Origin of the sequence: Bacillus sp. SM2101 (assembly GCF_018588585.1) — a bacterium.
Taxonomy (GTDB): Bacteria; Bacillota; Bacilli; order Bacillales; family SM2101; genus Nanhaiella; species Nanhaiella sioensis.
Genome location: NZ_JAEUFG010000012.1, coordinates 1 through 115,343 on the forward strand (window position 1 = coordinate 1; position 115,343 = coordinate 115,343).

Genomic DNA, 115,343 nt, shown 5'->3' on the forward strand with positions numbered 1-115,343 from the left:
TTAGGCACGCCGCCAGCGTTCGTCCTGAGCCAGGATCAAACTCTCCAATAAAGTTTGATTGCTCATTTGTTCAAAAAAATTAACGTTGACGCTTTTGTTTTGTTTAGTTTTCAAAGAACTTTAATGTCGTCTTTTGAAGCGACCTTTATATATTAACATAGTTATCTATCATTCGTCAATGTTTTTTGCAAAAAAAACACGACTTTCTTTGACAACTTGTTGACCTTGATTAGTATAGCAGGGAAAGTGCATGAACGCAAGGTAGTAAGTAATTTTCATAATAATAAAACAACTAACTCTTTCTATTCATATTGCTCTTTCCATAAGTTTTATTGTTATATTTACAAAATTATAACAACCAAAAGAGTATATCTAAGAAAAGATGCCTAGAAGCTTTAGTGTATATGTATTGATTTCTTAGTACGAAAAAACAATAATCATGCAAAGCAGCCAATTAATAAATAACAATAACAAAAATGAAGTTTAGTAATGTTGGCTCAAATACTAGCTATGTACATTAGTTGTTAATTTAAAGAAACATCATAAATCGAAAGTAGTCTTCTACACGATTTCTTCAATATAGACGTCTCTATAATCTTTTAAATGAATGATTTCATTAGTTTTAAATAAACTGACCATCGGTCGAGTAGGGTTTTTTTCTTCAACAAAAACTATTTTTCCTGTATGGCCATTTGATAGCTTTACCTTTTGACCGTTAGCATAATTCGTAACTACTTTTGTTAACGCATGTACAACATTTGTATCTAATTTTCCAAAACTATCTTGAATAATCAAATCCATGACCACAAATGGAGATTGTTTCGCTTTATATTCACGTTCAGATGTCATTGCATGATATACATCTGCTACTGCAACTATTTTACTAAAAGGGTGCAGTATTCCTTTAAGCATTCCTTTAGGGTAACCTGTTCCATCATCTCTAATATGATGCTGAAGCACCGCTTCCTTAACACCTTTTTTTAGCACGCCAATTTTTTCAACCATTTTATAGCTGTATTCAGGATGTTTGTTTATTTCTAATCTTTCTTCCTCAGTTAGAGAAGATTGTTTTTTAAGTATTTTAGGATTTATCTTTGCCATACCACAGTCACATAAAAAGCCTGCTAATGCAATTTGTATCCAATCTCCTTGGCTATATTGTAACTGTTTACCTAAAAAGCCAGCTAATAAACTAACGGTTACTCCATGATGATATAAATAATCTTCTTTTGTACTATGACGTAGTAGCACAAAAATAGCTGATGGATTTTCTAAGAACCTTTCTAGCAATGGTAGTAGTTGCTTTCTTATATCACCAATATCAACTGGTGAACCTGCTTGCCAGCTAATAAACATTTTTTTATAATACTGCACTACTTGTAAATAGTGATCAATAAAAGTTTGGAATTTTTCTTCTTTCTCTTCTATCTTTTCCCCATTTCGCTTAGTTGGTTTAAATAATTCACCACTTACTAGAGATGTTTCGACTTTCACATCATCAACTAAAAAAATATGTAAAATGTTTAATAATTCTTCATTTAAAACCGTACCTTTTGCCATAATAGGTCTATTTGAAATCGACTTGACATCATCAGAAAGAATACACCCTTCCTGTAATTGATCAATGGATACCTTCATGCATATCCCTCCTATTACTTTTTAATTTCCAAAAATATACAGAAAGGGTGACCGAAAATAAGCATCTGACTCTACAACTTCGCTATCTTGTATAAACGATTGAGGTTAAAAACCTCTATATACAGCATATAAAGCGTACTGTCAGATCTTTTCAGTCACCCTCTTTAATTAAGGCTTTTATCATAAACTTTGTAACTTTTAACAAAGTTAGCTCAGCTAGATGAAGCATTAGCATTATCAATATTAACAAACGGAAGAGCTATAACGAGCTACAGTGTTGTATAGATATTTGATTTCTTCAAATACAAAACACCTTAAAGTGAACCTTAGCATTATTCCTCATTAGCATTTAATTCTTCATCTTCTCCATCATATTCATCTTCAACTTCTTTTTGTACTTTAGCAACTGTTGCTACAAATTCATTTTCATCAGATTCATCAAGACGAATAAGTCTAACACCTTGAGTGTTTCGGCCCATCTGTGATATGTCACCTACATCCATGCGAATAAGTACTCCGCCAGCTGTAATAATCATAATATCCTCAGTGCCTGACACAGCTTTAACCGCTACAACAGTTCCATTCTTATCTGTAATATTACAAGTTTTTAAACCTTTCCCCCCACGACTTTGACTGCGATATTCTATCGCTGGCGTTCGCTTACCATAACCTTTTTTTGTAACAATGAGAACATTTGAGTCATCTTCTAAAATGTCCATACCAACAACTTCATCGTCATCTTCTATCGCAATTCCTTTAACACCAGTCGCAGTTCTTCCCATGGATCTTACATCTGTCTCGATAAAACGGATAAGGATACCATTTTTGGTGCCAATAATAATATTTTTCGTTCCATCTGTCAGCTTAACAGAAATTAGTTCGTCATCTTCTTTTAAATTGAGTGCAATTAACCCATTGTTACGGATATTTGAGAAAGATGACAAAGGTGAGCGTTTTGATATCCCTTGTTTCGTAGTAAAGAACAAGAACATATCATCTCCAAATTCAGTGACAGGAATAATTGCATTTATCTCCTCATCCTTATCAATCTCTAATAAGTTAATAATCGGAATACCTTTTGCTGTTCTACCTAGCTCAGGGATTTCATATCCCTTCTTACGATACACTTTCCCTTTGTTTGTAAAATATAGAATTGTATCGTGTGTGGATGTAGTTAATAAATGCTCAACAAAGTCATCCTCATTTGTCCCCATTCCTTGGATACCACGACCTCCACGTTTTTGGCTGCGATAAGTTGATGCTGGAAGACGTTTAATATAGCCATTGTGTGTTAAGGTAATAACAATGTTTTCCTGGGGAATTAAATCTTCATCTTCTATCGAATCGAACCCACCTGTTGCAATTTCAGTACGTCGCTCATCATTAAATCTTTCTTTCACTTCTGCTAGTTCTTCTCTAATAATTTGCAAGATTTTTTCTTCATTTGCCAAAATTTCTTTTAGTTCTGCAATTAATTGTAAGAGGTTTTGAAACTCCTCTTCTATTTTCTCACGCTCTAAGCCTGTTAATCTTTGCAAGCGCATATCTAATATAGCTTGTGCTTGCTTTTCAGATAGCGAGAATTGATTCATTAAACCTTCCCGTGCAATATCTGTTGTTTGTGAACTACGAATAAGCGCAATAACTTCATCTAAATGATCTAAAGCAATTCGTAGTCCTTCTAAAATATGAGCACGCGCTTCAGCCTTACGAAGCTCAAAATCTGTTCTTCTACGAATAACGACTTTTTGGTGTTCCAGATAATGATACAAACACTGCTTTAAGTTTAATACTTTAGGTTGTCCATCTACCAATGCCAACATATTAATACCAAAACTAGTTTGTAATGCAGTTTGTTTATATAAGTTATTTAACAGCACATTTGCATTTGCATCTTTTCGAACTTCGATGACTATTCTCATTCCATTACGATCTGACTCATCACGTAAATCTGTTATGCCGTCTATTTTTTTATCGCGTACAAGTTCTGCGATTTTTTCTATTAACTTTGCTTTATTCACTTGGTAAGGTAGTTCGTTAACAATAATAACTTCTTTTCCACCATTTTTTTCTTCAATGACAACTTTACCGCGAATTGTAATTGATCCACGGCCTGTTTCATATGCTTTTCTAATACCACTCCGACCGAGAATGATTCCTCCTGTTGGAAAATCCGGGCCATGTATTATTTCCATTAACTCAGCAACACTAATATCAGAATCCTTACTTAGCGCCAATACGCCATCAATGACTTCTCCTAACTGATGTGGTGGTATGTTTGTAGCCATACCTACAGCTATTCCAGCTGCTCCATTCACTAATAAGTTTGGAAAACGAGATGGTAAAACAATCGGTTCTTTTTCAGATCCATCATAGTTATCTTGGTAATCTATCGTATCTTTATTAATATCACGAAGTAACTCCATTGATATTTTCGCCATTCGTGATTCTGTATAACGCATCGCTGCTGCTGCATCACCGTCTACAGAACCAAAATTCCCATGGCCATCAACGAGCATATAGCGATAGCTAAAATCCTGTGCCATACGAACCATAGTATCGTATACAGCTGAATCTCCATGAGGATGATATTTACCTATAACATCGCCAACGATACGTGCTGATTTTTTGTATGGCTTATCTGCAGTCATACCTTGATCATTCATTGCATATAATATACGTCGATGAACTGGTTTTAGTCCGTCCCTAACATCAGGTAACGCTCTTGATACTATGACACTCATTGCATAATCTAAAAACGAGGAACGCATTTCCTGACTAATATTTACTTCTTTTATACGAGAGCTTTGATTTTCAGACATGTGAATTTACCTCCTACGAGGGTGGTTGCATTTTTATTATTTAATAATCATAACATACTTTTTTAGTAGCACATATAAATGTCATTACATTGAGCATACTAATAACTATTTTATCCAAATATACACACTCTATATAACTCAAATAGTGATATTATCTAATATACTGAACTGCTATTAACATAATAAATGACACAAAAACCATCATTAACACCCATAACCAAGCAGTTTCTAAATTACCTGAATCTATTGCAACATAAATAGCGGTTGATGTTGTTTGTGTTTTTCCTGGGATATTACCAGCAAACATAAGTGTTGCGCCAAATTCACCTAGAGCTCTAGCGAAGCTTAATACTGCACCAGATATAATAGATTTTAATGCAAGAGGAATGGAGACAAAAATAGCTACTTTCCACTCATTTGCACCATCTATTCGTGCCGCTTCTTCAATACCAAGATCAATGGAAGAAAAGCCAGTTTTTACTGATTGATACATGAGCGGGAAAGAAACGACAACAGCTGCAATAACGGCTGCCCACCAAGTAAAAATAATAGATTGATTAAAAATTGTTTCAATTCCTCTTCCAACTGGACTGTTTTTGCCAAATATTACGATAAGCAAAAAGCCAACTACCGATGGTGGAAGAACGAGAGGAAGCATTAAGATTGTTTCAAAAATGACTTTCCCCTTAAAGTTTATTTTCGACATCATGCGTCCCATAATTAAGCCAATTATGAGAACAATTAAACCTGAGACACAAGCAATTTCAATTGATTTTTGTACTGGAGACCAAAACTCTACCGCCATGATTGACTCCTTATTCCAAAGGTTTAAATCCGAATTTTTCAAAAACAGTTAAAGCTTGTTCACTCTGTAAAAATTCAAAAAATTGTTCTACTTCATGAATATTTTTCGTATCTTTTATAATTCCTACTGGATAAATAATAGATGAATGATTTGACTTATGAGTAACATCTACGATTTCTATGTCGGAGGAAATTAATGCATCTGTTTTATACACCATTCCTGCATCAACATTACCTGTTTCCACATATGTTAATACTTGTCGAACATCCTTAGATAATATAAGCTTATCTTCTACTTTTTTCCATAAATCCATATGTAGTAGTGCTTCCTTTGCATATTTCCCCGCTGGTACTGATTCAGGAATACCGATTGCAAGTTGAGAAATATTAGGACTAGTAAGGTCTTCAAATTTACTAATGTTTGTCCCATGCTCTTTCGGTGCAATAAGGACAAGTTCATTTGTTAACAAATTTACTCCTTGTGCAATCATACCTTCATCAACTAAGTAATCGTAGTTATCCTTAGCAGCAGAAAAATATATATCTACAGGAGCACCTTGAGTAATTTGTTGCTGTAACGCCCCAGACGAGCCAAAATTATAAGCAATCTTAATATTGTTATTACCTTGTTCAAAGAGTGATTTTAATTCTGATAGAGCATTTCGGAGACTTGCAGCTGCAGAAATAGTTAGCTCGATTTCTCTTTGCTCAGTGCCTTTACTATCATTATTTGATTGACTAGGCGAACATCCGATAAGTACAACAACAATGGCCATGATAAAAATCATTTTTTTTCTTAATATGAAAACCACCTCCTGAGTTAACAGTAGAAACTATTAAAATGTGGTTTTATTTTGGCTCTATTCATAAAAATTGTGACTAAAGCTTTTCTCTTAGATAAAAGAAAACAATTTATAGTAACAGTGATATGCCAAAGCCCCGTCATAACAAGACTAAATACGAATATACATAAATTTCTATAACATATCTATTATATAGATATTTTTGATTTAAAGCTACTTAATATAAAAGGAATTCATTAACCAAGTTAATATAAAACGCTACTTACATAATACAAATATAATCAATTGCAGCACACATACACCTATTTTATATTAGATTCTATTTCTAATAGGCGAAAAATTTGTTGGCATCTTCACCAAGTTAGCATAGTCAGTCGTTTTTCAGAATAATAGGTACCATGAATTCACATTTTGCTTAAATTTCGAAAAACAATAAATAATGCGCATACGGCCAACATAAAAAGGGTTCCGGAAAGTCAATGCTCATTATTTCCGAAACCACGCTTTTTATCCAGTTAAACCGCATAACTCATATTAAATATCTAAGTTCTTAACATATTGAGCATTCTCTTCAATAAAATTGCGCCTTGGTTCTACTTTATCACCCATTAATACTTCAAATGTTTCATCAGCTTCAATCGCATCTTGAAGATTGACCTGTAATAACGTACGAGTATCAGGATCCATCGTTGTTTCCCAAAGCTGTTCTGGATTCATTTCACCTAAACCTTTATAACGTTGAAGTCCTGGCTTTGCATTACCTGTTAACTCTTCTAGAATTCCGTTTAATTCACGTTCATTATATGCATAAGCCACTTTCTTACCTTGACTAACTTTATAAAGAGGTGGTTGTGCGATATAAACATAGCCAGACTCAATAATCTGTCTCATATATCGATAAAAGAAAGTTAATAATAATGTACGAATATGCGCTCCATCAACATCTGCATCAGTCATAATAACAATTTTATGATAACGAGCTTTTGAAATATCAAAGTCTTCTCCAATACCTGTACCTAAAGCAGTAATAATTGTCCTCACTTCATTATTAGATAATATTTTATCTAATCTTGCCTTTTCAACATTAATAATTTTCCCACGTAAAGGAAGGATAGCTTGAAAATGACGGTCTCGACCTTGCTTTGCAGACCCACCTGCAGAATCACCCTCAACCACATATAACTCACTGATCGATGGATCTTTTGATGAGCAATCAGCAAGTTTTCCTGGCAAATTCGAAATTTCGAGTGCATTTTTTCTACGTGTTAATTCCCTCGCTTTTTTTGCTGCTAGCCTTGCTCTAGACGCAGTAACTCCTTTTTCGACTATCCTTTTTGCTACTACAGGATTTTCAAGGAGAAATTTTTCCAATTTATCAGAAAAGAGAGAGTCTGTTATTGTTCTCGCTTCACTATTCCCTAATTTTGTTTTCGTTTGTCCTTCAAATTGTGGGTCAGGATGTTTAATTGATACGATCGCAGTTAAACCTTCCCGAACATCATCACCGGTAAGATTTGAGTCATTATCTTTAAATATATTATGCTTTCTAGCATAGTCATTAATGATTCTAGTTAATGCTGTTTTAAAACCTGATTCGTGAGTACCACCTTCGTGCGTGTTTATATTGTTGGCAAACGAGTAGATATTACTCACATAACTGTCATTATATTGCAAGGCAACTTCTACTGAAATTCCTTCTTTTTCTCCTTCTACAAAGATCGGTTCATCATGAATAACTTCTTTCGTTCTGTTTAAATGTTCAACATAAGAAATGATTCCACCCTCGTAGTAGTATTCATTACTTTTATCTCCGACTCTTTTATCCTCAATCGTAATCTTGATGCCTCGATTTAAAAAGGCTAATTCACGAAGACGATTTGCAAGAATATCATATTCATACTCTAACGTCTCAGTAAATATTTCACCATCAGGTTTAAAATGAGTAATGGTTCCAGTTATATCTGTCTCACCGATGACTTTTAAATCAGCACACGGTACGCCGCGCTCATATTTTTGATAGTGAATTTCCCCATTCAGGTGAACAAATACTTCTAGGTGAGTCGAAAGTGCATTTACGACTGAGGCTCCAACACCGTGAAGTCCACCAGAGACTTTATAGCCGCTACCATCAAATTTTCCACCTGCATGAAGTACTGTCATGATAACCTCAACAGCTGGTCGTCCCATTTTCTCATGAATACCAACAGGAATTCCACGCCCGTTATCCTTAACAGTAATACTATTATCTTCTTCAATGACTACATTGATTTCATCGCAATAGCCAGCTAATGCTTCATCTATACTATTATCGACAATTTCCCATACAAGATGATGCAGCCCTTTACCACTTGTGGTACCAATATACATTCCTGGGCGTTTTCTTACAGCCTCTAGTCCTTCTAAGACTTGTATTTGATTTTCATCATAAGTTTGTTGATCTATTTCTTTTTGCTCCATTGTCACTTAAACCACCTGCACTTTCAGTGAACTCGTTCAAAAATGCTATTTTAAAAATTACTATAGAGAACAATTATATCTGACAGATCCTACACTTTAAGTCTAAAGATAGTCTTTATTCCATATTTCACTCGTTGTAGCACGTACCTCGAATTCACATCATAATTTGCTTAATATTAGAATAAAATTGAATCTAGCTCTGAACCCATCTGTGCTCTTTTCTTCAGCGTATTCGATGATAGGGGTGAAAAATAAACTTTATCTACGGTTACTACGACTGATTTTGTTTCACCAGAGAGTTGAACAGTATCACTCTTGTGTGCTTTTATAAATTCTACAATAATTGGAGAGGATGTGAGTAATTGCCGATCCAAAATCGCGATTATATCACTATTTCTAATAATCAAGTCTTCTCCTAAATGAATGAACATGACATCACCTCATGATAGTTTTGTCAGTTCTCCTGACACAACTTGGTAAGTAGAGGCCTCATCTAATGTACTATGATCAAGCCCATCTACACTTGTTGTCGTAACAAATGTTTGTACTTTTCCTTTTATTGTATTTAATAAATGAGATTGTCTATAATCATCTAATTCTGATAAAACATCATCTAGCAATAGAATTGGATATTCTCCTGTCTCAGCATAAATCAATTCAATTTCTGCTAATTTTAGTGAGAGAGCTGTTGTTCTTTGTTGCCCTTGTGATCCAAATGTTTGAACATCTTTACCATTGACATAAAAAGCTAAATCATCACGGTGCGGTCCAGCAAGAGTCATCCCACGTTCAATTTCCTTCTCTTTTATTTTAACAAACTTTTCCGTTAATGATTTTACCATTTTTGACAAACTAACATCTTCTGATACATCAACTGAAGGCTTATAATCAATCTGTAAACTTTCTAATCCTCGGCTAATACCACGGTGAATTGGTTCAGCCCACTTCTGTAACAGCTCTAAAAATTCATATCTTTTTATCAAGATTTTAGCTGCAGCCTCAACAAGTTGCTCAGTCAAAACGTCTAACATCGGGTCGCTTTTCGACCTGTTAAGCTGTAGTTTCTTTAAGTAATGATTTCTCTGTTGTAAAATCTTTTGATACTGATTTAAATCATGTAAATATAAAGGTGAGACTTGACCGATCTCCATATTGATAAATCTCCGCCTCACTTGTGGACTGCCTTTTACCAAATGTAAATCTTCAGGTGCAAACATGACAATATTCATATTGCCGACATATTGACTTAATTTTTGTTGTTCAATATGGTTATATTTAGCTTTCTTGCCTTTTTTTGATATAACTAACTGTAAAGGAAGGATACCATTATTTTTGTGAATCCTTCCTTCTATTTTAGCATATTCTTCATCCCATCTTATAAGATCCTTGTCATTAGACGTTCGATGTGATTTGACCATCGCCAAGACAAAAATAGCTTCCATAACGTTTGTTTTTCCTTGAGCATTTTCACCTAATATTACGTTAACTTTGTTTTCAAATGTTACTTCCACACTCTTATAATTCCGATAATTTTTCAGTGCTAGTTCTTCAATATACAAGTCAGCCACCAACTATACTTTCACAATAAAAGTTCCGAATCCAGGAATAACTACTTCATCATCTTGTTTAAGTTTTCGTCCTCTACGATTTTCAGCTTGTCCATTTACAAATACTTCATGTTCACTTAAGAACCACTTCGCCATCCCACCTGTTTGAATTACATCTGCTAACTTTAAAAACTGACCTAATGTAATAATATCAGTTGAGATAGTGATCATTTTTGTCATATATGATCGCTCTCTTTCCCATGTAATATTATGCTAGTTTATATTGTAAACATATTATGTTACTTTCAAAAATTACTTATCACTTCATTGTACTAAAAAATAAGAGGATAGAAAAGAAAGCTACTAGTTTTTTCTCATACTAGCAGCTTTCTTTTTTGCAAGGCTCTTTTCGTAAACTTTGTTGCTATTGAGACTAATTTAGGACAGCAACAAATAATTCTATGCAATTGACTAATCATAAACGAGGAAAGATGCTATAAACACTTGGTTTATACATACTTTATTTCTTGTTACGAAAAGTAACACTCCATGCCAAAACGTTTTCAAAGATAAAAAAGGATATATTTATTAGAGCTATATTCACTGTTTGAGAGTGAGCATGTCTATTTCTGAAATAGCCATACCCCATTGGATAGAAGGTTATATAAGATATTGTTGTTTCTTACATATTTGTACATCACACTTCTCTCTTAACATGAATTAATATGTGCGAACAGGTAAAATCAACTGTAGTATTGAATCATCGTGAAGAGGACGAATGACAAAAGGTCTCATCGCTCCAGTAAAATTAATATTAATATCTGTTTCTCCCAAAACTTTTAATGCATCAAGCATGTATTTTGAACTAAAGGAAATTTTTAAGTCCTCACCACTAATAGATTGACTTTGGACTTCCTCAATAACTTTACCAATTTCCGGTGAATTCGAAGAGATTTCAATAATTCCACCCTCTAAGATGGCTAATTTTACAACATTATTTCTATCCTCTCTAGCAAGTAAAGAAGCTCTATCGATAGCTTGTAAAAACTCTTTAGCCGACACTTTGATTTCAGTATTACTTTCCTCAGGAATTAAACGTGATGTATCTGGATAATTACCTTCAAGCAAACGTGAGAAAAATAATATGTGTTTTGTTTTAAACAGCACTTGGTTTTCTGTAATTACGATATCAACTGGATCATTTGAATCATCTAATATTTTATTTAATTCATTCAAACTTTTTCCTGGAATTACAATATTATACGATACATCTGTCGTATTCAAATCAATTCTCGCTTTACGTAGAGCAAGTCGGTGGCTATCTGTTGCAATACAGGTCAATTCATTATTTTCTATTTTTAAGTTTACACCTGTCAATAAAGGTCGTGTTTCTGACGTGGACACTGCGAAAACTGTATGTCTAATTAATTGTTTCACTAAATCAGACGGAACTTGAAAAGCATCATTTTCTTCAACTTGTGGTAATAATGGATATTCCTCTGCATCTAAGCCATTTAAATTAAACTCTGCTTTTCCAGATCTAATAATAGTCAAAAAGTGGTTTTGAACATCAATTTCTACACTTTCTTTAGGTAGCTTTTTAACAATTTCACTAAATACACGAGCTTGTAAAACAACACTTCCACTTTTGACTAGTTCAACAATTTCTAAATCTTCATGTTCTAACGGGATAAATGATTCAATGGAAATATCAGAATCACTTCCTGTTAATGTAACTCCACTTTCATTTGCCACTATTTTAATACCCGTTAATATTGGAATTGTTGTTCTAGAAGAAACTGCTTTCATTACATCTTGTACACTGCGTAATAAATAGTCTCGTTGAATTATAAATTTCATTATGAAGTCCTCCTTTAGTCATAAACTAGGTAACAATTGAATATATATATTTTTTAAAAAAAAGTAGTAGAAGTAATAGTAGGGGCTGTGGAATTGTGGATAACTAATTATAGCAAAGGAAACACAGTCTATCCACATGTGGATAGACTGTGTGTAATATGCGTTAAGTTATTCACAGTATTAAGAATAAGTATAAACCTACTATGCTTTTAAGTGAGAGTTAATATCATTCAATTGTTTTTGTAATTGTGAATCTGTTTGAATTAATTTAGAAATTTTTTCATGTGCATGAATAACAGTCGTGTGATCTCTTCCCCCGAATTCTTCTCCGATCTTTGGTAGTGAGAAGTCGGTTAATTCTCGTGATAAATACATAGCAATCTGTCTAGGAAAAGCGACTGATTTAGTACGTTTTTTAGCCTTAAAGTCTTCAAGTTTCACATTATAATGCTGACCAACAGTTTTTTGGATTTCATGGATTGTTATTACTTTTGGTGTAGCACTAGGAATGATATTCTTCAAAGCTTCAGCAGCTAAATCTGCGTTAATATCTTTATTAATTAGTGACGAATAAGCTACAACACGTATAAGTGCACCTTCAAGCTCACGTATATTTGAATCTATTTGATTTGCGATATATAACATAGCTTCATTAGGGATATCAAGTCCTTCTGCCTTTGCTTTTTTACGCAATATTGCTATTCTTGTTTCCAAATCAGGAGGTGTAATATCTGTAATTAACCCCCATTCAAATCTAGATCTTAAGCGATCCTCTAGCGTCGGTATTTCTTTTGGAGGACGATCACTTGAGATGACAATTTGTTTACTTTCTTCATGCAAAGTATTAAAAGTATGAAAAAACTCTTCTTGAGTTTGTTCTTTTCCAGCTAGAAATTGAATATCATCTATAAGTAAAACATCAACATTGCGATATCTATTTCGAAAATCAACTGCTTTGTTATCCCTAATCGAATTAATAAATTCGTTTGTAAACTTCTCGGAAGACAAATAGACTACTTTAGCTGAAGGATTATGCTCAATTACATAATGGCCAATCGCATGCATCAAATGAGTTTTACCTAATCCTACCCCACCATATATAAAAAGGGGATTATACGCCTTCGCTGGTGCCTCTGCTACAGCTAATGAAGCAGCATGAGCAAATCGGTTACCAGAACCAATGACAAAGGTATCAAATGTATATTTTGGATTTAGCATATTTTGCAGTAGTTCAGGGTGATTATTATCCTGTTTTTTCACTTTTTTTGCAGGTACATTTGTCTCAAGGTCTTCATCTTGTTGATTTTGAGGAATAATAAATTTAATCGTTAATTGTTCGCCGGTTATATCGTAAATTGTTTCTGCAATTAATACTGAATATCTAGACTCGAGCCAATCTCTTGCAAATTCATTTGGAGCCGTAATGGTTAACGTATCACTTTTTAATGAATATGCTTTTGTAGCTTTTAGCCAAGTTTCAAAGCTTGGTTTACTTAGTTTTTTCTCAATTTCACTGAGAGCTTTATCCCATAAATCCGAAATATTTTCCAACACATGCCCTCCCTTACATTAGATTGCATTCACATAATTAGTATAACTGAATAAATATACACGCAGAAATTGTGTGGAGAACAGTTTATAATGATGAAAAGTAGTTTATCGACAAATCCCCATACTTGTGGACAAGCATTTAAACAACCTTTAATAAAATATCCACACGTTATCCACATTTTGTGGATAACGTAATTATAAAATAAATTATTCACAGATAGAAAACACAAATATGATAACAAAAAAATATAATAGTTGCAATGCTTTTTAGTAGCTTATCCACAACTTTAACAGGTTGTTTAAAAAAAATGTCCACATAAGGAGATATTGGGTAAATGCTGTCGATAACTGTAGAAGAACAAAAATTAATGTAAAAAAGTTGTCCACAGAAATGTTTTATAACTTTAATAAAGTGAGAAAGTATGTCAATTTTAAAAAAATATAGAAGTTAAAATGATAGGTTGACATTTAATATGTTTCTTCTCTATAATTAGTAAGACTGTCTTTAACAGCTATTCCTCAGGGAGGTGTCATATAATGAAAAGAACTTATCAACCAAATAATCGTAAGCGGAGCAAAGTACATGGATTCCGTAGTCGAATGAGCTCTAAAAACGGACGTAAGGTTTTAGCTCGTCGTCGTCGTAGAGGAAGAAAAGTATTATCAGCTTAGGCCACTGAAATGTCAGTGGTCTTTTTTCAATTAGATAAGAAAGTATATACATTATGTTGGAGTGTTATTCATGCTTGAGCATTAACTATATGTAGCTCCAAAATCTATCAGCTTGACTTATAGCTGTCGCTTAAAGCGGCCGACTAAAGCTATTCATAAATATCTAGCTTTAGTGTTTGGCGGAAGGATGATAGATCTCGTAGGCTTTTCTTAATTTTGCGCATCATAATGTTAAACCCTATGAATTACAGGGGGATAAAAATGAAGAAAAAGTATCGAATAAAAAAAAATGATGAATTTCAAAAAGTTTTCAAACAGGGAAAATCCTTTGCTAACCGTCAATTTGTTATTTACGTACTTGAAAAACCAGAGCAAGATTTTTTCCGAATTGGCTTGTCTGTAAGTAAAAAGATGGGAAATGCTGTAACTAGAAATAGAATAAAGCGATTGATTCGACAAGTGTTTACCGATTCGAAAGATGTTCTAAGAGCTGAAATGGATTACGTTATAATTGCTAGAAAACCAGCTGCTGAAATGGACTATGCGGAAATAAAAAGTAGTCTGCACCATGTATGTAAAAGAGCAAAAATATTAAAGAGTGGAAAATAAGCAAGGGAATTTTTGTTTAAAAAATGTTACAATACTTAATGGTCATAAATCTAAACTTTTATCAGATAAAAGATCAAATTGAATAATATTTGAGGAGGAAATTTGATTGAAAAGGCGAATTCTTCTAGTAATTGGTCTTATTGGTTTAGTAGCTATCATATCAGGTTGTACTGAGGTAAACCAGCCAATTACGAAAGAAAGTACCGGATTTTGGAATGAATATATCGTTTATCCACTATCATGGTTAATAACATCTGTAGCAGAAATAGCGAATAATAATTATGGATTATCGATTATTATCGTAACAATTTTGATTCGTTTAGTAATTTTACCGTTAATGATTAAGCAAACAAAAAGCTCGAAAGCTATGCAAGCATTACAGCCAGAAATGCAAAAGCTTCGTGAAAAATATAGCTCTAAAGATCAAAAAACTCAACAACAACTTCAGCAAGAAACGATGCAGCTATTCCAAAAACATGGTGTAAACCCATTAGCGGGATGTTTCCCATTAATAATACAAATGCCTATCTTAATTGGTTTTTACCATGCAATCATGAGAACTGTTGAAATTAAACAGCATGAATTTTTATGGTTTAACCTTGGGGAAGCAGATCCATTCTATTTATTACCACTTATAGCTGGGGTAACAACTTTTATTCAACAAAAAATGATGATGGCAGGTACTCAAAATCAAAATCCACAAATGGCAATGATGCTATGGATTATGCCGATTATGATCATTATTTTTGCACTTAACTTTCCAGCAGCATTATCTTTATATTGGGTAGTTGGGAACCTATTTATGATTGTTCAAACATATTTTATTAAAGGACCAGAAATAAAAACAGAAATTGCGGGAGGAGCGAATAAGAAAAAGTGAAGCAAATAACTGCTACAGGCCAATCAGTCGATGAAGCAGTACAATCAGCTCTAGAACAGTTAAAAACAACAAAAGACCGCACTGAAATAAATATCATCGATGAAGGCAAAAAAGGACTATTTGGTATTTTTGGCACTAAGCCAGCAGTTGTAAAAGTTACCAAATTGCATGATCCGATCGAAGAAGCTCAGCAATTCCTTCAACAAGTTACAGAAAATATGGGTGTTCACGTCAAAATTGAAGTTAAACAAGACGGGAAATATGTTAACTTCCAATTGTCAGGTGAAAAAATTGCAATCTTAATTGGCAAAAGAGGACAAACTCTTAATTCTCTTCAATATTTAACACAATTAGTTGCAAATCGATATGCAGACCATTATTTGAACATTATTGTTGATGCCGAAAATTATCGAGAACGTAGGAAAGAAACGTTGTATCAGTTAGCACAACGTTTAGCAGAAAAATCACTTCGAACTGGGAAGGATATATCACTTGAATCAATGCCTTCATATGAACGTAAAGTCATTCATACTGCATTGGCAACTAATGATAAAGTTAAAACATATTCTTCAGGTTCTGATCCTCATCGACATATAGTAATTAGTCCAATAAAATAAGTACATTGGTGGCTCATAGGAGACCTAAGCAATAATACATTATTGATTATAGACTACACGTTAGTTTATTTACAATAAATGGTAATTATTTGGTTAATGTCTTCAAAATTGAGCCGCTTTTTTTATTTTACAAACCATACTCATTATTCCTCTATATGCATTTAGCGCTATTGTATGGCTCTTTTCCATTAAATTATTACGGAACTTCATGATTTTTCTCTATTTTAATATAATAGCAATTGTGCAGTTCTAAATTACAAACGCTCTTTTCGTAAACACTGTTGCTATTGTTATCAATTTAGTACTATAAAAAGTGGTTTTATAATGTTATTCATCGTTGTCCAGAAGCAAAAGATGCCACAAAAGTTAGTTGTGTAGGTGTTCTTTCTTAATACGAAAAACACCAATGAATGCGGAAACAGCCATTACAGAAGAAGAAACAACAATGTCAAATAAATTTACATAAAGATAACTGGAAGTCATGTAATAAAATAAAGATCTTATTCACATGTGGATAACTGATAATCATCTAGGTTTGTTAAAATGGGTTATTCAATGTGGATATTAGGGAAATGATAATACAAATATCTTTTTAGATAATTGAAGATATGGTATTCTTAAAATTTAGGGAAACGTTTTTAAATATATTTATTGTCATATTAATTAGGCTCTTTTCGTAAACTTTGTTGCTATAATGACTAAATTACATCAGAAAACGAGGTTTTATGTGATTGTTGCTGTTTTATAAAAGCTTTTTTTGTAAACTTTATTGCTATTATCACCAAATTGGAAATGGTGATGAAACGTTTGTATCGATTTTTACAGAAAAAGACGTCACGAACGCTCTTTTTTGCTCGTGGTTATAACTTAAAAGCAACAACCATTGCGAAAATAGCTTAATAATAAATAGTGCTTGTTATTTTATGTTAAGAGAGCGGTGAATAAAAGAATGGACTTTGATACAATTACGGCAATCTCTACTCCGATGGGAGAGGGAGCAATTGCGATTGTGAGGCTTAGCGGTGCTGAAGCACTAAGTATTGCAGATTCCATTTTCAAAGGACCTTCAGATAAAAAATTGATAGAGGTTCCTTCTCATACAATTCATTACGGCCATATCGTAGATCCGATAAATAATGAAACGATAGATGAAGTAATGGTTTCAGTAATGAAAGGGCCAAAAACATTTACTCGTGAAGACGTAGTAGAAATAAATTGCCACGGTGGTTTAGTTTCCGTTAATAGAGTATTACAGACCGTAATTAAAGGTGGAGCTCGCTTAGCTGAACCGGGAGAATTTACGAAACGAGCATTTTTGAATGGGAGAATAGATCTATCACAAGCTGAAGCAGTTATTGATTTAATACGTGCCAAAACAGATCGTGCTATGAATGTTGCCTTACACCAAATGGAGGGGCGCTTATCAAAGTTAATTAATCAACTCAGACAAGATATTTTGGAGACCTTGGCACATGTAGAAGTGAATATTGACTATCCTGAATATGATGATGTTGAAGAAATGACTCATCAGTTATTATTGCCTAAGGCGAATAATGTACAGTATGAACTTCATAAGCTAATCCAAACATCTCAACAAGGAAAAATCTTAAGAGAAGGCTTATCTACTGTAATTATTGGTAGACCGAATGTAGGAAAATCCTCCTTATTAAATAGTTTGGTTCATGAGAATAAAGCAATTGTTACGGATATTCCTGGAACAACCCGTGATGTAATTGAGGAATACGTCAATGTAAGAGGAGTGCCTCTGAGGTTAGTTGATACTGCAGGGATACGTGAAACCGAAGATATCGTCGAAAGAATGGGTGTAGAACGCTCCCGAGAAAAATTAAAGGAAGCAGATCTTATCTTATTAGTTTTAAACTCAAATGATGAGCTTAGCATTGATGATGAACAGCTATTTCATGCCGTAGAGGGTATGGATGTAATTGTCATTATTAATAAGACAGATTTACCCCAAACAATTAATATGACTCGAGTAAAAGAATTAGCAAATAATTATCCTATCGTATCTACCTCTTTATTACAGGAGGAAGGGATTGAGCAGCTAGAAGAAGCAATTTCTTCATTATTCTTTGAGGGAGGCATAGAGTCAAAAGATATGACTTACGTATCTAACAGTCGTCATATATCGCTACTAACACAAGCTAAAGTTGCTATCGATGATGCGGTGAATAGCATTAATAGTGGAGTACCGATTGATATTGTTCAAATAGATTTGACAAGAGCTTGGGAACTTTTAGGTGAAATCATCGGTGAAGCAGTGCATGAAAGTCTCATTGATCAGTTATTCTCGCAATTTTGTCTAGGGAAGTAATCGAGGCGGATACAACAAGAAAAAAATATTGAATAAAGGGGGTACTCAAATGGGGTATCAAGCAGGTCATTATGACGTAATTGTTATTGGTGCAGGCCATGCAGGTTGTGAAGCAAGTTTAGCTTCAGCAAGGCTAGGAGCTAAAACTTTGCTACTTACAATTAATTTAGATATGGTTGCCTTTATGCCTTGTAATCCTTCTGTAGGGGGTCCGGCAAAAGGCATCGTCGTTCGTGAAATTGATGCTTTAGGCGGCGAGATGGCAAAAAATATTGATAAAACATATATTCAAATGAGAATGTTGAATACTGGGAAAGGTCCAGCAGTAAGAGCTTTACGTGCTCAAGCCGATAAGTTCTTATATCAACATGAGATGAAAAAAACGTTAGAAAACGAACAAAACCTAACATTAATGCAAGGGATGGTTGAACGATTAGTTATAGAAGATGGTATGTGTACAGGTGTTATCACACAAACAGGTGGGGTTTTTAAAGCGAGTACCGTTGTTATAACAACTGGGACCTTTTTACGAGGAGAGATCATTTTAGGTGATTTAAAATATTCTAGTGGACCAAACAATCAACAACCATCCATTAATTTATCTAAACATTTAGAAGAACTAGGATTTGATTTAGTTAGATTCAAAACAGGGACACCACCTCGTGTAAATAGTCATTCTATTGATTATAGTAAAACTGAAATTCAGCCAGGTGATGAAGTTCCTCGAGCTTTTTCATATGAATCTACAAAAGAAATGGCTGACCAATTACCTTGCTGGTTAACGTATACAAGTGAGCACACACATAAAATAATTGATGATAATCTTCATCGTTCTCCAATGTATTCAGGTATGATAAAAGGGACAGGACCACGTTATTGTCCTTCCATAGAAGATAAAGTTGTCCGTTTTAACGATAAACCACGTCATCAAATCTTTTTAGAGCCTGAAGGAAAAAATACACAGGAAGTATATGTACAAGGATTATCTACTAGCTTACCAGAGGATGTGCAACAACAAATACTTTCCACAATCCCTGGTCTTGAAAATGTCCAAATGATGAGAGCTGGCTATGCAATTGAGTATGATGCGATTGTCCCTACACAATTATGGCCTACATTAGAAACGAAGAATATACAAAACCTATACACCGCAGGTCAAATAAACGGAACTTCAGGATATGAAGAAGCGGCAGGTCAAGGTATCATGGCTGGGATCAATGCAGCAAATCGTGCTTTAGGAAAAGAAGAATTAATCTTAAGTCGTTCTGATGCGTATATAGGTGTTCTGATTGATGATTTAGTAACAAAAGGAACAAACGAGCCATACAGATTATTGACTTCAAGAGCAGAGTATCGTCTATTATTACGGCATGATAATGCTGACTTGCGTTTAACAGATATAGGGTATCAGATTGGCCTTATTCAGGAAGAAAGGCATCAACAATTTATTGCTAAGAAAGAAGCAATCGCACTTGAGAAAAAACGCTTGCAGTCATTTATTATTAAACCTAGTAGTATAGTTCAGGAGCATATTCGAAATGCTGGTGGTAGTGAACTAAAGGATGGGATTCGAGCATCTGATTTATTAAAAAGACCTGAAATGAGTTATTCAGATATTAAAGTTTTAGCTCACGGCGAAGAAGAATTAAATGAAGAGATCACTGAACAAGTTGAAATACAAATTAAGTACGAAGGATATATAGAAAAATCACTACAACAAGTAGAACGTTTAAAGAAAATGGAGAATAAAAAAATCCCAGATAACATTGATTATGATATGATTACTGGGATTGCAAATGAAGCGAAACAAAAATTAAATGAAGTAAGACCTTTGTCTGTTGCGCAAGCATCAAGGATTTCAGGAGTTAATCCAGCCGATATTTCTATTTTATTAGTATATATTGAGCAAGGAAGGGTAGCTAGAGTGTCGAACGAATAATAATACCCAGCAGCCCTGATTAAATCCTATATAAGCCCCTTTATCATAAATAGTTACCTTCATCTGTGGAGATAAAGGGGAGTTTTTATACAAAGGCTGTTTGTGTAAACTTTGTTGCTATTTTAATTTATACTAAAAGAATTAATTTTACATGATAGTTATCATGTTACAGAAGAAAATGTCCCAAGAGCGCTAGTTGTGTTCGAGTTTATGTCCTAATACGATAAACAACAAACAATGGGGAAACAGCCTTGATTAAGAGTCATGTCAAACAATTATTTAGCAAGTAGTATAGCTATTCATTGTATATGGCGAATATGTTATGATAACATCGTTTGACATGTTGTAAGTCAGTGAAGCATCAACACAGGACTTTCTAACTGTGCAATGAAAGGAATTGATTATGAATATTGAACAGTTTCAGCACATGCTGAATGAACAGGGGATAAAGTTATCCTCTCAACAATTACAACAATTTGAGCTGTATTATCAGTTATTAGTTGAGTGGAATAATAAAATGAACTTAACAGCCATAACTGATAAACAAGAAGTCTATTTGAAGCATTTCTTTGATTCAATTACAGCTGCGTTTCATTTTGATTTTACTAAAAACCTGTCAATTTGTGATGTAGGTGCTGGTGCAGGATTCCCTAGTATTCCTTTGAAAATTTGTTTTCCGCATTTAAAAATTTCGATTGTTGATTCTTTAAATAAAAGAATTAGCTTTTTACAGCACCTTGCTAATGAGCTGCACTTGGATCATACTTTCTTTTATCACGATCGCGCTGAGACCTTTGGAAGAAAAGCAGAAATGAGAGAAAGCTTTGATGTTGTAACTGCTCGAGCAGTTGCGCGTATGTCAGTATTGTGTGAATTATGTATGCCATTAGTTAAAAAAGAGGGCGTTTTTTTAGCATTAAAAGCTTCTTCGGTAACAGAAGAGTTAACGAACGGATCAAAAGCAATAAATACTCTAGGTGGTAAACTGATTGATGTTCATCATTTTTTGTTACCAATTGAAAACAGTGAACGAAATATTGTTATTATTCAGAAAGAAAAGTCAACACCAAAAAAATATCCAAGAAAGCCAGGAACACCAAACAAGTTACCGATTGAATAATGGAATGTTTCACGTGAAACATTTAATAGTAAAATGTAATAGCAGGAACTTTATCCTTTTATAGAGAATATTAATTGAGGAGTTTCTAAAAGGTGGTGTGTATCATATGAAACATCATTTTTCACGAATCTTTGGACTAAGTGAAAAAGAAGAAAGAGAAATTATTGAAACAACAGAAAATGAAGAGATTAAAAAATTGCACGTAACGGATATCATCCCAAACCGATATCAGCCTCGGTCTGTATTTGCGGAAGAAAAAATTTCAGAATTGGCTTCAACGATTAGAACACACGGAATTATCCAACCAATAGTCGTTCGTATATTAGATGATCAAAAATATGAACTCATTGCAGGAGAACGAAGATGGAGAGCTGTTCAGCAATTGGGATGGGATACGATACCGGCTATAATAAAAAACTTCAATGACACAGAAACAGCATCTGTTGCTTTAATAGAAAATCTACAACGTGAGGAATTATCAGCAATCGAAGAAGCGATAGCATATGCCAAATTACTAGAATTACATAATTTAACTCAAGAAGCGTTAGCTCAACGTCTTGGGAAGGGACAATCAACAGTTGCGAATAAATTACGCTTGTTAAAGCTTCCAAATGAAATACAGCAAGCTTTAATGGAAAAGAAAATTACCGAACGCCACGCAAGGGCATTAATTGCATTAAAAGATCCAAGAAAACAAATTCAGTTATTACATGAAATTATTGAGAAACATTTTAATGTTAAGCAAACAGAAGACCGTGTTGTAAAACTATTAGAACAATCAAATGTTAAAAAGAAGGCTAGTAAAAAGGCTTTTAGTAAAGATATGAGGATTGCCGTAAATACAATACGTCAATCGTTATCTATGGTTGAAGACACTGGATTATCAATAAATGCTGAAGAAGAAGAATTCGACGAATACTATCAGTTTACAATAAAAATACCAAAGAAATAAAACCTCATGAGATGAGGTTTTATTTCTTTGCGCTTTTTTACTAGTTCATAGCATCTCTACCAATGATTGAGCTCGGATAAACCTTCATCCTACTATGTTAATAAATGCAACAAAGTTTATGAGAAAAATCCTTTTCTTTAGCTTTGAAGTTGCTTTTAACTACTTTAGCTAGAGGCTGCTGTTAGTAATGTTAGGAAAATATATGTGTAACTGTACCTTTTCTCCTGTTATATGCAACATAGTAACATTAAACTACCTCTCGTTAGTTATTTCATAGACAAACCCATATTTGAAAAACTATTATGATAGACAAATAAGTAATAGTAATATGAGGAAGAGTATTATTTTTTTGAGAAATTACAGTAAAATAGCATATTTTCATGATAAAATAGTGAAGTGGTAAAATTGATGTTCAATTAAAGGTAGGTGACATCGTGGGAAAAACAATTGCAATTGCTAATCAAAAAGGTGGAGTTGGGAAAACGACAACTTCTGTTAACTTAGGTGCTTGCTTAGCATACATAGGTAAGAAGGTCTTGCTAGTAGACATTGATCCACAAGGAAATGCAACTAGCGGAGCAGGGATTGAAAAGGCAGAAGTAGATCAGTGTATTTATGATATATTAGTTGAAGATATTGATGCAGAAGAAGTCACAATCCCAACTAAAGTTGAAAACTTGTATGCTATACCTGCGACCATTCAGCTTGCTGGTGCTGAAATAGAGCTTGTTCCTACTATTTCACGTGAAGTGCGCTTAAAAAGGGCATTAGAACGTATTAAAGACCAATATGATTATATAATTATTGACTGTCCACCGTCGCTAGGATTATTAACTATTAATTCTTTAACTGCTTCTGACGCAGTGTTAATACCTGTACAATGTGAATATTATGCGCTTGAAGGTTTAAGTCAGCTTCTTAATACTGTTAGACTTGTTCAAAAACATTTAAATACTGAGCTCACTATTGAAGGGGTTCTACTAACCATGTTAGATGCTAGAACAAATTTAGGGATTCAAGTGATTGATGAAGTGAAAAAGTACTTTCAAGATAAAGTATACCGGACGATTATTCCACGTAATGTAAGGTTAAGTGAAGCACCTAGTCATGGTGAACCAATTATCATATATGATCCAAAGTCAAGAGGAGCAGAAGTTTATTTAGATCTAGCAAAGGAAGTGGTTGCAAATGGCTAAAGGTCTTGGAAAAGGTATTAATGCTCTATTTGCAAGTATGGATGTGGGAAATGAAGAAATAGTTCAAGAGGTAAAAATTAACGAGTTAAGACCAAATCCATATCAACCTCGAAAAACATTTCAACCAGAAGCAATCGACGAATTAAAAGAGTCTATACTACAACACGGAATATTACAACCACTAATTGTTAGGAAAAGCATTAAAGGGTTTGAAATTGTTGTAGGCGAACGTCGATTTAGAGCTGCTAAAGAGGCTGATTTATCAACTGTGCCTGTTGTTATTAGAGATTTATCAGAACAGCAGATTATGGAGCTCGCTCTATTAGAAAATTTACAGAGAGAGGATTTAACTCCTATCGAAGAGGCATTAGCTTACCAAACTTTAATTGATAAATTAGAGTTTACACAAGAGCAATTAGCACAGCGGTTAGGAAAAAGTCGCCCTCATATCGCAAACCATCTTCGCTTGTTAGTTCTTCCTAAATCAATCCAAGTACTTATTTCTGAAGGGAAACTAACGATGGGACACGGGAGGACTTTGCTAGGCTTAAAAAATAAAGAAAAGACAAAAAAACTAGCTGAAAAAGTGATAAATGAACAATTAAATGTGAGACAACTAGAACAATTAGTTCAACAGCTTAATAAAGATGTTCCACGTGAAACATCTAAGCCGAAAAAAGAAAAGAACATATTTATCAGAGAAAGAGAATCAATATTACGTGATCGGTTTGGGACGCCTGTTGTCATAAAACAAAATAAGAAAAAGGGAAAAATTGAAATTGAGTTTTTCTCAGAGGAAGATTTAGAAAGAATATTAGATATACTAGATACACCTACAAAATGATTTTCAATGGGCCATCATTAACGGTGGCTTTTTTTTATTAGTCATTTTATATTATATTGAATGCAATCAGAAGGGGATATGAAATGGTATTACTTGGAACTGTAATTAATTGTGTGTCAATTGTTATTGGTACGTTATTTGGAATGTTCATGCAAAGAATTCCAGAAAGAGTGAAAACGACTGTTTTACAAGGGATTGGTTTATCCGTTTTCATATTAGGAATACAGATGGGACTCAAAAGTGAACAATTTATCCTTGTCATCTTAAGTTTAGCACTAGGAGGAATACTAGGTGAACTTTGGGGGATAGATGACAAATTAAATTTGTTAGGTAAATGGCTGGAAAATAAAATAGGGGCAAAGGATGAAGGTGCAGTTGCTAAAGGTTTTGTGACGGCAACATTAATATTCGTTATAGGGGCTATGGCGATTTTAGGTGCACTTGATAGTGGATTAAGAAACGATCACAATATACTATTTACTAAATCAATACTTGATGGATTTACTAGCTTTGTATTGGCTACAACATTAGGTGTTGGAGTAATTTTTTCTGCTATACCAGTGTTTATTTATCAAGGTTCATTAGCGATATTTGCTACTCAAATCGACAAATGGATACCACCAAAGTTGATGGAATTACTCATAATAGAAATCACTGCAACAGGTGGTATAATGATTATCGCTATAGGTCTAAATATGTTAGGGATAACAAAAATCCGGGTTGCAAACATGTTACCAAGTCTATTGGTTGTATCATTATTTGTGACAGTATTGTATTTTTGGCCAATTTTACCGTAAATAACTGAATCTTGTTGATAATTGTAACTACAAAACCATTCTTGCAACAATATAATAACAAGTTGGCTCTTTTCGTAAACTTTGTTGCTATAGTTCCTAAATTATAAGAAAAAGATGTCACTAAATTTTGTTTAATTATTAGTATGAAAAATAATAATCTATGCGAAAATAGCCAACAAGTTATTGATGACTGCACCATGTACATTTTTATTTAATATGGTGCAGTTTTTTTATATGAACTAGCGGAGGAACCTAGATGATAATTCTTTTAAACTATATTGGTTGTGTGCCTCATTAATGGCAGTTGCAATCGTTTTAGCCATACTCATGACAATATGTAATCTAGTATTTTGTAGGACAAAAAACTCCATAAATCCACTCACGTTTACAATTCCCGTCATATGAATATCGCCTACTGCAGGTAATTCTTTATTTACCCCAGCACCTGGTTTAACAGGTCCATCTCCAATTGAAATATAACCTACACTATTTAACTTCCCTAAACAAGCATCAATACCGATGATAAATGGATTCCGGTAAGCGTTATTAATTTCTATTAACTTATCTTTTAGATTTACAGCATGAATAGGATCCTCTAACGTTCCATATACATGAAAATGAGTCAAATTCTTTTCCTCAAGTTTTGAACCTACTAATGGTCCAAGCGAATCACCTGTTGATCGATCGGTACCAATACAAACGAATACAATTGGTTGCTGAATGTCTTGTGGTAAGGAGGAAAGGAGTTTTGTTGCTAAGCTATTAATTGCGTGACCATCATCATAAGACACACGAGTACTTTCATTAACAATATTTAAAAATTTTGGTTTAAGATTCATAGCTTTCACTCCTTTGTAATAGTAGTAACAGTATACGGAGGAAAAATTAAAACTATACATAAAATAGTTAAATGAAAAGAGGGAGCATGAGTATGTTAAAGTCTGGATTGAAGTGGATGTTTTTAATATTAGGCACAATGATTGGAGCAGGCTACGCCTCTGGAAGAGAGATTTGGCAGTTTTTTGGACAAGAAAGTGGACTTGCTATTATCATTTTTACTTTAATATTTATCATTAGTTGTTTTGTTATTATGAAAATAAGTTACGAGGAGCAATCTGAACATTTTTTACCTGTCTTGCAAAGGCTAGTAGGTAAACGATTATCTTTAGCATACGATTGGATGATAATATTATATTTATTTACTACTACTGTTGTTATGCTTGCAGGTGGAGGAGCTACATTAGAAATATTACAGATACCATATTGGATAGGGATATTAATTTTTTGCTTCATGCTTGTATTCTTGTTTATATGGGATTTAAAAGGAATTGTATCCATTAATATTTTTATTCTACCGATTTTAATTATTAGTTTGATGGTAACATTATTTCTGTTTTTATATAAAAATGGACAAAGTATTAATCTTAATCTAAATGAACAATCAAATTGGCCGTCTGCATTTACTTTTACAGCATTAAATATTCTACCTTTAGTTGCTGTTCTTTCAGCAATTGGTAAAGAAATAAAAAGGGTTGGAGAGGCATGGATTGCAAGTATAGGGAGTGGCTTACTATTAGGAATTATTTCATTTATTTATAATCAGTCATTATTACAAATAGCTAGTGAAATGATTCTTTATGAGATTCCGTTATTTGGAGTATTAAAATACTTTCCATATGCCATGTTGATTATTATGTCATTTTTATTATGGTCGGCCATCTATACAACTGCTGCTTCCGGCATATTCGGTTTAACAACGAGATTTCGAAAAAAAATAAAGCTCCCTTTTTGGCTCCTTGCATTGTTAACTTTAATTACTATGATTCCGTTTACTTCATTTGGATTTGCTACATTAGTATCTGTTCTCTACCCTATCTATGGTGTCATAAATTTATATTTGCTTGCAGCAATATTGATCCATCCTATTGCAAATCGGTATAAATGGGAATGAAAACTTGGTAATATAGTAGTATCGACTTTACTATAAGCAGTTTCTTGATATTAAAGGCTCTTTTCGTAAACATTGTTGCTATTGTTTTCAAATTAGCACTCTAAAAAGTGTTTTTTATTGTTGGTCATCGTTGCACAGAAGAAAAGATGCCACGAACGCTAGATATAATCGTATTTAGCTCTAATTACGAAAAGCAATCATTAGTACGAAAACAGTGATTACAAAGGCTCTTTTCGTAAACATTGTTGCTATTGTTTTCAGATTAGTACTATACAACAGTGTTTTATGTTGTTAGTCATCGTTGTACACAAGAAAAGCTGCCAGAACGCTAGATATAATCGTATTTAGCTCTAATTATGAAAAACAACAATTAATGCGAAAACAGCCATATTAAATGATGAAAATAGATGGATGAAAGGATAGGGTAAGTTGGAAAATAAACAATTTGGAATAAATGATATCGTTGAAATGAAGAAACAACACCCTTGTGGTGTGAATAGATGGAAAATTATCCGCATGGGTATGGACATTAGGATTAAATGTGAAGGGTGTGCACATAGTGTAATGCTTCCAAGAAAAGAATTCACACGTAAAATGAAAAAAATCATTGAAAAATATGAGGAATAATTTAAAGTTATCCGTACTTTAGTGTGAAAAATCATGCTAATTTGAAAAAACCTCTTATAAGGGTGATACGAAGGTGAGAGTAAAGTATAAAACAGCTTGTCCGTTAAATTGTTGGGATAGTTGTGGTTTTGAAGTAACAGTTGAAAATAATATGGTTGTAAAAGTTGAAGGAGATCAAGATCACCCAATTACAAAAGGTAAAATTTGTGGAAGGGGTAGGATGCTTGAACATCGAGCGAATTCTAATGAAAGAGTAAAATATCCATTAAAAAAAGTGGATGGGACGTTTCAAAGAATTTCATGGGAGCAAGCGCTAAATGAAATTTCTAATAAACTAGCTGGTATTAAAAAAACGTACGGTACGACAGCAGTACTTCATAGCCATGATTATTCAAATAGTGGTTTGTTAACAAACCTTGATAAACGTTTTTTTAATTGCTATGGAGGAGTAACTGAACTAACAGGTAGTATTTGTTGGGGAGCAGGCATAGAAGCACAAACTTGGGATTTCGGTGATTCATACAGTCATAGTCCAGATGACGTATTTAATAGCAAAAATATAGTGATTTGGGGTAGAAATGTAGCGCGTACGAACATGCATTTATACGCTAATTTAACCAAAGCCAAACAGCAAGGTGCCAATATTATAGTTATTGATCCAATGTCAAATGCAACTGCAAAATTAAGTAATGAATATGTTTCGATTAAGCCTGGTATGGACGGTTTGTTAGCGATAGGTATTATGAAAGAGATCGTGCGCCTCAATTTACAAGATCAACAATTTATTGATGACCATACGCTTGGCTATAGTGATTTACTGAACATACTTGAAGAAAAAACACTAGATGAACTTGAAGAGCTTACAGATGTATCGAAAGATATGATGACAAAATTAGCTCATATATATGCGAATGAGCCAACAATGACTTATTTAGGTTTAGGAATGCAAAGATATACAAATGGAGGGAATACGATCCGTCTGATCGATGCTTTGGTTGCAATAAGTGGTAATATCGGTATTCCTGGTGGAGGTGTGAATTTTGCTAATAAGCAAGTCGGTGAAAGCTTTGACATAAATGCACTGTCATTGCCAAATCGCAGACAGCATAAAAGGACATTTACCATGATGCAACAAGCAGAAGGGATTCTTTTAGCTAATGATCCGCCTATTAAAATGGTCTTTGTTACATGTGGAAACCCAGTTACACAAGTACCAAATACAAATCGAGTGAAACAAGCTTTTTCAAAGGTAGACACGATAGTTGTTGTAGAACAATTTATGACTGATACTGCTCAGATGGCTGATTATGTATTACCAACCACGACCGTATTTGAAGAAGAGGACGTGTATTATTCGTCTATGTATCATCATTACGTGAATTATGGTCCAAAATTAGTCGAGCCTCCAGGTGAAGTGAAATCGGAATTAATGATATGGACAGAGTTGGCAAAACGCTTAGGTTTTGCAGATGATTTTGCATTTAATAGAGAACAATTTATTAATATTGGGTTAGGAGATTTAGTTACAAAAGGTATTACACTTGAGAGATTAAGAAAGTATGATCATTTACCTTTACCTATTGATCATGTTCCTTGGAGTGATAAGAAATTTATGACAGCAAGTGGAAAGTATGAATTTACTTCATCACAAGCAACCCAAAAAGGTTTTGATGGCCGGTTACGAATTGATTATCCACTTGAATCAAAACAAAAAAATCCAGATCTCCTTGGAAAATATCCTTATACTTTGTTGTCCATTCATCCGTTGAGATCAAATCATTCGCAACACTATCATCTTATTGATTCTATGCAAGAAATTAAGGTAGAGGTATCAAAAGATGTTGCTGAAAAAGAAAGACTACAAGAAGATGATCTTGTTAAAGTGTTTAATGAACGTGGAGAACTAGAGGGACGTGTGCGAATTTTGAAAGAAGCACATCGCAATACAATTAATATAGATGAAGGTCAGTGGAGTAAGTTTGGTGGGAGTGTTAATTTGCTCACTCCAAATCGTATTTCAGATAATGGGATGGGGAGCACTTTGTTTGATTGTGTTGTAGCGATTGAAAAAATATAACTCCTTGTTTTTTTAACTAGGAATCACTATAATTGGGAAAGACTGAATTGATAGCGGATATATAAGAGGAGTGAAATAACAATGGCTTTAACTGCAGGAATTGTGGGTCTACCGAATGTTGGTAAATCTACGCTTTTTAATGCAATTACTCAAGCGGGAGCTGAATCAGCAAACTACCCGTTTTGTACAATAGATCCTAATGTAGGAATAGTAGAAGTACCTGATCATCGCTTGGAGAAATTAACGGAGCTTGTTCAACCGAAAAAGACTGTACCTACAGCATTTGAATTTACAGATATAGCTGGTATTGTTAAGGGAGCAAGTAAAGGTGAAGGTTTAGGTAATAAATTTTTGTCTCATATTCGACAAGTTGATGCTATTTGTCATGTTGTTCGTTGTTTTGCGGATGAAAATATTACTCATGTGTCTGGTCAAGTGGATCCAATTGCAGACATAGAAACAATTAATTTAGAACTAATTTTAGCAGATTTAGAAACTGTAGATAAACGAATTGATCGCGTTGGCAAAATGGCAAAGCAGAAAGATAAAGAAGCGATGTACGAGCACGAGGTGCTTGTGAAGCTGAAGGAAACTTTTGAAAATGAAAAGCCAGCACGTTCAGTTGAGTTTACTGAAGAGCAAATGAAAATTGTTAAAGGACTACACTTGTTAACGATTAAACCTATTCTATATGTGGCGAACGTCAGTGAAGAGGAAGTCGCGGATCCTTCAAACAATGAATATGTAACGCAAGTTAGAGAATTTGCAGCAGGAGAAAATTCAGAAGTCATCGTAGTATGCGCAAAAATTGAATCTGAGATTGTTGAGCTTGAAGGGGAAGAGAAGGAAATGTTTCTTGAAGAGCTCGGAATAGAAGAATCAGGCCTAGATCAACTTATTCGTGCAACTTATAGCTTACTTGGACTAGCTACTTATTTTACAGCCGGTGTTCAGGAGGTTAGAGCATGGACTTTCCGTAAAGGAATGAAGGCTCCGCAATGTGCAGGGGTCATCCATACAGATTTTGAACGTGGCTTTATTCGAGCAGAAACAGTGTCATACGACGACCTTTTAACGGCAGGTTCTATGACAACGGCGAAGGAAGCTGGTAATGTTCGCTTGGAAGGAAAAGAGTATATTGTTCAAGATGGAGATGTCATTCACTTTCGATTTAATGTGTAAAACAGTATCAATCGTTTAGGCTCATTTCGTAAACTTTGTTACTACTTTAACTTAATTTGAGAAGCTAGATGATGGTGATAGCCATTGTCTTTGCTTTATAGAAGAAAAGATGTCACGAACGTTAGTTATGTGCGTGTTTGTTTGTTGGCAAGCACAATCATGTGAAAACACTCGACGTAAAAGTAATGGCTTCACATAATTGTGTTTTGTAAGACTCTTTAGGTGCATGCGCTTAAATTTATATACAAGGGTTAATTTTATTTAACAATAAGAAGCTCGAGTGTCTATCTCTTCGAGGTTACTTCGCCATTTCATTGGAGGACAAAAAGCACCTTCATGTGAAATGGCGAAATGTTTATCAGAAATTTGTAAGGCGCTTGCGATATTCTTCTCCATATGCTATAATCACGTATTGTGAGTAATTAATTCAATTGCTCCTTGCTCTCATTTGAGAGCCGTCAGACCAAAAGGAGGTGACTGTGATGAGAAAATACGAAATTATGTATATCATCCGCCCAAACATTGACGATGAGTCAAAGAAAGCAGTTGTTGAACGTTTTAGCAACGTTTTAACTGAAAAAGGTGCGGAGATTGCTGAAGTAAAAGAATGGGGAAAACGCCGTCTAGCTTATGAAATCAATGATTTCCGTGATGGTTATTATATGATTTTACAAGTAGCTTCTAATGCTGAAGCGATTAACGAATTTGATCGCCTAGCAAAAATTAGTGAAGATATTATTCGTCATATCGTTGTAAAAGAAGAAGAATAAATATAAATTGAAAGAAACTCTGTAAAATAGAGGTTCTTTAAAGGGAGTGGTTCTGATGATGAATCGTGTAATTCTTGTCGGACGATTAACGAAAGATCCAGAATTACGATATACTCCAAGTGGAGTAGCAGTTGCAACCTTTACGTTAGCTGTCAACAGAACATTTACAAATCAGCAAGGTGAACGACAGGCCGATTTTATTAATTGTGTTGTATGGCGTAAACCAGCTGAAAACGTCGCAAACTACTTGAAAAAGGGTAGCTTAGCTGGAGTAGATGGACGTGTTCAAACACGCAACTACGAAGGACAAGACGGTAAACGCGTATATGTAACTGAGATAGTTGCTGAAAGTGTGCAATTTTTAGAGCCGCGATCAGGTAATGAGCAGCGACCTGCAGGCAATAATCACCAAGGAAACCAAGGTGGCTACGAGCAATTTGGACAAAATCAGAACCAACGTAATAATAATAATCAAGGGTTTACTCGAGTAAATGACGATCCGTTTGCAAATGATGGACAGCCTATAGACATTTCTGATGACGATTTGCCGTTCTAATTTGCTGAGTAGTTTATTCGATTATTCTTGAACGTGTATATATAAATGAAATAGAAAGGAGGATGAATAATGGCAGGAGGACGCAGAGGAGGACGTGCTAAACGTCGTAAGGTGTGTTATTTCACATCTAACGGTATCACTCACATCGATTACAAAGATATTGATGTACTTAAAAAGTTTGTCTCAGAAAGAGGTAAAATTTTACCACGTCGTGTTACAGGCACAAGCGCTAAATATCAACGTAAATTAACTATTGCTATTAAACGCGCTCGTCAAATGGCATTACTACCTTATGTTACAGGTGAATAATAATTTTTAAAGCAGCGGGGGTTCCTTGCTGCTTTTTCCTTTCTTAAATAGGTACATACTTATGTTAATTCTTGTTCCTCAGGCTGTTATAGCTATAGTGATTATTACGTACGCCGTATAAATACGGGTATTGACGATCTGTCATATGTCTGTCAACGGCCTTATGTAAAACGAACGTTGTTTATATCCAACTCCAAACCCTTCATATGAAAGTGCCTTCAGTGTTTGTCGGTTAACTAGGCCTCATACTCTATTGTTGAGATTGAGCAATCGCACTTTACTTTACGTACTAATGATGAATTGATATAGTAAGTGAAGAAAATGAAGAAATTAAGCCAACATGAGGTGGAACTGTGAAGAATACGAAAGTATTAACAGAAGGAGCTATATTACTAGCAATTTTTATTATATTAGTGTTCATTTCTATGTACATACCATTCCTTGGATCAGTATCAATATTTTTTCTTCCACTACCAATTATGCTTTTTACGATTAGAAATGGTTTGCGAAATGGCATAATATTAATTATACCTGCTATTTTATTAACAATTGCCGTTGGTTCAGTATTGGCAGTACCGCTTGCATTAATGTTTACAAGTGGTGGCATTGTTACAGGGTATTTAATAAAGAAAAAGAAAAGTCATTACATGACACTGTTAATTGGAACGGTCATATACTTAATTAATATTACATTTATTTATGTTGGATCGATGTTGCTTTTCAAAATTGATTTTATAAATGAAATGACATTATTGATGAATGAGTCAATAACGATGGCTACAAGCATGATGGAGGGCGTAGGACAAGATGTAAATGAGCAAGTCCTTAAACAATTTCAAGCAACAGTAGATTTATTTCAGTACTTAATACCAAGCTTTTTTGTTATGACTGCGTTTTTATTTGCACTCATTTCGTTAATTGTTTCAATACCGATTATTAAGCGTTTTAATATAAATATTGAACCGTGGCCACCTTTTAGAGATCTTATGCTGCCCAAAAGTGTCATTTGGTATTATTTAATTACGATCATTATGTCTTTTGTTATAGAAGAAGAATCAAGTTTGTTCTTTCCAATGATAAATATTGATTTTATTTTGCAATTACTAATGATTATTCAAGGTATGTCTTTATTATTTTATTTCTTACACCATAAAGGCTATTCTAAAGTTGTTCAATTGTTTGTATTTATCATTTCCTTGTTTCTTATACCAATTATTCGAATCTTAGGTATAATTGATATAGGGTTCGACCTACGGAAAAGAATAGTAACTAAGCGCTAATGGGCGCATATATCTTAAAATTTAGGAGCTGAAAAACGTGCCTTCGTACTATAAAAAGAGTGTAATTCGGTATCCTATATATGGAATAATTAGTATTTCGATTTTAATGATACTTATTATTACTTTTTATCAATGGATCTACGGAATCATTGCTTTTATGCTCCTTGGCATCCCTATATACTTTTTTATTAAGTCCGAAAGGGTAATTAACCAATCGATAGAAGATTATATTTCTACTCTTTCCCACCGAGTCAAAAAAGTTGGAGAAGAAGCTTTACTAGAAATGCCCATTGGGATACTACTTTATAACGAACACTTTAATGTAGAATGGAGTAACTCATTTTTAACTTCCTATTTTCCAGAGGATACATTAGTAGGACGTTCACTACATGACATTACAGAGAGCTTAATTCCGATTATTAAGCAAGAAGTTGATGATGATATTATTACGCTTTATGAACGAAAGGTTAAAGTACATGTAAAGCCAGAAGAACGTCTGATTTATTTTTTTGATGTAACAGAACAGAAAGAAATTCAAATTCAATATGAGAATGAACGGACTGTACTAGCAGTAATTTTGTTAGATAATTATGATGAAGTTACGCAAGGAGTAGAAGATCAAACAAGAAGTAATTTGAACAGCCAAGTAACGTTTTTATTAAATAAGTGGGCAAAGGAAAACGGGGTTTTTATTAAAAGAACATCATCCGAACGTTTTATCGCTGTGTTGAATGAATATATCTTGAAGCAATTAGAAACCGAGAGTTTTTCTATATTAGACGATGTTCGAGAAAAAACTTCAAAGCACCATTTGCCTTTAACATTAAGTATTGGTATTGGAGTAGGGGTTTCATCTTTACCTGAGTTAGGAGTACTTGCCCAATCAAGTCTTGATCTAGCACTCGGAAGAGGTGGTGATCAAGTTGCTATTAAGCAAACGAATGGAAAGGTGAAGTTCTACGGAGGAAAAACGAACCCTATGGAAAAAAGGACGAGGGTACGTGCGCGTGTCATATCGCATGCATTGAAAGAACTTGTAACTGAAAGTGATCAAGTATTAATAATGGGACATGTCAACCCTGATATGGATTCGATAGGTTCATCAATAGGGATTTTAAAAGTTGCTGAAGTGAATGAGAAGAATGGGTACATTGTATTAGACAAAGATGATATAGGAACTGGAATCGAACGTCTGATTAATGAAATTAAAAAAGATACAAACTTATGGTCTCGATTTATTACACCTGAACAAGCGCTTGAAATAATTACTGACGAGACATTGTTAGTCGTTGTAGACACTCATAAAAGCTCACTAGTCATTGAGGAAAGATTAATTAATAAAACGGAAAGTGTAGTTGTAATCGATCATCATAGAAGAGGTGAGGACTTCATAGAAGACCCCCTTCTCGTCTATATGGAACCTTATGCATCTTCTACTGCTGAGCTTGTAACAGAGCTATTAGCGTATCAACCTAAAGGTTTAAAGATGGATATGCTTGAAGCAACTTCATTGTTAGCAGGGATTATCGTAGATACAAAAAGCTTTACGCTACGCACTGGCTCACGAACTTTTGATGCTGCATCTAATTTACGTGCTCACGGTGCAGATACTATACTCGTTCAAAAATTATTAAAAGAAAATATTGATCATTATGTAAAACGTGCTAATCTAATAGCAAAAGCGGTGATCTATCGATCAGGCTTAACAATAGCACTTGGAGATGCTGATGAAACGTATGATCAAGTGTTATTAGCTCAAGCCGCTGACACATTATTATCAATGAATGATGTAACAGCTTCGTTTGTTGTTGGGATGCGTAGTGATCAAGTAATTGGAATTAGCGCTCGATCTTTAGGTAATGTTAATGTCCAAGTCATTATGGAAGCTCTCGGCGGCGGTGGTCACTTAACAAATGCTGCAACACAGTTAGAGAATATGAGTATTGATGAAGTTGAACAGGAATTAAAGTTAGTACTTGATGATTATTTAGATGGAGGGAAAGAATCATGAAAGTAATATTATTAAAGGATGTTAAAGGGAAAGGAAAAAAAGGGGAAGTAAAAAATGTATCTGATGGATACGCTCAAAATTTTCTTTTCAAACAAGGTCTTGCAGTAGAAGCAACAAACAGTAATATTAGTTCATTAGAAGCGAAGAAAAAAAAGGAAGAGAAGCAGGCTGAAGCAGAACTAGATCAGTGCAAAAAATTAAAGGCAGAGCTTGAGAAAATCACCATCGAATTTACTGCGAAAGCTGGTGAAGGTGGCAGATTATTCGGTTCAATTACGAGTAAACAAATAGCAGAGCAATTAAAAACGAAACATAAAATGAAAATTGACAAGCGTAAAATAGAGCTTGCGGATGGAATTAGAGCTTTAGGATTTACAAACGTATCTATTAAACTACATCCAGAAGTATCCGCTACTGTCAAAGTTCAGGTAATAGAGGAATAAATTAATTATACAAAATGAGTGGAAATGTGATTTAATGATAAAGTGTACATTTTTAAACGTACCTTTTTCTAAAAATCACATTTTTTCTATAGGATGGTGAAAGTGGATGAGTGATATGATAATGGATCGCATACCACCGCAAAATATTGAAGCGGAGCAAGCTGTATTAGGTGCTATTTTCCTTGAGTCATCATCATTGACTTTGGCTTCTGAAATATTAATTCCTGAAGATTTTTATCGAGCTGCTCATCAAAAAATCTTTCATGTTATGCTATTACTTTCAGATAAGGGTGAACCTGTTGACTTAGTAACAGTTACATCAGAACTAGCAGATGGGAAGCTCTTAGAAGAGATCGGTGGGCTAAATTATTTAAGTGATTTAGCTAACTCAGTACCTACTGCAGCAAATATTGAGTATTATGCAAAAATAGTGGAAGAAAAATCTATTTTACGTCGCCTCATTAGAACAGCTTCGACGATTGCTCAAGATGGCTACAGTCGAGAAGATGAAGTAGATGTTCTTTTAAATGAAGCAGAAAAACAAATTATGGATGTTGCCCAAAGGAAAAACGCAGGTGACTTTCAAAGTATAAAAGACGTTCTCGTTCGAACGTATGACAATATAGAATTATTACACAATCGCAAAGGTGACATTACTGGTATACCAACAGGCTTTTCTGAGCTTGATCGAATGACTGCTGGGTTTCAACGTAATGATTTAATTATTGTTGCAGCACGTCCTTCTGTCGGTAAAACTGCGTTTGCGTTAAATATAGCTCAAAACGTTGCTACGAAAACTGATGAAAATGTAGCGATTTTTAGTCTTGAGATGGGTTCAGAGCAACTTGTAATGCGTATGCTCTGTGCTGAAGGAAATATTGATGCCCAAAACTTAAGGACCGGTTCACTCACTCCTGAGGATTGGGGTAAACTAACGATGGCGATGGGGAGCCTTTCTAATTCAGGTATTTACATCGACGATACGCCAGGTATACGTATTAGTGAAATTCGCTCAAAATGTCGACGCCTAAAGCAAGAGAGTGGTCTAGGAATGATTTTAATAGACTATTTACAGCTCATACAGGGTAGTGGGCGAAGCGGGGAAAATCGTCAGCAGGAAGTTTCAGAAATATCCCGTTCATTAAAAGCACTTGCACGTGAATTAAAAGTACCTGTTATTGCTCTTTCACAGCTTTCCCGTGGGGTTGAACAAAGACAAGATAAGCGACCGATGATGTCAGATATTCGTGAATCAGGAAGTATCGAGCAAGATGCTGATATTGTTTCCTTTCTCTATCGAGAAGATTATTATGATAAAGAAACAGAAAATCAAAATATAATAGAAATCATTATTGCCAAACAACGTAATGGTCCAGTCGGGACTGTACAACTAGCTTTTGTCAAAGAGTATAATAAATTTGTAAACTTAGAGACACGCTATGGCGATTCAAGTGTTCCTGCTGGAGCATAGTTTAGGAGATTACTAAATAATAGAGAACCACAAAGTAGAGATTATCTACATGTGGTTCTTTTTTTGTTAACTACTACAATTTTCCGTTTTATGAAAAGTTGATCGTCTAAAAAGGAAGATGAAATATGATTTTTATTCTAAGCGAATAATGCTAAGCATTTATTTATATAACCATTTATTATATGTTGTTTGTCCCAATTGTCATGATGTGTTTTACGCAACAGTCATCGTTATACAGAAAAAAGGTGTTAGTTGTATATGTGTTTAATTTTTATTACGATCAATCTGTTAAAAAAATGTTTAATCAAGTAATTATTAAAACTACGAACAAAATTACTAAATAAAATAATAATGTTCGGTTTTAATTGACTATACACAATGGAATTGGTACACTAATCATGTTTGATAATAATAAAAATGAAAGTTCGGAAAAAGCGGAGGTGCCTAGATGGCTTCAGTAGTCGTTGTTGGAACACAATGGGGAGATGAAGGGAAAGGTAAAATTACAGATTTTCTTTCAGAAAACGCAGAAGTAATTGCAAGGTATCAAGGTGGAAATAATGCAGGACATACAATAAAGTTTAACGGTAACACGTATAAGTTACACTTAATACCTTCAGGCATTTTTTATGCTGATAAAATTTGTACGATTGGTAATGGCATGGTAGTTGATCCTAAGGCTCTTGTTAAAGAACTGAATTATTTGCACGAACGTGGCGTTAGTACTGATAATTTACGTATTAGTAATCGTGCACATGTCATTTTACCTTATCATCTTAAACTCGATGAGGTCGAAGAAGAGAGAAAAGGCGATAACAAAATTGGAACGACGAAAAAGGGCATCGGTCCAGCATATATGGATAAAGCAGCTCGTATAGGTATCCGAATTGCAGACCTTCTTGATCGTGAGGCATTTGAAGAGAAGCTATCTAAAAACCTTGAAGATAAAAATCGTTTATTAGAAAAAATGTATGAGGTAGATGGCTTTAAAATTGAAGATATATTAGACGAATATTATGGATATGGACAACAATTTGCAAAATATGTTTGTGATACATCTGTTGTGTTAAATGATGCGCTAGATGAAGGACGCAGAGTTCTATTCGAAGGTGCTCAAGGTGTAATGCTAGATATAGATCAAGGAACGTATCCATTTGTAACATCTTCAAATCCAGTCGCAGGCGGAGTTACAATTGGTTCAGGTGTCGGTCCTACTAAAATAAAACATGTTGTAGGTGTATCAAAAGCATATACGACCCGAGTTGGAGATGGACCATTTCCTACAGAGCTTACGAATGAGATAGGAGATCAAATTAGAGAAGTAGGACGTGAATATGGTACGACTACTGGTAGACCACGTCGCGTCGGTTGGTTTGATAGTGTAGTCGTTCGACATGCTCGTAGAGTAAGTGGAATCACTGATCTATCACTTAACTCAATTGATGTACTTACAGGAATCGAGACATTAAAGATCTGTGTAGCATACCGTTATAAGGGACAACTCATAGAAGAATTTCCTGCTAGCTTGAAAATGCTAGCAGAGTGTGAGCCAGTATTCGAAGAATTGCCTGGATGGTCAGAGGACATTACAGGAGTCAAAAATTTAGGAGAGTTACCTGCAAATGCTCGTCATTATCTTGAAAGAGTATCACAGCTAACAGGTATTCCTTTATCAATCTTCTCAGTTGGACCAGATCGATCACAAACAAATGTTGTGCGTAGCGTATATAGTTAATTATTGTTTCTTGCTTTAGTTTTTTTCAGGTTGATTGTTATTTTTCATTCTAGAGTCGCGATGTCAGCCTCTAACAACCACATGTATGTAAAGACAAAGTCTATTTTACAATAAGACAAAAGGGCTAAAATGGGTAACTTTTAGCCCTTTTGACTGTTAAAAAGGTTGTATTGTTTTTTTGTTGTTTTTAAATTATAGTATTAGGATATACGCTTTAACAACTAATGCTCATGGATTGTTATTACTATAAAAATGATTGCAACTCAATATTGTCTTATTTAATTTAGTCAACATAACAACACAGCTTACAAAAAGAGCCCAAAAATAAATAAAATACTATTGCATTTTATTTTAAAAATATGTTAATATATTAAATGTCGCTGATAATCAATTGAGATTTTATGATTATATGGCCCGTTGGTCAAGTGGTTAAGACACCGCCCTTTCACGGCGGTAACACGGGTTCGAATCCCGTACGGGTCACTTATAAAAATTAAGTATTACATAATAAACTGTATAGAATATTTGGTCCCGTGGTGTAGCGGTTAACATGCCTGCCTGTCACGCAGGAGATCGCGGGTTCGATTCCCGTCGGGACCGCCATTTTATTACATAAAGAACTAAGAAATTATTGATGAATAGCAAGTATGGCTCGGTAGCTAGAGCAGAACGTATTCATCTATGAAGAGACGTCAGAGTAGTTCTGCGAGGAGCAATCTCTTGCAAAAGAGATGCGAGGGAATAAAAGCACAATTCATTACGGCTCGGTAGCTCAGTCGGTAGAGCAAAGGACTGAAAATCCTTGTGTCGGCGGTTCGATTCCGTCCCGAGCCACTGTCAAAGTATGGTCTGTATAGATCATACTTTTTTAATTAAATGATAATATTGGTAATAATTCTAGTAGAATGCTAGCTTTTATTACCTTGTATTTTACAAAAGAAACTATTAAATTACAGCTATAATACAATTATGTTACATCTTTTGATCTAGTATGCCATTATTTTTATTTTATGATAAAGTAATAGAGTGTTTAAAAGAGAAATTTGTCACATTAAAATATAAAGAATTTTCTCTCCCAAGGCGCTGGAGAAACCTGTTTTAGGAGGAAAAGTAGTGTTAAAACAAACAAACATATATACTAAAGTACGTCATTTGATTAAACCTGTTAACTTTGATAAGAAAGCGCTTAGTATCGTCAAAAAAGCAATGGTTACGACTGTAGCAGTCGCAACACTAACAGTTGGTTCGGTAGAAGCTGCTAATGGTGGATCAGTCATATCTACAATCTATCATGTATATGTTAACGGAGAAAATATTGGAACAGTAGATGACAAAAAGACTATTGAGAAGGCTGTAAACGACAAGATGAAAAAGATGGACGATCGTAACGGTTATCTTGAATTTTCTGTAGGAGACCAGTTAACCTACATACCTGAAAAAGTCTTTAGTCCTGTAGTTAATAATGAAACTACCGCTAAGAAAGTTAAAAATAACATAGAGATATTTGCAGCATCAGCTGCCATTAATGTTAACGGAGAACCAATCGCTTATTTTGCAAACGAAGAAGAAGCAAATGAAGTGTTGAAAAAGATCAAAACGTCTTACGTTTCAGCAAAAGAGTTAGAAAAATTAGAGCTACAACAAAAGCCTAATGAATTACCGAATGACCTATCGAATGAATTACCGCCACTGAAGGAAGGCGAATCAAGAATTATAGATGTATCCTTTGATGAATCAGTTAAAGTTACTAAAGAGGACATTTCACCAGATAATATCATTACTGTTGACCAAGGTGTTTCTTTATTAAAGAAAGGGACGTTGGCAGAGAAAAAATATGAAATTAAACAAGGTGATGTCTTAGGAAGTATTGCAAATGCTCATGACTTAAGCACAGAAGAGCTTCTTAAACTTAATTCAGATATATCCGAAAAGACAGTATTGCAAATTGGTCAGCAATTAAATGTTACTCAGTATGAACCATTTGTACATGTTCTCGTAAAAGAAGAGCATTATAAACGAGTTGTAATACCATTTAAAACCGAGACGATTGAAAAAGATACAATGTATAAAGGTGATCAAAAGGTAAATCAAGAAGGTCAAAATGGTGAGAAACTAGAGAATATTATTACTGTAAAAGATAATGGTACGCAAATAGAAAAAACAACGATTAAAGAAGAAGTTACTAAAGAACCTGTAAATAAAATTATTTTCAAAGGTACGAAGGTTGTGCCTTCACGTGGAACTGGTACTCTATTATGGCCAGCCTCAGGCGGTTATGTTTCAAGCGAAATGGGACAGCGATGGGGAAAGCTGCATAAAGGTATGGATATTGCGAGACCAAGTAATTATACGATTAAAGCTGCAGACAATGGAGTCGTTGAATTTGCAGGCTGGGATGGAGGATATGGGAATCGAATTGTTATTAATCATAACAATGGTATAAAGACAACATATTCACATCTGTCATCAATAAGCGTCTCAGTTGGACAAACGATTGAAAAAGGACGCAAAATTGGCATGATGGGGTCGACAGGTAATTCAACTGGTACCCATCTACATTTTGAAGTATACAAAAACGGAAGTGTACAAAACCCGAGAAACTTCTTGCAGTAACCTCTAGCTTTGCTAGAGGTTTTTTTGTAATTCATATACTCCTCATGATAAAGTAAGGATACAGAATGTTCCGGGAAAGGAGTCTTTCTATGAAAAATAAAGTTCTTGTAGTAGACGATGAAAAACCAATTGCTGATATTTTAAAATTCAACCTAGAAAAAGAAGGTTACGAAGTTACATGTGCTTACGATGGAGTAGAAGCACTTAATCAAGTTGAAGAGGTAAAACCGAGTATTATATTACTCGATATTATGCTCCCACTAAAAGATGGAATGGAAGTTTGCCGAGAAGTAAGGAAAAAATATGATATGCCAATTATCATGCTAACAGCAAAGGACACAGAAATTGATAAAGTTCTTGGTTTAGAATTAGGAGCGGATGATTATGTAACAAAACCGTTCAGTACTAGAGAGTTGCTTGCACGTGTAAAAGCTAATTTAAGAAGGCATCAACTCATACCAGAAGAAGATACATCACAAGATGACAATAATTACTTATCAATTGGACCACTAGTCATCCAACCGGATGCTTATGTTGTTTCAAAACGTGGTGAAACGATAGAGCTGACTCACCGCGAGTTCGAGTTATTACATTATTTAGCAAAACACCTAGGTCAAGTAATGACAAGAGAGCATTTGCTTCAAACAGTGTGGGGTTACGATTATTTTGGCGATGTTCGTACAGTTGATGTCACAGTTCGACGACTCCGTGAAAAAATTGAAGATAACCCTAGCGATCCAACTTGGATTGTTACTAGAAGGGGTGTTGGATACTACTTACGAAATCCAGAGCAGGAGTAAATTTATTTATGAAAAAAGTTGGTGTGTTTCGTTCCATTCATATTAAGTTTATTCTAATTTATATTCTCCTCATTCTTATTGCTATGCAAATTATAGGGGTGTATTTTGTTCGGAAACTAGAAGGTCAGCTCGTCGAAGGCTTTAAAGTGTCACTGGATAGACAAGAAAACATCCTATCCTACTATTTAGAGGAAGCCATAACATTAGAGCGAGATGAACAAGCAAGCACAGTTGAGGATGATGTCAAAAATATTTTGCGAGACTACGATTATCAGGACATTATTGAGGTACGTGTTATTGATATCAATAGTCGTGTCATAGGAACGTCTAATCCAGATAATGAGAAAATTGTTGGGAAAAGAATGACTGAGCGTGGGATTAATCTTGCGCTTATTGTTGGAACAGCTAGTGATGAATTGGTTATAGAACCAAATACAGGGTTCAGATTGCGTGTATTATCAACACCTATCAAGTCAAATGATGAAATTGTTGGTGCGATATACTTAGTAGCCTCTATGGAAAATGTCTATAATCAAATGAAGCAAATTAATCGTATTCTTGTAACAGGAACAGTTTTAGCTATGGTCATTACTGCCGTATTAGGGATCTTTTTAGCCCATACGATTACTCGTCCAATTTCAGATATGAGAAAACAAGCTCTTGCGATGGCAAAAGGAAATTTCTCTAGAAAGGTTCGTATTTACGGATATGATGAAATTGGTCAATTAGCATTAACCTTTAATTATTTATCTAGAAAACTCCAAGAAGCACAAGCGTCTACAGAGGGTGAAAGACGTAAGCTTGCTTCAGTTATTACACATATGACAGACGGGGTTATAGCGACTGACAGAACAGGACATATCATTTTAATAAATGATCCTGCCTTAAAACTATTAGGTATATCTAGGGAAGACGTATTTAATGAACCTATTATTTCGGCCTTAGGATTAGAGGATGAACTTAATTTTGATACACTTTTAAATGAGAGAGAATCTTTAATACTCGACGTGAGTACAAAGGATAACTCTTATATACTTCGGGTGAATTTTTCTGTCATTGAAAATAAAATCGGTATTACAAATGGCTTAATAGCTGTTTTACATGATGTGACCGAGCAAGAGAAGATCGAGCAGGAACGGCGAGAATTTGTTGCGAATGTGTCACATGAATTAAGAACGCCACTTACGACAATGAGAAGTTATTTGGAAGCATTAGCCGAAGGGGCATGGCAGGACAAAGATATTGCACCACAGTTTTTACATGTTACACAAACAGAAACTGAACGTATGATAAGACTAGTGAAGGATTTACTTCAGCTATCTAAGTTAGATAGTAGGGATTACTCATTACATAGAACACCTGTTAATTTTATTGAATTTTTTCATCAGATTATTGATCGATTTGAAATTTCAAAGAATCAATATGTAACTTTCAAAAGACAGCTACCAGATGAAAAAATTACGGTTAGTATTGATAAGGATAAAGTAACTCAAGTCATAGATAACATCATTTCAAATGCATTAAAATACTCTCCAGAAGGAGGACAAGTCAGCTTCTCTTTGAGGAAAAATGTTAATCATCTTGAAGTAATCATAAGTGATGAAGGTGTCGGTATTCCTAAGGCAAACCTTGCACATATATTCGATAGGTTTTATAGAGTTGATAAGGCTAGAAGCCGTAACCTAGGTGGAACAGGTCTAGGTTTGGCAATTTCCAAAGAAATGATAGAAGCACATGGAGGAGACATTTGGGCAGAGAGTGAGGAGGGCAAGGGTACGACAATTTTCTTTACACTCCCACTTGAAAAGGAGCAAGAGGATGAGTGGTCATGAAATTTGAGGTCTTAAAATCAATATTGCTAACAACATTAGTGCTGATCAGTATTATTTTAACATGGAATATTTGGACTTTCCAAAATAAGTATAAAACATTAGAAAATCCAGATATTAATCAATTTGTTTTAGTTAACAATGAAACTCGTGATGTTGAAGAACTGATTAAACCTAGTCAAATGTTTATTCATTATAATTACGATGATTATGGAACAAATGAATATTACAAAATTGATAAAATGGTATCAGAAATACAAAAATGGATTATTACGAATGTAACAAATATATCTAATACTATTCCACAAAAAGATTTTTTATCATTTATCCATGGAGATAATAAAATTGAAATAGTCTATCAAGACCAAGTTCCAGCTGAATTTACGAAGAAAATGTTTCAATTTCAAAATCCAGATATTTTAGTCGGGCTGTATGATCGTATCGTTGTTGATGTGGATAAGGGAGAATTATATTTTGTTTTATATGATAAGCAAAGAGTGTATAAAGCATCACTAGATAATGTTTATTTAGAAAATATAAGGAAAAATTTCCAAGAAAAAAAATCGTATACACACTATATCCCATACGACATCAATGAAGTAAAACGCATTTATGTACCATCGGGAGAGCAAGCTGTATATCAATTGGAATATACGTATGAAACACTAGCTCCAGAAGTATTTAAGGATGCTCTTTTTAGTGATCCTAAATCTGTTCAAAAGGAATCATTATCTTCACACGTGGTTGTGTATACAGATGGCTCACGATTTATGGAAGTAAATTCTTTAACGAATCGTTTAAAGTTTGAGAATCCAGTATCAGAGGATAGTGACATATTAAGTACCGCAAATACTGTATTAAAAAGCATTGATTTTGTAAATAGTCATGGTGGATGGACGGATAAATATCGTTATTGGAGCTGGGATGAGAACAGAGAAAAGTATACGCAAACGACAGAGTTTCAGTTATTTTTACGAAACCTACCTGTTTTCAATGAAAGTAACCTTACAAAAATTGAACAATATTGGCGAAATGGCAAATTATATCGATATGAACGCCCGATGATTGAACTAAAAATATCTGAACATAGGGAGGTTACTATACCAACGGGTGAAGAAATTATTAATCATTTGGAACAAATGGAACAATTTAATAAAAATTCACTTGAAGATCTAATCCTAGGCTATAGGCTTAGACGAGATGATCGAGATGTTTTGATTTTTGATCCAGTTTGGTTTTATCGTTATAACAACATCTGGCGTCATATTAATGTAGAAGAGGTAGGAGGAGAGTATATTGGATTGGAATAAGACGAAAACCATTTTCATTATTACTTTTCTCTTGCTAGATATTTTTTTAATCTATCAGTTACTTGAAATGCGCAATAATAACCAATTAATGATACTGACAGAAAAAACAATTGAGGAAAATTTAGCTGCTGACGATATTACTTATGTTAAAATTCCTGAGGTAGAGGAGAGAGGAAAATATTTAAGCGGTGAAAGTAGATTGTTTACGGAAGAAGAACTAACGAAACTAGCTGGTCAGGATATACCTATTGTTGATACTACAATAGTAGAATCAACATTGTTAACACCGTATCCATTAGAAGAAGCAAAGCTTGACTTCCTACTAAGTCAATTTTTCAAAGAGTATATTATTGATGGCGATAAATATACTCTTTGGGAAATGGATGAGGGGCTAAACCAAATTATTTTCTATCAACTATTTAATGATAAAGTTATTTACAACGAACAAAATAGTAGTATTATCGTACAACTTAATGACATAAATGAAATTATTTCTTATAGGCAGACAATGCTTAATATAGAAGAATACGAAAAAGAAGAAGAAATTATTCCTGCGATAAAGGCGTTAGAAATTCTCCACAATAAGAACTTATTAAAGTTTGGTAGCCAAATAACAGAAATTGAGTTAGGATATTATTCAATTGTGCCATTTACAACTCCCCAATCAAAGGTTCTTACACCGACTTGGCAATTTGTCGTAAATGATCAGGAAAACTATTACGTCAATGCATTTGAGGGGAAAGTAATTGACGAGGAAAGTTTGGAGTGAAAGAAAGTATGAGTTTACAATTTAGTGTGCTTGCAAGTGGCAGTACTGGAAATGCGTTTTATATAGAAACGAACGAGCAATCAATATTAGTTGATGCTGGCTTAAGTGGTAAACAGATGGAGCGATTATTTCTTCAGATTGACCGTTCGATAAGTAATCTATCTGGAATTTTAGTAACTCATGAACATGTTGATCATATAAAAGGGATAGGTGTATTAGCTAGGAAATATCAATTACCAATATACGCGAATGCAAAGACGTGGAGTGCGATGGAAAGTAAAGTTGGTGAAATCCCTACAGAACAAAAGTTCATTTTTGATATGGGTAAAGTAAAATCGTTTGGCAATTTAGATATAGAGTCATTTGGAGTGTCACACGATGCAGCCGAGCCAATGTTTTATGTTTTTCACCATGAAGGTAATAAAATTGCACTTATTACGGATACTGGTTATGTCAGTGATCGAATGAAAGGAATTATTAACAACGCTGACGTATTTGTGTTTGAGAGCAATCATGATGTTGACATGCTAAGAATGGGTAAATATCCATGGAATATTAAGCGCCGAATTTTAAGTGATGTTGGCCACGTATCGAATGAAGATGCAGCCATTGCGATGACTGAAGTTATAGGTGATCGTACGAAACGTATTTATTTAGCACATTTAAGCCAAGATAATAATATGAAGGATTTAGCACGGATGGCAGTTTCTCAGACATTAGAATCAAAAGGTTTTATAATCGGAGAGCAGTTTAACTTATATGATACTGATCCAAATCAACCGACAAAGCTCATAGCAGTCTAGTTCATAATCAAATCTTCCATAAAGTTGAATCGACTTATAGCATCCATCCCTTAGAAGTTGCTTCATCCTTTTTACTCGCATAGAGTTGTATTTCTTACAAGAAAGCGTTCTTGGCTTCTTTTCTATTTTTAAAATTTAGGGCGTGGATATAACCTTATATGACTGTCCACTTTTTAAAACAATAGCATATGAAAAGAGCCATCTCTAAAAAGGCAAAAACACCCTTCATGTGAAATTATGTGATGACTGTGTTAGTTCGTGGATATGATAGATTTATTAGTATTTCTGAGTATAATAAATATTACAAGCATTAATTGCAAAATCTAACATTCATCGGTGAAAGGGTGGATCACTTATGGGATATTATGATCAAGACTATGAGCAAGCTCAAGGAAAGCAAAAAGGAAATCGAGGCGGTTGGTTTTTATCAGCACTTGTTGGGGCTATTCTGGGAGCATTGCTAGTTGTTATTGCAATTCCTACTTTAGTTAATTTAGATGTTTTACCGTATGATATAGCTATTAACGAGGAGCAAGCTGAGCAACTCGAAACAAATAACGGGACACCAATAAATGAGGGAACTAATAAAAATATTGCCGTCAATGTATCCTCACAAATAACGGATGCAGTTGATAAAGTATCAGACGCAGTTGTCGGTGTAGTGAATATTCAACAAGCCGGCTTTTGGAGTAACAACGAAGCTGGAGCACAAGAAGCAGGAACAGGATCAGGAGTTATTTATAAAAAAGATAACGGTAAAGCTTACGTTGTTACTAATCACCATGTCATCGAAGGTGCTAATGCAGTAGAAGTAAGCTTGGCTGACGGAACCCGCGTACCAGCAACCATACTTGGAAGTGATATTTGGACTGACTTAGCAGTTCTTGAAATTGATGGTGAACATGTTACAACGGTAGCCGAGTTTGGTGACTCTGATCAAATTAATCTAGGTGAGCCAGTCATTGCTATTGGAAATCCATTAGGCTTGGAGTTTTCTGGTTCAGTAACACAAGGGATCGTATCAGGTTTAAATCGTTCTGTACCAATGGACATTAATGGGGATGGTACGTATGATTGGAACTCTGAAGTTTTGCAAACAGATGCAGCAATTAACCCAGGTAATAGCGGTGGAGCATTAGTTAACATCGATGGTCAAGTCATAGGGATTAACTCAATGAAAATAGCTGAACAAGCAGTTGAAGGAATTGGCTTCTCAATTCCAAGTAATTATGCGCTACCAGTCATTCAGGACTTAGAGCAATACCAGGAAGTGCGGCGTCCTTATATGGGAGTAGGAGACTTGGTATCGTTAAATGAGATCTCAGATTACCATAAAAAACAAACACTTCATTTACCCGAAGATGTTACAGAAGGTGTCGTCATCCAGCGAGTAGAACCTAATTCTCCAGCAAGCCAAGCAGGCTTAGCAGAATTAGACGTCATTGTCGCAATGGATGGTGTACAAATTACAGATACAATTGAATTAAGAAAGTACTTGTATAATGAAAAAGCAATTGGCGACACGATGGATGTCACTATCTTCCGAGACGGTGAAGAACAAACAGTCACACTGAAGTTGATTGAAGAAATATTTTAGATATTAATAGGTAGAGGCTTCTCTTTAGTCAAATTCGTTTGGCAGAGAGAAGCCTCTTTTTGAAGTTGGACAATAACAGTAGCTATTTTGAGAGAAAGAGGGGATATTTCTTCAGTAAAAGCTTAAATTCCATAGAAAGAGTGCTGATTTGGACAAAAAAAGATGGTCATAGGAAATTAAGTTAATAATTAGAGTTATTATATATGTTGGTAGATTTTTCTTTACATAAAAGTATAATATACTATAGATATGGTTAAAAGCATGCAACATTCTTGAGAAAATTAACATTTTTAATGAAAAACAAACTGCGATCCTTGAAGGCAACAATGCAATGTTATGCAGTGTAATTATTGAACAAATACATTAGTTAACCTATTGTCCGATGAAAGGATGATTAATAAATGGGCTATTATGACGATGGTTATGTTCACATACAAAAAAGATACAAAAGGAAGAGAAAGAAAAAAGGTTGGTTGTTAACTGTATTTATAGGTGCAGTTGTCGGCACATTCATTGTCATTATGTTCATTCCTCTATTAGCAAAATTAGATGTCCTCCCTTATAAAATTGTATATGAACACGAAAAAATTCAATTACCAGAGGAAATTGATTCTGTCTCAGTTACAGCAGCCTCTAGTAGAAATATGTCAGTCAATGTGATTACACCTGTAACTGAAGCTGTAGAGAAAGTTTCAGAGGCAGTTGTCGGTGTCGTAAACATTCAAGAAGCAAGCTTTTGGTCAAGTAGAGGAACGGTCGAAGCTGGTACTGGTTCAGGTGTTATATATAAAAAAGACCGTGACATAGCATATATTGTGACAAATCACCATGTTGTTGAACAGGCTAATCGCGTTGAAGTCGTACTATATGATGGTACACGTGTAAATGCGGACATAGTCGGAACTGACGCATTAACAGATTTGGCTGTACTCAAAATTGATGCAAAGGATATAACGGTCATTGCCGAATTAGGTGACTCAGATCAGTTGAAAATTGGGGAAACCGTCATCGCAATAGGTAACCCATTAGGAATCCATCTATCAGGTTCCGTCACAAAAGGCATTATTTCTGGTACAAATCGGTTTATCCCAGTTGAAGTAGAATCAAAAGGCAGAATCATTGATTGGTTTGCTGAGGTTTTACAAACCGATGCTGCGATAAACCCAGGAAATAGTGGAGGCGCACTCGTAGATATGAATGGAAAGGTCATCGGCATAAATTCGATGAAAATTGCAAGGCATACTGTTGAAGGTATTGGCCTTTCGATCCCAATTAACTACGTACAACAAACAATTGAAAACTTAGAAGAGAATGGCGTGATTAGACGCCCTTATATGGGGGTAGAATTAACCTCTTTACAAGATATTAAGGTAGAGCATTTACAAAAAACATTAAAGCTACCAACAGAAGTGACTAAAGGTGTAGCTATCACTGGCGTTGAACGGTCTTCACCTGCTGACGAAGCCGGTTTGCAAGAGTTTGATGTCATTGTCGAACTTGACGGTGAGCAAATAAATGACCTAACAAGCTTAAGAAGGCACTTATATACGAAAAAGTCAGTAGGAGATACGATGGAAGTAACATTGTTTCGACAAGGATTTAAACAAACGATAACGATGAAGCTGTCTAAATATATTTTGCTGTAGGTAGATGTATAAACGGTAGGTCGAGAGGGTTTTATGAGTATTAGCTAATTTTCAGCCTTAGCGCCTATCTCTGAGAGGTCGATTCAACATTTTACCTGAAGGTAAAAAGCAGCTTTATGTGAAATGCCTTGAGTTCAAGTGCTTGTCGGTGGAGTCAGGATGATAAGATTGCGGTTTTAAGGTGGATGAGAAGTCGCTTATGCTTTTATGTGTGTGGATAAATATTTATGTCAATAATTACCCACAATAATATATGCTACAATGGATATCGGAAAAAGAATTGCCCACATGTGGATAAATATAAAGAGTCATTGTTTGGAGGAATGAGAACATGAAATGCTGTGATGAACATATAGATTTAGCCATTGATATGTATGTAGATGAACATGAAATTGCACCAGAAATAAATATGCTAAATGAAGAAGAAAAGTTGTCAACATGCTGTGAATTTTGTCGAAATCAAGCAACATATATTGTAGGGAACTAATATTCTCATACAAGATGTGGATAGAAAATGTGTATATGTGGATAACCACTGTGGATAACTTGTAAGTAAACTGTTTATAAAGCGGGGATAAATGTGAATATCTCAATTATTTCAATTGGAAAACTAAAAGAAAAATACTTAAAGCAAGGCATACAAGAGTACTTAAAACGCCTCACACCTTATGCAAAGGTGAATATCATCGAGCTCCCAGACGAAAAAGCACCCGAAGCCTTAAGCGGGCAACAAATGGAACAAATCAAACAAAAGGAAGGCGAGCGCATACTCGCAAAAATATCAGAAGACACCCACGTCATCGCCCTTGCCATCGAAGGCAAAATGAAAACATCCGAACAGCTCGCAAAAGACCTCGATCATTTGGCAACGTACGGAAAAAGCAAAGTTGCTTTTGTGATTGGTGGGTCGCTAGGACTAAGTAATGAAGTAATGCAGAGGTCGAACGAATCGTTGTCATTTTCTAAGATGACGTTTCCTCATCAGTTGATGAGATTGATTTTGTTGGAACAGGTTTATCGGGCGTTTCGGATTAATAGGGGGGAACCGTACCATAAATAGAGGCAAAAAAATCTGAAGATAAGGTGATATTTTATCTTTTGAATCAGGGTTTGAAGGGCAATCTACTTCAGAATTATCTGATTCAAGATACAGGATGTGGATAAGTGTAAATGTCCTTGACAGGTTTACTTCTGAAAAGTCAAAATCAAGTTCTATTTTATCTACAGTTCGAGAAGGACCGTCGGACTGTTTGATTGTAATCTTATTTAGCAAAAGCTGAAACAGTTGTTTTTTCTTTTCTCTCGAGGACTGTGGAAATACTTGTACATACATTTCTAATAAATACCTAACCAAGTCTGGTGGAATACTTTTTGAGTCTGATGAACTTAGTTGAACGCTAAGTTCATTTTTCTTTTGTTCCAAGTCAGTCTTCGATATAGATAACTTCTGTAACCTTTCCTGTAAGATGGAGATTGGGAAGAGGTTTTGCTCAAAAGCTTCCATATATTTATCTTGCATGACATTGGCTTTTTTAAGTTCCGTTTCAGTATTTTCTAATTGTTCCTTTAGTTCAACATTTAATTGAACCGTGTCCTTATTGATATTTTCTATGGTTTTATTAAAACCAGATGGATCGTTTAGGAATTCCATTATTCGTTTAATAATAGCATCTTCTGCATCGTATGCTTTAATTGAATTGGCTTTACAAGCAGCTGATCCTTTGTTGTGGAATTCGCCGCAGACATAATAGCGATGTTTTCTTTTAGTTCCATCTTTTCGAGTATAAGTAGTGATGGATGGAACCATACCTTGGTCGCAGGTAGGACATCGAAGAATGCTACTTAAAAGGAACGGCTCGTTGGATTGTCGCTGCTTAAAAGACTTAATCTTTCTACGGGCATGCACGATATTCCAAAGTTCGTCCGAGATAATAGCTTTGTGTTTCCCATTAACTAAAATGGGGTTCGTATTTTTTCCACGTCTTCTCTTTTTATCCCAGTTCTCAACTTGTAACCAGCGGATTTTACCATTGTAGATAGGATTATCTAATATGGTAGCAATGCTATTTATTGAGAAGTGTTTACTGCGTTTAGTCCGATAGCCTGTTTTGTTTAAATGATTAGCTATAGCCTTAAGACCCTTACCTTCTATATATAAGGTAAATATAAGTTGAACAATTTCTGCTTCAATGGGGTTAACAATAAGCTCTTTTTCTATAGAATCATAACCGAAAACCACACCACCATTCCAGCTCCCTTCTTTAGCTCGTTGAGTCATGCCCAGCTTGACGTTCTCCGAGAGAGTATTTCTTTCCATTTCTGCAATAGATGCCATCAGTTGGACGACAAGACGACCAATGGGACTCCCAGTATCAAAATTTTCTGAGTAGGAAATAAACTTTACATCAAACTCTTCAAATTTATCTAGTAGCACAAGAGTATCTAACATATTTCTTGAAAGACGTGATATTTTCCATACCAGTACAGCTTGGAATTTGTCCTTCTCCACATCCAATATCATTCTTTGCATTGCTGGTCGGCCTTTAATATCTTTACCACTAATGCCCTCATCGACGTATTCTTCAGCGATCTGCCAGTCGTAAAGATGAACATATTGCCGTAAGGTTTGCAATTGAGCTGAGATGCTGTAGCCTTCACTTGCTTGCTCTTCGGTGCTGACACGACAGTATATTGCCACATTTTTTATTTCAATCATTTAGAACCTCCTTTAACTTTTATATCAGTATTGGTATTAAAGGAGATGAAAAATACCTTATTGGGCAAGGGTTAATTAAATTGATGGTAGGATTGCATTGCATAGTAGACCATTACTACGTAACAAATAATTTCATTTGTGAAATTATATATTTAAAGATAAGAAATTTTATTCATTTGATTATTTCGCAAACGGGCCATTTAATTGAATAAGGGATTGTCTATATATAACATTTGAAATAATTGGGATTAAGAGCAGATTAGCACAAGAAAGGCTATTAATAGGGATAGAAGAGAAAAAAAAGAGCGAGCAAAAATGTGGATGAAAACAACGAGAAAAAATTTTACTGAATGGGAAATAAAGTATTTAAATCAACCTATATCATTTGATGATGTGTGGGAGTTAGGTAAAGAAGAATATAGATTCAATACACAAGATTTAATAGGTATATATGTATTTCATAACATTAAAACTAATCGATTTTATGTAGGAAACTCAGATTATATTTTTGCTGGGTTAAAATCCCATGCTTCCTCTATGAAATCAGGAAAACATAATTATTCAGAAATAAATGAGGATTTTAAGAAATATGGGAAGAATAGCTTTGTATTTAAAATATTAACGTATTGTAGTATCTCACAATTACGCAAGTTTAAAAAAAGTTGGCTAAGAAAAAAATAATGTAATTGTGGCTTAATTAAGTTAGTACTGACTATGATAGAGAAACAGGAAAGCTTGAGTTTTCAGGAAAAGAATTCATTCCCGATTTTATTATTCCTAAATTAAGATTATGTATTGAAGTCATGCTAATACGTGAGGGGAAAAAATCAAAATTTATTGAAGAAATAAGTGCAGATATTTCGTGTGCCCCTTTGTGACCGTCATATTAAAATGAAAAAGTTTACTCATATATGTGAAACACTTTTCTGGGAACAGCATTATTTATAAATTTCGGTAGAACATCAAGCACAACAATAAGGCCATCTGAACCTTGAAGTATGAGAACTTGTTGACTTATTCATTTTAAAGATAAATATTCTATAGAAAAAATAATTGTTTCAAGTTTAGATTTACTTTAAATGATATTAAATACCAAAGTGAAAATACAACAGAAGATAAAAGAGAAAAAGAAAAAATAGGGAAAGGTGACTAGGTTAATAGACCTTGAAAATACAAAGTTCAGAGTGTTTGTGAAGGACTTCGGTCTTAAATAGCGCTCCATCTTGTATCCATTTTATAAATGGTCAAACAGCAGGATTAAGATGGAGTTTATTATGGAGTTTATTAAAAAATATAACACTTAATGGAATAAGAAACCAAATAATATTTGTTTAGAAACATTTTTATTAAAGGATAGGCTTATCTTTTTATGTTAATATTAAATTGTAGAAAATGAAAATAAACTTGTATCTTTACTACTCAAAGAGTATTGATTTGTTTGTGTATGTTAAATCCTTCAAGGATAAAGAGCTTTTTTTATTCTAGAAAAGTTTGACAGGTGACATAAATGTATAATGGAAAAAAATTACTTGAAAATTTCGTAACATTTGATTTGTCTAAGGGAGATGAAGTTAGGAAATCATACACAAGCCTAAGGAAACTTAAATACTGTATTAATTGTGTAAAAGGTTGTATATATTAAAACTGATGATTTAGATTACCTATGCTTATTGAAAATTAATCATAGTGAGACTATAGGTTAAAATAAAATTATAATATAATAAGCGTATTCAACCAAATTAAAAACCAGTTATTATAAGGTTTACATTGCTTTGTTGATATAACTTAGGAAGATACATAAATACTCTAGCTGTTAAGAAAACAGAGAGTTAGTTAGAGATTTTTATAGCAAGTCAATAAAGAAAATTATAACCGGTTATTAAATGAATGGGAGCTTATTTTGAGTTGCAGTGTTATAAAGTTAGTGGTTGGTACTAATTAATTTTCGGATTATTTTTACAACTTAGCGCGATGATAGCAGCTAAGTTGTAACGCTTCTGTTAAGAGAAAATTGGTATAAAAGACTTTCAATATCCTTTCAATCTTCTCCTATACATGTATAACTTTAGATGTTTTTCTAGAATTCTATCCAAAAAAATCTTGCAACTAAACTGCTAATACTAATTTACTATTATATATGAGAGAGGATCTTTATATGACAATTTCGAGCAATAGGTTACCTGTTAAAGATACATGGGATTTATCTGAGGTTTTTCACTCTGTGTCTGATTGGAAAGGTAATTATATATTAATTGAAGAAATGTTAATAGAGCTTAAACAATTTGAAGGTAAAATTGTTAATGGGAAAATGTTATATCAATACCTCTTTAAAAAAGAAGAGATATTTTCTCGTTTAGAAAAGGTGTATATTTATGCATATCTTCTAGCTGATTTAGACATAAGAGATTCTACTGCGCAATCTTTGCTTGATCAAGCTAAGCAATTAATTATGAAATTTGATACTGCTAATACATTCTTTAAGCCATACCTATTAAGTCTAGAAGAGAAAACGTTAAAAACCTTTCTTAATGAAGAGACAAAGTTAAATTATTTTAAAGATGATTTATTAGAATCTTATCGGTATAGAGATCACGTTCTAAGTAAAGGTGAAGAAGATATTCTATCTCATTTGAGTGATGTACTTTCTACTCCTAAAGATACCTTTAGGATGCTTAATTATGCTGACATTAAGTTTGGAGAAGTAACCAATCGTAATGGGATTAAGATAGAGGTTTCACATGGGAATTTCTCAAAGTTAATTATGGACAATTGTAGAGAAACAAGAAAAGAAGCTTATAAAGTATATTATAAGCCGTATCTTCAATTGAAAAATTCATTTGCTTCTACACTATCAGGAGTTATTAAGAACAATGTAATGATATCGAAAGTTCGAAATTTTCCATCAAGTTTAGAGAAAGGGTTGTATGATGATAAGATACCTATTCAAGTATTCCAAAATCTTATATCAAAAACAAAAGAAAACTTGTCTGCCCTTCATCAATACACAAATATTCGGAAGGAAATCCTAGGTCTCAATGAAATTCGACCATATGATTTAAGCGTTTCCTTGACAGAAGAGGTTAATAAAGAGGTTCCTTATAATGAAGCGTATGATTTAATGGCAGAAGCCTTATCACCACTTGGAGATGAATATATTGGTATATTAAAAGGTTTTAAAAAGGGTGGATATATTGATGTTTATGAGAGAACTGGGAAACGTTCAGGTGCATATACTATTGGTTTATACGGCTTTAACCCTTATGTATTACTAAATTACAAATCAGATTTAGCTAGTCTTTTTACTCTAACTCATGAAATGGGTCATGCTATGCACATTCACTATTCAAATAATTCACAACCACGCATCAAAGCCAAACATTCCAATTTTGTATCAGAAGTAGCTTCTACGGTAAATGAGGTGTTGTTAAGTGATTATCTTTTGAAGAATACTGTTGACCGTAGAGTGAGAAAATACTTGCTAAATCAAATCATTGATAGGTTTAGAGGAACTTTCTTTATACAAGTGATGCTATCTGAATTTGAAAAGATCACACATGAACTTTGGGAACAAGGAAACGCATTAAATGAAGAGGTATTTAATAATTTATATGAATCATTATTTATTCAGTATTTTGGTGATTTGGTGGAAGTAGATGATACAGTAAAAATTGGATGGGCTAAATTTCATCACCTATATCACCCTTTTTATGTGTATAAATATGCTACAGGTTTTGCATCGGCTATTCATTTAGCAGGTCAAATTCAGGATAACAATCAAGAATTGATACAATCCTATCTTGGGTTCCTCAAAAGTGGGTGTAGCGACAGTCCTCTAAATCTACTAATGAGAACTGGTGTTGATTTGACGACACAGGAACCGTTTGAAAATACTTTGAAACGGTTTGATCAACTAATAAAAGAGTTTTCAACTATATAACGCTATTTACATTTAATAATTAAGTGAAAATTTACATAATAAGACCTAGTTTTGTGACCATCAATTAAAATATCACAGTTTTTTCTATGTTATATTAAATGCTATACTGGAAATTAGATCCTATCTAATATTATTTGACATGGAGCTACTACGGACAAGACTACTTAAAAACACAGCTCTAACAGTTATTAGCATTTCATATTGACCTCATCTTTAACTATTAATTAAAAGAAACTGTCCCTGTCAAGTAGACAGTAGAGATAATTATTGTTATCCAAGTGGCTTTGGCTCTATTTCCTTAGGGCAAAGGCCGCTTAGTAGTTTTTGATATCTATCGTTATAAAAATTGATGTATTTATCTTTATCTGCTCTTATGTTTTAGCTGTTTCATGAAAGTAGCGATGTGGATGCAGCTACTCTCAATAAATTGTGTTCTAATGCTGCAACGAGACCACGTAAGAAAAACCTAAGAAACTATCGATTGTTTGTTTTTATGTGACCTAACGTGCTTTCTACTTAAACCTTCCGTATTGTATTCTCACACTAAAGGGCTGTTCTCACTTTGTTTGTACATCTTAAATGCTGTCTTGTATTGGGCAACCTGTACAGTCTTCAAATTCGTAAAGTTTTAAAACTTATTTTACCCCCTCTGTAGATCCAATTCTTTGTGTTCTTGATATTGCTTTTGTGTTAGCACGTTTGGTGCGTATGTACCTTAAGGAATGTGAATATCAATGTTCCAATAAAAATAAAATTAACTTAACAACTTGTTTATAGGTAAGAAAGCGATAATTTAACTATCGGAGTCCCCTTTTTATGGTAATAAATATTGCTAAATTTTTTGATTTTCAATTTTAAGTACTTTTCGGAAAAACTCTTCTCACACTTATGTGTTCTTCATACAGGTCCTATTAGTATGTTATAAATAAACTGGTCAACATATGATGTACTTTGTATCATCTCCACGAAATCTATTCTTCTTTTAAAAAATTTTGAGGTATATTTGAACCGTTCCCCAGTTGATAATTTAGTTGCTGGGGGACTTTGAACCCACTCTATAAACAAATTTACCAGATGGGATATTAATCTGTATTTGATTATAATAATTGCAATAAACTTAAGCTCTTTTTGGCTTAACAACTAAGGTTGTGAATTCTGTGTCCTGTTTTGGGAATATAAAAAATTATTAAATCGATTTTACTATTTGGAATATACAGAAATATTATATTTACAAAAAAAAAATAATAGTTTAATATATTAAAAGTTATAAAAGTAATAATAAGGAGGATTTTACAAATGAAAGTAAATCACTTGATTTATGAATTACCAAAGCCGTTTGTCCCACCAATACTTTAATTGTCAAAAGTAGGCCTGGAGATCTAAAAGCCTTCAGCCTGGTGTATAAACTCCTCCTTATGCTAACATTTTGGTTTACTAATCAAAATACTAGCATAAGGAGGAGTTTTTATTTAAAGACCAAATCAATCTATAAACACTAAATGGAATTATAATTATCATATTTACCCCAAAATATAGAAGACAAATTACTTATAGATAAATAAAAAAGATATTGGAATTCTTTTTTGCCCTTTGTGTGAAAATAATTGAGGTATCAGCATCAAATAAAAGGTGTGTAGATAATTTGTCAACAACTGTTTAAAAAATATAAAGGAAAACTTTCAATTGACTATGTATTGTTGATTTCTTATTATTGTTTCACATCAGACAAGTATGCTTCTTTGTTTGGTTGGGTGAGAGATTTTTGCTAAATTAAAGGACTGTTACCCTTGTCTTTTATTTTTATTATTATTGGAAGATATTCAAAATAATACTCTTTAATGGAGAATAATTTGGTTAGTATATTTAATAAAAAAATTTAAACTTAAGTGTTTTTAGTTTTAAATTTAATAACCAAAACAGGGATTTAATAACATTAATTGTTATTAAATCCCTGTTTTGGTTTAAAAAAACTAAATAAAAACATCGGTTTATAATTTACTAATTTTATAAAATAGTTAGATTTTATAAAATAAATTAAATATAACAATATATATGAATAATATTTATTATTCAAATATTCTATTTACAAATAATAATATCTAGTTTATTATAATTAACGTAATTAAATCCATTATAGGAGGTATTATCCATGGAATTTTTTAGTTTAAACTATGAAGTATCACAACCATCATTTTTTCCATCAGTACAACCTGTATAAAAAAATGATAGAGAAAACAGAATAGAAATATGTTAGTTATCAGAATTTATTAAGTAATCTATTCAAAAAAGATTAAACAAGGGGGCAACCAAGATGATCAGCGTAAACTATGAAGTATCACAACCATCATTTTTTCCATCAGTACAACCTGTATAAAAATGATAGAGAAAACAAAATAGAAGTATATTAGTTGTCAAAATGTATTAAGTAATCTATACAAAAAAGATTAAACAAGGGGGCAGCCAAGATGATCAGTGTAAACTATGAAGTATCACAACCATCATTTTTTCCATCAGTACAACCTGTATAAAATGATAGAGAAAGCAAAATAAAAGTATATTAGTTGTCAAAATGTATTAAGTAATCTATACAAAAAAGGATAAACAAGGGGGCAGCCAAAATGATCAGTGTAAATTATGAAGTATCACAACCATCATTTTTTCCATCAGTACAACCTGTATAAAATGATAGAGAAAGCAAAATAAAAGTATATTAGTTGTCAAAATGTATTAAGTAATCTATAAAAAAAAGTTAAACAAGGGGGGCAACCAAAATGATTAGCGTAAACTATGAAGTATCACAACCATCATTTTTTCCATCAGTACAACCTGTATAAAATGATAGAGAAAACAAAATAGAAGTATATTAGTTGTCAAAATGTATTAAATAATCTATACAAAAAGGTTAAACAAGGGGGCAACCAAGATGATTAGCGTAAACTATGAAGTATCACAACCATCATTTTTTCCATCAGTACAACCTGTATAAAAATGATAGAGAAAATAACATAGAACTGCATTAGTTATCAGAATTTATTAAGTATTCAAGCTGTAATATAAATTACTAGTTCTAATTTAAGATCATACGATGGGGTAAATATAATGGTCGGTGTAAACTATGAAGTATTACAACCATTATTTTCCTCATCTGTATATAATCATATTTTAAAAAATATAACCCATAAAATTATAAGTATTTAAAATAGATACTGATATAACTTAGAAATTTTTTCTGTTTTAGAAAGAAGGTAAATCTAGTGGCAGTCCGATATCTAATAAATACAAATAAAATAAATCTAGTAAACGACTTTTATAAAACACTAGGTTTTGATATAAAATCCTTAAATTCAAATAATAATTTAATATCATATCCAGATTCATTTTCTATATTAGTTAGTAAATTTGCTAATGATAAATTAAATGTACTTGATGATTTTTATATGGAAATATTTCCGAATAAAAACACAATATATATATATACAAGTAAATTAACAGGGTTGCAAGAAATTCTTCTTGGCAATAGTTTTAGTCATAACTATGTCGAAAATTATTTTAATAGTAGAATTGAATTAACTGATCCATTGGGGAATAATCTCATTTTTATTGAGCAAAAACATTTATCCAACGATAGGATAGTAGACCTATATAAAGAAAGCTTAGATAAATTTATAAATATAATAAATCAGTTAGAGCCTGGAATTTTAGATTACACTTCTCCTAGAAGCAAATGGAATATTAACACTATTGTCAACCATTTAATTGAGGTAGACGTTAACAATTCATTAGCTATAAAATACATCCTTGCTGAGCCAGGTAGAAATTTTGAAATGAATATCTATGATTGCGATATATGGGTTGACAGTTTGAATTATAATTCTTTTCCATATATGCTTTCCAAAGATCTTTTTCTTGCAAATAGGTATCATTTATTAGAGTTACTGGAAAACAAAAAATATCCATTAGATACATATATCTTAAATAGAGAAAGAAGAGTATATTTAAAAAATCTAATGAAGGGTGTAGCTTCTCATACTTTTGAGCATTTAGATGAAATAGAAGAAATATTAAAAAACGTGAACAAGGAAATGAACTCTATTTAACAATATATATTTTCTTGATTAGGAATTTAATTATTAACTATATCCATTATATTAGATAGAAGGAATGGTGTGAAAATTATGTACATGTTATTAAATAACAATGCTTTTATAGAAGCAACTTTACAACTATCAAAATCAGATGTTCTAGAAAGTAATTGGACTAAAGGTGTAGTTTATTCATTTGAAAGTCATAATTTTGATCAATTACCTTATTATCAAAGTCAAATTTTTGAACCCTCTATAATTTTTGAAGTGTCTAGGTTCACAAATAATTCAAAGCAAGAAATTAATAATCTTGAATATGAATTATCTGGAAATATAAAAATACTAAAATGGTTAATAGATAATATTAAGTATGTAACACCTGTTCAAAAACTTAACCTATCTTATTCATTATCATCAATAGCAAGATATGAATTAGCGAACAAAGCACTAAAATCAATAAATCCTAGTCAACTGTTGAATCATGAAAAAATCTTTTATTATTTCCAAAAATTTATTTTATCAAATAGAACTGATCCGAATAAAAAATGTGAAGAAGAATTCACGAACATAAAAGAACTACTTGAAAATAACAATTATTCACTAAAGACACAGTTGTTTCTTTCATCTCAAGCAATTGTATGGTATTTAAAAACGAACTTTATTTCGGAGAATTTATACCAGTGGTATGTAAATTTGGGTAGTAAAGCAGCTGATAGTCTCAAGGAGTCAACTGTTTCTGGTGATATCCATGCACTATCTACTTTCTATAGAGCTTATGCAATGATACCTGCAGAAACTGGGGATTCTCTAGAAACTAGAAAAGAAATGGAAAAATGTCTTTATTTTGCAAATAAATTAGAACCTAAAAGTGATTTCCAAAAAGTTGTTAGGTTAGATGTATTTAAGACTTATTATGAATCAACAATTAAAGAACATATGTATCTTACAAAAGACCTTGCAAAGGCTGAAGAAGCAGGATTGAAATTGATTTCACTTGATCCAAATTGGAGTATTTCATATCAAGAATTAGGAGATGTCTATATGCAAATGGGGGCTTTTGAAAAAGCACTAAATGAATATAGAAAGGCAAAGAAATTGATCCTTCCTCGATATGGCATTAGTTTATTTAAAGAAGCAAGTTGCTTAGAAAAAATGGGTGAATATGAAGAGGCTATTGATGTTTATAAAGAGTTATTGAAGTTTGATCCATATAATATTACTTCTGGAATAAATGGACTGAAGATAGCTAAGAAACTAAATTCATCTGTCGATTACTTTGAAGATACAATTAATAAATGGAAAGAAAATGATCTTGTTCCTGAACAAATGAAGGAGGTACTTGTATAATGAGCGTAACAGCACCTATAAATATTACAAAAATTGATCACATTCAAATGGATGTTGGTAATCTTGAAGAAAATATTGAATTTTATAGAAAAGTATTTAATTTTGAGATTAAGGAAATGGGTGTAAGAGCTACAACTCGATGGGCTATTATTGGTAATTCCGCAAAAATATACTTATGCATGCATGAAAACGAAGAAGCAACAGATAAACCAGTAGAAGGATTAAGAATTACTCACTTCGGTTTAATAGTAGAAGATTTTGATTCTGTAATTGATCGCTTAAAAGCTTTTAATGTTCCTTTATTTTATGATGATTTTGTAGAATATCATTCTTCTAGATCCGTATATTTTAAGGATCCAAATGGGTATAAAATTGAAATATCTGAATTTGTAGGAGGTAACATTGAATAGAACAGTTAATGAATCAATATTGTCAAATGAGGTTTTAACTAAGAATCTGGTAAAGAGAGTTATTCCTATAATAGCATATAGTCTCGTGCTTTTTTCTTTTACATTAGTAGACAGTTTAATGATTTCTGTACTCGGTGAAGAGTACCTGGGTTCTGTGGGTCAAGGAGGGACATTTTTTACAGTAGTTACAATATTATTTACAGGTATATTGTCAATGTATACTCCAATGGCTTCAAGATTAAATGACAGTCAGCTTAATTTAGGTAAGGGGATTTCATACTTTTGGATGACTTCCCTGTTATCTATTGTATTTGGTTTAATTGTAATTAGTATACTATCTTTTACAAAACAATTTTTTTACATCACTGGTCAAACACAAGAGGTTACACAAATCGCTTCGGATTATATTAATTTTCTTAAATGGTCTTCGATACCTACTTTATTATTCTCTTGTTTAATAAATACAGCAAATATTTACAATATATCAAAAATTGTGGTTGTTACTGTTTTATTTGGCAATATTTTTAACGTAATATTAAATTGGGTACTTATTTATGGTATCTATGTATTCCCTGAATTAGGAGTTAACGGAGTGGCAATTTCTACTCTAGTGTCCAAAATTATAATGGTAATAATCTTATTTATAGGAATTAATATTGTACTTCCTAAAGAAAAAAAATTAACAAATTTGAAGAAAATTACTTTTGACTTACCATTTTTAAAAGTATTATTACAAAAGGGGTTTCCAAAGGGATTGAACTGGTTAAATGATTGGATGACTTCCTTTATATTGCTCCTAATGATTGGTTGGGGAGGAGCTCAAGTTTTAGCTTCAAATGAAGCAAGTAGTTTTCTCTTCTCATTGCTCTGTATGATCCCACAGGCTTTTTGTGTTTCAATTTCTGTACTTATCTCTAAATTTATTGGAGAGAATAAAAGTAAAGAATATATAAAAAATAATTTTAAAAATATTATTAAAGTAATGTTCGCAAGTAGCTTATTAATAAGTGTCATAGTCTTAATATCCTTTAACACATTCTTTAATTTATATAATTTATCTCAAGATGCAAAAGAATTAGCTACAACTATAATTTATATTAAATTAACCTTTTTCTTCTTCTATAATTTACAATGGTCTATGACATCATTATTAGATTCTTTTCTTGATACTAAGATATCTTCTATTATCTCTATATCAGTTACATACATCTTTGTTATTCCAATGAGTTATGCTGCAGTAAAAATGGGATATGGATCTGTGGGTGTTTGGGTTGTAGATGGTATTGGTATATTGGTTATCTCAGTTTTATTATATTTTCGTGCTAGGACTTTCCTTGTTGAGGATTTAAGGCAAGAATTGAAATCAATTGTTTAAATGGAGTAGATAATGAGAAAATATATTGAATTACTTAAAAATACACAATATAAAAATAACCAAAAAGATAGACAGTTAATTTCCGATACGTGGAGTGGTTCTTCTGTTGATTACAAGAAAAAACCTCATGTAGTAGCAAAAATGTCATATGACACCCATCTTTGGAGTATACCTGCTCTATTATCAGGCAAAAATGTAATCTTCGGCTGTTGGGATGGAAAAATAAGATGTATTAATAAAGACACTTTAGATTTAGTATGGACTTTTAATACTGATGGTCCTGTATATAGCTCTCCTGTAGTGTTAAATGACAATTCATTTATTATCGGATCTGAGGATGGATTTTTAAGAAGAATTTCAGCAAATGGGTATTTAATTTGGGAATTTAAAGCTGGAGAAACCTTTCATCAGGTTCCTGCAATAGATACTATCTCAAAAAGGGTCTTTGCTGGAAATTATGATGGTATTTTATATGCTTTAAACTTAGATACAGGTGAACTTTTATGGAAAAAGAAATATGAGCATTTTTCAGATTGGGAAGCAATCTCTACTTCAATTAGTATTACTAGCAACAATGATATTGTATTTGGTAATGGGTATAATATATTTAGGCTAGATAAAGATGGAAATGAATTGTGGAATAATAGAGTCTACGGGTATTTAAAACCGGCACCAGCACTTTGTTATAAAAAAGATATAGGATTTTCTGGAACCACATCGGGATTAATATTTGGATTTAATTCTACTAGTGGAAAAATACTCTGGAAAATTGAGACTTTAGAAGAAGTCGGAGTATCAGGAGCTATTTCATATGACAATATAGGTTGTATATATTCATATAATGGAACAGTTTATGGCATTGACCTCACCAACGGTGAGATTTTATGGGAATATTTCCAAGGTAAACAGATTGAAGAACAATATACGTCAGTAACAGTACTACCAAACGGTGACTTTTTATTTGTAGGTGGACCTAGAAACACTTTGAAATCTTTAAATTATAAAGATGGTAAGGTTAACTGGGAAATTGAATTTGATAAGGGTGTTCATTCCTCACCGTTAATTACTATTCATTCAGAAATTTTTATCGGATCAAATAGTGGTTCTTTATACAAATTGGAATGGAAAAACAACTAAGTTAACTGTAGAAAACACTTTATCCTAATGCAAAGGATAGATTTATTACTATAAAAATAAAAGAGAGAGACTAGGGGAGTGTACGCTCACTCATACTATGACAGTTCTTGGACAATACAGGCTCAAAAGGATTATTTGTGAAGGGATTCAAAAAATAAACAAAAGACTATTTTGTTATGAATCTTCCAGTTTATTGGACTATCATAGCTATTCGACTTTATTCTAATTTTATATTGTTAAATCCCTCTAAAGAACAGCAATGTTATATGATGAAAAATTAGTACTCGTTCTAATGGGGATAATCAATGTACAGCAAAGCATTTAAATATTGTTTTCGGATTCTATGAAACCGTTGGCGGAAGGTATATGTCACCCTTTTCAAAGCCCTTAATTTGTAGTCTCCCATGGTTTAAGAAACCGAAAGGATTGAAAAGTTTGAATTTAGTAGAAACAGAGAAAAATCTTAAGACATTCGAATCATTAGAATCAGAGGTAAGAAGTTATATACGTTCGTTTCCTACTACATTTCAAAAAGCAGTAGGATATAAAATGTTTGATTGCAATTCTAATGAATATATTGATTTTTTTTCAGGTGCAGGAACATTAAATTATGGACATAATAATCCAAAATTAAAAGAAAAATTAATTGAATATATTGCAAGTGACAATATAGTACATAGTTTAGACATGGCAACGGTAGCCAAAGAAAAGTTTATTAAAAAATTTAATGATGTTATTTTAACACCTAGAAATTTTAATTATAAATTTATGTTCCCAGGTCCTACAGGAACAAACGCTGTAGAAAGCGCGATAAAAATAGCAAGAAAGGTTACAAAAAGAAAAAATATAATTTCATTCACTAATGCGTTCCATGGAATGACATTGGGGTCATTAGCTCTTAGTGGAAATGCCTATAAAAGAAAAGGAGCAGGAGTTCCTTTACATTACTCAGTTCTTATGCCTTATGACAATTACTTTGGTAAGCATATTAATACTATTGAGATTTTAGATAAATATCTAGAGGATAGTGGTAGTGGAGTCGACCTTCCAGCTGCAATCATATTTGAAACTGTACAAGGTGAAGGTGGTATTAATTCTGCAAGTTTTAAATGGATGAAAGAACTAGAATATATTTGCAAAAAATGGAATATATTATTAATTGTTGATGATATTCAAGTTGGATGTGGGAGAACAGGAACCTTTTTTAGCTTTGAAGATGCTCAAATTTATCCTGATATTGTATGTTTATCAAAATCTCTTAGTGGCCACGGATTACCTATGTCACTCACTTTATTAAAACCTGAATTTGATGTATGGGGTTCAGGAGAACATAATGGAACATTCAGGGGTAATAATTATGCTTTTGTTACTGCAACTGAAGCTTTATCTTATTGGGAAAAAGGAAATAACTTTAGTGAGTCTATAAAAATAAAATCTGATATACTTCAGAAAAAATTGTTAGATTTAGCTAGTAATTATTCTGTGATACATCCTGAAATTCGAGGAAGAGGAATGATAAAAGGAATTACTTTTGAAGATGGTGAATATGCTTCGAAAGTATGTAGTAATGCTTTTAAGATGGGTCTTCTTCTCGAAACCTCCGGTGCAAAAAACGATGTAATAAAAATACTACCTCCTCTTACCATTGATGAAGATGGTATAAATCAGGGGATAGAACTGCTTTCTGAGAGTATAAAAAGAAGTTCCGAATTATAGTTACCAACATTATTGTTAGTTCTATAAAAATGGAAAAATTAATTACTAACATTTATGTAAGTTGATTTTGTATATAAAGTTTCTCTATCTGTTACTAACATTATTGTCAATAAACAATGTCTGGATTGAAACATAAAAAAATTAATTGCAGAAAAACTATCTCAAGAAATTGGAATGCTCCTATGGGGAAAGTGTATACTCGAACAGTGAGGAATTCAGATAAAGATGTAACGGTCTTTCAAGGGAAATTATTTTATGAGAGATAGCAGAATCTCAGCGATTCTATGTAAAATACAAAAACAGATGATACTCAAAAATTTTGTATCATCTGTTTTTGTTTTTCCTGTATATTACTAAAGTAATTGTTGTTTGTGGTGCTTTTTTGTGGCTTTGAAACAAAGATGTACCGCTTATAAGAAAGATGTACGGTTTTTAAAAAAAGTTAAACCTTTTTACCCCTTTGGATATGCATTTTCAAAGGGTGTTTTTATGTTAAAAATAACATGATGGTATTTAACATTTGGGCATATTGTGGCATAACAAGTTTTTTTTATGAACTATTTAATAGATTCATAATTGTATGAATCATAATAATAAATTGGAACTTTTGTTATTTTACATAAGCTGAAATCTACTTTGCGGTATATCGTAGTTTAGCCCCCTTTGCCTTAAAAGCACGAATAACCCGAAACCTAGTGCATGTTTCGAGTTGAAGCTTATCTGTAAGTTTCTTAGGGATTTGCAATATTGCAAAGTAGACATAACTTCTTGTACTTTTACTATATATACTTTTTGGTAAATATTTCAGGTGTGGCGGTTCATTGCAGGAATATTATTACTCATAACATGGGCAACTACAGTACAATCGGAATAATTACTCTGTGACGTTTTTTAACTCAAATATCTCTTCAAATCCCATTTTACTGTAACATTTAATAATTTCATTCTCTTGAACTTTTGAACTACCTGAATAAGATCTAGATGAAGTAAATATTTTCTCGGTTGGTGGCTCAGTAAACGTTCTGCCACTATTATTTTTTCCGGTAGATGTTATATATATGTACTCTAAATTCTCTATTTGTAAAAGTTGATGGGATTCTCCAATATACTCCAATATAAAATTATCATTTCTTTCATGGTCATAAGTGAGCTGACCTTCTTCATCACCCCATATTTGTGTACCTGTTGTAATAAATTTTGCTTTACAATATTCCCCTTCCTCACTAAATGTGTGTTCATATTTTATTATTTCTTCTTTAGAACAAGATGTTAATACTGCTATTGCCACTATTAATACTCCTATTATTTTTTTTACTTTTTCCTCCCCAGACACGCTATTATTGTTTTATTGGAAATTTGACTCCCTATCACTTTATTCAAGACCGAAAATGCCCTGATTGTGAAGGCGAGTGGGATATAAAATAATTTAACTCTTTCTATTGACATTTTAAAATATGTCAATTATTATACTACTCAAGGAAAGAAAGTAATTCTATAAACTTAATAAAAATTAATTTTAATTAATTTCTGAGAAGAGAAGCACTCTCCAGGAATGACACAGGATAACTGTGTCTTCTGGTGAGTGCTTTTTTTGTTGGAGATAAAGGAGGAGATGCAATGAAGAAGCAGCAAAAAAATTAAGAGTTTACTAGTTTGATTTTAGATCTTCCTAAATCAGGAAACAATTCTTCATCCGATTTGAAAAGATTTTTGTTTGGGTTAGAAGAGTGAGAGTGGTTATATAACCAAATTTGGAGGGATTTCATGGGAATAAACGTAAAGAAAAATAATTTTCAGTTAGATGCTTTTTATCATCAACTTAAAACCAATTGCTCGGAATTCGGAATTCAACGAGAAGTCATAGATAAATATATTGGGCAAGTTGAAGAAATTAATTGTAAAAATAAATGGAATATACAAGAGAAAGGTAAAAATGCATAGGATTTATAAAGAATTAGGTTTACCTGGAAGTAAGGCGAAATCGATAAAAGTTGAAAGGCTAGATAAAAAATATCCACAATTAAAACAAAATTAATGAATGAAATTCATCAGTTCTGTCCATTATAGGTAAAAAAATGGAAGGAGTTATGAATTTTGAAAACTAGAAGTGTAATTGTTTCTCTTTCTGAAGAACATTCACCTGATACGGGAATATGGTTGTTTAGGATTATGGAACAAATTGTTCTGGATCAGTTGAATATTGATCCAATATTAAAAAGTAAGTTGTTGTATAGCAACCAAGAACAAATAAAAAATTTTATAAATGAATTTGATAAAGGAGATGACTAGATGCAAGGAGATTTGTTCAACGTCCATAGTCCAACTGTTTATGACAAAATCCTTGAAGAAGTAAAAAAAAGCATTGGTGTCTATTTTCGTGTTAGTGGTAGTTCACAATCAATCAAACTACAGGAGAAGAAGGCTAAAAACTGGGTTGAGGAAAATGGTTACTCCTGGTACGAGGATATTGAAAAATTCAATGAAAATGTGTTGTCGGCTAACCAAGTCACGATGGAAAACCGTCCTGAACTTATGAGACTTCTAAAATCGATAGAATCTGGTCAGATTAAGGTTTTGATTATCTTTGCCCGTGACCGGTTGGCTCGTAACTACTATGAGTATATGGAAATTGTAACTTTGATTTTAAAATACAAGGTTAAAGTAATAATAGTAGGTGAAATGGCACGATTTAGTTATAACTTTCTCACGGAAGGTGTTCATGGAATTCAAATACAACAAGATGGAACAAACATAGCATCTCGAATTAAAACCGTTCAAAATCTCTATCCAGAAAAAAAATTCGGTTTCATAAATGACAAGGATAATAGAAAGTATTTAATTAATGAAAAATATCATTTCGGTATTCTAACATTCTTTCAAGAAGTGTCATATACGGATTCATTTGAGGAACTATCAAAGCTTTTAACAGAGTTTAAAAGTAAGTATAAACGTAAATCTGTAGAAGAATGCTGGAAATTGTTAATAACTCCCTTTTATGCTGGTTATGATTATAAAAATGGTAACTACTTTCAATTACCTTATATAGTACCAATCGTATCTCTTGAACTATATAAAAAAGTTCAAAATGTGTTGGTCTATTATGAAACAGACTTTATAAAAGAAATTAGAATGAGAGAACAAGAAGCATTCTTTCATCCAACTTGCGGTATATGTTATGAAAAAATGGTACATAGAAAAGGGAAAGTAGGTGGCTTACCAGCTTCTTATTACTGTAAAAGTCACAAAAGCGATGGTATTTCGGTTCAAGAGTTAAACAAAGAAATAGTTGAAATTATGATCAGAATAGTCAACAACCTATCACAAGAAAAAATAAATAAGTTGGCCTTATTCTCAATAAAAAAAGCTATTAGAGTTTTAAAAGAAAAGAAAGAACAACTGAATGAAAAGATGAAGATGGTTAGAAGCAATTTTTTTTCTAGAAGCAAGAGTACTCATAGAAATCCTGTTGAGTTAATTAACCAAATGAATGAACTTAAACAAGAACAGGAATTTATTCAACGACAAATAGAGGATCTTAATTACACTAAAACAGTACTTCGTGATATTGAGAAAATAATTAAACAAAAGCTATTTTACAAAATTAAAACTGATGAAATCTATATTTTTCTCTCATTCTTTTTAGAAGATATTAGAATAAGTAAAAAATTAATCGAATTTAAGGTTTATTTCACTGAGTTGATGGAGGGTAAGATTAATGCATAAAAATGAAAAAAATAGCGTAACCGAACCAAATATTTCAATCTTGACTATGAAGATTGAAGAGATTATTACACAAACTGTTCAGAATCGAAAGTTCCCGTTAGAGTTTTATCTGGTATCAGGGATTTATCTTCCCTCATTAAAACCTGCAATCGGTTATATAAGGTATTCAAGCTTGAGGCAGAAAGATAAGTACAGTGTTGATATACAGAAGCAAGAAATTTTGCAGCGAGCTAAAGAAGAGGGGTACTATATCCAATTATGGTGTGTCGATGAAGCAGTTTCTGCTACTCACAACCGTGCTATTGATCGTCCCTGGATGCAAGTCTTATATCAAACTGCATTATTAGATGAATTCAAAGGAGCTATCTTCTTTTATGATGACTCAAGGGTTAGCCGTCAAACTTCAGATTTTGTTCTTCAAGTCTATAAACCGTTGCTAATGTTGAAACCATACTTGAAGTTTTATTGTAGTGATTATTCTGGAGTATGGGATCCAGATGATGTGTTAACGCAGATTCGATCATTAATAAACAGTCACAAATCTGAGGAGCTAAGAAATAAGACATTAGCATATCAAGGTACAACTCTTAATTTGAAACAAAGGCCAGCATCTCATCTTCCCTATGGTTATGTAAAAGGTACTGAAAGTGATCCGAAAATTGATGTTTCAAATGGACAAGCTTATGTAGTTTTTTTAATCTATTACTTATCAAGCTGGGGTTACTCAAATAAGATAATCTCACAATTACTTAACACTTGTAAGATACTATCTCCCAAAGGGAAAAAGTGGACTCAAGGAACTATTGATAAAATTTTGCATAATCAATTCTATTTAGGACATACGAGTTGGAATGTAAGAGAAAGCAGAACTAATAGTAAAAGAAAACCAATTGATCAGTTTGAATTATTCCCTGGTACTCATACTGGTATTATCCCGGAATACCTTGGAGTACTAGTAAATCAAGTTAGAAACTTTAAGTCACAGTATGGTCAAAAGATGGAGACACCTTTTGTACTTAAGGATTTATTAAAATGTGTTCAGTGTAATTGTTTGCTTGAAGCCAAAAATACCACGTCAGGAAAAAGTAATTCCAATAGACGTGTGTATCGGTGCAACTCATGTAATGAGTTCATAAGAATCGAAATAATCCATGAGTTTACTTTCCAACAGATATTTAGTTATTTAAGAATCAATCAGAATCAGATGATTGAAAGTTCTAAAAAGCTATTAGCTAAGTGGAAAGAAAACTTAAAAAAACAATCCAATGAAATTGACCGGGATAAAGAATATGTCATTTATTTGGAAAGAACTTTTGATTATGAGTTAATTGGTCACGAAAAAGAGTTAAAGCAGCAAGCAAATTATATGCTCTCTGAATTACAGTCTATTAAAGTGAAAATCATTTATTTAGATGAGCAACTTGACATCTTGTTGGAAAATGAAAATCTCGAAAAATTATTTAATAATTTTTTTGAATGCAAGCAAGAGTCTTTAAGTTTGACTGAATTACGTTGCTTCACATTACATTTTATAAATGAAATCAAATACGACTTTAAAGCTAAAAAGTCTGCAATTGAATTCAGCAGAACTCCATTTCTCACCCAAGAAGTATGGGGAAAGTTAACATCCAACTAGCTATTGTTGAATAACCGCATGAAGTATAGATACTGTAGACAAATGACCGTATTATCCTTAAAAATAAGTTGAACATTAAATAATTGATTCTAAGAAAGCCTTGCCATCAAAGCTTTTTTAGAAAAAAGGTGCGGTTGTTTGGGTGTCTTATGATCATAAGATATTCAATTAACCGCGTGCTTGTTAAGCATTGTAGACAAATAACCGCATTTTTAAACAAGAAAGTTATAAACTCTTTCTGTAAAGTATCATGTCATAGGGCCTTAAAGGAGAAAATGAATTTTTGGTAGTTTGTATAAACTGAGTTGGCTTAAAATCTTATCATCTGTTAAAAAAGTCTTAAACCAAAAAATTTATTCTGCTTCAATAGCTACAACAATAAATATAAAATATATAGAGGGACGAAAGGTACAGAATATATAATGAAGAAAGAAAAATAGGGAAAGCTGATGGAACACTAATCCAAAAAGATTTATACACTCTAGAGTGTTAGGAAATTTATAGAAATAACTTGAAAATAAGGTACTGTTATATTAGCTTACTTATTGGTTTAAAACAGAGTCTTGCAAAATTTAATATGGAGTAATCGCTTATAAATTGCGCGGAAGCACCGCTAGCAAATCTGTTGAAGAAATTCCTTTTCTTTGACTAGTGTTAGTTGTGCTTTTTTATTTATTAATAACCGCTGAGTTATAAACTTCATTCTTTATTATCAATATAATTTAAATAGAGGTGCTACTCATGAAGAAGAACTTACAAGTTGATTACAATCAACATTATAAAACAACTTTGGTAGTAGATAGAGATATAGAAAAGATTAAGGCATCCGAATTTAAATACTACTTTTCAGAATTAATAATTAAATATTCGTACCAGTTAGCAACGAATCTAAAAAGTAAAAGTGAGGAATCCAATTAATGAGAAAAAAAAGAGGAGTTGGATATACAAGGATAAGTCCAAGATCAGAGAAAGACATTGGAAACACTTCTTTGGAAAAACAAGAGGATGAGATAACTAATTATTGCAAAAAAAACAATATAGAACTAGTAGATGTTTACTGCGATGATTTAAAATCAGGTAGTTCATTTAAAGGTAGAGATAATTTTATTGAAATGTATAACCGAATATTAAGAGAAGAAGAGGAAATAGATTATATAATTGTCTATAAGCAAGACAGACTATCTCGAGATTCGTTAGATACATTGTATTTTATGAAGCAACTAAACGCAATTGACAAACATATCATATCAATAGCCGATAGCATAAATACAGAGGATCCTACAGCCAAAATACTTGTTCATGTTTTGTCATTAGTTGCCGAGCTCGAAAGAGAGTTTATCTCGTTCCGAACGAATTCAGGAATGGAGAAAAGAGCTGAAAATGGAGAGTTTTTAGGTGGGAAGATTTATGGATATGAAGTTATAAATAAAAAGTTATCAATACTCCCTGACGAGTCCAAAGTTATAAAATATATTTTTAAAAAGTGTGCCTTAGAAAAATGGGGATATAAAAAGATTGCTGCAAACCTTAATCTGCAACATATTAAGACTAAAAAAGGAAAAGAATGGACAAGTAATGCTGTTAAAACAATCCTTCAGAATCAGATTTATATTGGGAATATAAAATGGAGGAATAAATATACCAAAGGGCAACATACTCCAATTATTGAAAAATCTCTGTGGGACGAAGCAATGAAAGTTATGAAAGCAAGAAGTTTTAAACCACAAAAAATTCATCCAGGATCTTACCCTCTGGTAGGCTTACTTAAATGTCCTCAATGCAAGGGGAGTATGGTACAGGGAAACAGTAGTCAAAAATACAAATATTACCAATGCAATAAAAATAAATGTAGTGGTAGCAGTGTGTGTTCTTCCAATCTCGTTAAAAAGGAGTACGCTGAAGAATTTGTACTCCAAGATTTTTTACATCGTCTTAAGGAAAAAGTTTCTCCGTCAGTTATTTATTCTGTTACACAGTCCATTTTAGACTATGAGTTAAATCCTTTGGAGAATGAAGCTAGAAATCTAAGTAAACTAATAGAAACGCTAGAAAGAGAGATGATAAAAATAATGGAACATTCTAGTGATCCATCTCTTAATTTAGATGTTGATATGATAAAATCTCACTTAGCAACAAAACAAGATGATATAAACAAAATAAAATACGTTCTTGCTGACATTAATAAGAAAATAAATTTGAAACAAAATAAATCAATAAAGGACATTATAGAATTTTCTATTAATAACTTTGAAGATTTTTACTATACAATATCCGATGATGAAAAGAAGGTTTTTTTTCATTCTGTAATTAATGAAATTCATGTAACCCCTGGGGATACAACAAGGGATCGTCGAATAAAGGATATTAACTATCATTTTGATTTGGAAGACCTAAATGTCTTAATCTAAATTATTTTAAAAAGGGTTTGTCTAAAGTCGATGTTTGACTTATTGGACAGCCCTTCTTTTCGCTTGTGAATTTAATAGCTATAAAGAATATGAGTTATAAGCACAAAAAATTGAGGTTAAAAGAAGTTATTTTTCAAAGTAACCTATCTCTTAGTAGTAGAGTGTGCCCATAATTAAATTTAAGATAGAGACTACTTATATAACGTTAAAGAAATTGTCTGACATGGACGGGTATTTTTTACTTGGTGTTGTATGGGTAGTAGCTATTTATGTTATGCGCTAAATGAATCATACTCATTGAAATAGTAAATGGACATTGCCGTGCAAGTAAGTACTGTGCCAAAAATAACTTTATTAATTATGAAATAATTAGAAATTAAGTTACCAAGTATTAAGAAGAAATAAAGATTTCGAGAAGCTCGTTTTTTTGAGAAAGGCTCATACTTTGGCAATGAAGGAAACAGGACTTGAAGAACAAATATAATTAGAAGTATTGAAGCAAGTAGACTGTTATGTAATGTTTAAGGATTTTTATTTGTACGTCATCACCGAGAGCCATCATATAGGCTTTTATTGTTTCAAACCTATCGGTTAATTCCGTGTTAGCTTGCTCTAAGTAATTAGATACAGTTTTTACCAGTTTGTGAAGGTGTAAGCTCCCGTTTTAAGATTCTGCCAGATGACATCTTCCTCGAATCTGAAAGCACGGTTAACCCATTCATCTCATAAACTTTCCTCCACGTATAAGCCGATTTTTCAAATTGTTTTATCCTTATAACAACCATATGGAAGCCGAGCTCTATTAAAATTTGCCGAGTCGGTTTTACCGGCTAGATTTTCATCCATAAATCTATTCTTATAGTCATCAGTATAGGTAATCGCTTTCTTACTGACACGTTGTATATTTGCTGTTGAAGTGATTTTTTCTCGTTTGCTGAAAATGTTATTTTACTCATGTTGTCTCCTAATCCCTATATAATTAAATTTAAGTATAAAAAATACCTGTAGATAAAACAGTATTTTTTCAAGTGTCTTAACTACTGGTACCATATTAACAGAGCGTTAGGGGATCCCTTTAATATTTAAAAGGAATTTTACAAACTTTGTCGAAGTATGCTTAAGTATATTTATGTTTTATTAAGATTATCTTACATCAATTATATGAACAGTACCTAAGATATAAAGTCTTCGTATGAATGTATTTTAGTGTTTATGTATGAATTGGTAAAGTCAAGATGCAGATAAATTAGGGGATTAGTTTTAGTGGAAAATAATGAAAACTATTTATATTAAGAAGCATGCAATTTGAAGGAAATTGCAAGGGCTGATAAAAGTAATACCGAAACATATGTTGAAGCGGCTAGTACTTTTAATAAAGCAACTGTAGTTTTATTACAAGAAGTTGAAATGGAAGAAGAAATTAAAGACCAATTAATTTGCCGTGTGGTATCGATATTTTTACTTTGATAATTAGTACTGAAAGACAAGATGTTTCCTCATATAAATAATGAGAACTGGAAGCAATTTTACATGATTCATTATATCTATTGTAAATTAATGTATAATAATAAATTATGTTTAGGGGGTAGTAATAGTGTCCTATACAAAAAAAGCCTATGAGGATAACATAATAAAAAATGTACAACAAATTAATAAAACGACAATTAATGATAACGACATCACTCCATTACTTAATCTAATAGATAATACATTGGATATTTTAGAAGGAATACACAAGAGGGATTTAGTTATTGGTGAATTATGGAATGAAATAGCTTCAGATATTATTTCATGCGTCAACTCATCAACATCAGGATTTTACAGACAAGGAATTATTACCCTTAGAAGTGTGTTAGAATTAGGGTGTATGTCGTTCTTTTATACTGACCATAAAGTAGAATTCCATTTATTTAAGGCTCATGATGCAAAGGCTGATAAATATGTTAGTACACTTATAAGAGATTATGATTTCTACAATACAAACTATATTCATTCTTTTTACAGTAATATCGAGGTAATTCAAACTAAGAATAATTCTGTAAGTAATTTTTTAAATAAAACATACAAGGATTTAAGTGATGTAGTACATGGAAGATACAAAACGCTTACAAAAAAGAGCACATTGAAGATTGAATACAACAAGGAGCAGTTTAACTTCTTTAAAGATAAATTTATTTCCGTTCTAAGTATTCTCGCAACAATGTACATTCTTCGATTTCATGATATGGAAAATAAAAGTTTAATTACTTTAGCAAATAAATCAGGGACGGTGAGATTATGAGGACGTTAGAGAAGTCATTGGGCGATTTTATTGCAGACAGAACTGAAAGTTTAGAGGACGAATTTATACGAGAGTACTTTATTGAATATAGTAGAGAAAAAATTCAACGTTTAACGGATTCTGAGCAATACATATTTGAGGGGAGTAGAGGTATTGGAAAAACTATGCTCATGAAATATGCTGCTATAAAGGCCAATGAGACATTTGGACAAGACAGTGTACTTGGTGTGTGGGTAAGCTTTGAGGAATCTATACGTTTAGAAAGAATTAAAGTAGTAGAGACTGGTATTGACCCTTTCCTACAATGGACAATGGGTAAAATATTACTAGAAGTTTTAACTACCATAACAAGCTTAAAGCCAAAAAACCTTGATAAGTTAAGTGATAGGCTGTCTAGTATCTTCGGGTCAGATAAACCTGAAAATAATTATACCACTTATTCAAAATTGTTATCCAATTATATTAATATATTGGAAACAGGTGATATTGAAGATAATGTTATTTTAAAAGACCAAGCTCCTTCAGTACAATTAAGTCAAATATTAGATAATCCTAATAGTTTTAAAAAATTTCTTAAGAACGTCATTAGTGATTTTGGACTACAAAGAATAGTTCTTTTATTTGATGAAGCAGCACACGTTTTTTCTTTTAACCAACAAGAAAAGTTTTTTTCCTTTTTTAAAGGATTAAGGGACCCACATATAGCTTGTAAAGTTGCTGTTTATCCTGGAATAACTAATTATGGAAAATATTTCGAAAAAGGACAAGATGCAAAAGAGCTTACGTTGAGCTGGTTTCCAAATAATAAAGAAAATCTAAATTATATTAAACAGATTTTAAAAAAGAGAATACAAGCTTATGACCTAGTTTATTGGAATTTACTTTCCGTTAATTCGAATATTATTGATACAATCTGTGTTTGTAGTAATGGCAATCCTCGATTTGTTTTTCATATTATAGACGAGCTAGAAAGTGCTGGGGTATTTAAACAAAGAAGCATTCCAATGCAGAAGGTCATTAATAGTATAAGAGTAGTACTTGAAACAAAATGGAAGGAGTTTAGCACACTAAAGAACCGACTAGTAAAATATAAAGAAAATATTGATCAAGCAGAGCAACTAGTAAAAGACTTTCTTATACCTAATTTAAGAGAATGGAACAGTAAGAAAAGAGGAAAAGATAGTAAGCTTTCAAGTGGTTTCTATGTTTCAACTACTGTTTATGATAAAATACCACAAGTTTTTGAAGTTTTAGCATACTCCAACCTTCTTTCAATAAATTATACAAAAAAAAGTATAGGTCAAGGCCATTATGGTTATTATATGTCCTTTAATCCAAGTATTCTTTTTTCAGATGGAATTATTAAGGATGTTAAAGAGATTGAAAGAATTTCAATTGCCATTGAGAATAACCAAGCCTATTATCCAACAACACCAACCATAGCTCAATTAATTGATACGCTAAAATTCGAGAATGAGTATCATTGTTCAAACCCAAAATGTGACTACAAGACTAATAATGAGGAGTTCGTTTTTTGTCCAAAGTGTGGTAATGAAATGGAAATACCTGAATTGGAAACTGAATCTTTATATAAGATTTTAAGAAGTCACAATATTGATAATTTAAAATTATCTAATAAAATCATAGCACGATTAAGTAATAAGTTTTCTAATATCGGCGAGATTTATGATGCTACAATAGATGAAATTCGAATGAAGTATATTCAGGATGTTAGAGCTGAAAGAATAAAGAATGCAGCTATTGAATATATGGCGGGATAAAATTTTGGACATGTGGCTTGATACAAGAGTCCTTTTTTTGAATAATGTTTGTATCCTACTCCTCATGTGTAAATATAATATGACTTTTAGACAGACAGGAAAAATTTATCCTTTCTGTTTTTGCCTCTTAAATAACCACGGTGAACCGTACCATAAGTAAAAAACTTAAATACAAGTATCAGTATGTCTGTTAAACCTTTGTCTCTAATAAGTCCGCTAAAGATATTTTTAGATAGAAAAACCGCACCTCCAATTGTATCTAACAATCGAGGTGCAGTTCTTCAAGGAACAGATATGTTCCTTAGGTCTCTATCTATGTTTTTTACTTCAAATCAAACCGATCTGCATCCATCACCTTCACCCAAGCTGCTACAAAGTCATGGATAAATTTTTCTGTATTATCATCTTGTGCATACACTTCAACTATAGCGCGAAGAACTGCGTTTGAACCGAATACTAGGTCAAAGCGTGAAGCAGTACGCACGACTTCACCAGATTTGCGGTCACGGCCTTCATATTTGTTGAAACCTGCTGGTTTCCACTCAATGCCCATATCAAGCAGGTTCACAAAGAAGTCGTTTGTTAGTGTACCGACACGGTCAGTGAATACGCCGTGTTCCGAACCGCCATGGTTTGTACCAAGGACACGCATACCGCCGAGCAAGACTGTCATTTCTGGTGCAGTTAGGCCTAGTAACTGTGCTTTGTCAACGAGCATTTCTTCTGGACTGATAGAGTATTCTTTCTTCTGGTAGTTACGGAATCCATCAGATACTGGTTCTAATACTTCAAAGTTTTCAACTTCTGTTTGGTCATCAGTTGCGTCACCACGACCAGGAGAAAATGGAACTGTTACATCGAAGCCTGCGTCTTTAGCTGCTTTTTCGATTGCAGCATTTCCGCCAAGTACGATTAAATCAGCAAGGCTGACTTTTTTATCAAGCTTACTTTGAAGGTCTACGTAGATTCCAAGCACTTTTTCAAGCTGTGCAGGTTCGTTTGCTTCCCAGTCTTTTTGAGGAGCCAGACGGATGCGTGCACCGTTTGCACCCCCGCGCATATCAGAACCACGATATGTGCTTGCTGAAGCCCAAGCTGTTTTCACTAGTTCGCTTACGGTTAATCCTGTGCTCAGGATTTTTTCTTTTAGATTAGCGATTTCGGCATCAGATAGTTCATAATCGGCTTCTGTAATCGGATCCTGCCAGATTAACTCTTCTTGTGGAACCTCTGGACCCCAGTATCTATCTTTTGGCCCCATGTCACGGTGAAGTAATTTAAACCATGCACGTGCGAATACATCTGCAAACTCTTCCGGATTCTCATAAAAACGACGGGAAATTTTTTCATATTCTGGATCCATACGCAAGGCCATGTCCGCTGTTGTCATCATCGTCTTTACACGTTTAGATGGATCTTCAGCATCCGGTGCCAAATGTTCCTCCTGCATATTAACAGGTGCCCATTGAGAAGCTCCTGCAGGACTCTTCGTCAACTCCCAATCATATCCGAATAACAGCTCAAAGTAGCCATTATCCCATTTAATAGGGTTCGTCGTCCATGCACCTTCAATACCACTTGATATCGTATCACGGCCTTTTCCGCTCTTATATGTGCTCTTCCAGCCAAACCCTTGTGTTTCAAGTGTAGCTGCTTCAGGGTCGTCACCTACTTGAGAGGCGTCCCCTGCGCCATGTGCTTTACCAAATGTATGTCCACCAGCGACAAGCGCCACCGTTTCTTCGTCATTCATCCCCATACGTTCAAATGTATCACGAATATCACGAGCACTTGCAAGTGGATCTGGCTCTCCGTTTGGACCTTCAGGATTTACATAAATGAGCCCCATCTGTACAGCAGCGAGTGGATTTTCTAGCTCACGGTCACCGGAATACCTGTTGTCGGCTAACCATTCCTTCTCTGAACCCCAATACACATCCTCCTCAGGGTGCCAAATGTCCTCACGTCCTGCTCCAAAACCAAAAGTTTTTAAGCCCATAGATTCAAGTGCCACGTTACCTGTTAATACAAGTAAATCCGCCCATGAAATCTTGTTTCCATACTTTTGCTTAATAGGCCATAACAGACGGCGGGCCTTATCAAGATTGACATTATCCGGCCAGCTGTTCAGAGGAGCAAAGCGCTGTGATCCAGTTGAGCCACCCCCGCGTCCATCAGCCGTCCGATATGTACCTGCTGCATGCCAAGACATACGAATAAAGAATGGACCGTAGTGACCGTAATCAGCAGGCCACCAATCCTGGCTATCTGTCATTAAGTGATGAAGATCTTTCTTTAGAGCATCATAATCGAGCTTAGAGAATTCTTCTTTATAATTAAAGTCTTCTCCCATTGGGTTGGATTTCTTTTCATGCTGGCGAAGAATGCCCAAATTTAATTGGTTCGGCCACCAGTCTTTATTCGTCGTACCTCTAGGCGCTGTCGTTGTCGTGATTGCACTATCTTTGTGATGAGTTACAGGACATTGCCCCGCAGCTGCAGCTGTGTGTTCTTTTTGGTCAGGATAATTGTTGTTTTCCATTCATCATTCTCCTTCCTATTTTTGAACATTTAGTCGAAGATAACATTACATCTTGCCACAAATAGGTGTTAGACTATTATGATAATTCTTACTCTCTATTATAGTGGACTGGGTGTTTGATTCAAAGTGATATGTGCTGTGGATGGAGAATTTTATTGAACATTGATTAAATGATAAGGCTTGTTCACAAGATTCTTATTTAACAGGTTTACTAAAATTTAAATCTTACTAATTGCATTAGCGACTATCTTAATGGGTATCTTGTTGTATAAAATTAACACCATATGGTATTCTTTACAAATAACGATACCTTCATTCAAAGGAGGAAATAATGAAAAAAAATATAAATGTAGTAGGAGCTGTTATCTTTAATGATAACAAAATCCTTTGCGCTCAAAGAGGAGCGGGAAAATCATTACCTTTATTTTGGGAATTTCCAGGTGGGAAAATTGAAAAAGGTGAAAAACCAGAAGAAGCTTTACAACGTGAAATTGAAGAGGAAATGCACTGTACCATTGATGTTGGTGAAAAAGTAGAGTATACCGTTCATGAATATGATTTTGGTATTGTTCATTTAACTACCTATTATTGTAAGTTAATAAATGGGAAACCAGTTTTAACAGAACACGCTGCAATTAAATGGTTAACACCTAATGAGTTACCAAGTCTTGAATGGGCTCCTGCTGACATTCCTGCTATTGAGAAAATAGCAAAAGTATATGCATAAGATAATGCTATCCAATTTTTTTATTGGATAGCATTTTTTAATGGTAACTGTTTACAGTATAGGGAAAGAAGATTAGAATTTTTATATAAACTGGGAATGAAAGGTGATTTTAATGGTAAGCTTTGTACAACACTTGCAGGACTCTATTTATCAGGGTTTTATAGATCATGCTCATGGTAAATCTACCCGCTATAAACCACAGTTGTTAATTAATAACACAACTAAAAACGAGAGTATCTTATCTACATTTTTAGAAGAGCTAAATCGTTGTGAGGATTTCTTCTTCTCTGTTGCTTTTATTACAGAAAGTGGTTTAGCAACTTTAAAAGCACTACTTTGGGATCTAAAACAAAAAGGAATTAAAGGAAGAATATTAACTTCAACTTTTTTGCAATTTAATCAGCCAAATGTGTTTAGAGAATTAATGAAGATTTCAAATGTAGAAGTAAAGCTAACTAATTTAAAAGGATTTCATGCTAAAGGTTATATCTTCAAACATAAAACCCACTATTCTTTAATTGTTGGAAGCTCTAACTTAACTGCCCAGGCGTTAAAAGCTAATTACGAATGGAATGTTAAACTAAATTCACATGAAAATGGAGACATTATTCATCACTTTATTAACCAATTTGAAGAAGTATGGGAAGAGTCGATTGGTTTAACCTCAGATTGGATCGATAAATATGAAAAGGTGTTTCAAGATTTAAAACCAACTAACATTCAGAATGTAATTGAACACCCGGTTCAATACCAAGTGAATTCTATTACAGATACCCTTCAAATTCAACCCAATAAAATGCAGGAGGCCGCCCTACAAAATATTCAAAGTGTGAGGGAAGATGGGAATGATAAGGCGCTTGTAATTTCAGCAACCGGAACTGGGAAAACCTATTTATCTGCCTTTGATGTAAGAAGATTTGCACCGAAAAAGATGCTCTTCATTGTCCATCGTGAACAAATTTTACAAAAGGCTAAGTCAGACTTTCAAAAAATACTAGGTGGAATTGATCGAGATTTTGGTATCTTATCAGGGAATTCCAAGCAAAGTGATGCAAGATATCTTTTTGCTACAATCCAAACATTATCAAAAGATGATGTTTTAAACCAATTTGTAACTAAGGAATTCGATTATGTGTTAGTAGATGAAGTACATAAAGCGGGGGCCAAGTCTTATATAAAAGTTTTGGATTACTTTAAACCAGAGTTTTTGATGGGAATGACCGCTACACCTGAGAGAACTGATGATTTCAATATTTATCAATTATTTGATTACAATATTGCTTATGAAATACGATTGCAGGAAGCACTAGAAGAGGATATGTTATGTCCATTTCATTATTTCGGTGTGACAGATTTTGAATTCAATGGAGAATTATTAGATGAAACAGCTGCATTATCTAAACTCGTTACTGAAGAGAGAGTTGATCATATACTAGAGAAAGTAGAGTACTATGGCCATTCAGGAGACAAGGTACGAGGACTTATATTCTGTAGTAGAAAAGAAGAAGCGATAGAGCTCTCTAAAGCTCTAAGCGAAAAAGGTTTAAAAACGGTTGCTTTATTAGGAAATCATTCACCTGAAGAAAGAATACTTCGAGTGAATCAACTAGAAAATGGCCTGCTCGATTACATTATTACAGTAGATATTTTTAATGAGGGTGTCGATATTCCGAGTATTAATCAAGTAGTCATGCTGAGACAAACACAATCAAGTATTATCTTCATTCAACAATTGGGTCGGGGACTTAGAAAGCATGTTAGCAAAGATTTTGTAACAGTGATCGACTTTATAGGTAACTATAAAAATAACTATCTCATTCCAGTAGCTCTATCAGGTGACAAATCTCAGAATAAAGATAATATTCGCCGTCACACAAAAGATACTTGCTATATCAAAGGGGTATCTACCATTAATTTTGAAGAGGTAGCTAAAAAGCAAATATTTAAGTCAATTAATGATACAAAGTTAACATCCTTAAAAATTTTAAGAGACGCATACATAGAATTGAAGCATAAAATTGGCAAAGTGCCATTTTTATACGATTTTATATCTTATAAATCAATTGATCCATGTGTTATCGTAAATGAACTGAAAACGAATTATCACAAGTTCTTAGAGAAAATGAAAGAAGATGTACCTACATTGTCAAAATATGAAAACGACGTTTTAACTATGTTCTCTCAGGAAATTTTAAATGGCAAGAGAAAACATGAAATTGTTATTTTAGAATTATTACTAGAAAGATGTGAAATTACAAGAAAAGAATTTGTTGATGAATTATCGAAATATGGATGTGCAACGGATGAGGAAACGATAGCAGCAGTAGAACGTGTTATGGCTCTTTCCTTTTATACTCAGGCTGCTATTAAAAAATATGGTGGTAAACCTATTATTCTTCAAGAGGGTGAAGGTTATCGGTTAAATGAAAGCATTACTAATAGTCTATCGAAGAATAAATTCTTCAAGTCATTAGTAACGGATGTAATAAAAACTGCAAAAGAAAAGAGTCTTTCATACGAGAGCACTAACCAACTAACGTTGTATCGAAAATATTCACGTAAGGACGCTTGTAAGTTATTGAATTGGATAAATGACGAAAGCTCAACTATGTATGGCTATAAACCAAAGCATGGCACTTGTCCTATCTTTGTTACTTATCATAAGAATGAAGATGTAGAATCTAGTGTGAACTATGGTGATGAATTTATAAATCAAGAGATTTTTAGATTGTATACAAAAAGTAATCGTACTTTGCAGTCTGAAGAAGTTAAGAAGATAATTAATGCTGAGGACCTGGGCGTGGATTTACATCTCTTTATAAAAAAAGACGATGATGAGGGAACAGACTTTTATTATATTGGTAAAGCTATACCAGAAACTCGGAGTGAAGAACAAACAACGATGTTGGACAAGAATGGTAATGAACTGCCGGTTGTAAGGATGAATTTACTATTAGAGCATGAGGTGGAATCCTCGTTGTACCATTATTTAATCGAAGAATAAACATCATTCTTCTACTAAAATATACTAGTTTTTTATAACAATAACAACATAGTAGGTGAATACAATGCCAAATCTTTCACACTATCAATCTTTATTTGATGGGGAAAATACAGAGGCCAGATGTAATAGGGTACTTGAAGAAGTAGCACCCGATGTAAAGAGAGTATTTGAACAATTTATAGGGTCAAGTGACATTCTTATAGGTGAAGATTTATATATCCGTAGCTATGATACGACTTTGAAGACAACTATTAGTGATTCACGTAACCCTGCCCTTGCTGAGCAGAAAAAGAACTCTGATATTGGCAAAAAATATTTTGTGGGTCTATTTAAGAAATTAGGAGACAAGGAAATTAATTTCTTGACACTGGAACTGAACGGTATTGACCGTTCAGTATTAATACATACAGAAGTGAATTTCATACCTTTTTGGTCTTGGGTTAAAAGTGATGTAATCCAAGAAGTATTGTCATCCATTCCCGATAAATATTCTATTTTTACAGGACGCAAAGAAAAAGAACAAGTGTCAAAAGAAGATATGGAAAATTATATTAAAGGCTGTATTAAACCGAGAAAGAGGCCTTCATTTCAAATTGGGATGTCCTTTGCTCTTAAAGAACAGTTAAATGAAGAAGAATTGATCGGACATTTACAAGAAGCTTGGGATGAATTGAGTCATTTTAGAAACCATATTAACGATGAATTACAAATAGGACAAAGAGCACTCGTTGCGTTACAGCAATTGTCTGCAATTAGAGATATAAAAAAGACCGTATTACTAGGTCGCAGCTATACTGTAGATCTTTCTTCTGTTGAAAACTATAAGTCACAAGGGAAAAGACAATCATTTCAAATAAATGATGGAGATCAAATGATTACAAAAGGCAGTATTAGCTATCTTGATTATCATGATAAAAACTCTCCATACCAAACGATTGTTGTGAAGGTAGCAGGAGGTAACCAAATTTTCACCAATGTACGTGAAATCTTAAACAATAAAGAACAAGAATGGTGGATAAAAAAGTTATTTGCTACTCAGAGCATGGATAATAAGGAAATTTTGAAAAATGCTATGCAATTACTTCAAGAGCATGACATTAAAGTTGATGGTAATTCCTATTACGTTGGTACCTATGATAACGCCTCTGAGACGTTTAATGAAGGTGCGCATCAAGTGAAACAGAACTTCATTAATGCAGCTCTTCTATTTGCTCATGCTCGAAAAGCTGTGGAGCTGCCTTCTGATATTGATGACAATGACTTGGAAAAAGAGGAGCATGAGCTCACTGAGACAGAAACACTTGAGCCTAACTTCAGATTCGCAGAAATTTATGACATGATTGAGAACAGTCAATTTACTTTCTCTAAATCGATTGTGAGGGATTTGCACCTGAATTTAACGGCACTTGATGATAAGCATTTTGTAGTTCTCAGTGGAATTTCTGGAACTGGGAAAACCCAAATTTGCCGTTTATATTCCAATGCTGTATATGGCCTAGAATATGAAAATGAAAATCCATATTTCAGTATTATTCCTGTTCGTCCTGACTGGACGGATGCCAGTTCCTTGTTTGGCTACTATAGCTCATTTGAAAAACGTTATGTAAAAACAGAATTTTTGAAAGTCATATTAAATGCATTGAAGCAGCGTGAAAAACCACATTTTATTCTGCTTGATGAAATGAACTTGGCTAGGGTTGAATACTATTTAAGCGATTATTTAAGTGCGGTGGAATCAAGAAAAGAAATCCCGCTTCATCAAGATGATCATATTACAGATGTTCCTCAAAGACTAAGCATCCCGCCAAATATATATATACTTGGAACGATCAACGTCGATGAAACCACTCATTCCATATCAGATAAAGTATTGGACCGTGCTTTTGTCATGACATTATCAGATGTAGACTTTACTTCCTTCTGGGACAGAGTGTATCAGGATATGAAGGATTTATTGAAAAAGGAATTCGATCTTCTAAAAGAGTTGCATGCCACATTGGCTAAGTACGAGCTTCATTTTGGTTATAGAACAATGGGTGAAATGCTACAGAAGCTCTATGCTAATTATCAACTTGGCTCCGATCATGCAATGGATTGGAAGGAGTCACTGGATGGTGTGATTGCCGAAAAAGTATTGACAAAAATACGCGGTGACGAACGAATATCCGAGATGCTAAATGAGCTAAATAAATGGCTCACAGCAAAAATTGAAGGAGATTCGGTCTCATTGCAGCATGTGAAGCGGATGCAGGAGGAGCTAGAGTATTATGGTGCTACTCAGTTCTGGAGGTAAGTTGGAGGTTAGGACATATTCGGAAGGATGGATGCCATTTAACGAAGCCCTTTTTACAGAGGCAACTGAATATAAGCTACAGTATGAGGGCGACCAAATTGATTTAAGGATCCAAGGAGTACCTGTGCCTTTTCATCGAGAGGGAAATGTGTTCTTTTCTTCATTCATGACTCCCTTTCAGAGTGGATCTGTTCAGATATTTATAAATGAGCAGCAATATGAAACATTCATATATCCTGACTCTAGAAAAATGAATGAACAGCAATATGATTTGATGATTGAAGAAATTTTAGAGGAAAGTAATAGCTGTTTTCAATTGAGTGGATTGGACAGAAAAGTGAATACATCAGGCAGGAGCAGAGGAGCTTCTTGGACACAGTGGATTTACATTGAAAGATCGTTTCAGCAGCTCCGTCAAATTTTTGTCCATATTGAGAAACAGCCATTCCGCAGACTTGTCAAATCACCTATTATACAGAAGAGAGAAAAGGTACAGCGTGTTGGACAAACGACTCTGCACTGGCTTGATAAGAAAGGGTACGGCAACAATATTCCTCTCAATGTTGAAACGACCAAAACCTTTGAGACACTTGACGTGTATGAAAATCAAGTGTTAAAAAAGCAGCTGTTTAACTTAAGTACGCTTCTAAGTACTTATATAAACCTAGGAAGAGTGGAGGTTACAAAAAAGGCTGAAAAATATCAATCTATAATCAGAAGGTGGCTAAACTCACCCTTTCTAAAGGAAGTCACGATGCATCAAGGTTCGTATTCTATCACCCAGAAATTTAGGAAACATCCTGTGTACCGACAGTGGTACCAATGGTTTGAAAAGCTCTTTAATCATGAGAGAGAAGGAATCGGATTTGATTACCCTGTTGCTATGAAAGACACATTCGCACTATATGAGATGTGGTGTTTCATGAAAATTGTAGGGATATTAAGAGATCTGAACTTCATTGAGGGAACTAGTGGGTTATACAAGACGAAAGAAAGTGGAATCTTTCTAGACTTAGCTGAAAATAAAGAAAGCCGTATTAACCTTAAAGGAGGAAAGGCTCTCTATTTTCAAAGAAACTATCAGTTTAATTCTAGAGAATTCTACACTTTTACCCAAAGGATGATTCCTGATATTGTCTTGGAGTGCGGAAATGAAATGATCGTTTTTGATCCTAAATACCGCGTACCTGGTAATATTGGTACTGCTCTTGGTGAAATGCATAAGTATCGTGATGGAATTATACATAGAGATTCAGGCGAAAGAGCTGTTCGTGAGGTATATATTTTGACACCAACGAATGAAGGTTCAGTTGAAACGATGCGCTATTTTCAAGAAAGTTATTATAATAGTTATGCAATGGGCGCCATACAGATGGTTCCTGGAATAGAATGTGAGCAGTTGAAGAATAAGTTATTAGCCATTTTTCTTGATAACTAACTATAATTTAGATATCAGTCACTTATTGAAATGTCATGGTTCGACAAGTGACTGGTACCTTTATCAACAGAATAAACAATGACAGATACTTTCTCTTTAAGCCTAATTCAGCTACTACTAACCCAATAGATCCCCTTAATCAGCCCTTTTACTATCGAAATAACACAGTTTACTATCCAAATCAGCCCTTTTACTATCGAAATAACACAGTTTACTATCCAAATCAGGCCTTTTACTATCCAAATTACATAGTTTACTATCCAAAATCACCATTTTACTATCCAAATCACACAATTTACTATCCAAATCAGCCCTTTTACTATCGAAATAACACAGTTTACTATCCAAATCAGGCCTTTTACTATCCAAATTACATAGTTTACTATCCAAATCAGGTCTTTTACTATCCAAATCACACAATTTACTATCCAACCCCGCCACACCACTTACCATTCTTTAGTTGTTCTAAAGAATAATGCAGTTGCATATGTTGAAGTGGCTTCATCTTGTCATATCATCATCTTCGGTTGTCCTACGAATATATCTTCTAGTAGTCTTTATTAAATCTACTTATTCAAATCGTAATATGAATTATATTTTGTTAGCTTCATAGCTAAGTGATATGCTATAACAATAATAAAGAGAAATATGGAGGTGTAGCTCACATGAGTGATATCCTTATTCGATATTTGAAACATTATACTGATGCTAGTGAATCAGAGATAGAGATGATTGTTGCAGATATACCTATTGCAGAATATAAAAAAGGAACTATCCTTTTAGACCAGGGAGAGGTTCCAGAGAAATGCTATTTTGTCGTAAAGGGTTGCGTCCGCCAGTTTGCAGTTGATGAAGAGGGGAGAGAAACGACATTTAATTTTTTTACAGAAGAGCAAGCGGTGACGATCTTCAATCAGCATAGTTCTGATAAAACATCAAAGTACTCGTTAATCTGTGTGGAGGACTGTGTTCTCGTTGTAGGTGATTTATCGATCGAGGATCAGATGTATGACAAGCATCCAGGACTTGAGACGATGACGCGTAAGTTAATGGAAGAGATTATGGGTGAAATGCACGATGATATTGCTACGTTTATTTCATCTCGCCCAGAAGAGCGGTATAAGGCGCTCGTTGACAAACGCCCTGATTTGATTAATCGTGTACCACAGCATCAGTTAGCAAGTTATTTAGGTATTACGCCTGAGTCACTTAGTCGTATCAAACGAAGATTATAGCATTCAAATTTGCGCAGTCTTGTTATGTGTCTTTCTTTTTGAATACGATGTAGGTGTTTTACCACCTTTCACTAAGAGCCAAATGCAAAAACCTAGCTCTCCAGCAGTCATTGGAATCATCAAAATCATCTCGATAGTTGAAGTCACATTTTCAAGCGTTGGAAAAAACCCGTCTAATAGATGGACCAACATATAACTTGCACCCCCTAATACAAGTAGAATGCTTATGATCTTTGGAACTGTTTTAGTTTTTGAAACGACAAAGCCCACTATTAATAGATGCATCCCAAAAACGATTAACCCAAACGACCAAACAGATTCAAATGCTAGTACAGACATCATAACTTCAGAAGCGAGAAGACTGTCAGGCTGATTCAACAGCTCATTATTATACTTAATGAGATTATCTACTTGAATGAGATTTGAGACGGCAATAGCTAGTATGGCAGTATACATCAATCGAAGCCAAGCAGCTAGCGTTGCATATCCTTCATGTATTGGTTTTAAAAAGATATAAAATGCCCACGAAACGATAATATCCGTTATTAATATAACTAACCAACCAAGTATTGCTACTCTAAATAATCCTGTTGATGCTGAAATGTTATTAAATGTTTCAATTGAGCTATTACTAATCATTAAAGAACTATGAACATAGCCAAATGAGAAAAATGCAGCTACGGTCATGATGAGCAAGGATATCCCTGCAATTAATGCTGATTTTCGAAGCTGATTTACATCTTGCTGTAATACTTCCATATAATTCCCTCCTAAGTCTTTTGATTGTATTGTAGTGAAAAAATGAATATGATTCATTGACTTAAGTCAATGAATCAATTAGAAAATAATCTATTGCCTAAGTAAATATACAAGCTTCTTTAGTAATCATATTACGATCATTTATCTGTCGAGCAAATGAAGACATTCATACGAGATTTCAAACTAGTATTTGTAAAAGGTTGTGACCATGCAACATTCCTCTTTTTTGCCTATTATGTAGCAAATTTGATTAAAGATCTCATGTTATTAGTTACTTCATAACGATAAAGAGTACTCATTGAAGTGAAAGATTATTAGACGTGAAAAAGGTATGGTAAATCTACTTTTATTCTTTTGGTATGCCATTTAAATGAAAGTTAAGTTGATTAGGTTGGGAGGAGTGTTATGAAGCGTTTTTCAAAAGCTGAGCGGGGTTGGATTTTTTATGATTGGGCAAATTCAGCATATTCCATTATTATTACAACAGCTATATTTCCCCTGTTTTATAAAGAAGCTGCGACGAATAGTGGAATTTCTGCGGCAAATTCCACTGCTTACTTAGGCTATACTATAGCGATTGCAACCTTTATATTAGCAATGTTAAGTCCCATATTAGGTACGATTGCAGATTATCAAGGGTTAAAGAAAAAGTTCTTCACATTCTTCCTTCTCTTAGGTGTGACCTCAACGGCGATATTAGCATTTATTCCGAGTGATCAATGGCTGCTATTACTAGTTTGTTATACCGTGGCAACGATTGGATCTGCTGGAGCTAATATTTTTTACAATGCTTTTTTAGTAGATGTCACACCAAAGAAACGCATGAACCGTGTGTCTACATACGGGTTTGGATTTGGTTATATTGGGAGTACAATCCCTTTTATCGTTAGTATCGCTATCATCATGTTATCTCAAAGTAGTATCCTACCGATTAGTACAGCAGTTGCAAGTAAGATAGCCTTTATGATTACAGCATTATGGTGGTTTATTTTTACCATTCCATTATTAAAACATGTTTATCAAGTTCACTATATTGATCGTGAACCAAAACCAGTTAGAAATAGTTTTAAGCGACTAGCCAAAACGGTAAAGGAAGTTCGAAAATACCGTTCGTTATTTTTATTTTTGCTAGCTTATTTCTTTTATATTGATGGGGTAGGGACGATCATTTCCATGTCTACAGCATACGGAACAGATTTAGGTATATCTGCTACAAGCTTACTCATTATCTTATTTGTCACACAGGTTGTTGCTGCACCATTTGCCATATTGTACGGGAAATTAGCGGATATCTTTACAGGTAAGAAAATGCTTTATGTCGGTATCATTATTTATATCATTGTTTGTATTTACGCATTTTTTCTGCAAACTACACTCGATTTTTGGATATTGGCTATGCTGGTCGCATCGTCACAAGGTGGGATTCAAGCGTTAAGCCGCTCTTACTTCGCTAAGCTCATACCTAAAGAGAATGCCAATGAATTCTTTGGCTTTTACAATATCTTCGGTAAATTTGCTGCCATTATGGGACCATTTCTAGTCGGACTCACCTCACAACTAACAGGACATACGAATATGGGTGTCTTTAGTTTAATTGTTCTCTTTATTATTGGTGGAATTATTTTAATATTTGTTCCTGAACCGAAAGGTGTATCCGTTCATGACAATGCTACGGTGAAATGATAAATAAAAAGGCAGAACAATCATTTTTTGATCGTTCTGCCCCTTGTATATAAAATTTTCGATTGGCCCCTGCTAATTTCTAACAACGATTAAGCTCTTTGCTTACGAGTCATGACATCAAAGATAACGGCAAGAGCTAAAACGCCACCACGGATAATATATTGAGGTGCGATTCCAACCCCCATTAAATTCATACCGTTTGTTAAGGAAGCCATAACGATTGCACCGATAATTGCCCCTGTTACTTTTCCAACTCCACCTGCTGCAGATACACCTCCGACGTATGCCGCTGCAATGGCATCAAGCTCGAATAATGTACCAGCTGTTGTTGTAGCAGATTGTAGACGAGCGGTGAATAGAATCCCTGATAGCGCTGATAACATACCCATTGAACCGAAGACGAGAAAGATAATTTTATTGACGTTAATTCCGCTAAGGTGTGCAGCTTCTGGGTTACTACCAACAGCATAAATATGGCGTCCTAGCACTGTCTTAGTCGTAAAGAAATGATACAGAATAACAACAAGCAGCATAATGACAACCGTCCAAGAGAAGCCGTTATAGCCTGCTAAAATCCATGTAATATACGCAATAATAGCTGAAACAAAAATTAATTGTAAAATGAAGATTTCCTTAGAAACAACTTCAAAATTGTACTGAATTTTGTTTTTGCGGTTCGAAATAGCGCTATAAATATAAAATATGATACCTAAACCACCGACAAGTAATGAAAGAAAATGTAACCCGTTAATTTGCAATATAGAGGGAATATATCCATTACCAATTGCATTAAAAGCATCATTTTGAACAATAATTGTACCAGATTTTTCAGTTACGAGTAGGATTGCGCCTCGAAAAATGAGCCATCCTGCTAATGTGGCAACAAAGGAAGGAATTCCTACTTTAGCTACTAGAAAACCTGTACTTAAGCCAGCTAAAATTCCAAGTACTAGAATAATAGGAATAACTACATATACAGGTAGTCCAACTTCCATGAGGAGTATGGCTGCGATAGCACCAAGAAATCCAGCTAAGAAGCCGATCGATAAGTCAATGTGACGAATGACGATAACAAGCATAACACCGACAGCTAAAACAGCAATATAACCAGCTGAATCTAGTAGATTACTAATATTTCGAGATGACATAAATAAGCCATCTGTTAGAATGGTGAATGTTACCATAATAATAATTAAGGCAATATACATACCGTAATCACGAATGTTTTCTTTTATTAAATCTTTTGCTTCATGGAATAACTTCATACACTTAACCTCCTATTGCGTAGCAAGCTGCATAATTTTTTCTTGATCGGCTTCATTTGCTAGCAGCTCTCCTTTGATTTCTCCTTCTGCCATTACATAAATGCGATCACTCATTCCTAAAACCTCTCCGAGCTCAGAAGAAATCATAATAATACTCATTCCTTCCTTAATCAGTTCGTTCATGACGGAATAAATTTCAAATTTTGCTCCAACATCAATACCTCGTGTCGGCTCATCTAGAATAAGAAGCTTAGGACCAACAAACAGCCATTTACCTAACGAAACCTTCTGTTGGTTACCACCACTTAATTTACCGACAAGCTGTTGCACGGATGATGCTTTAATTCCTAAAGATGCTTTATATTTTTCTGAGACTTTAATTTCCTCGTTGTCATTGATAATACCTTTTGAAGAGATGCCTTTCATATTTGCCGCAGAGATATTATTCTTAATGTCCTGAAGTAAGAAAAGGCCATCACCCTTACGATCCTCAGTGACATACGCAATTCCTGCTTTGATAGCATCACTCGTGTGTTTAAAATTTTGAGGCACTTCGTTAATGGTTAAATCCCCTTGTAGCTTATAAGATTTAGAGTTTCCGAAGATGCTAAGGGCTAGTTCAGTACGACCGGATCCCATAAGACCTGAAATACCGATAATTTCCCCTTGTTTGACATGAAGGTTGACATTTTTAGCAACATCTCGACCAATTTTCGGATCATACGCAGACCAGTTTTTTAATTCGAGAATTTTCGTACCAAATTTTTGCTTACTTCTCTTCGGATAAATATCTGTAATCTCTCGACCGACCATGTTCTTAATAATAGTGTTTTCGGTCATTTCTCCCTTGGCTGCATCTAATGTACAAATTGTTTGTCCATCACGGATGACTGTTGCTTTATCCGCAATTGAGATGACTTCTTTTAACTTGTGTGAAATCATGATGCAAGTAATGCCCTGTCCCTTTAACTCTCGTAATAGATTCAGTAAGTTTTCGCTATCGTCCTCGTTAAGTGCAGCAGTTGGCTCATCCAAAATAAGAAGCTTTACTTCTTTACTTAACGCTTTTGCAATTTCAATTAACTGTTGTTTTCCTACGCCCAAATCTTTAATTAACGTTTCAGGATTTACTTTTAAATTTACCTTTTCAAGCATTTTTTTGGACTCGACGATTGTTTGATTCCAATCAATTACGTTACCACGGTCCACTTCATTACCTACGAATATATTTTCATAAACTGATAAATCAGGAAACAACGCAAGTTCTTGGTAGATAATAGCGATTCCGGTATCGACACTATCGTTAATTTTGTTAAACTTTTGCACGCTGCCATTAAAAACAATGTCACCATCGTACGTTCCGTATGGATACACACCGCTAAGCACCTTCATCAGCGTCGATTTTCCCGCTCCATTTTCACCGATTAAGCAGTGTATTTCCCCTTTTTCTACTTTAAAATTAACATCACTGAGCGCTTTGACCCCAGGAAATTCCTTCGTAATCTGATGCATTTCTAGAATATACTCGCTCATGATTAACCTCCCTTACGAAAACAACTAAAATAATTAGAAATAGTGACAGACGTATCTATCACTATTTCCATAAAGCATGCGCATTTTATTTTAGACCTTCAAATTCGCTCTCTTCATAGTAGCCAGAATCAATGAGCTCACTCTTAACGTTAACGTCCTCAACGACGATTACATCAGTTTGTTTTGCATCTACTTCTTTGCTACCGTTGTCATAAGAACCAGTTGTTTCAGGTGAACCACCGTCTAAAACAGCAACTGCCATTCCAATTGCGTCTTTTACAAGTGTACGAACATCTTTAAATACTGTCATTGCTTGCTTACCATCAATAATATATTGGATAGAAGCTTTTTCAGCATCTTGCCCAGTTACTACATAGCTTGAAACCTCAGGATCTGATCCAAATACATCAGCGATAGAGCGTGCTGTTCCGTCATTTGGCGCAAGAACTGCAACATCACCCTTCATATCTGCTCCTACAGCTGTTAAATGTGTTTGAGCTTTATTTTTCGCTTCATTAGGATCCCAGTTAGTTGTAACCTGTCCTAAGATTTTACCCATTTCATCACGTGAAAGCTCAGCTTTATCTTTTAAAGCTTCTGCTTCGCTAGAGTTTGCGATGACAAAAGTGCCATCAGCAATCTTTGGTTGAAGTACGCTCCAAGCTCCTTCAAAAAACAAGAATGCGTTATTGTCAGAAGCAGCTCCAGCATATAAATATAAAGGAGTGCCTGAGCCGTTAGCATTGTCAATTAAAAATTGTCCTTGAGCTGCACCTACCGCTATGCTATCAAATGTAACGTAATAATCTACAGCCTCAGTTCCAGTAATAAGGCGGTCGTATGCAATGACAGTAACGTCATCCTTTTTAGCAGCATCTACTGCACCCGCTGCAGCTGCCCCGTCCTGTGGAGCGATAATTAAGACATCGATTCCTTTGTTAAGTAATGTTTCAACATTTTCTTTTTCTTTAGCTGAAGATCCTTGGCTAAATAAAATTTCTGTTGAGTAGTCTGAATCTGCTAATGCATCTTTAAACCTTTGCTCATCTTGTACCCATCTAGGTTCATCTTTCGTAGGTAAAACAATACCGATACTTACATCGTTACCACTTCCTGTAGTAGCACTACCGCAGCCTACAGCTACTAGTGCAAGCATCATGACAACGATGGCCGCTATAATTCTCTTTTTCATCAAAAATCCCCTTTCGAATTTAAGTTGTGTCTTAATAACTCCAATATAGCAGTCAGGCATTATGATGAAAACGCTTTCTATTAGCACAATTTTAATATTATCTGTATTTTTTTAATATTAGTTTAGTAAGTTGCTAACCTACTTATAAAAATGCGTATCTACTGGAAGGGTAAAAAACCGCCAGGATGCATCCTGGCGGTCTGTGAATAATAAATTCTTTTGTTATCTGTCGTATACTTCTTCAATAGAATGAAAGTCGTCAGCGATAATTGTTTCATCGATATTATGCTTATTTACTGCAATTGGTGAAAGGAGAACAGAAGGCACCTCGAATTTCCCATTATTAATGGTAGTCTGAACATCAACAACTTGACCTTCTGCTAGCTTAACAGCAAGCTCAGCAGCTTTTTCGGTTAAATCAATAATTGGCTTATAAACAGTCATTGTTTGTGTTCCATCAACGATTCGTTGAACAGCAGCAAGCTCAGCATCTTGACCAGAAACTGGGATTTTACCTAGAAGCCCTTGTTCAGCGAGTGCTTGAATGACAGCTCCAGCGGTTGCATCATTTGCAGCAATGACAGCATCAATCTGATTATTATTCGCTATTAAAGCTGCTTTCATATTTTCATAAGCATTTTCAGGTAACCAATCTTTCGTCCATTGGTCATATACAATCGTAATATCTCCTCTGTCAATGAATGGCTTGAGGACGTTAAATGCTCCTTTTCTAAATAAATGGGCGTTATTATCTGTTTCTGCTCCGCCAATATATACATACTTTCCTGTTGGAACCAATGATGTAATTGCTTTCGCTTGAAGCTCACCTACCTGTTCATTGTCATATGATACGTATAAATCAAGCTTAGCGTTTTTCACTAGTCGATCATAGGAAAGTACCTTAATACCAGCCAAATGGGCCTTTTCAACGATCATTGCTGTTGATTCTGCGTTGTGAGGAACAACGACGAGTATGTCGATGCCTAGACTAATTAATTTTTCTGCTTGTGAGATTTGCAAGGCATCGTCTCCATTTGAAGCAAAGATTTCTACTTCTGCGCCAAGTGCCTCTACTGCTTCTTTGAAGCGATCTCTATCTCTTAACCAACGCTCCTCCAATAATGTATCCATAGAAAAGCCAATTTTAAGCTTTTTTTCCTCATCTACAGATTCAAATGTCGTTTGTTCTTGTTCTGGCAGAGTCGAATTTGTTGTCGAATCTCTTTCATTTAAGCATGCTGTAGTCATTGCAAGCAGAGCCAAAAAGAACAATAGTAGACTTCCTTGACAAAATAACCGTTTCATAGGATAAATTCGCTCCTTTTCTACTGAAAGGAAAACTTTTTTAATAGTTTTAGCTCTCAGCGATACAAGTGGATTTGTCAATCAGATGAAGCATATCCTCCACCGATAACGAAAATGTTGAAGTTTTTTAACGACTTGGTTATTCCTTCATTCCGATAAGTGATTTACGATATTCGGTCGGTGAAGCGCCACACAGCTTTTTAAACACTTTACTGAAATAGTTTGGGTCGTGATAACCGACTTCGAATGTAATTTCTTTTAAGCTTTTATCAGGATTCATCATCAGCTTCTTCGCCTTTTCGATGCGACATTCTGTTAGGAAGCTGATGTAGTTCACCCCAAGCTGTTCTTTAAACATCTTACTAATATAAATAGGACTTAATCCAACTTTGTGTCCGATTTTATCTAGTGAAATTTCTTTATGAGAATGTTCAATAATGTACTGCTTAATTTGTTGAATAGTGTCATCTTCTAATTGACTACAATAATCTACATAGGACTGCCACATATAATCTAGTAAATAACTTGTCTCAGCTTGAAGCTGTCGAAAATCATGTATTTGTGTCGAGAACAAAGGGGTATAAGGCTCAACTCCCAGTTCAGTTAACACGCGAGATGCAATCCAAAGCAACTCTAGTACACGTTGCTGTGATTGCATTACGTTTGTTTTTTCACTCTCATAGCGGTGGATTAAATTAATCACGTATGAAGAGAATTCTTCCCATTTCCCATTTCGAACTTGATCAAATAGCTTCTTTTCCAGTTGTTTTAAATTTTGATCCTCTGAGTTCTCATCATGTGTAGGTAAATCAGCATAAAAACGGAATCTTACATGAGGCTTCGCCTCTTTGGTTGCTATAAGTGACTCCTGATAAGAATGGCGTATTTTGTCTAATGAATGACATACATTTCCTATGCCGATAAACCAACTCGTGTTATTAGTAGATTTCGGAATAGATAGAATGGCTTGAGCAAGAGAAACTGCTTGTAAACGAAATGATTTCTCTTGTTGTCTGAACACGATAATTGGCAATTGGCGACCATATAAGGCTCCAACCCAACCTCGTTCTGTCTTTCTTACCTTCTCTTTGATAGCTGAATAGAAACGTTCTGCTCCTTTTGGAAGCAAGACGCTCATTACAAATTTTTCGTTTGACATTTGAATATCTAATAGTTGAATTAACTCGTCTAAATGTATGTCATGCATATGGTCGAAGAGCAGTTGTGTCACTACATCAGTTTCAACGATGGGTAATGTTTTTTGAAGAGCATGCTGTTGAAACGTACTTATCGCCATGGATTCTCTTTCTTGTTCGAGTAGGCTCAATACTTTTCCGACCGTGTCTATGATTTCACTCGTCTTGCTTGGTTTCAGTAAATAGTCCTTCACTCCTAGCTTCATTGCTGTATGGGCATAATCAAACTTGGCGAAAGCAGTGATCATAATAAATTTAATATTCGGATGATCTTTATTAATTCGCTCAATTGCTTCAAGCCCATTTATTCCTGGCATCTGAATATCCATTAAGACTAAATCTGGTGAAAATTCTTCGACTATCTGGATAGCTGCTTGTCCATTTTTTGCTTGCTCTATAACAAGACCGGAGAAGTTTTTTTCTAGAATGTATTTTAGACCTTCTCGTTCTACTTGTTCATCATCAACGATTAGGAGTTTCACCATCTTTTTCGATTCTCCTTTTCTTCGGAATTTTCAACACAACCTTTGTACCTATTCCAAGCGTGCTTTCAATATCCATGATATTTTCATAGCCATAGAAAAGTCGTAACCGTTTACCAACATTACTCATGCCAATCCCAGTTGAGTGTCCTTCGGTATCAATACTGTTACCCTCTAATATTTGCTTCCTTTTATGTTCGTTCATCCCAGGGCCATCGTCCTCAATTTCAATTGTCACTTCGTCAGTACTGTTGATTGCACGGAACCAAATGATGCCACCTTCTTCTTTTGGCTCAATAGCATGTATTACCGCATTTTCAATGATTGGCTGCAACGTTAGCCTTGGAATTTGTAAACCTAGACATTTTTCGTCTATATTCATATGAAATTGTAGGCGTTCGGTAAATCTTGCTTTTTGTATATCAATATATTGCTGAAGAATATTAACCTCTTCAGCAAGAGTAGTAGATTTGTCTAAGCTTTTTAAATTATAGCGCAACAAGCTGGCAACGCTTACTATAAGATCACTAGTTTCTTCTGAGCCTTCCATATACGCCTTTTTAGAAAGCGTATTAAGGGTGTTATACAAGAAATGAGGGTTCATTTGGCTCTGTAAACTATGGAGCTGGCTTTCTTGTAGTAAGAGCTTGTTCTCCTTTAGTTCATTTTCGAGCTGTGCATTTTGTTGTACTTCCAGTAGAAAGTTATTTATATTAATTCGCATACGATCAAACATCTTTGCGAGAAACGAAATTTCATCATTGGAATCAACTTCAATTTTAGAATTGAATCGTCCTTTTGATAATTCAATAGCGGCTTGGGTCAACTTCTTTACTGGTCTAGTAATTCTCAAGGAGAACCAGTAAGTAAATTGTACGAGCAACAAGGTAATTAACAATAACAGCCAAATTCCAAGCTTTTTCAGTTCTTCTGATTGTTCAATAATTCCACGATAGAAACGATCGTACGTGTTTAGCTCTTTGTCAATTAATGTGAGTGTCATCTCAGATATATATTTAGATATGTGCGTAGCTTCTGTTAATACTTCTAAATAATCTTCTGTTTCTTTCTCTGTACGGAACAGAAGCGAGCGTTCCGTTGCTTCAATGAGACTATCGATTAAATTTTCATAATTGGTTAAGGCAAAATCATTTTGGTTATTTCTAAATTTAGACACTTCATCCTTTTTATTTTGAAGTTTATTTACGTTAAGTTGAAGCGCTTCCAAATTTGCAAATGAAGGATTGAGTAAATAGTTGTTCAAATCTGTGACCATTTGCTGACTGACACTTGATACCTCATTCATACTTAAATAGCGTTCAAGTATATCATTATATTGATTTTGCGTTTTTTGATTATAATAGGTGAGTGAAATCCAAATTGCGACCATGATGAATAGAATGACTGTGGCGAGTGCCCATATTTTCTTTTGTAGACTGTTCATCGCACATCTATTGCCTTTACAACTTTTATATCTGTGAAATAGCCATCTAAATTAAGTTGCTCTTTCTCATTCTTCAGCCATTGCGTAATAAGACTTACACTCATTTTTCCCATCTCCTGAGGGGATTGCTCTATCATTCCGTCGAGCTTTCCTTCTTTAAGAAGTGATAACGACTCTCGGTCGTCATCAAAAGAATAGATATAGTAAGGCTCGACTTGTGATCTGCTCTCAATCTCAAGAACCATTGTTTCAGAAATATTGGCATTCACAGCGATAAAAGCATCGACATGAGGAAACTTATTCAACATACCTTTTGTTGTCGCATTAACGCTTTCCCTAGTTAGAGATGTTTCTGCTTCAATTGCATCTATGTGTGGAAACGAGTTTAAAACGTCTTTTATACCTTTTAACCGTTGGTCTTGATAATACTGATGCTGACGGTCAAACATGAGTATCACTTCCCCTTTGTCGCCCATGTCTGATATTAACTGCTTAGCTATTAACTGCCCTGCTAAGTATTGGTCAGAGCCGACATATGTCCGTCTTAGGCTCTCATTCATAGGAACGTCATTAGCAACTGTAATAATTGGAATTCCATACGATGCAGCTTTGATCTTCGTTAAATTTTTAAAATCATCTGTATCATAGCCTTGAACAATGATCCCATCAACTTGTGAATAGATAGCAAGTTCAATTTGCTTCAAGAAGTCCTCTTTGTTATTACCATAACTGCCCCAAATCTCAAGGCTTGCCTCTTCACTTTGTGCTTGTTCAAGTGCACCTTCCCCAACCTTAACCCAAAATGGCGTATCTAGATCTTGGGTAATTAGAACTAGTCGATAGTCTGACTCTGCCTTGGCTAATGTCTCTGGTAATTGCCAATCAGTTCGAAATACTTTACTGGCCGAAAGAAATGTGAAATAGAATAGGATGATAGAAACAAAACTAAGTATGAAAACTACGATTTTCTGCAAGAGAATAATCTCCTTTGTTTCTTATTGGCTATTTTCGTAATATTTGTTAGACCATGGCACATTTTTCTGTAACTTGATAGCTAACATACAAAGCCACTTTTTATGGTGCAAATTTGGTGATAGTAGAAACAAAGTACGAAAAGAGCCTATTCTTTTAATCATCTTATCACAAGTAAGTAAAAATCTACTATGCTATTTTTCGCTATATTAATGGAGGAATATGGTCATGGCGGATTTTTCAGATGTAATGATTGGCTGTTGTTGCTTTAAGAGGTAAACACCTACACAACTAGAGTTCGTGGCACCTTTTCTTGGACAACGATGACCAACAATGTAAAAAACTTAGCAACAAAGTTTACGACAAGAGCTGTTACATAATTATGTTTTACGTGTAGTTCAATCTTATTTGCATTGAGGTATGCGGTCCTTATACTTGATATAGGAAATGCATTCGAATAGAGAAGTATTTAGCTAAGTATAACTGTAATATTTGAAGATGTTAGACAGGGGAATGGTTGTGTCAAAAGGGGGACCAATTAACCCCCTTTTTAGTCTTCCATTAAGGTATAAAATAACTCTCCACATTTACTATATTTCACTTCAATTATTTTAAGCTTACAACTTCTAAACCCTCATCGTGTAAAAAACTGATTATACTTGGCAGTGCGTCTATAACAGCTTGTGATTCATGGAGAAGAATAATAGATCCGGAAGGGTTTGAGCTTCGAATATAGTTAATGATTTCGTTTGAGCTCTGAACCTTCCAATCCTTTGGATCCTTATTCCAAAGTACCATCTTATGTTGATGTTTTTCCAATAACTCAATAGTTGACTCATTATTTGAACCATAAGGAGGCCTAAATAGAGTTACGGGCTCATTCGTTAGTTCTTCAATTAATAGATTTGCTTGGATGATTTCATGTTCTTGATTGTGTAGGGAGAGATTTGTAAGTTCTTTATGGTACATTGAATGACTACCGATCGAATAATTGTTAGATTGTGCATACTTTACGTATTCAGGATATTTCTTAACATTCACACCGGTGAAAAAGAACGTACCACCAACCGTATGCTTCTTTAATATGTCTATAATCTCTGTAGTATATTTAGAAGGACCGTCGTCAAAGGTTAATGCTACCTTGCCATCAGGGATGCTGAAGGTAATTGCATCATTCAGTTGCACAAATGGAATTTCGGATATAATATTCTGATTCTTCTTTATTTCTTCCTTTGCAGGTGATTCTTCATTCTTTGGAAGTGATTCAATAGTTTCTTTTTCAACACTCTCTGCTAGCACAGGAGTTTTACTAGACAAAAGATTAAAGTACGAATTGTTAGAAAAACCTAGCAAAATAGTAGAAATGACAATAAATGAGGCAACGGTAATCCAAGCAACCTTATGCTTTCTATTATTAAGAATTTTTCCTTTGGGATGTATTTCGCCTTCTTGTTTTACTTCAGTATTACGTGCGGGTTGTAGCTTATCATTTAAAATTTGATTGATTTGTTTGGAATGTTTAAAAGCGTTTAGTCCTCGTACATACTCATCAGAGCAGGAGAAATAGATTTTTTCACTATTGTCTCTATATGTTCTCGTTATGTAGCTTCTATGTTGCTGTATATTTGAATTCCAAGAGGTGTGAAAGGACATTCTATATTTAAATTTCCCAGAAAAATCAGTCGATTCTTTTAAGCTCATAGCTGTTTCAGTATCAATTTCCCAAAGGAGTTCAATATCTATTTCAAAAGAATATTTGACTCGTAAAAAAGATTTGTTCAGATTGTTTTCTATTGATAATAGTTCTAATAGCTTACTATGATAGACTGACATACTGTCCCCTTTCTCTTAGAGGTAACTAAAGAGCTACATGCTCATGTTTACTCTGTTGTAGTAGATGTAGTTGTTTTTGGAGAGAAAGAAAAAGACAGCCGATCCGTAAAATCATTAATTGTTTGCATTAATTCTGCTTTTTCATCTTGGCTTTGTTTGTATTGTTCTACAACCTTGTGATTCTCTACTTCTAAATCTCTAATTTTCTCTTCAAAGTCTTTTATTAACATCATTTGTTCATATTGCTTGTTAGTTGATTCTTCTTTGAGTTTGTTATATTTATTAGTTTCTTTCTCAAGTTGGTTTGTTATATTTCCAAACTCTATTTTCGACGAACTTTGATAGTCTTTAAAATCTTCAAGTAGCTGATCATAACTCATTTGTTTGTTAGTAAGGTTAGATTCTAATTCACGAATTTCCTTATCTTTATCTAATAAAATTTGTTCCTTCTTTACTTGGCTATGTTTTAAGCGGCCTATCATTTCATTCGCCGAATACAATTGGCTTTCAAGTCCCTTATTTTTATATTGAATCAATTGTCGGTCATGTAGCATATTTTCTAGAGAAACTATTAAATCTAAGGCTACTTTGTCTTGATCATCTTTTGATAATAAGTTTTTCTTACTAGTTGTTTCAGATTGTTCGAATTCTTTGAATTCTTCATCAATAGATGATTCTTCAATCATTTCTTGGGAAACATCTTCTTCCATATTTATATTGTTTTGTTCAGGTTGACTTTGATTAGATAGGACTCCTTTTAACCAACCTCTTGAATTGCTCTTTGTATCCTTGGCCATCATTTTCTCTCCTATCTCAATGTATGAATAAATTATTGTTTATCAGATAGAATGGTATTAAATACTTACTAGAGTAGTATTAATCATCATTATACACCTTTTGAAGCCTAGAGTGGTAAATTCTAATCTTATTGTACGATTATGTAAATGGATGTCAATGTATGGCGAAAAAAATTGACATTTGTAGCAGAAAAAGATACTTAAGTTATAGGTAAAAAATACTATAAATAGCATAAAAAAGAGACTAATGAACTAATTCTATTAGCGTTTATATATAGAATGGGCATGTATTCATTGCAGACTCTTTTCATAAATTTGTTGTATTTTTAATAATATATGAACAGGTAAATAGGGGTTGTGGTGAAGTATTTATTAAAATTAATAAGAAATAAACCTAATTTGGCAAAGGCTTTGATGAGTGTGGATAAAGATGAGGATGAAAAGGATGAATATCATTAGCAGTAGTTGTCACAATAAACTGTTTTGGTAGTTAATTAGGTCTGGCTTACAAGTATTTGAGCCATGTTTCTTTACAACATTGTTAAGGTGCTAATTACATAAATATATTTATAGTAGAAAGATACTGTTTATGGTAGACTAGTACTACATAAACTTCTTCAGAATTTTTAAAAAATAAGGATCTTTTCGTAAATTTTGTTGTTATAGTTCATAAACTAGAAAGTAAGAGTGTCGTTTTAATCAATACTTATCATTTTAGAGAAGTAAATTGTATTAGTGTTTTTTTATCAGTATGAAAAACAACAGTCTATGCAAAAACAACCAAAAAAACACCGCTTTCCAATTATTAGCGGTGTTATATTTCCTAATCTAATTATTTTGTACTAGTAATAGATAATATTGGTGGTAAATTCTCATCTTCTGGAGACGCTAGAGCTGTTGATCCTAATGCACCAACAATTATTAGACTCACAGAAAGTGTTAAAATGATTTTCTTCACACGTTTCATAACATATCCCACCTCTCAATAATTAATTATATTTTACTATATACCGTCTAACGATAAATTTGCGATAAATGAGTATTATGCGAGATTAGGACTATCATGCTCGTAATTTCTTCAGAATTCGTCAACTGATATAAACATATTGATTTTTTATGGAAAGGGGAATTTGTTTTCATGGATACAGAGAACCTATTACCGAAAATAGCATCAAACCTTAGAGAATTGAGAAAGTTTCAAAAAATTTCTCAAAAAAGGTTAGCTGAAGGGATATGTACTCAGTCTTATATAAGCATGATTGAAAAAGGTGAAATATCCCCATCTGCAACAATATTACATGCCTTCGCTATTCGATTAGGAGTTGATATTAATTATTTCTTTGATGTTCAGGAAAATTTAATGTACCAGTATCAAGACGAATTGATAAAGCTCATAAAAGAGGCAAGGGATAAAAATGATTATACAGAAATACGTCAGTTATTAAAAAAACAGGAACAAAATCCGTTCATGAGTTCTACTAAAATGCAAAAATTTATGAATTACCATAAAGGGCTGTGTTGTTATTTTCTTGACCATGACGCAAAAGAAGCAATAGAAATTTTAAATCAAACTTTATCTACAGATGAACATACTCAAGGTTTGTATCATTCAGAGGACATTGAAGCTTTAGTTGCCATTGCAAGTATTCATACTGAAGAAAAAAAATGGCCTGAGGCAAAACCATATTTTCTACAAGCTTTTGATATTGTGAAGAGATATCAAGCTGCAATAAAAATTCAGACAGTGCAAAAAGTTTATTACAATTATATTCGTCTGTTGTATCTGTCCGGGTCATATACAGAGATTATTCAAGTAGCTGATAAAGGAATTAACCTTTGTAAGGAAAATGATAGCTTATATTTACATGGTCAATTATTATATTATAAGGCTCTTACATTAAATAAACTGGAACGATTTGATGAGGCGATTACATTTTTTGAAAAAGCTATTATGGTATTTAGCGTTCAGGAAAATCAACAGCTTGTCGATTATACTAGAAAAATAATAACTAAATTTAAAGACATAGAAAAAAGCAATAGGTAGCGAGCTGCTATTTGCTTTTTTCTATGTCTTTTTTTATGTTTTGATGGTGGAGGCAGGGTTCAAAGTTCTTAGCTAGTCTATAATTATTCTTTTCGAAATTATTTCGCGTCAGTAGTTATTTGTAATTTTATTTTTTTCGGTAAAATTACCTAGATTGTAAAACACTCACGAAATATTTTTACTATATTAAGGTTTCTAGGCATATTTTAAGGCAAATCCCATATGTTTTAAATTAATTACACGTTTTAAACATACGATTTCATGGAGCATCGTTATAAATAGTGAATAGTTTCACGAAAAAATTCGTTCTTTAGCATTATTCGACAATTTATGACGAAAGTTGCATATACAAATATGATGTATTTTGCAATGATATTCATGTAACGGTCGTGCGTATTTAAAACGGTGTAGTTTTTTATAGAGGGGGGGAAACTAGTAACTTTGTGTTCACTTTAAAGTCTTGTAATTTAAATTTACGAAACATTTAGTAAACTTAAACTCTTATGATTATTTTGCTATATTCTATTAAACGGGGTGTGTTGAGTGAAATTTAAAAAAATATTATCTGTTTTGACAGCGGTTACAATTAGTGCGTCTATGATGCTCCCATCTTTACCAGCTACAGCCGAAATTTCAGAAAATGATGTACCCGTGGGTGCAGGTGGATATTCTACAGTTGCCAAAGGGACGCAATTGTATGGGTGGGAACTTCACCCAAGAAGAACGCCACAGGATTTTGACTATTCAACAAGTAATTTAGATGGGAAGCCATTACCTACAAATGACTGGATTAGCTCAGTATTATGGTATCAATATTCAGGGGCATTATATGCACACCCTTTGTCATACCAAGCAACTCCAACTGGTTTCGAAATAAGTAACCCTCCTAAAACTGTTAATACATTATTGGATGGAGAAAATGAACTAGAAAGGGAGCATAGACCTGGACAAATAGATCTTGAGGTTCAAGCGACAACATTTTCTCCGGTAGATGCACGAGCAGATAAACTTTCTGATTGGGCGGCTGACATTTTAATGGCAAGTCCAGACGGTAGTAAAAATATGAAAGCTACGATTGCTCATGGAAGTCCATATGCATACTTCACATTTGAGGGTGGCGAGCCTAAAGTTGTTTTTAAAAACCCAACAACGATTGTAAAGCATGATAATGCATATCTACAGTTATCCGTAGATAATAATGGTCAAACAAACTACTATGGGCTATATGCTCCAGCAGGTTCTACATGGACTATGAATGGAACTGAAGTAGTTGCAGATTTACCAGATGGGAAAAATTACTTTACAGTTGCTGGCTTACCGGACGGTAGTGAAAACACATTTAACTTCTATAAAGAACGCGCTTTTGCGTTTATTACAGATACAAGAGTAGATTGGAATTATCATGAAGCAAGTAGTACGTTAACGACGGATTATACAATTACAACTACACCAATGGAAGGTGCCAATAGAGAGACAATTACAGCGTTATATCCACATCAATGGAGAAACAACCCTCTTATTCCAAACTCAGCGCATTTATACGAATACGATTCAATTCGGGGAAATATGAAAGCGATTTCTGGAACGTCTTTTAGTACACAATACGTTTACAACGGAATATTACCGACAATGCCAAAGCTTACAGATCCTGCTGATATTGCAAAATTAGAAGATTATGTAAGGCAATATTTTGATTATGGAATGTCTTTAAATCCAAATTTTGTTCAAGCTGGAGCAGATGGTGGTAATGGCGGCTATGATACGTATTGGATGGGGAAAAATTTAGGACGTAATTCTAATATCATGCCAATTGCCGATCAACTAAACGACGAACATAAAAAGGGAGAATTTATTGACTCAATTAAATCAACACTAGAATGGTGGTTTACACCGACAAAATATAATGAAGCTGGGCAACCAATTGAAGACAATTATTTTTATTATGATGACCATTGGAAAACGTTAATTGGTTATAGTGCAAATTATTTTTCAGATACGGAATTAAATGACCACCATTTCCATTGGGGTTATTGGATTTATGCAGCAGCACAAGTTGCTCTACAGGAACCAAACACAGCAAACGCTTGGGATAGTAACTCACAATGGGGAGGTATGGTTAATGAGTTAGTTGATGACATCGCTACAGTAGATCGTAATTCAGATGACTACCCATTTCTAAGAAACTTCGATCCATATGCTGGTCACTCTTGGGCAAATGGCATGGGCTTCATAGATGCAGATGATTGGAGATATGGCGGGAACAACCATGAGTCTTCATCTGAAGCGATGAATGCATGGGCTTCACTCATACTTTGGGGCGAAGCTACAGGGAATTCAGAAATAAGAGATGCTGGAATTTATATGTTCACAACCGAGCAGCAAGCTATTAATAATTATTGGTTTGACATTTATGGAGATGTATTTGAACCAGAGTTTTCAAATGATGATGCAGTAATGGTATGGGGAGGCAAATATAACCATACTACTTGGTGGACAGAGAATCCAATAGAAGCACATGGGATTCAGATGTTACCGATTACACCTGCATCACTTTACCTAGGTAGGGATCCAAATTATGTGAAGCGTAACTACGATAATACGTATGCGGAGTTTCCAAACTATTTACAGAAAAAAGCTCAATATGGTTGGCAGGGTCTAGATAATCCAGATACGTGGCAGGACATTTTAGTGTCATACTATGCATTGTATGATCCAGCGGAAGCGTTAGCAAAATGGAAGGATGAGGATTCAGAAGTAGACCCAGCGGTTGGAGTAGAGTTTGGTGAAACGAGGGCGCATACGTATCATTGGATAAGATCTTTAGATGTGTATGGCTTACCAAACTTTGATATTACAGCGAATAGCCCATTATATTCTGTATTCTCCAAAGATGGGAATAACACATACGTTGCTTACAATGCATCAGATTTTGAGCAAACAGTAACATTCTCTGATTGCTTTGAATTAGTAGTCCCAGCTAACGCAATGGCTCAAGAAACTGCAGTTAGCCCTGGTGGTAACTGTTCTGCAACACCTCCTGGTGGAGGTAATACAGATCCTGATATAGAAGCTCCTAGCTCACCAGAAAATCTCCAGTTGTCTGGAAAAACAGCAAGGACAGTAGATTTAACATGGACAGAGGCTACGGACGATACTGGCGTAGTGGCTTATGACATTTATCAAGATGGTGAGCAAATAGCAAGCACACCAAGTGTAACGTATCAAATTACTGGATTAACAGGTGAAACGACGTATACATTTGAAGTCATTGCTAGAGATGCAGCAGGTAATTTATCAAATCCAAGCAATAGTTTAATCGTAACAACAGATCCTGCTCCTGATGATAATGAAGCACCAACTGCGCCAACAAATGTGGACTATTCAAGTAAGAGTGAGACGACAGTAGATTTAACATGGATAGCAGCAACAGATAATATAGCGGTAGAAGGCTACGATATATATCAAGATGGTGTATATGTTGGATCGACAACAGCGACAGCGTACCAAGTGACTGGCTTAACAGCAAATACAACCTATACATTTGAGATCATTGCAAAAGACGCAGTAGGGAATGAATCTGTAGCTAGTAATCAATTAATAGTAACAACTGATGCAACACCAGGTAGTGGTGGGAATAATGAGATTGTTACAGATAATTATACGATTAATATAATTGACCAAGGAACAGATATCACTTTTAAGTTCACACCAACTGGTAATGTTTCTAATTTCGTTGATTTACATTATAAAATTAATAATGGTGCACAGCAAAACGTACGGATGATCGAAAATGGTGTGACGTGGGAATATACAATTCAAGGGTTGAGCGAAGGTGATGCAGTAGATCATTCCTATACTTACACATTAGGTCAACCTGCATATGTGTCTGAAACGTACAGTTATATAGCAGGATCGGGTTCAGGAAGTCCACCAAATGATGTAGAAGCACCAACCGCTCCTCAGGGTCTTATAAGCACTGCACAAAGTGAAACGACTATTACAATTAATTGGGAGGCTGCTTCTGATAATGTCGGAGTAGTGGGTTATGATATATACCAAGACGGAGTGTACGTTGATAATACAGCATTAACTACCTATCAAATTATCGGACTATCAGGAGATACGGCTTATTCTTTTGAAGTGATTGCAAGAGATGCTGCTGGTAATGAATCAGCTGGAAGTACAATAGATGTTACAACAGAGGCGCCACCAATAGACGGAAATCCAGATAACGGAACAATTAGTCATGAAGATTTTACAATCGACATTGAAAACAATGGTGGTAGTGCGACATTTCATTTTACACCAACAGGAGAAGCTTCTAATTTTGTAGACTTACATTATACGATTAATGGTGGTGCACAGCAAAATGTCGGTACGACAAATAATGCTGGGACGTGGGAGTATACAATTAATGGCTTAACAACGGGTGATACCATTGAATTTTTCTACACATATACAATTGGAACACCAGCATATGATTCAGTTTGGTATGAATATACACATTGATTGTTGTTTTACTTGGCATCTGAACTCGTTAGAAACACATGACATGAAGTCTAGTCGTTATTATGATGTGAAATATTAGGTAAGAGTTGTAATCATTCAATATTAAAGCATGTTGTAGATTATACATTTCTACGACATGCTTTTTGTTTTGTGGTAGGATAAGATGGCAAAACTGTTACTAACATAATGATAATAAAAATTTGAAGATAGGATGACACGATGGCTGCTGAGATACGTTTAAAGGTAAAACCAAAATTTATAAACAAATTTAAAAATGGTTATCCGCTTATTACGAAAGAAGCATTTGTCAATATTAATGATTTAAAAGAAGAGGGCACAATTGTTAAGGTTGTCGATGATCGAAACTCATTTATCGGAAGAGGCTATTATGGCAAACAAAACAAAGGATTTGGCTGGATTTTAACCCGAAATAATGGTGAACAGCTTAATCAACAGTTTTTTAAGGAAAAAATTAAAGTAGCGCTTCATGGAAGAAGTCATTTTTTCGGTAAGGAAGATACAACTGCATTTAGGGTTGTTAATGGGGAAGGTGACGGCTTAGGTGGTATAACAATTGACTATTTCGATGGCTACTATGTCATTAATTGGTATAGTGAAGGCATATATACATTTCGCGAATATGTCATTAACGCGTTAAGTGAGCTTGTTGACTATAAAGCGATATACCAGAAAAAAAGGTTTGCAACAGACGGTAAATATATTGAAGAGGATGGCTTTGTAACTGGTGAAAGAGGGCAGTTTCCAATTTTAGTAATGGAAAACGGTGTTCATTTTGCCGTGTACTTAGATGATGGAGCGATGGTTGGTGTTTTTTTAGACCAAAGAGAGGTAAGGAAAACTGTTAGAGATAAATATGTAGAAGGAAAATCAGTGTTAAATTTGTTCTCCTACACTGGCGCATTTTCGGTCTTTGCGGCTTCGGGTGGTGCATCAAAAACAACGAGTGTTGATTTAGCTAATAGAAGCTTAAGTAAAACAATAGAACAATTTGAAGTGAATAGCATTAACTATAAAGAACACGACATCATCGTAGAGGATGTTTTTAAATACTTTAAGTATGCTGTGAAAAAGGAGAAAAAATTTGATGTAGTCATACTAGACCCGCCTAGTTTTGCCAGATCAAAGAAATTTACTTTTAGCGCAGCGAAGGATTATACAGATTTAATAAAACAAGCTATTTTAATTACCGAACATAACGGGATGATCGTTGCTTCAACGAATTCAAGTGCCTTTAATATGAATAAATTTAAAAAGTTTATTGAAATTGCTTTTAAAGAAATGGGGAGACGCTACAAAATAATTGAACAATTTTCTCTCCCAGAAGACTTTAGAACGGTGAAAGAGTTTGAAGAAGGTAACTACTTGAAGGTAGTGTTTATTCAAATTACTGGTGAATAACAAAAGGGATGCCGAGGCATCCCTTCGCTTATGAGATATTTTCTTTGTTATATCCTTCTACATATTCATCGTTGTCTAATACTTCAATAGCATTCAACCGATGTAAAAAGTTCCAATAAAATTCTAAATGTCTAAGCTTGGAATTACGGACTTTCTTCTTCATCATTTACATGTCTCATAATTATTACAGGATGATTACTAGCTTTGAAGTCTTGAATAACATTTTCCATTTCTTAAAATCACCGAAGTTAACAATATCGTTTTACACATCAATGACTTGCACCCACCCATTACTTTAATAGGGAATTATTCAACATTGAAGATTGTTTTCCAACCAAATAAATTCCAAATTTTGAAAAACAAAAAAAGAGCAGGAAGAAAAACCTGCTCAATCGGTTTCGTTGTTTGCGCATTTTGATATAACTTCTTAAACACTTAGGGATTCGTGGCATCTTTTTAAAATGATGTCTCACAGACAAACCTCTAGCAACTAAGGTAACGACAAGAGCTTTCTGTTTAAATTACTGTGCAACTTGTTGCTTTAAATTACCTTTTTGAGAAGCTGGCTTTTGTTGCGCTTTAATTTTATTAATATCCATACGGATAAGGAAAGAAGTAATTAACGCGATTGTTAAAAATGCTGCAAATATATAAAATGTAGCATTATAACTGTTTGTTGTATCTTTAATATATGATACGAGCATTGGTCCAAACACGCCTGCCATAGACCAAGATGTTAATAAATACCCATGAATTGCACCTAATTGCTTTGTACCGAATAAGTCTCCTATAAATGCTGGTAAAGAGGCAAATCCTCCACCGTAAATGGTTAAAATAAGGAAAATTAATGTAACAAATATCGCCTGGCTAGAAACTGTTGGTAAGATTAAAAATGCTACGAGTTGAATTGAGAAAAATATGGTAAACACATTTGTTCTACCTAAATAATCTGATGCAGTAGCCCAGCCGATGCGTCCACCACCGTTAAAGAAGCCCATAATACCAACCATACTTGCAGCGGCTACAGCTGTCATACCTACTTTTTCTTGAGCCATTGGTGAAGCAACTGAAATGAGCATGATTCCTGAAGATATGTTAATAAACATCATTAACCATAACATCCAAAATCGTTTTGTTTTTACTGCCTCGTTAGCAGTAAGCTGAGCAAGGTCAGCTTTGATTTTTACTTTTCCTTTTTCTGACGCTTCCTTCATCCCAGCTGGTACCCATCCTTCTTCAGGTCGAGCTATATATAATGCTCCTGAAATCATGAGGATAAAATATGTGATGCCTAGAATGAAAAATGTTTGTGATAATCCAACGTTCTCAATTAAATAGTTGGCTACTGGGCTACAAATTAATGCACCTGCACCAAACCCCATAACTGCCATGCCGGTAGCTAAACCACGGCGATCTGGGAACCATTTAACTAATGTAGATACCGGTGCTATATAACCTATTCCCAATCCCATTCCACTAATTAATCCATACGTTAAATAGTAGCCATATAATGATTCAAGTTGAATAGCAAATCCAGTCCCTATTAGACCTGTTGAAAATAAAATGGCTGCAACGATAGCTGAAAAACGAGGGCCTTTCTTTTCAACTAGCTTGCCAAAAAATGCTGCAGATGTTCCTAAACAAAAGATAGCGATTGTAAATGCTAGGGCAGTTTCAGTACTGCTCCACCCTAATTCATCATGAATTGGTTTTTTATATACACTGTATGCGTATACAGAACCGATTGAAATATGGATGGCAATCGCTGATAAAGCAATTAACCAACGGTTTTTTTGTTTCATTCGAAACCTCTCCTTTTGTTATGTTAATTGTAAATGAATGAGTTAAGTTTGTGAAAACTATCACAAACTTAATGTAATTTAATTATACTGTGTAAAAA

The 115,343-nt window shown here is 33.9% G+C and carries 87 protein-coding genes and 3 tRNA genes; 62 read left to right on the forward strand and 28 right to left on the reverse strand.

What is annotated here, in order from left to right; translation table 11 throughout:
• Positions 1 to 561: 561 nt before the first annotated feature.
• From JM172_RS13005 to dnaA, 10 genes are all read right to left on the reverse strand, one after another.
• A complete protein-coding gene (locus JM172_RS13005) occupies positions 562 to 1,638 on the reverse strand; it encodes an HD-GYP domain-containing protein (RefSeq protein WP_214482788.1) in 1,077 nt (358 codons plus the stop codon).
• A gap of 332 nt (positions 1,639 to 1,970) precedes the next feature.
• A complete protein-coding gene (gene gyrA, locus JM172_RS13010; RefSeq protein ID WP_214482789.1) occupies positions 1,971 to 4,460 on the reverse strand; it encodes a DNA gyrase subunit A in 2,490 nt (829 codons plus the stop codon).
• A gap of 151 nt (positions 4,461 to 4,611) precedes the next feature.
• Positions 4,612 to 5,265, reverse strand: coding sequence for a molybdate ABC transporter permease subunit (modB, locus tag JM172_RS13015; protein ID WP_214482790.1), 654 nt, complete (start codon positions 5,263 to 5,265; stop codon positions 4,612 to 4,614).
• A 10-nt stretch (positions 5,266 to 5,275) separates the two neighbouring features.
• On the reverse strand, positions 5,276 to 6,040 hold the full coding sequence (modA, locus tag JM172_RS13020; RefSeq protein ID WP_250886657.1) for a molybdate ABC transporter substrate-binding protein: 765 nt from the start codon (positions 6,038 to 6,040) through the stop codon (positions 5,276 to 5,278).
• Between the two features lie 561 nt (positions 6,041 to 6,601).
• Positions 6,602 to 8,524, reverse strand: coding sequence for a DNA topoisomerase (ATP-hydrolyzing) subunit B (gene gyrB, locus JM172_RS13025; protein ID WP_214482907.1), 1,923 nt, complete (start codon positions 8,522 to 8,524; stop codon positions 6,602 to 6,604).
• Between the two features lie 176 nt (positions 8,525 to 8,700).
• Positions 8,701 to 8,955, reverse strand: coding sequence for an extracellular matrix regulator RemB (gene remB, locus JM172_RS13030; protein WP_214482792.1), 255 nt, complete (start codon positions 8,953 to 8,955; stop codon positions 8,701 to 8,703).
• Positions 8,956 to 8,964: 9 nt separating this feature from the next.
• A complete protein-coding gene (gene recF / locus JM172_RS13035; RefSeq protein WP_214482793.1) occupies positions 8,965 to 10,083 on the reverse strand; it encodes a DNA replication/repair protein RecF in 1,119 nt (372 codons plus the stop codon).
• Between the two features lie 12 nt (positions 10,084 to 10,095).
• A complete protein-coding gene (yaaA, locus tag JM172_RS13040) occupies positions 10,096 to 10,311 on the reverse strand; it encodes a S4 domain-containing protein YaaA (RefSeq protein WP_214482794.1) in 216 nt (71 codons plus the stop codon).
• A 480-nt stretch (positions 10,312 to 10,791) separates the two neighbouring features.
• On the reverse strand, positions 10,792 to 11,931 hold the full coding sequence (gene dnaN, locus JM172_RS13045; RefSeq protein WP_214482795.1) for a DNA polymerase III subunit beta: 1,140 nt from the start codon (positions 11,929 to 11,931) through the stop codon (positions 10,792 to 10,794).
• 201 nt (positions 11,932 to 12,132) lie between these two features.
• Positions 12,133 to 13,482 (reverse strand): chromosomal replication initiator protein DnaA, encoded by a 1,350-nt coding sequence (dnaA, locus tag JM172_RS13050; protein WP_214482796.1) that lies wholly within the window; start codon positions 13,480 to 13,482, stop codon positions 12,133 to 12,135.
• Between the two features lie 537 nt (positions 13,483 to 14,019).
• On the opposite strand from dnaA, the gene rpmH reads away from it, so the two are divergent.
• The 11 genes from rpmH (at position 14,020) to JM172_RS13105 (ending at position 25,443) form a co-directional block, all read left to right on the forward strand.
• Entirely contained in the window at positions 14,020 to 14,154 is a 135-nt protein-coding gene (rpmH, locus tag JM172_RS13055) for a 50S ribosomal protein L34 (RefSeq protein WP_214482797.1), read from the forward strand.
• A gap of 261 nt (positions 14,155 to 14,415) precedes the next feature.
• Positions 14,416 to 14,763 carry a ribonuclease P protein component gene (rnpA, locus tag JM172_RS13060; RefSeq protein WP_214482798.1) on the forward strand — a complete coding sequence of 116 codons (348 nt, stop codon included), beginning with the start codon at positions 14,416 to 14,418 and terminating at the stop codon, positions 14,761 to 14,763.
• Between the two features lie 106 nt (positions 14,764 to 14,869).
• Complete coding sequence (spoIIIJ, locus tag JM172_RS13065; RefSeq protein WP_214482799.1) at positions 14,870 to 15,643, forward strand: YidC family membrane integrase SpoIIIJ; 774 nt, start codon at positions 14,870 to 14,872, stop codon at positions 15,641 to 15,643.
• Positions 15,640 to 16,260 (forward strand): RNA-binding cell elongation regulator Jag/EloR, encoded by a 621-nt coding sequence (gene jag, locus JM172_RS13070; RefSeq protein ID WP_214482800.1) that lies wholly within the window; start codon positions 15,640 to 15,642, stop codon positions 16,258 to 16,260. The genes spoIIIJ and jag overlap by 4 nt, the downstream gene beginning before the upstream one ends.
• Positions 16,261 to 17,209: 949 nt before the next feature.
• A complete protein-coding gene (gene mnmE / locus JM172_RS13075) occupies positions 17,210 to 18,595 on the forward strand; it encodes a tRNA uridine-5-carboxymethylaminomethyl(34) synthesis GTPase MnmE (protein WP_214482908.1) in 1,386 nt (461 codons plus the stop codon).
• A gap of 49 nt (positions 18,596 to 18,644) precedes the next feature.
• Entirely contained in the window at positions 18,645 to 20,534 is a 1,890-nt protein-coding gene (mnmG, locus tag JM172_RS13080; RefSeq protein WP_214482801.1) for a tRNA uridine-5-carboxymethylaminomethyl(34) synthesis enzyme MnmG, read from the forward strand.
• 403 nt (positions 20,535 to 20,937) lie between these two features.
• Positions 20,938 to 21,654 carry a 16S rRNA (guanine(527)-N(7))-methyltransferase RsmG gene (rsmG, locus tag JM172_RS13085; RefSeq protein ID WP_214482802.1) on the forward strand — a complete coding sequence of 239 codons (717 nt, stop codon included), beginning with the start codon at positions 20,938 to 20,940 and terminating at the stop codon, positions 21,652 to 21,654.
• Positions 21,655 to 21,760: 106 nt separating this feature from the next.
• Complete coding sequence (noc, locus tag JM172_RS13090) at positions 21,761 to 22,606, forward strand: nucleoid occlusion protein (RefSeq protein ID WP_214482803.1); 846 nt, start codon at positions 21,761 to 21,763, stop codon at positions 22,604 to 22,606.
• A gap of 434 nt (positions 22,607 to 23,040) precedes the next feature.
• Entirely contained in the window at positions 23,041 to 23,802 is a 762-nt protein-coding gene (locus JM172_RS13095) for a ParA family protein (protein WP_214482804.1), read from the forward strand.
• Positions 23,795 to 24,646 carry a ParB/RepB/Spo0J family partition protein gene (locus JM172_RS13100; RefSeq protein ID WP_214482805.1) on the forward strand — a complete coding sequence of 284 codons (852 nt, stop codon included), beginning with the start codon at positions 23,795 to 23,797 and terminating at the stop codon, positions 24,644 to 24,646. Before JM172_RS13095 ends, JM172_RS13100 begins: the two co-directional genes overlap by 8 nt.
• A gap of 83 nt (positions 24,647 to 24,729) precedes the next feature.
• Positions 24,730 to 25,443, forward strand: a complete 714-nt coding sequence (locus tag JM172_RS13105) for a DUF554 domain-containing protein (protein ID WP_214482806.1) — start codon at positions 24,730 to 24,732, stop codon at positions 25,441 to 25,443.
• Between the two features lie 239 nt (positions 25,444 to 25,682).
• Here the strand turns inward: JM172_RS13105 and yyaC are convergent, their stop codons facing one another.
• A complete protein-coding gene (yyaC, locus tag JM172_RS13110; protein ID WP_214482807.1) occupies positions 25,683 to 26,282 on the reverse strand; it encodes a spore protease YyaC in 600 nt (199 codons plus the stop codon).
• A gap of 92 nt (positions 26,283 to 26,374) precedes the next feature.
• Between yyaC and JM172_RS13115 the strand changes: the two genes are divergently transcribed.
• The 25 genes from JM172_RS13115 (at position 26,375) to rlmH (ending at position 52,282) form a co-directional block, all read left to right on the forward strand.
• Positions 26,375 to 27,394: a YkvI family membrane protein gene (locus tag JM172_RS13115; RefSeq protein WP_214482808.1), complete on the forward strand. Its 1,020-nt coding sequence runs from the start codon at positions 26,375 to 26,377 to the stop codon at positions 27,392 to 27,394.
• Positions 27,395 to 27,823: 429 nt separating this feature from the next.
• Complete coding sequence (locus JM172_RS13120; protein WP_214482809.1) at positions 27,824 to 28,021, forward strand: DUF951 domain-containing protein; 198 nt, start codon at positions 27,824 to 27,826, stop codon at positions 28,019 to 28,021.
• Positions 28,022 to 28,094: 73 nt separating this feature from the next.
• Positions 28,095 to 30,098: a molybdopterin-dependent oxidoreductase gene (locus JM172_RS13125; protein ID WP_214482810.1), complete on the forward strand. Its 2,004-nt coding sequence runs from the start codon at positions 28,095 to 28,097 to the stop codon at positions 30,096 to 30,098.
• A gap of 81 nt (positions 30,099 to 30,179) precedes the next feature.
• Entirely contained in the window at positions 30,180 to 31,280 is a 1,101-nt protein-coding gene (ychF, locus tag JM172_RS13130) for a redox-regulated ATPase YchF (protein ID WP_214482811.1), read from the forward strand.
• 482 nt (positions 31,281 to 31,762) lie between these two features.
• A complete protein-coding gene (gene rpsF, locus JM172_RS13135) occupies positions 31,763 to 32,050 on the forward strand; it encodes a 30S ribosomal protein S6 (RefSeq protein ID WP_214482812.1) in 288 nt (95 codons plus the stop codon).
• Between the two features lie 55 nt (positions 32,051 to 32,105).
• Positions 32,106 to 32,606 (forward strand): single-stranded DNA-binding protein, encoded by a 501-nt coding sequence (ssb, locus tag JM172_RS13140; protein ID WP_214482813.1) that lies wholly within the window; start codon positions 32,106 to 32,108, stop codon positions 32,604 to 32,606.
• A gap of 69 nt (positions 32,607 to 32,675) precedes the next feature.
• Positions 32,676 to 32,915 (forward strand): 30S ribosomal protein S18, encoded by a 240-nt coding sequence (gene rpsR / locus JM172_RS13145; RefSeq protein WP_214482814.1) that lies wholly within the window; start codon positions 32,676 to 32,678, stop codon positions 32,913 to 32,915.
• Positions 32,916 to 33,268: 353 nt separating this feature from the next.
• On the forward strand, positions 33,269 to 34,195 hold the full coding sequence (locus tag JM172_RS13150; RefSeq protein ID WP_214482815.1) for a YybS family protein: 927 nt from the start codon (positions 33,269 to 33,271) through the stop codon (positions 34,193 to 34,195).
• A gap of 37 nt (positions 34,196 to 34,232) precedes the next feature.
• Entirely contained in the window at positions 34,233 to 36,206 is a 1,974-nt protein-coding gene (locus JM172_RS13155) for a DHH family phosphoesterase (protein WP_214482816.1), read from the forward strand.
• Positions 36,203 to 36,649 (forward strand): 50S ribosomal protein L9, encoded by a 447-nt coding sequence (rplI, locus tag JM172_RS13160; protein ID WP_214482817.1) that lies wholly within the window; start codon positions 36,203 to 36,205, stop codon positions 36,647 to 36,649. Before JM172_RS13155 ends, rplI begins: the two co-directional genes overlap by 4 nt.
• Before the next feature lie 106 nt (positions 36,650 to 36,755).
• Positions 36,756 to 38,120 (forward strand): replicative DNA helicase, encoded by a 1,365-nt coding sequence (gene dnaB / locus JM172_RS13165; protein ID WP_214482818.1) that lies wholly within the window; start codon positions 36,756 to 36,758, stop codon positions 38,118 to 38,120.
• 448 nt (positions 38,121 to 38,568) lie between these two features.
• Complete coding sequence (locus JM172_RS13170) at positions 38,569 to 39,855, forward strand: adenylosuccinate synthase (RefSeq protein WP_214482819.1); 1,287 nt, start codon at positions 38,569 to 38,571, stop codon at positions 39,853 to 39,855.
• Between the two features lie 411 nt (positions 39,856 to 40,266).
• A tRNA-Glu gene (locus JM172_RS13175) sits at positions 40,267 to 40,338 on the forward strand.
• Positions 40,339 to 40,382: 44 nt separating this feature from the next.
• Positions 40,383 to 40,458 (forward strand) — tRNA-Asp (locus JM172_RS13180).
• 158 nt (positions 40,459 to 40,616) lie between these two features.
• Positions 40,617 to 40,689, forward strand: a tRNA-Phe gene (locus JM172_RS13185).
• Positions 40,690 to 40,968: 279 nt separating this feature from the next.
• Positions 40,969 to 42,468 (forward strand): peptidoglycan DD-metalloendopeptidase family protein, encoded by a 1,500-nt coding sequence (locus JM172_RS13190; protein WP_352223464.1) that lies wholly within the window; start codon positions 40,969 to 40,971, stop codon positions 42,466 to 42,468.
• An 89-nt stretch (positions 42,469 to 42,557) separates the two neighbouring features.
• Positions 42,558 to 43,268: a response regulator YycF gene (gene yycF, locus JM172_RS13195; protein WP_214482820.1), complete on the forward strand. Its 711-nt coding sequence runs from the start codon at positions 42,558 to 42,560 to the stop codon at positions 43,266 to 43,268.
• A gap of 8 nt (positions 43,269 to 43,276) precedes the next feature.
• Complete coding sequence (gene walK / locus JM172_RS13200) at positions 43,277 to 45,100, forward strand: cell wall metabolism sensor histidine kinase WalK (RefSeq protein WP_214482821.1); 1,824 nt, start codon at positions 43,277 to 43,279, stop codon at positions 45,098 to 45,100.
• The gene (locus JM172_RS13205; protein WP_214482822.1) at positions 45,097 to 46,407 is read left to right on the forward strand and encodes a YycH family regulatory protein; all 1,311 of its coding nucleotides are present in this window, start codon (positions 45,097 to 45,099) and stop codon (positions 46,405 to 46,407) included. The genes walK and JM172_RS13205 overlap by 4 nt, the downstream gene beginning before the upstream one ends.
• The gene (locus JM172_RS13210; RefSeq protein WP_214482823.1) at positions 46,394 to 47,176 is read left to right on the forward strand and encodes a two-component system regulatory protein YycI; all 783 of its coding nucleotides are present in this window, start codon (positions 46,394 to 46,396) and stop codon (positions 47,174 to 47,176) included. The genes JM172_RS13205 and JM172_RS13210 overlap by 14 nt, the downstream gene beginning before the upstream one ends.
• 8 nt (positions 47,177 to 47,184) lie before the next feature.
• Positions 47,185 to 47,979 (forward strand): MBL fold metallo-hydrolase, encoded by a 795-nt coding sequence (locus JM172_RS13215; protein ID WP_214482824.1) that lies wholly within the window; start codon positions 47,185 to 47,187, stop codon positions 47,977 to 47,979.
• Positions 47,980 to 48,334: 355 nt separating this feature from the next.
• Complete coding sequence (locus tag JM172_RS13220; protein WP_214482825.1) at positions 48,335 to 49,576, forward strand: S1C family serine protease; 1,242 nt, start codon at positions 48,335 to 48,337, stop codon at positions 49,574 to 49,576.
• 401 nt (positions 49,577 to 49,977) lie between these two features.
• Positions 49,978 to 51,222, forward strand: a complete 1,245-nt coding sequence (locus tag JM172_RS13225) for a S1C family serine protease (protein ID WP_214482826.1) — start codon at positions 49,978 to 49,980, stop codon at positions 51,220 to 51,222.
• A 331-nt stretch (positions 51,223 to 51,553) separates the two neighbouring features.
• Positions 51,554 to 51,709, forward strand: a complete 156-nt coding sequence (locus tag JM172_RS13230) for a CxxH/CxxC protein (RefSeq protein ID WP_214482827.1) — start codon at positions 51,554 to 51,556, stop codon at positions 51,707 to 51,709.
• 93 nt (positions 51,710 to 51,802) lie between these two features.
• Positions 51,803 to 52,282: a 23S rRNA (pseudouridine(1915)-N(3))-methyltransferase RlmH gene (gene rlmH / locus JM172_RS13235; protein WP_214482828.1), complete on the forward strand. Its 480-nt coding sequence runs from the start codon at positions 51,803 to 51,805 to the stop codon at positions 52,280 to 52,282.
• Here the strand turns inward: rlmH and JM172_RS13240 are convergent.
• Positions 52,178 to 53,938 (reverse strand): recombinase family protein, encoded by a 1,761-nt coding sequence (locus JM172_RS13240; RefSeq protein ID WP_214482829.1) that lies wholly within the window; start codon positions 53,936 to 53,938, stop codon positions 52,178 to 52,180. The genes rlmH and JM172_RS13240 overlap by 105 nt on opposite strands.
• 321 nt (positions 53,939 to 54,259) lie before the next feature.
• On the opposite strand from JM172_RS13240, the gene JM172_RS13245 reads away from it, so the two are divergent.
• The 8 genes from JM172_RS13245 (at position 54,260) to ectB (ending at position 67,942) form a co-directional block, all read left to right on the forward strand.
• A complete protein-coding gene (locus JM172_RS13245) occupies positions 54,260 to 54,619 on the forward strand; it encodes a GIY-YIG nuclease family protein (protein WP_214482830.1) in 360 nt (119 codons plus the stop codon).
• Between the two features lie 1,474 nt (positions 54,620 to 56,093).
• Positions 56,094 to 57,875 (forward strand): oligoendopeptidase F, encoded by a 1,782-nt coding sequence (pepF, locus tag JM172_RS13250; protein WP_214482831.1) that lies wholly within the window; start codon positions 56,094 to 56,096, stop codon positions 57,873 to 57,875.
• A 3,254-nt stretch (positions 57,876 to 61,129) separates the two neighbouring features.
• Positions 61,130 to 61,972: a hypothetical protein gene (locus tag JM172_RS13255; protein ID WP_214482832.1), complete on the forward strand. Its 843-nt coding sequence runs from the start codon at positions 61,130 to 61,132 to the stop codon at positions 61,970 to 61,972.
• Between the two features lie 78 nt (positions 61,973 to 62,050).
• Positions 62,051 to 63,304, forward strand: a complete 1,254-nt coding sequence (locus JM172_RS13260) for a tetratricopeptide repeat protein (protein WP_250886664.1) — start codon at positions 62,051 to 62,053, stop codon at positions 63,302 to 63,304.
• The gene (locus tag JM172_RS13265) at positions 63,304 to 63,714 is read left to right on the forward strand and encodes a VOC family protein (protein ID WP_214482834.1); all 411 of its coding nucleotides are present in this window, start codon (positions 63,304 to 63,306) and stop codon (positions 63,712 to 63,714) included. Before JM172_RS13260 ends, JM172_RS13265 begins: the two co-directional genes overlap by 1 nt.
• Positions 63,707 to 65,089: an MATE family efflux transporter gene (locus tag JM172_RS13270; protein WP_214482835.1), complete on the forward strand. Its 1,383-nt coding sequence runs from the start codon at positions 63,707 to 63,709 to the stop codon at positions 65,087 to 65,089. Before JM172_RS13265 ends, JM172_RS13270 begins: the two co-directional genes overlap by 8 nt.
• Positions 65,090 to 65,101: 12 nt before the next feature.
• Complete coding sequence (locus JM172_RS13275; protein WP_214482836.1) at positions 65,102 to 66,226, forward strand: outer membrane protein assembly factor BamB; 1,125 nt, start codon at positions 65,102 to 65,104, stop codon at positions 66,224 to 66,226.
• A gap of 435 nt (positions 66,227 to 66,661) precedes the next feature.
• Complete coding sequence (ectB, locus tag JM172_RS13280) at positions 66,662 to 67,942, forward strand: diaminobutyrate--2-oxoglutarate transaminase (RefSeq protein WP_250886658.1); 1,281 nt, start codon at positions 66,662 to 66,664, stop codon at positions 67,940 to 67,942.
• A gap of 874 nt (positions 67,943 to 68,816) precedes the next feature.
• On the opposite strand, the gene JM172_RS13285 is transcribed toward ectB, so the two are convergent.
• Positions 68,817 to 69,230: a hypothetical protein gene (locus JM172_RS13285; RefSeq protein WP_214482838.1), complete on the reverse strand. Its 414-nt coding sequence runs from the start codon at positions 69,228 to 69,230 to the stop codon at positions 68,817 to 68,819.
• Between the two features lie 476 nt (positions 69,231 to 69,706).
• On the opposite strand from JM172_RS13285, the gene JM172_RS13290 reads away from it, so the two are divergent.
• The 6 genes from JM172_RS13290 (at position 69,707) to JM172_RS13315 (ending at position 75,709) form a co-directional block, all read left to right on the forward strand.
• Positions 69,707 to 69,883, forward strand: a complete 177-nt coding sequence (locus JM172_RS13290) for a hypothetical protein (protein WP_214482839.1) — start codon at positions 69,707 to 69,709, stop codon at positions 69,881 to 69,883.
• A 153-nt stretch (positions 69,884 to 70,036) separates the two neighbouring features.
• Positions 70,037 to 70,231, forward strand: a complete 195-nt coding sequence (locus tag JM172_RS13295) for a hypothetical protein (protein WP_214482840.1) — start codon at positions 70,037 to 70,039, stop codon at positions 70,229 to 70,231.
• On the forward strand, positions 70,232 to 71,665 hold the full coding sequence (locus JM172_RS13300; RefSeq protein WP_214482841.1) for a recombinase family protein: 1,434 nt from the start codon (positions 70,232 to 70,234) through the stop codon (positions 71,663 to 71,665).
• Positions 71,658 to 73,301 carry a recombinase family protein gene (locus JM172_RS13305; RefSeq protein WP_214482842.1) on the forward strand — a complete coding sequence of 548 codons (1,644 nt, stop codon included), beginning with the start codon at positions 71,658 to 71,660 and terminating at the stop codon, positions 73,299 to 73,301. The genes JM172_RS13300 and JM172_RS13305 overlap by 8 nt, the downstream gene beginning before the upstream one ends.
• 741 nt (positions 73,302 to 74,042) lie before the next feature.
• Positions 74,043 to 74,219 carry a hypothetical protein gene (locus JM172_RS13310; protein WP_214482843.1) on the forward strand — a complete coding sequence of 59 codons (177 nt, stop codon included), beginning with the start codon at positions 74,043 to 74,045 and terminating at the stop codon, positions 74,217 to 74,219.
• Entirely contained in the window at positions 74,219 to 75,709 is a 1,491-nt protein-coding gene (locus tag JM172_RS13315) for a recombinase family protein (RefSeq protein WP_214482844.1), read from the forward strand. The genes JM172_RS13310 and JM172_RS13315 overlap by 1 nt, the downstream gene beginning before the upstream one ends.
• An 830-nt stretch (positions 75,710 to 76,539) precedes the next feature.
• On the opposite strand, the gene JM172_RS25175 is transcribed toward JM172_RS13315, so the two are convergent.
• Positions 76,540 to 76,665: a hypothetical protein gene (locus JM172_RS25175; protein WP_284730458.1), complete on the reverse strand. Its 126-nt coding sequence runs from the start codon at positions 76,663 to 76,665 to the stop codon at positions 76,540 to 76,542.
• 349 nt (positions 76,666 to 77,014) lie between these two features.
• Between JM172_RS25175 and JM172_RS13320 the strand changes: the two genes are divergently transcribed.
• The 3 genes from JM172_RS13320 to JM172_RS13330 all read left to right on the forward strand — a co-directional run bounded on the left by JM172_RS13320 (position 77,015) and on the right by JM172_RS13330 (position 79,771).
• A complete protein-coding gene (locus JM172_RS13320) occupies positions 77,015 to 77,176 on the forward strand; it encodes a hypothetical protein (protein ID WP_214482845.1) in 162 nt (53 codons plus the stop codon).
• Positions 77,177 to 77,303: 127 nt separating this feature from the next.
• Positions 77,304 to 77,990 carry a hypothetical protein gene (locus JM172_RS13325; protein ID WP_214482846.1) on the forward strand — a complete coding sequence of 229 codons (687 nt, stop codon included), beginning with the start codon at positions 77,304 to 77,306 and terminating at the stop codon, positions 77,988 to 77,990.
• Positions 77,987 to 79,771, forward strand: coding sequence for an ORC-CDC6 family AAA ATPase (locus tag JM172_RS13330; protein ID WP_250886659.1), 1,785 nt, complete (start codon positions 77,987 to 77,989; stop codon positions 79,769 to 79,771). The genes JM172_RS13325 and JM172_RS13330 overlap by 4 nt, the downstream gene beginning before the upstream one ends.
• A 322-nt stretch (positions 79,772 to 80,093) precedes the next feature.
• Here JM172_RS13330 and katG read toward each other — a convergent pair whose 3' ends face one another.
• Positions 80,094 to 82,313: a catalase/peroxidase HPI gene (gene katG / locus JM172_RS13335; RefSeq protein WP_214482847.1), complete on the reverse strand. Its 2,220-nt coding sequence runs from the start codon at positions 82,311 to 82,313 to the stop codon at positions 80,094 to 80,096.
• A 331-nt stretch (positions 82,314 to 82,644) separates the two neighbouring features.
• Between katG and JM172_RS13340 the strand changes: the two genes are divergently transcribed.
• The 5 genes from JM172_RS13340 to JM172_RS13360 all read left to right on the forward strand — a co-directional run bounded on the left by JM172_RS13340 (position 82,645) and on the right by JM172_RS13360 (position 91,010).
• On the forward strand, positions 82,645 to 83,040 hold the full coding sequence (locus tag JM172_RS13340; RefSeq protein ID WP_214482848.1) for a (deoxy)nucleoside triphosphate pyrophosphohydrolase: 396 nt from the start codon (positions 82,645 to 82,647) through the stop codon (positions 83,038 to 83,040).
• Positions 83,041 to 83,152: 112 nt separating this feature from the next.
• On the forward strand, positions 83,153 to 86,044 hold the full coding sequence (locus tag JM172_RS13345; RefSeq protein ID WP_214482849.1) for a DEAD/DEAH box helicase: 2,892 nt from the start codon (positions 83,153 to 83,155) through the stop codon (positions 86,042 to 86,044).
• Between the two features lie 64 nt (positions 86,045 to 86,108).
• Positions 86,109 to 88,337, forward strand: coding sequence for an McrB family protein (locus tag JM172_RS13350; RefSeq protein ID WP_214482850.1), 2,229 nt, complete (start codon positions 86,109 to 86,111; stop codon positions 88,335 to 88,337).
• Between the two features lie 31 nt (positions 88,338 to 88,368).
• A complete protein-coding gene (locus tag JM172_RS13355; protein WP_214482851.1) occupies positions 88,369 to 89,775 on the forward strand; it encodes a DUF2357 domain-containing protein in 1,407 nt (468 codons plus the stop codon).
• Positions 89,776 to 90,440: 665 nt separating this feature from the next.
• The gene (locus tag JM172_RS13360; RefSeq protein ID WP_214482852.1) at positions 90,441 to 91,010 is read left to right on the forward strand and encodes a Crp/Fnr family transcriptional regulator; all 570 of its coding nucleotides are present in this window, start codon (positions 90,441 to 90,443) and stop codon (positions 91,008 to 91,010) included.
• Positions 91,011 to 91,013: 3 nt separating this feature from the next.
• Here the strand turns inward: JM172_RS13360 and JM172_RS13365 are convergent, their stop codons facing one another.
• On the reverse strand, positions 91,014 to 91,769 hold the full coding sequence (locus tag JM172_RS13365; protein ID WP_214482853.1) for a DUF4386 domain-containing protein: 756 nt from the start codon (positions 91,767 to 91,769) through the stop codon (positions 91,014 to 91,016).
• A 405-nt stretch (positions 91,770 to 92,174) separates the two neighbouring features.
• Here JM172_RS13365 and JM172_RS13370 point away from each other — a divergent pair, with 405 nt between their 5' ends.
• On the forward strand, positions 92,175 to 93,452 hold the full coding sequence (locus tag JM172_RS13370) for an MFS transporter (protein WP_214482854.1): 1,278 nt from the start codon (positions 92,175 to 92,177) through the stop codon (positions 93,450 to 93,452).
• Between the two features lie 89 nt (positions 93,453 to 93,541).
• On the opposite strand, the gene JM172_RS13375 is transcribed toward JM172_RS13370, so the two are convergent.
• The 10 genes from JM172_RS13375 to JM172_RS25180 all read right to left on the reverse strand — a co-directional run bounded on the left by JM172_RS13375 (position 93,542) and on the right by JM172_RS25180 (position 106,438).
• The gene (locus tag JM172_RS13375; RefSeq protein WP_214482855.1) at positions 93,542 to 94,717 is read right to left on the reverse strand and encodes a sugar ABC transporter permease; all 1,176 of its coding nucleotides are present in this window, start codon (positions 94,715 to 94,717) and stop codon (positions 93,542 to 93,544) included.
• Between the two features lie 12 nt (positions 94,718 to 94,729).
• Complete coding sequence (locus JM172_RS13380; RefSeq protein WP_214482856.1) at positions 94,730 to 96,250, reverse strand: sugar ABC transporter ATP-binding protein; 1,521 nt, start codon at positions 96,248 to 96,250, stop codon at positions 94,730 to 94,732.
• Between the two features lie 85 nt (positions 96,251 to 96,335).
• A complete protein-coding gene (locus JM172_RS13385; RefSeq protein ID WP_214482857.1) occupies positions 96,336 to 97,442 on the reverse strand; it encodes a sugar ABC transporter substrate-binding protein in 1,107 nt (368 codons plus the stop codon).
• Positions 97,443 to 97,664: 222 nt separating this feature from the next.
• Complete coding sequence (gene xylF / locus JM172_RS13390; protein WP_214482858.1) at positions 97,665 to 98,747, reverse strand: D-xylose ABC transporter substrate-binding protein; 1,083 nt, start codon at positions 98,745 to 98,747, stop codon at positions 97,665 to 97,667.
• A gap of 139 nt (positions 98,748 to 98,886) precedes the next feature.
• Positions 98,887 to 100,428: a response regulator gene (locus JM172_RS13395; protein ID WP_214482859.1), complete on the reverse strand. Its 1,542-nt coding sequence runs from the start codon at positions 100,426 to 100,428 to the stop codon at positions 98,887 to 98,889.
• The gene (locus JM172_RS13400) at positions 100,406 to 101,869 is read right to left on the reverse strand and encodes a sensor histidine kinase (protein WP_214482860.1); all 1,464 of its coding nucleotides are present in this window, start codon (positions 101,867 to 101,869) and stop codon (positions 100,406 to 100,408) included. The genes JM172_RS13395 and JM172_RS13400 overlap by 23 nt, the downstream gene beginning before the upstream one ends.
• The gene (locus tag JM172_RS13405) at positions 101,866 to 102,843 is read right to left on the reverse strand and encodes a sugar ABC transporter substrate-binding protein (protein WP_214482861.1); all 978 of its coding nucleotides are present in this window, start codon (positions 102,841 to 102,843) and stop codon (positions 101,866 to 101,868) included. Before JM172_RS13405 ends, JM172_RS13400 begins: the two co-directional genes overlap by 4 nt.
• 604 nt (positions 102,844 to 103,447) lie before the next feature.
• Complete coding sequence (locus JM172_RS13410; protein WP_214482862.1) at positions 103,448 to 104,674, reverse strand: polysaccharide deacetylase family protein; 1,227 nt, start codon at positions 104,672 to 104,674, stop codon at positions 103,448 to 103,450.
• Positions 104,675 to 104,721: 47 nt separating this feature from the next.
• Positions 104,722 to 105,471, reverse strand: a complete 750-nt coding sequence (locus JM172_RS13415) for a hypothetical protein (protein WP_214482863.1) — start codon at positions 105,469 to 105,471, stop codon at positions 104,722 to 104,724.
• A gap of 832 nt (positions 105,472 to 106,303) precedes the next feature.
• On the reverse strand, positions 106,304 to 106,438 hold the full coding sequence (locus JM172_RS25180; RefSeq protein WP_284730459.1) for a hypothetical protein: 135 nt from the start codon (positions 106,436 to 106,438) through the stop codon (positions 106,304 to 106,306).
• Positions 106,439 to 106,609: 171 nt separating this feature from the next.
• Here JM172_RS25180 and JM172_RS13420 point away from each other — a divergent pair, with 171 nt between their 5' ends.
• The 3 genes from JM172_RS13420 (at position 106,610) to JM172_RS13430 (ending at position 113,443) form a co-directional block, all read left to right on the forward strand.
• Positions 106,610 to 107,515 carry a helix-turn-helix domain-containing protein gene (locus tag JM172_RS13420; protein ID WP_214482864.1) on the forward strand — a complete coding sequence of 302 codons (906 nt, stop codon included), beginning with the start codon at positions 106,610 to 106,612 and terminating at the stop codon, positions 107,513 to 107,515.
• Between the two features lie 543 nt (positions 107,516 to 108,058).
• A complete protein-coding gene (locus JM172_RS13425; protein WP_214482869.1) occupies positions 108,059 to 112,024 on the forward strand; it encodes a glycosyl hydrolase in 3,966 nt (1,321 codons plus the stop codon).
• 219 nt (positions 112,025 to 112,243) lie between these two features.
• Positions 112,244 to 113,443 (forward strand): class I SAM-dependent rRNA methyltransferase, encoded by a 1,200-nt coding sequence (locus JM172_RS13430; protein WP_214482870.1) that lies wholly within the window; start codon positions 112,244 to 112,246, stop codon positions 113,441 to 113,443.
• Between the two features lie 28 nt (positions 113,444 to 113,471).
• On the opposite strand, the gene JM172_RS25185 is transcribed toward JM172_RS13430, so the two are convergent.
• Positions 113,472 to 113,606, reverse strand: coding sequence for a hypothetical protein (locus JM172_RS25185; protein ID WP_284730460.1), 135 nt, complete (start codon positions 113,604 to 113,606; stop codon positions 113,472 to 113,474).
• Positions 113,607 to 113,964: 358 nt separating this feature from the next.
• Positions 113,965 to 115,245 (reverse strand): L-lactate MFS transporter, encoded by a 1,281-nt coding sequence (locus tag JM172_RS13435; protein WP_214482871.1) that lies wholly within the window; start codon positions 115,243 to 115,245, stop codon positions 113,965 to 113,967.
• Between the last annotated feature and the right edge of the window lie 98 nt (positions 115,246 to 115,343).

Bases quoted from the DNA above. Each gene is read 5' to 3' on its own strand.
- JM172_RS13005 (WP_214482788.1), bottom strand. From the start codon at position 1,638: ATGAAGGTATCCATTGATCAATTACAGGAAGGGTGTATTCTTTCTGAT.
- gyrA (WP_214482789.1), bottom strand. From the start codon at position 4,460: ATGTCTGAAAATCAAAGCTCTCGTATAAAAGAAGTAAATATTAGTCAG.
- modB (WP_214482790.1), bottom strand. From the start codon at position 5,265: ATGGCGGTAGAGTTTTGGTCTCCAGTACAAAAATCAATTGAAATTGCT.
- modA (WP_250886657.1), bottom strand. From the start codon at position 6,040: ATGGCCATTGTTGTTGTACTTATCGGATGTTCGCCTAGTCAATCAAAT.
- gyrB (WP_214482907.1), bottom strand. From the start codon at position 8,524: ATGGAGCAAAAAGAAATAGATCAACAAACTTATGATGAAAATCAAATA.
- remB (WP_214482792.1), bottom strand. From the start codon at position 8,955: ATGTTCATTCATTTAGGAGAAGACTTGATTATTAGAAATAGTGATATA.
- yaaA (WP_214482794.1), bottom strand. From the start codon at position 10,311: ATGACAAAAATGATCACTATCTCAACTGATATTATTACATTAGGTCAG.
- dnaN (WP_214482795.1), bottom strand. From the start codon at position 11,931: ATGAAATTTATAATTCAACGAGACTATTTATTACGCAGTGTACAAGAT.
- rpmH (WP_214482797.1), top strand. From the start codon at position 14,020: ATGAAAAGAACTTATCAACCAAATAATCGTAAGCGGAGCAAAGTACAT.
- rnpA (WP_214482798.1), top strand. From the start codon at position 14,416: ATGAAGAAAAAGTATCGAATAAAAAAAAATGATGAATTTCAAAAAGTT.
- mnmE (WP_214482908.1), top strand. From the start codon at position 17,210: ATGGACTTTGATACAATTACGGCAATCTCTACTCCGATGGGAGAGGGA.
- mnmG (WP_214482801.1), top strand. From the start codon at position 18,645: ATGGGGTATCAAGCAGGTCATTATGACGTAATTGTTATTGGTGCAGGC.
- rsmG (WP_214482802.1), top strand. From the start codon at position 20,938: ATGAATATTGAACAGTTTCAGCACATGCTGAATGAACAGGGGATAAAG.
- noc (WP_214482803.1), top strand. From the start codon at position 21,761: ATGAAACATCATTTTTCACGAATCTTTGGACTAAGTGAAAAAGAAGAA.
- JM172_RS13100 (WP_214482805.1), top strand. From the start codon at position 23,795: ATGGCTAAAGGTCTTGGAAAAGGTATTAATGCTCTATTTGCAAGTATG.
- JM172_RS13105 (WP_214482806.1), top strand. From the start codon at position 24,730: ATGGTATTACTTGGAACTGTAATTAATTGTGTGTCAATTGTTATTGGT.
- yyaC (WP_214482807.1), bottom strand. From the start codon at position 26,282: ATGAATCTTAAACCAAAATTTTTAAATATTGTTAATGAAAGTACTCGT.
- JM172_RS13115 (WP_214482808.1), top strand. From the start codon at position 26,375: ATGTTAAAGTCTGGATTGAAGTGGATGTTTTTAATATTAGGCACAATG.
- ychF (WP_214482811.1), top strand. From the start codon at position 30,180: ATGGCTTTAACTGCAGGAATTGTGGGTCTACCGAATGTTGGTAAATCT.
- rpsF (WP_214482812.1), top strand. From the start codon at position 31,763: ATGAGAAAATACGAAATTATGTATATCATCCGCCCAAACATTGACGAT.
- ssb (WP_214482813.1), top strand. From the start codon at position 32,106: ATGATGAATCGTGTAATTCTTGTCGGACGATTAACGAAAGATCCAGAA.
- rpsR (WP_214482814.1), top strand. From the start codon at position 32,676: ATGGCAGGAGGACGCAGAGGAGGACGTGCTAAACGTCGTAAGGTGTGT.
- rplI (WP_214482817.1), top strand. From the start codon at position 36,203: ATGAAAGTAATATTATTAAAGGATGTTAAAGGGAAAGGAAAAAAAGGG.
- dnaB (WP_214482818.1), top strand. From the start codon at position 36,756: ATGAGTGATATGATAATGGATCGCATACCACCGCAAAATATTGAAGCG.
- JM172_RS13170 (WP_214482819.1), top strand. From the start codon at position 38,569: ATGGCTTCAGTAGTCGTTGTTGGAACACAATGGGGAGATGAAGGGAAA.
- yycF (WP_214482820.1), top strand. From the start codon at position 42,558: ATGAAAAATAAAGTTCTTGTAGTAGACGATGAAAAACCAATTGCTGAT.
- walK (WP_214482821.1), top strand. From the start codon at position 43,277: ATGAAAAAAGTTGGTGTGTTTCGTTCCATTCATATTAAGTTTATTCTA.
- JM172_RS13205 (WP_214482822.1), top strand. From the start codon at position 45,097: ATGAAATTTGAGGTCTTAAAATCAATATTGCTAACAACATTAGTGCTG.
- JM172_RS13215 (WP_214482824.1), top strand. From the start codon at position 47,185: ATGAGTTTACAATTTAGTGTGCTTGCAAGTGGCAGTACTGGAAATGCG.
- JM172_RS13220 (WP_214482825.1), top strand. From the start codon at position 48,335: ATGGGATATTATGATCAAGACTATGAGCAAGCTCAAGGAAAGCAAAAA.
- JM172_RS13225 (WP_214482826.1), top strand. From the start codon at position 49,978: ATGGGCTATTATGACGATGGTTATGTTCACATACAAAAAAGATACAAA.
- JM172_RS13230 (WP_214482827.1), top strand. From the start codon at position 51,554: ATGAAATGCTGTGATGAACATATAGATTTAGCCATTGATATGTATGTA.
- JM172_RS13240 (WP_214482829.1), bottom strand. From the start codon at position 53,938: ATGATTGAAATAAAAAATGTGGCAATATACTGTCGTGTCAGCACCGAA.
- JM172_RS13245 (WP_214482830.1), top strand. From the start codon at position 54,260: ATGAAAACAACGAGAAAAAATTTTACTGAATGGGAAATAAAGTATTTA.
- pepF (WP_214482831.1), top strand. From the start codon at position 56,094: ATGACAATTTCGAGCAATAGGTTACCTGTTAAAGATACATGGGATTTA.
- JM172_RS13260 (WP_250886664.1), top strand. From the start codon at position 62,051: ATGTACATGTTATTAAATAACAATGCTTTTATAGAAGCAACTTTACAA.
- JM172_RS13265 (WP_214482834.1), top strand. From the start codon at position 63,304: ATGAGCGTAACAGCACCTATAAATATTACAAAAATTGATCACATTCAA.
- JM172_RS13275 (WP_214482836.1), top strand. From the start codon at position 65,102: ATGAGAAAATATATTGAATTACTTAAAAATACACAATATAAAAATAAC.
- JM172_RS13290 (WP_214482839.1), top strand. From the start codon at position 69,707: ATGGGAATAAACGTAAAGAAAAATAATTTTCAGTTAGATGCTTTTTAT.
- JM172_RS13300 (WP_214482841.1), top strand. From the start codon at position 70,232: ATGCAAGGAGATTTGTTCAACGTCCATAGTCCAACTGTTTATGACAAA.
- JM172_RS13305 (WP_214482842.1), top strand. From the start codon at position 71,658: ATGCATAAAAATGAAAAAAATAGCGTAACCGAACCAAATATTTCAATC.
- JM172_RS13310 (WP_214482843.1), top strand. From the start codon at position 74,043: ATGAAGAAGAACTTACAAGTTGATTACAATCAACATTATAAAACAACT.
- JM172_RS13315 (WP_214482844.1), top strand. From the start codon at position 74,219: ATGAGAAAAAAAAGAGGAGTTGGATATACAAGGATAAGTCCAAGATCA.
- JM172_RS25175 (WP_284730458.1), bottom strand. From the start codon at position 76,665: ATGAGTAAAATAACATTTTCAGCAAACGAGAAAAAATCACTTCAACAG.
- JM172_RS13330 (WP_250886659.1), top strand. From the start codon at position 77,987: ATGAGGACGTTAGAGAAGTCATTGGGCGATTTTATTGCAGACAGAACT.
- katG (WP_214482847.1), bottom strand. From the start codon at position 82,313: ATGGAAAACAACAATTATCCTGACCAAAAAGAACACACAGCTGCAGCT.
- JM172_RS13340 (WP_214482848.1), top strand. From the start codon at position 82,645: ATGAAAAAAAATATAAATGTAGTAGGAGCTGTTATCTTTAATGATAAC.
- JM172_RS13345 (WP_214482849.1), top strand. From the start codon at position 83,153: ATGGTAAGCTTTGTACAACACTTGCAGGACTCTATTTATCAGGGTTTT.
- JM172_RS13350 (WP_214482850.1), top strand. From the start codon at position 86,109: ATGCCAAATCTTTCACACTATCAATCTTTATTTGATGGGGAAAATACA.
- JM172_RS13355 (WP_214482851.1), top strand. From the start codon at position 88,369: ATGCCATTTAACGAAGCCCTTTTTACAGAGGCAACTGAATATAAGCTA.
- JM172_RS13360 (WP_214482852.1), top strand. From the start codon at position 90,441: ATGAGTGATATCCTTATTCGATATTTGAAACATTATACTGATGCTAGT.
- JM172_RS13365 (WP_214482853.1), bottom strand. From the start codon at position 91,769: ATGGAAGTATTACAGCAAGATGTAAATCAGCTTCGAAAATCAGCATTA.
- JM172_RS13370 (WP_214482854.1), top strand. From the start codon at position 92,175: ATGAAGCGTTTTTCAAAAGCTGAGCGGGGTTGGATTTTTTATGATTGG.
- JM172_RS13375 (WP_214482855.1), bottom strand. From the start codon at position 94,717: ATGAAGTTATTCCATGAAGCAAAAGATTTAATAAAAGAAAACATTCGT.
- JM172_RS13380 (WP_214482856.1), bottom strand. From the start codon at position 96,250: ATGAGCGAGTATATTCTAGAAATGCATCAGATTACGAAGGAATTTCCT.
- JM172_RS13385 (WP_214482857.1), bottom strand. From the start codon at position 97,442: ATGAAAAAGAGAATTATAGCGGCCATCGTTGTCATGATGCTTGCACTA.
- xylF (WP_214482858.1), bottom strand. From the start codon at position 98,747: ATGAAACGGTTATTTTGTCAAGGAAGTCTACTATTGTTCTTTTTGGCT.
- JM172_RS13395 (WP_214482859.1), bottom strand. From the start codon at position 100,428: ATGGTGAAACTCCTAATCGTTGATGATGAACAAGTAGAACGAGAAGGT.
- JM172_RS13400 (WP_214482860.1), bottom strand. From the start codon at position 101,869: ATGAACAGTCTACAAAAGAAAATATGGGCACTCGCCACAGTCATTCTA.
- JM172_RS13410 (WP_214482862.1), bottom strand. From the start codon at position 104,674: ATGTCAGTCTATCATAGTAAGCTATTAGAACTATTATCAATAGAAAAC.
- JM172_RS13415 (WP_214482863.1), bottom strand. From the start codon at position 105,471: ATGGCCAAGGATACAAAGAGCAATTCAAGAGGTTGGTTAAAAGGAGTC.
- JM172_RS25180 (WP_284730459.1), bottom strand. From the start codon at position 106,438: ATGAAACGTGTGAAGAAAATCATTTTAACACTTTCTGTGAGTCTAATA.
- JM172_RS13420 (WP_214482864.1), top strand. From the start codon at position 106,610: ATGGATACAGAGAACCTATTACCGAAAATAGCATCAAACCTTAGAGAA.
- JM172_RS13430 (WP_214482870.1), top strand. From the start codon at position 112,244: ATGGCTGCTGAGATACGTTTAAAGGTAAAACCAAAATTTATAAACAAA.
- JM172_RS25185 (WP_284730460.1), bottom strand. From the start codon at position 113,606: ATGAAGAAGAAAGTCCGTAATTCCAAGCTTAGACATTTAGAATTTTAT.
- JM172_RS13435 (WP_214482871.1), bottom strand. From the start codon at position 115,245: ATGAAACAAAAAAACCGTTGGTTAATTGCTTTATCAGCGATTGCCATC.